Source organism: Rosenbergiella australiborealis, assembly GCF_018494035.1.
Classification (GTDB): Bacteria; Pseudomonadota; Gammaproteobacteria; order Enterobacterales; family Enterobacteriaceae; genus Rosenbergiella; species Rosenbergiella australiborealis.
Genome location: NZ_JABBFO010000003.1, coordinates 1 through 115,343 on the forward strand (window position 1 = coordinate 1; position 115,343 = coordinate 115,343).

A 115,343-nucleotide genomic window follows, 5' to 3' on the forward strand; every position below is an offset into this window, starting at 1 on the left:
TAATCTGGTACGTCGCCTGGTCACGTGAGCCACTGATACGCTTAAAATGCGTCACCACACCATGCACCACTTTCTGCTCGATCACCCCGATCAGAGGCCCGGTTCCCATAGTCAGCGTGGCAGGTTTGGTCAACAGTTGCGCTGAACTGATATTCTGATCGCTGCTGGTAAAGATGATGTCGTAGTGGTAATGCTCACTCATGAACTCCTTACCGTTAAACTCTTCCACATCCAGTGAAGCTGTGCAGGACGGAATATCCAGACGGTAGCGGTTCAGCCCGCCTTCAGTTAGCGCAGACAGGGTGTTCTTAAGCGTATCTGTCAGACTCATGATTTTGACTCCATGGGATAACCTGCAGTCCATGACTTCATCCCTTTTTCACGCTGCCAGACATGGCTCATTTCGTGTATAAACATATGCTGAAGCGAATACAGTGATTGTGAAAAATCATCCCGGTAGTGATTGATGAAGTAGATTTCACCATTAGGCACCATTGCCGTATTCGCATCCTGCGCATTAAATGGCAGATAACTGCCATGATGCATTTTCACCTTCTCATAATCGATCCGATTACCGAATACCGTTCTGGCTAAAGCGATTTCCCCGGAGGTTAGTTTTCTGACGGAATTGTCGCCGTGACTCTTGCTGTCCTTCTTTTTCTTCTTCCCTGCATCATGAAGGGTCATTCCCTGCCTCCGAATTAGCATTCAGCCGCGCCTGAAAATTCAAGTCCAATCCCTTTGACATTCCAGCTAAGCGTCAGGGTGTGTGGTTTTTGTTTTGCGGCCATATGGGTCAGCAACTGGTGGCCCAGCACCGGTAGGATTTGCTGATTGAGTAGGCTGTCGACGTTGCGAGCCCCGGTATCCGGCAACAGGCAGGCGGCAGCTAGTGCGTCATACAGACTGCTATCAATATGGGTGGTCAGTCCGTAGTGACGGTTCAGGCGCTTGCTGACCTTTGATAGCTTCATTTCCACGATGGTACGCATCGCCGCTTCTGCCAGTGGCCGGTAAATCACAGTCTGGAAACGGGCCAATAGGGCAGGCTGGAAGTGGTCGCGCAATATCGGGCGTAGCATTTCGTGCAGGTCTGCTTCAGTAGCATCCGACTGTTCGTCGAGCCACTGCATCAGGGGGGCGCTGCCGAGGTTTGAGGTCATCAGGATAACGGTGTTACGGAAGTCAATTTCACGCCCTTCGCCATCGCGCATAAAGCCACGGTCGAAGACCTGATAAAACAGATTCATCACATCGCGGTGCGCTTTCTCCACTTCATCCAGTAGCACTACGCTGTATGGACGCTTGCGCACTGCTTCAGTGAGAATACCGCCCTGACCGTAGCCGACATAACCCGGCGGTGATCCTTTCAACTGGGAAACGGTATGCGGTTCCTGATATTCCGAGAGGTTAATCGTGATAAGGGATTTCTCCCCGCCATACAGTGTATCAGTAAGCGCCCGCGCGGTTTCGGTTTTGCCCACACCGCTCGGGCCAACCAGCAGGAAAACGCCCTGCGGGCCATTCTCGGATGTCAGCCCGGTTTTTGCCGCACGCAGGCGCTGGGCGATGGCGTTAAGGGAGGCATCCTGACCGACCACCCGCTTGCCGATTTCATTTTCCAGTGTCAGCAGCTCGGTCTGCTCGTCTTTCATCAGGGAAGAGAGCGGCACACCGGTCCAGTCGGCAATCACGTTAGCAACGGCACGGGTGTCGACATCCAGCTGAATAAGGGCATTACCCTGTTGTTCATTTTCCAGTTTCTGCTGAAGGTGCAGAATTTCTGCCTGCTGGCTGATATTCTGGCGGCTGGCCATCAGCTGCTGTGCCAGCACCTTTTCGTGGCTGAAACGTGCTTCCTGCTCCGCGATACGTGCTTCCAGTTCAGCCCGCTGTTGCTCAATCTCACTCAGACGCTCACCGTGGGCGCTGCTGCCTACTGCAATATCTTCCAGCAGTGTCTGTTCTTCGAGCACCAGCGCGGTCAGCTGCGCTTTTAGGCGTACAATCGCTTCCGGTACGGTATCAAGGCTCATACGTACGCGGGCAGCGGCGGTATCCAGCAGATCAACGGCCTTATCCGGCAGCTGACGGCCCGTCAGGTAGCGACATCCGGCAGCTGACGGCCCGTCAGGTAGCGACATCCGGCAGCTGACGGCCCGTCAGGTAGCGACGGGAGAGAATGACAGCGGCTTTGATCGCATCGTCAGTGATATGGACGTTATGGTGTTTGGCGTAGCGCGATTTGAGGCCGCGAAGCATAAGGCAGGCAGTGTCGTCATCCGGCTCGTCCACCAACACCCGCTGGAAGCGACGCTCGAGGGCAGCATCTCGCTCAAAATATTGTTTGTATTCAGACCATGTAGTCGCGGCGATGGTGCGAAGTTCGCCACGCGCCAGAGCGGGTTTCAGCAGGTTCGCCGCATCCGCGCCGCCCGCCTGATTACCGGCACCGATAATGGTGTGGGCTTCGTCGATAAACAGCAAAATCGGCGTTGGTGACTGCTGTACCGCGTCAATGACGTTTTTCAGACGCTGTTCAAATTCACCTTTCACACCTGCACCCGCCTGTAACAGGCCGAGGTCAAGGGTACGCAGCATGACCGGCTTCAGGCTTTCCGGCACGTTGCCTTCGGCGATACGCAGCGCCAGGCCTTCGACCAGCGCAGTTTTACCGACGCCCGGTTCACCGACCAGGATCGGGTTGTTTTTGCGACGGCGCGAAAGAATATCCACCATCTGGCGGATCTCGATGTCGCGGCCAAACACCGGGTCAATCCTGCCCTTTTTCGCTGCGGCGGTGATATCGAGCGTAAATTTGTCGAGCACGTTTTGCAGCGCCGGGTTTAGCTCACCCTCTTTCAGTTCTACCTCCACCGGACGTCCCATAAATTCCACTTCACCACCGTGGATCTGCGCCAGCTTCGCTTCCTGCTGCACTTCAGGGCGCTCTTCTGACTGAGCGTCCAGCAGAGGACGTAGGCGCTCCAGTTGGCTCTGGCCGAGCGTCAGTAGTGGCCACAAACCATCACAGCGTACTAGGTTCTGCTTATCGACCAGTGCCATGAGAAGATGGACGCTGCGGATAGACTCTTCACCGTTAAGCGAGGCGATCAGCCAGGCTTTCTGCATCAGGATCTGAATGGCATCAGACAATTGCGGACGATGGCGTACCGAGCGCGGCTGATTATCCAGCCAGCCCAGCAAATCCTGCCAGAGGGTATCCATATCCCACTCGTAGCGACGGGCCAGTATGGTCAGGTCACCTTCCCCTTGCTCCAGCTGTTTCAACAGCCAGTGCTCCGGTAAAATTTCTGCGTGGGCACGCGTCTGACACAGAGAGGCTGCCCCTTCCATTGCACGGGCGCAGTAAGGGTTAAGACGTCGAAGAAGGATTGCCGGGTTTTCCATGTTTGCTTGCTCACTGTTGAGAACTGTTCAGGCACGCTACCGCCCCTGGCCGTTACCGAGGTCCATAAGGTCTGTTTCCGGGATGTGATGTTTTTTGCTCAACGCCCGCACAGGCAGACGCTCAGCAAAGAAGGGCGGGCAGAATGGGCTGCCCGTCCAGAGCGTTACGCTAAAGAGTTCGTGCTTTAGTAAGGCAGCAAGCGAGTTCCTCCCCGGGAGTTTATATAAGTCAGTGACCCACGGTGCATGAGTACAGCCAATGCCGCTACAGCGCGAAATATGACGCCTAACCTAGGCAGTAGCACGTTCGTTCCACGAATCGGAATGAATGATGTTGCCGTCTTTGTAGGTCCAGGTGATTTTTTCGTAACGTAACTCAATTTCTTCGAGATGATTGTGCTTCTCGAAATCCGGGTTTTTGATGTCGTGCATTACCGGGTTTACTTTCACCACTTTCACGTTCTCAAGTTTGGTGTTGAAGTATTCAACTTCTTGGCCCGCGTCGTTAATTTTGTACCATTTGAATTCCGCAGACTTCAGGGTCTGACCAGTGGTTACAGCCTTGTAAAGGTATGGACTGGAGGAGTCGATTTCTTTGGTGAACTTGAATGGGGTATGGATACGGGTACCGGTCAGCTTGCCGGTGTTGTTATCGGTCGGGATATACAGGTTATGCTCCTGCGCTACCACTTCGATGCTGCCGTCACGATCCTGAACGTCAACAGAACCCTTGATGTCCGCGCCGCCGTCGTCTTTCAGCCAAAGATAAACAGGAATTGCCATGGAATTACTCTCCATTGTGTTGTGAAGGGTCATCATCCTGTGATGACGCTTGGGGGTGATCCGGTATCTGGCAGGCACTGGCCTGCGGTACCAGACTAATTTCGACACGGCGGTTGAGCGTGCGCCCATTCGGGGTGTCGTTGGTTGCGATCGGACGGCTGTCGCCATATCCTTGCACCGCAAAACAGCTTTCTGGTACGTCACCGGTGTCACGCATCCAGTCGCGTACCGCTGCGGCACGCTCAAGCGACAGCGTCTGGTTCAGCTGTGCTGTACCGGTATTATCTGTATGACCGGCAACCACAATCAGCCAGCCCGGCTTCGCCTTGATGCCGATCAGGGAGTTTACAAGCCATTTGGTGGAGCCCGCTTTCAGCATCGCTTTGCCGGAGTCGAACAGCGACATACTGTCGAGACGAATTATTTTGGGTACCGGCTTTGGCTTCGATTTTGGCGGTGGCGGCGCAGGCACATAGCTATCAATGGCCTGCTGCACGGCCAGCCACAATCGGTTACCCGGATACAGTCCGAGCCCGTAGCGATGGGGTTCTCCCTGACGCTGCCAGCGCTCCAGCAGCAGCACATCCTGTTGCAGGGCATGCAGGGCCTGTGCTTTTGGAGCATAGTGGTTCATCGGGATAGCCTGCCAGCGCTGAAGGTCGGCGCTGATTTTGCGGATCAGCGCCTGGTTATGCCACACGGATAGAGCAATAGCCCCTAGGGTGCATAACAGCAGAACTATCACCACCCGACGTCCGGTTCTGCCCCCCGGTAACGGGGTGGTATAAGGGGCTAGCAGCGCAAGGAGCGCATCAGCAAAATGCCAGCGGGGCTGATAAGCCGTAACACGACTGGCAGGGGTAATGCGGGTCTGGCGGAACAATAACTGGGGCCACAGCGCGGCTATCGAGGTGGATATCGCTCCGAGACGCAGGGTGACAGCAAAGGGGTATACGGCCGGACACAGCCTGTCCACTTTGCCCAGTTCGTTCAGTATCATGGCGTGCAGCAGCGACGTCGCCTGGGTCAGGTACGGCTGAATAAGAGCCGTCTGCGGGGACTGCTGCCATTCGCTGAGGGTGACAGCAGGTTCGTCTTCTAGACAGACCAAAGCCGTATTGCCCCGTACCACTATCCAGGGTGTTTGCGGGCCGCTGAATTCGGCATTCAGAACCACCGGCAGGCTATAGCCGGTCAGGTTCCGCAACTGCTTCATCTGCAGACGCAGCATCTTAAGAGAGGCGCGCAGCAACGCCTCATCCTCATGCTGGTCCGGTAGACAGCGGTACATCACGGATAACTGGCCAGCCATCGTCGGCGTACGAGCCAGTAGATACTCTACAAAAGGCGTGAGTCCGGTCAGCTCGGCAACCCGCAGATACCAGCCCTGCGCCGTGCCCCGACTCGGACCTGCCGCAAACATGGCATCCTCCACATCACCGCAGACCAGTACTATCGGTCCGGTATGGCTTTCTGGTGGGAGATGACCGGCTTCATCGGTCTGCTGTGCAGGCTGTTGTTGACGGTAACGCCAACGAATAAGGGCAGCGGAAAACAGCAGTGTGGGCAGCGTTAGGACCGATTTAGCGACAACCGACGATGCGAGAAATCCCCATACCAGCCACAACACTGCGATAACACACAGTAATACCGGTAGCGCTGCTTGGGTAAGAGTTTGTCCACGCATCAGGGCTGCTCCGGCAGTTGCTGGTGTAGCAGATCCTGCAACCACAGATAACCACCCAGCCACATTGCACCGGTCAGGATCACCGCCAGTAGAGTCCAGAACCAGACAGATCGCAGCAGGTTATAACGGCGGCGTCCGGTTTTTTGCACCACCAGTGATCCCCCCGTTTTCAGTGGCGGCACTCGCTCATTCAGGGTAGCGATCACCTCATCACGCTGAGACTGCCCGACACCAGAGAGGCTGTATTGCCCTTGGAATCCCAGCGCCAGTACCCGCTGATAGCAGGTCAGCACCGCAGCCTCCGGCGCAGGCTGACGCAGCACCCCTGCAATACGATCGTACAAGGCGCCGCCTGCTCTCAGGGAGCCGAAGTAGACCGCCTGAAGTGGCGCAGTGCGCCAGGCGCGTTGCGCGGCATCAAGGGGCATATTGAGCGCATTGGGTACCGTGTCGCCGGATATGATCGCTTGTTGCGTCTCCGGCTTACGGTTCATGACGGTTTCGTCTAGCAGGGCGCACTGGGCATAAGTGATATGATCAATACTTTCAGCATCCAGCCCCGCACGCTCCAGCGCCTTGCGTACGCCCTCTACCTGCGCTTTGCAGGCCGCGTACAGCGCAGGACCGTCTGTTACCAGCCCACCGTGGCGTAGCTGCGCCACGGTAAGCCAGGTCTGCGCCATTAAGGCATCAATGTCGATAGCCTTATTCATGAGCGTAACACCGCAAACAATTCAAGCTCCAGCTCGCCGAGCAGGGAGGGAACGTAAAATACGCACACACCCTGATCCAGCATTTCACGGGCCGCATCACTCTCCATGTCCAGTACAAAGTACTGGTTTCCTAAACGCACCGGCAGCGCCGCCGGGACACGGCTCAGGGTAATGAGGCCAATTCCCTCTACAGCCACGCCGGATACTTCGCCGACATTCGCCGGAGCACCGGCAATACACATTTCTGCGAAGCGTTCGGCGATCTGCCATGCAGACTGACTGGCTCGGACGGAAAGATAGAAATCCGCTTCATCGCGCAGACGAATATCATGCAGTACGGCTTTCCAGGTCTCCGGATCCAGACGATCCATCCTGACCGCTACTACACGTGACGGTAGGCTAGCTTCCAGCAGTTCACTGATGAGGTCAAAAAGCGGTGGGAAGGTGTTTTCCGGTGTCCGGTGGTCATACCCCGGGATTGCTTCTAGATCGTGTTCCAGCGAGAAGGTCAGCATACTGCCAGCAAGACGCGCCAGCTCGGCCCAGACTTGTTCAGGGTGCCGATTGGGAAAACGTTCAAATTCAGAGAGTACCCGGGCATGGGAGTTCAGGGCATTCAGCAGCCAGAAAAGCGAAACATCAGCGACCGCAAAATCGGCCATCCTATCATTGCTTTCGCGACGCATGGACATTAGACGCTGACGACGGGAGCGCAGCTGACGATTTAGCAGTGCTAGGCGATCACACAGCTTACGGCTAGCTGAAAACAGCGCTATCGGTGGGATAAAATCCGGGTCATGACGCCAGCGTCCCTGTCCATCCTGCAACAGACGGGCAATGGCGCAGGTATCCCAAGCACTGTTGTCCTCATGGTCAAAACGAAAGGCCAGATTAAAACGCGCCACCGCCATGGGCTCTTCATCCTGGCCGAAACGGTCAACGATGCTTTCCCACGCCTCGATATAGCGCAGCGGACGTTCTGTCGGCTGCGCATCGGTCTGGACATTGATGCTCCCCGCCTGCATGACGGGCAGCGCAACGTAAACGGTGACCGCGGCATTGCCGCTGGAGGCAAACACCTCTACCTCGCGAGGTGCAGGAGGCAGGTCGCTGTGACGGGTATCAATCAGCGTATCATCCGGGAGCCACAGGTGAAGTGACTGCGCCTGTACACGTCCTGATGCCAGCATGGCTTCATCCAGTTCAACATGAGCGACCCCCCAAGGGAACGCACTGCCACGAGCGGCAATATTGGCGCGGCAGAGTGCCTCCCACTCAAACTGCTGCTGGAACTGCTGAGGGGCCAGAAGGGCGCCTTCATTCCATAACGGACGATGAATTTTCATCCCTGATTTTCCTCGCCTTACGACTTGGCTTTTGGCATCTGAGAAACCAGTGACAGGTTAACGTCCATGCCTTCCACCTGAAAGTGCGGCACCGCATAGAGTTTCACGCGGAAGAAGCCCTGATTGTCTTCGATGTCTTCCACCACCACTTTCGCATCACGCAGCGGGTGAGAAGCCTGCAGTTCGTCGCCCGGGTCGGTCATTTCGGTCACCAGACCACGTACCCAAGTGTTCAGCTCCAGCTCCAGCAGACGACGGTCTTTGGTTGTGCCGATATTTTCACGCTGAATCAGCTTCAGGTAATGCGCAATACGCGACAGCAGGAAAATGTACGGCAGACGGGCATTGATGCGGCTGTTAGCCGTTGCATCTGCGCTGTCATACAACGCAGGCTTCTGCGTCGAATTCGCCGAGAAGAAGCAAGCATAATCGCGGTTCTTGTAGTAGGACAGCGGGATAAAGCCCAGATTGGCAAACTCGAATTCGCGGGTTTCAGGGATCATTACTTCTGATGGGATCTTTACCTGATTGCCAGTACCCAGATCGTACAGATGAATAGGCAGGTCTTGCACGGCACCACCGGCCTGCGGGCCACGAATTTGCACACACCAACCGTTGTTGTTGAAGCTGCGAACCATGTTAGAAGCGAATGAAAACGAGGCGTTAGTCCATAGGTATTTGTTGTGATCCGGGCCTTTAACTTCTTCCACATAATTGAAACTGCGTACGGGTACGGTATCCGGACCATACGGCAGGCGACCCAGTACACGCGGCATCACCAGACCGATATAACGAGCATCATCCGTCTCGCGGAAGGATTTCCACTTGATGTACTCGGCACGGTCGAAGTAGTTGCCAATATCCTTGATGGCCGCCACTTCCTCCATCGAATCCTTGAGGAAAAATTTCGGGCCAGTCGATCCAATAAACGGCATATGCGCGGCGGCAGATACTTTTGAAATATTGCGCAGGAGCGCGATATCCTGCGCAGACGCATCAAATTCGTAAGCGGAAATCAGCGCAGCGATCGGCTCTCCCCCCGGTGTGTCATACTCATCAATATACGTATGTTTATACAGTCCACTCTGGATGATTTCCGGACTGTCTTCAAAGTCCTGACGCAGGTCTTCTTTGGACATATCCAGCAGTTCGACGCGCACGTTCTGGCGGAAATCGGTTTTGTCGATCAGAGATTTCACACCACGCCACAGGCTCTCGACTGCCTGGAATTCTTCGCTATGCATTACCGCATCCAGCTGACGGCTAATCTGCCAATCCAGTTCCGCGATATGGTGGTCAATCAGGTTTTTGTCGAGTTTTTCAACGGTTGAGCCCGATTTTTTCAGACACTCTAGGAATACCTGCATCCCTGCAGTTAATCGTTCATCCGCAGTCGCTTCCGACATCGCCTGTGCGTCCTGCCAGATGTCCAGCGGCACTCAGCTCGGACACCGGGTTCAGATTAATTTTTTCAAACAGGGACGCATAAACCCCATCCGCAGCAGGACGTTCCAGTACCACGCTTTCGCCACTCGTCCCATTCTCATTTTTTACCGACATCAGCATCTTCCTTATTAATCCGTTAAATCATGGTGACCGTTATGGCTGTTTCGGGGCTAGGGTAGAAAGCTCGGCTCTGAGTTTTGCACTCAACGTCGGGTCGAGCAGAATTTTTTCCAGCTCCTTACGGAAAGTCTGATTGTCCAGCAGGTTTGCTTTTAAATCGCGAAGCAGGTTACGCATGGAAAGCATTGCCTTCAGTTGGGGGATTTGACGGGAAACCTGCTCAGGGGTGAAATCCTTCATGCTTCGGAAGGTCAGATCGATGGTGTCTTCGCTGCCGTCATCAGTCAGTGTGTTTTTAACGCTTAGATTAACTTTTGGGGAATATTCGGACAGCACAGAATCAACATTATTTTTATTCAAATCCACTTTTTTGCGCTCAGATAGGGGGACAGACTCTTGACCATTACTGAAGTCGCCTGCTATGAGCAATTTCAGGGGGAGTTCCGTTTTCTTGCTCGTTCCTCCTGTATGCAGGTCAAGTTTTAGATTAATACGTGCCTTTGGCACTTCATTCTGGAAACTATCAGCCATCTCATCATCCCTCGGTTTATCGCTGCGCACACTTTCAGACTAAAGTGATTTTCACACGAAAATAGAATAATGATCGACTTAAGATCAAACAAACCAAACTTTAAATTGTAAAAATGCAATCTATAGGAATTTTACACTAAAATTGTAATGGATGATTGCACTCTAATGACAGTAAAATGAACTGCCATTAGCTAACAAAACAAATATTTATATTGCTGTAGTAAAAATGAATGGATAATTGTTAACGAAAAGATCTTGAATTGATTTACATCAATATCAGGGGGGGGGAAATGCCCATGTTTTTTGAAGATAGGGTTTTAGATCAGAAATAGATAGAAGGGGTGGAAAGTTATAGTTTTGCTTTATGTGGGAAACACAGCAGTAACCATAAGGAAGCGTCAGGAACATAATCGGTTTTATATTTCAGCGAAGAACGTTTTATGAAGTGTTAGGATTGTATTGCGATCCTGTCAGGCTTCCAGGGTATTAATATTTATCAGCATTTTTCACACTGCCAGACTTGAATGTAAAGCGCAGAATCGATGACCAGTATTCACTCGTTAATTATGACTAAAAGGTAGAGTCATATAAAAATCTTGGGGCTTTCACCGAAAAATACATGTTCTACTAATTGGATGCATCACCTACTCTCAATGATATCCACTGAGGGTAGGTGAGATATGGCGGTAATTATTCGTGATTAGATACTTCTATTTGTGTTAATATATTTCTGAATATTAAAAAAGGAGATATATAAATGGAAAAAATGATAGCGGTGTTATTTTTTATCTTTTCACTTACGGGTTGTGCAACTATTGTAGGTAATGATACGCAGTTAGTTCAGGTAAATAGTGACCCGTCAGGTACATCGTTCCAAATTAAAGATGATTTAGACACAGTAGTGGCTCAAGGGACGACTCCACAAGGAGTGACGCTAGCCAAATCTGATGGAAGTTATTTTGGGAAAAAGAATTATCAAATTACGTTTAGTAAAGAAGGATACTCCCCCGTAACTCTCCCATTAAAAGCCAGTGCTAACGGCTGGTATATCGGGGGTAATATAATATTTGGTGGATTGATAGGATGGTTGGCGGTAGACCCGTTTAATGGTGGAATGTATACATTAAAGCCCAAATCATTCAGTCCAATATTAGCACCACAAACAAAATAGTATATAGCCACCGATATGGACTGCACCCCAAAAGTTGGACACCCAACTGAGTAAGGTGCAGTTTTTTATTACTATAATCTAGTAGCAAGTCCCTCCGGCGTGGTGTGAACCTTTACCGCCGTGGGGGTGAGTTCCTTTAGGACAAGCCATCGCAGATGAAGCGAAACAAAGGGGCATCATGACAGCTTTACATATTTTTATCCTAAGTAGTTGATTTGATTGGCCGATAGGGAAAGAGGTGTAGCTAAAAAATGGATCAGTAGCATAAAATTACAATCTATATGTAAACAAATCGAAAAAACAGTTGATGTAAATATAAAATAAAATAATGCTATAGTATCTTTCCTAAAAAATAAGCCGCAATGATACGTCTAACTACACTAAGAGGCGATAAGCTGCTTGTAGCTTCTAGCCAAATCATGACAGTAGAAAGCCACGGAAGTAAATCCATTATCAAACTTGGAGATAAACACGAGAAAATCTTTGTTAAAGAGAATGTAACAGAGATAATAAAACTAATTGATTCTGAGACAGTAGATAAAAAACAATAATATACGGATAGCAATAAAGTAAAGCACCGTTAATATTAGTTAGCGATGCTTTACGCCTAATGCTACTATTACTTTATCTATTGATCATGAGACTTTTTAATCTATATTTTTACTGTATTCGCTTTACCTAATGTTACTACAGTGACAGCAATGGTTATTGGACTCGTTAGCATGTAATACGATGGTTAAATAATGGATATAAGGTAAGGTATTTGCGATCATTTATTTTACATTACATCTTAATAACTAATCACTTTTGATTTATCAAAGGATTGCAGATTAACTCAGAATAAAGATATAGACTTGTTACCTTTAACTCATTGATTGAATTATTTTTTTATTAGAGCGATTATCCTCTACAACTTTTTATTGCTATCCAGTAGCTATTATTGAGAATAGCGGGAAATGATATTTAGTAATAGGGCATTGACGGATTAGTCATAGCCGTCAGATAAATAAACGTACAGCACTTTCTGTGGGTGGTAAGATGCTGTAATACTATTGTTGTGAATGGCTCATTACGATGTTCGCATTATCTCCCCGTATTATTACAGGGAAATAATGGTTTATTGAGAAGATTAGGACTTAATGGGCCAGTGGATCGCTGGGAGTTTGCGCGGGACAACTGTTGCGAAAAGATCACCTTGGAAAGCCTTAACCCCGGCTAAACGTAACCATGACCACTCTTCTGCTTGAGTTATCCCGGAGGCAATAACTTGAATCTCTAAGGATGAACAAATCTTAATGATAGATTGGTTGATTGCCTGCTTTGGACCATTTTTATGCACGTTTTGTAATAGATCACTATCGATCATCACTAATTCTGGTTGTATACGCGTTAGAAGTAATAAACCTGCCATTCCCGCGCCAAAATTATCGATAGCAATACGAATTCCAGCACGTTTGAGTTTCATGACTTCGGCGGTGAACGTTTCATTCTCGTGGACAACACTATCCTCAGAGATTGAAATAACGATTTGTTGCGGCACAAAACCATTTTCTTTTATCGCATTAAGTAAAAAGGTAACAGCGTCAGGGTTTTTAACCAAAGTCATCGGTAACAGTTTTAAGACTAAACTGTAATGATGGAGCTGCAGACTCTTTGCCATACATAAGGCTGTCTGTTTTGAGGATAAGTCAACGTGATAAATTTCATCTCTATCCAGGCTTGCAAAAAATTTCAGCGGAGACTGTCCATCTGCCGCGCGCATTTTTGCTTCGTAACTATATACTTTGCGAGACGAAGGATTGATTATTGGTTGAAAACCGAAAGTGTAAGGAAGATCTTTAACCGCATTGGCTTCTTGCGTTGGGGCAACTTCAATCGGCTCAAATTGCCAACTTTCACTTTCTGCTAACTCCAGATAGCTGTCCTTATTCTCACACTCAACGAAGGTCTTGATGAACTGTAATGTACGATCATCATAGGTCAGTTTGAAGGTGGAGGTCGCTCGCGCTAAAACGGCATCCAGAACAGCTGCTTTTTCGTAATTACGGAGATCAAAAAGCTCCATACCCGAATGCCCGAAATGGCGTTCGACAGAATAGTCGCGTAATAACTCAGTGAGAGAGAAATGACGTTTGTCCTCGCAAATAGTACGATAGAGTTTGTCGACCTCTTCTTCAGGACCTTCAAGTAACTGTAAAAAATGCTCGCCATCAAACAGTAATATGCCAGTCACTTCTACATGGTTATTACGAAGGTTAGCCTTTTCAATAAACTTTTTAACTTCAGGTTCGGAAGTATTTTTACCGATATGACTTCTATAGATGATAGTCGTAAGCATTGATTATCCTGATTAAGGATGATAATTAGTTAGCACTCTAACAAAAACCCTCCAACTATAACAGCAAGAGCCTAGGAGAGAAGTTATCGTTGTTATGTCGATGCTCGCCAGCAAAGATTTCACATTGTATAAAAGACGAGTGTAGTGCGAATCCGCGGCGCGTGCAAAATGTATGAGGGTGCGAATTTACTATTGTATGAGATTAAGTAACAAAATTTTAAAATTGCTGTTTTTGTCGTCAAAAATACGCGTTTTATAAACCTTTCTATAACATTACGCCTGAAACACCGTTCGGCAATCTGATAGCTTATGGTATAGTTTCCATTACTTTCAATGCTAATCATTCATTCAATCATGCTGCAAGCCATCAACCTTAGCTGTTATCGCGATGAACGTGTCTTATTTAAAGACTTAACGTTTACGCTGTCATCGGGTGAAATTATGCAGGTTGAAGGCGAGAACGGTGCCGGAAAGACGACACTGTTACGATTGCTCACCGGTTTAAGTAGACCCGATGACGGGGAAGTAAAGTGGAGTGGGCAATCGATCACTCATCAGCGTGAGTTATGGCATCAGCAGATGATTTATCTCGCCCATCAGCCAGGTGTGAAGCAAGTATTGACTGCTTATGAAAACCTTCGTTTCTATCATCCGACAGCGACAAGAGAGGCTATTTATCAAGCCTTAGAGGCGGTTGAACTTGTAGGCTATGAAGAAATGGCAGTCGCATCTTTTTCAGCAGGACAACAGCGACGGGTTGCCTTAGCCCGTTTATGGCTTACGGACGCTACGCTTTGGATCCTTGATGAACCGTTAACAGCGATTGATAAATGGGGCGTGAGTTCACTTAATGCCAAATTTAAGGAGCATCTCGCACAACAGGGAATTATTGTGTTGACGACACACCAAGATCTTCCACACTCAGCGCACCCTATTAGAAAATTACGTCTAAGCGCTGGAGTTGAATGATGCAAAGGCTTCTACTTCGAGAATTAAAAATCGCCTTTCGCCATCGTGCGGATATTATCAATCCCCTCTGGTTTTTTTTGATTATCGTGACACTCTTTCCATTAAGTATTGGACCGGAAAGCACGCTATTAGCGCGTATTGCCCCGGGAATTGTATGGGTCGCAGCTCTCCTCGCTTCGCTTCTTGGTCTGGAAAGGATGTTCCGTGATGATTTTCTCGATGGCTCGTTAGAGCAATTACTCTTATTACCAACCCCGCTGCCGATGGTCGCACTGGTGAAAGTTTTCGCACATTGGCTGACTAGTGGTCTACCCTTGATTATTCTCTCTCCTTTAGCTTCCCTTTTTTTATCGCTGAATTTTGGTGGTTGGTGGGGGCTTGTGCTGACTTTATTACTGGGTACCCTGACTTTTAGTTTTCTTGGGGCGATCGGCGTGGCGTTAACTGTCGGATTACGAAGGGGGGGCGTACTGTTGAGTCTTCTGGTACTCCCTTTAGCCATCCCGATTTTAATTTTTGCCAGTAGTGCGGTGGATGCAGCAAGTCAAGGGTTAGCCATTTCAGGCTATCTTGCCATTCTTGCTGCGATGCTGGTGGTCAGCCTTGTTTTAGCCCCTTTCGCTATCGCGGCCGCATTACGGGTTAGTTTGCAGTAGACAAAACAATAAAATTATACAGTGAGCATGGTTATGTGGAAACGGTTACATCTTTTAGCGAAGCCTGACCAGTTGTATCGGCTTTGTGGTCAATGTCTACCTTGGTTTGGATGTGGGGCAATCGTCACCCTTATATTAGGTTGGGGGTGGGGATTTATCTTTGCTCCCCCTGATTACCAACAAGGGGAGAGTTATCGCATTATGTATTTACACGTCCCTGCCGCGATGTGGTCGATGGGGATCTATGCAGCAATGGCGGTGAGTGCCTTTACCGGTTTGGTTTGGCAGATGAAGATGTCTGATCTTGTTGCCAGAGCAATGGCCCCTATTGGAGCTGGTTTTACCCTAATAGCTTTAGTGACTGGTGCTGCATGGGGGAAACCGATGTGGGGGACATGGTGGATTTGGGATGCACGCTTGACCTCAGAACTTATTCTACTTTTTCTCTATATGGGGATCATAGCACTGTACCATGCCTTTGATGATCGTCGTGCAGCCGGTCGAGCGGCTAGTATCCTGATTTTAGTTGGTGTGATTAACCTGCCTATCATTCATTACTCTGTACAGTGGTGGAATACCTTACATCAAGGTTCATCTGGCCTATTACAACAAGATATTGCACCAGAAATGCGAACGCCTTTACGTTGGTCGATCTTTGGTTATTTGCTGCTGTTTATCACTCTAACGCTGAGCCGACTACGAAATTTGCTCCTACTTACTGAGCAACATCGTCCTTGGGCGAGAGATATCGCCAGTCAGGAGAAAAAATAATGACACCTGCTTTTCACTCATGGGCCCAATTTGTTGCAATGGGCGGTTATGGTTTCTATGTCTGGCTATCAGTGATCGTCACGGTATCGGTAATGTTGGTACTTACGCTTCATAGCTTCTATCAACGCCATCAACTCTTGATAATAATTGCTTCACGCCAAGAACGTGAAAGGCGGATTATCGCTGCTAAAAAACGTAAGCAAAATGTGGGAGAGGGATGATGAATCTTCGCCGCCGCAAGCGACTTATCACCGTATTAGCCATCATTATTGGGTTGAGTATTGCCACCGGGTTAGTGATGTATGCACTGCGCTCGAATATCGATTTATTCTATACGCCAAGCGAAATTATTAATGGTAAGGGTGAAGAGCACCATATTCCTGAGCCGGGTGAGCGTCTTCGTGTGGGGGGCATGGTGATGCCTGGTAGCGTGAAACGTGATCCAAATACTTTGGCGGTGAGTTTTAAGTTGTATGACGCTAATGGTGTGGTCTCAGTCAGTTATGTCGGTATTTTGCCTGATTTATTCCGAGAAGGGCAGGGGGTGGTCGCACAAGGGGTTTTAGCTCCCGGTCATCTTATCAACGCTGAACAAGTTTTAGCGAAACATGATGAAAAATATACACCACCAGAAATTGAGGATGCCATGAAGAAAAATCATCAGCAAGCAGGGGTGGTGACCTCGGGGAAACAGCCATGATGCCAGAAATTGGAAGTTTTCTGCTCTGTTTAGCCACAGGGCTCGCTTTAATATTGAGCATTTGGCCATTGTGGGGAGCAAGTACGCTGAATTTGCGTTTGATGTCCTTAGCCCGTCCGCTAAGTTATGCCCTTTTCCTTTGTATTGCGTCAGCTTTCTTAATTCTAGTTAATGCTTTTGTTCAAAATGATTTTACCGTGGCTTATGTCGTGGAAAACTCCAATACCTTACTCCCTATTTGGTACCGAATTGCGGCGACATGGGGGGCACACGAAGGATCATTACTGCTTTGGTTATTGATGCTCAGTGGTTGGACATTTGCAGTGGCTTGCTTAAGTCGTAAGATGCCTCTTGACGCAGTTGCCCGTGTACTTGCGGTAATGGGAATGATTAATCTTGGTTTTCTTCTTTTCCTGACGCTCACCTCGAATCCTTTTATTCGTACTTTGCCAAATTTTCCTGTTGATGGCAGTGATTTAAACCCAATGTTGCAAGATATCGGGCTGATTTTTCATCCGCCTTTACTGTACATGGGGTATGTGGGCTTTTCTGTCGCCTTTGCTTTTGCTATTGCATCACTGATGACCGGTCGCTTAGATACGGCTTGGGCTCGCTGGTCACGTCCTTGGACGACCGCGGCGTGGGTATTTTTAACCATTGGTATTGTTTTAGGTTCGGCATGGGCTTACTACGAATTGGGCTGGGGAGGCTGGTGGTTTTGGGATCCAGTAGAAAATGCATCATTGATGCCGTGGCTTGCTGGTACGGCTCTGATTCACTCTCTGGCTGTGACTGAAAAGCGCGGAACATTTAAATCTTGGACAGTACTCCTCGCGATCACTGCATTTTCGTTGAGTTTATTAGGGACTTTTTTAGTTCGTTCAGGCGTACTGGTCTCGGTTCACTCCTTTGCCTCAGACCCGACGCGTGGGGTGTTTATCCTGATTTTCTTGGTCATTGTTATTGGGAGTTCACTGCTGCTCTATGCGTTAAAGGGTGGCAAAGTGAGTAGCCGTATTGATAACCAACTTTGGTCGAGAGAATCATTTTTACTGGGTAATAACGTATTATTAATTGCCGCAATGTTGGTGGTGTTATTAGGCACCTTATTACCTCTTGTGCATAAAGAATTGGGATTGGGCAGTATTTCGATTGGCGAGCCTTTCTTCAACACCTTATTTAGCTGGCTAATGGCGCCTTTTGCGTTGTTCTTAGGTATTGGTCCTCTTGTTCGCTGGCGACGGGATGAGCCCCAAAAATTGGTTAAGCGCTTGGTCATTGCCATGCTGGTCACACTTATTGCGGCGGTGCTCTTGCCTTGGTGGTTGCAGGATCGTATTCAGGGGATGACAGTCGTTGGCTTATTGATGGCTGTTTGGGTGATCATTCTCACCCTGATGGAGCTGCACGAGCGTGCGACTCATCGTCATCGTTTTTGGCAAGGGGTGGTAAAGCTATCACCTAGTCACTGGGGAATGGTGCTCGGGCATTTGGGTGTTGCAGTGACGGTAATTGGAATCGCTTTCAGTACCCAATATAGCGTTGAACGTGATGTGCGAATGAAAACAGGCGACAGCATATCCATTCATGATTACCAATTTACTTTCAGAGGGGTTAAGCCGCTACAAGGTCCTAACTATAGCGGCGGGGAAGGTGTTATTGATGTCACTCGGTTTGGCCGAGTTGAAGCCGTACTTTATGCTGAAAAGCGTTTCTACACAGCTGCTCGTACGATGATGACAGAAGCGGCAATCAATGGTGGCGTGACCCGGGATTTGTATGCGGCATTGGGCGAAGAACTGGATGATGGCTCTTGGGCTGTGCGTATCTATTACAAGCCCTTTGTAAGATGGATTTGGTTTGGGGGTATTTTTATGGCGATCGGCGGTATTTTGTGTATTGCTGACCCTCGTTACCGTTCAGCAAAAAAAACGCGAGCAAAGGAGACGGCGTGTGAATAAAAAAATTCTATTTATCCCATTAATCCTTTTCTTGCTTCTGGCTGCAACCTTGCTGTGGCAGCTAAATCGCAACGCACAAGGTGATGACCCAACTCGGTTGGAATCGGCCTTGATTGGCAAACCCATCCCCACATTTCGCCTTGAATCGTTGTTCACCCCTGGGCAGCGTTTTGACCAGAAAGTTTTGATTGACGGTAAACCTTTATTACTCAATGTGTGGGCAACGTGGTGTCCGACTTGTCGTGCTGAACATCAATACCTCAATCAACTTGCGGAGCAAGGTGTCAGAGTCGTTGGGCTGAATTATAAGGATGATCGGACGAAGGCCATTAATTGGCTTAATACTTTGGGGAATCCCTATTCCTTAAGTTTGTTTGATGGTGACGGTATGCTCGGATTAGATTTAGGCGTCTACGGCGCACCAGAAACCTTTTTAATTGATGGGCAGGGGATTATTCGTTACCGCCATGCTGGCGATATTAATCAACGTGTGTGGCAACAAGAGCTCAAGCCACTCTGGGATAAATACTCACAGCAAGGACAGCACTGATGTTTAGACAATACCTTCTCTTCCTTTGTGGGATAATACTCAGTAGCTCGGTATGGGCGGCAATTGATACCTATCACTTTTCATCTGTTGCCCAAGAGGAGCAGTATCGTCAATTAACGCAGTCGTTGCGTTGCCCCAAATGTCAGAACAATAGCATTGCGGATTCTTCAGCAATGATCGCTGCCGATATGCGAGAAAAAGTGTATCAATTGATGCAGCAAGGACAAAGCCGCCAACAAATTATTGACTATATGGTGGCGCGCTATGGCAACTTTGTTACTTACGAACCCCCCGTGACGCCCTCAACACTGATTTTATGGTTAGGCCCGTTATTTTTTGTGATCGGAGGCAGTTTGGTCATTTTTTTTCGTGCGAAACGATCCCCTCATACTGCTGCGTTATCGGATGCGGAGCGACAACGTTTAGCGCGAATGATCGCCGATAAGGAGCAAGATTAATGGGGCATTTATGGTTAGTGCTACTGCTGTTACTGGGTGCTGCTTCGCTGTGGATAGCGACTGCATTATGTCGAAAACCACAAGATTACGCCCAACTACGAGATCAACTGAACACCCTGTTCTATCGGCAGCGTCTGCGTGAAATTGATGAAGACGAAGAACAAGGTGTTGTGACGGAAAAAACCGAGTTAATCACGGCGCTTCAGCATTCACTTTTATCTGATATACCGGACCATGCACCTAAAGCAGTTAAATTAGGTGGGCGTTGGGTGTTACTTCCAGTAATCCTCGTACTGATAGCGGTATCTGTCGCGATGTACCTCAAGACAGGTGGTATTTTACAGCAGATGGAATTGTCACAAGTTCAACAGGACTACCCACAATTACGGGCTCGGTTGATGGATCCTAATGCTGAACATTTAACGATGGGCGAGTTACAACAGTTCGCCTTAGGATTACGGGCCACACTACAAGATGAGCCAAATAATGTTGAGGACTGGGCAATGCTAGGCCGTTTAGGAATGGTATTGAATAATAGTCAGTTAGCCAGTCAGTCTTTTCAGCGTGCACTACATCTTGCACCGAATGATGCTAATCTAAAAACTGACTATGCAGAGGTCTTAGTGCGATCGCCTGATCCGCAAGATAATCGTCAGGCGCAATTGCTGTTACAAGATATGAGAGTTAAGTACCCTCAAGATACCCGTTTATTAACCTTGTTGGCGGCAGATTTGTATGCTCAGCAGAAATACTCTGAAGCCATTCGTTACTGGCAACAGTTGTTACCAAGCCTAGCAATAGGTTCCCCGCAACGAGAGGCTATCGAAAAAGGAATAGAGCAAGCTAAGACGAATGCTGGTCTACAAACAAGCCAATTGATGTTAACTATTGACTTAAGCACTTCTGCTAAAAGAATGTTGCCGGAAAATGGTGTATTGTATATTTCTGTAACGGATGGTGTTTCTCCTTTACCAGTGGCAGTGAAACGTGTTCCTTTGAGCCATTTCCCTCTAAATCTGGTATTGGATGACAGTAATGCGATGGTCCCTGAGCGATTGCTCTCAGCACAACATCAGCTACAAGTCCGTGCACGTATTTCTCGGGATGGTAGTGCTAAACCACAAAAAGATGATTGGTTTGGCTTGAGTTCAGTGACTCAATTTTCAGGAAATCAGTCACTGTCTGTCATCATAGATCAGCAAGAACCTTAAAAAAATAACGGTGCAAAACATGGCAAAGAGCATGTCTTACCGGCTAACAATATTAAGTTTAGCGACGCTTGTTTTAGTGGGATGTGCGAGTTCAAAAACCGATTCAAGTCAGCAGTCATCACAACGTAGTGATCCGCTGCAAGGTTTTAACCGCACGATGTTTTCGTTCAACTACGATGTGCTAGACCCTTATGTTGTGCGGCCGGTTGCCGTGGCATGGCGTGATTATGTTCCTGTCCCTGCACGTACAGGAATTAGTAACGTTTTAGGCAATTTGGACGAACCGTCCACGATGGTTAACTATTTATTGCAGGGTGATGTTGAAAGAGCGGCTATTCACTTTACCCGCTTTTTTCTTAACTCTACGCTTGGTTTAGGTGGATTTATTGATGTTGCCGGTAAAGCCAATCCACAGCTTGCACGAGAACACGCATTAGGTTTCGGAAGCACATTAGGACACTACGGTGTTGGCTACGGCCCTTATGTTGAACTACCGGTCTATGGCAGCTTTACTGTGCGTCAAGACGGTGGTGATTATGTCGATAAACTTTATGCACCGCTTAGCTGGTTAACGATTTGGCTCTCTGCGGGTAAATGGGCACTGGAAGGTATAGAAACAAGGGCAGAGCTTCTCGATTCTGATGGAATACTCAAACAACAGAGTGATCCTTATGCCTTTATTCGTAATGCTTACTTCCAGCGTTATGATTTCTTAGCTAATGGTGGGAAATTAAAACCTGAAGATAATGCGAATGCCCAAGCTATCCAAGGTGATCTTAAAGATATTGACGGGGATTAAACGGTCTACGCTATCTTTTCAATACGCCCGAATTCGGGCGTTTTTTATACGTTAAATTGTGTTTTTTTTCTACATGTTTACAGCAGGTTGCCGATCATTGTCGTGCAACAGGGTTGACTGTATCACTGAGCTAGGGTAAAAAAGCAGATTCATTGCATGCATTGTCAGCAATGAGCCAACTTTCCATTCAGTAACGGTGCTTTATGCATGTTTATATAATGCGTCATGGCGACGCAGCTCTCGATGCGGCAAGTGACGCGCAACGTCCGTTGACGCGTTACGGTGTTGAAGAAACACAACAAATGTCTCGCTGGTTGGTTGAGCAACAGCCTGCTTTTGATGTGACTTTAGTGAGCCCTTTTCTCCGTGCGCAGCAAACATTCATGCATTTTTCAGAGAATGTACCGCAGAGCGGTAAGGTTGAAACCCTTGAGCTGTTGACGCCTGCAGGTGATGCGAAAGAAGTCAGCGACTATCTGCACGCACTGGCCCGCGAAGGGGTTGATACTGTCATGGTTATTTCTCATCTCCCTCTTGTCGGCTATCTCGTCACGGCGCTTTGCCCTGAACAATGTCCGCCCATGTTTGCAACGGCCGGTATCGCCCATATTGACTATGATGTGACAACCTCGCGTGGCACCTTGTGTTGGCAAGAAAGTCCATCACGATTAGCTGCTGCGATGTAATGAAGTTCGCCCGCCTAGGCTAAAAGAGTGGGGTTATTAGCTCATCGACCTCAATGAGTAACAGAATAGCGGCGTTTCCACCAAACATCTTAGGCGCTTGGTGAAAAGCCATTACGTGCGGGTGCTGGGCTAACCATAGTGGTGTTTGTTGTTTAAGGATATGCTTTCCGTGGCCATGCATGACCGAAGCGCAAAAAAGCCGCTCACGTCGACATGCGGCAATCATGGCACCCAGTTCTTGTTTTGCTTGTCGCTGCGTTAGACCATGTAAATCTAGAAAAATCTCGGGCGTATAGTCTCCGCGACGTAACTTTTTGACTTCATAAGGGCTAACGTCTGCGCGGAGATAACGAACAGGGCCTTCCTCTGCGAGTAGTGGTTGATACTCATCGGAAAAATAGTGGCTATTATCTACCTGTTCGCTAATAAGGCGTTTTACCGGTAGCGCTCGGTCAATTTTTTTAGTGAGCGAATGCAGCACAGTATCTTGCTTAAGGCGACGAGTCTCCCCCATTAAGGTTCTAAACAGGTCGAGATCTTCTTTGTCGAGGGTTTTTTTACTACTCATCGCGATTCCAGCTGCTGAATGATCATCTTGTCATTTTTAACGGCAATGCATTAAAAATCAAATTTCTATTAACAATTCCAAGTAAATGGTGAAAATAGCCGTCTATTAAGGCTGAATTTAGCATAACTTCATGGCAAACTAGGTAAAGTTTTGTTAGTTGCCCTGGAGGGCATGTGGATAAATTTTTTGCCGAAGAGGTGGTAAGCGACCTGCATACCATTCAGGATATGTTGCGTTGGACGATCAGCCGTTTTTCAGCCGCTGAAATCTGGTACGGTCATGGTACAGACAATCCTTGGGATGAAGCCGTTCAGCTCGTTCTACCAACACTACATTTGCCTCTCGATTTCCCTGAAGATATGCGGACTGCTCGCTTGACCCGCTCTGAACGTGAATTAATCGTTGAGCGCGTCACCCGACGTGTTTTCGAGCGCATTCCTGTTGCCTACTTAACGCATCAAGCCTGGTTTTGTGGACATGAGTTTTATGTTGATGAGCGTGTGTTAGTGCCACGTTCGCCGATTGGTGAATTGATTAATCATGGTTTTTCTGGACTTATCAATCGTTCACCTCGTCATATTTTAGATCTTTGTACGGGCAGTGGCTGCATTGCGATTGCCTGTGCCTATGCATTCCCAGATGCCGAAGTAGATGCAGTTGATATCTCCACTGATGCCCTAGCCGTTACCGAACAGAATATCGAAGCGCACGGTATGATGAATCAAGTTACGCCGCTTTGCTCAGACCTTTTTGATAATATTCCCCCGATCAAATATGACCTAATTGTCACCAATCCTCCTTATGTTGATGCTGAAGACATGGATGACTTGCCTGATGAGTATCGCCATGAACCTGAACTAGGTTTAGCTGCGGGCCATGATGGATTGTTCCTGGTTAATCGTATGCTTGCCCAAGCTACGAATTTCTTAAGCGAAGATGGCGTACTGATTTGCGAGGTTGGCAACAGTATGGTGCATATGATCGAGCAATACCCTGAAGTCCCTTTTACATGGTTAGAGTTTGAACAAGGTGGTGATGGGGTCTTTATGTTGGATTATCATCAATTAGTTGAATTTAAGCATATTTTTGAAAGTAGCTCGACAAAATAAGTCGATTTTTCAGCACACATTTACAGTAAGGATGAAACATGGCTGGAAATACTATTGGTCAACTTTTCCGTGTGACAACGTTTGGTGAGTCTCACGGCTTGGCGCTAGGGTGTATTGTTGATGGTGTTCCTCCTGGGATCCCCTTGACCGAGGCTGATTTACAACACGATCTTGACCGTCGACGTCCCGGTACCTCGCGCTATACCACGCAGCGTCGTGAGCCTGATCAAGTAAAAATTTTATCAGGGGTTTTTGAAGGTAAAACCACGGGAACGTCGATCGGACTACTGATAGAAAATACTGATCAACGTTCACAAGACTATGGTGAAATTAAAGAATTGTATCGTCCTGGCCATGCTGATTATACCTACGATAAAAAATATGGCTTTCGCGATTACCGTGGGGGGGGGCGCTCTTCTGCTCGCGAAACGGCGATGCGTGTTGCTGCTGGGGCAATTGCTAAAAAATATCTACAGCTCACTCACAATGTGGTTGTTCGTGGTTATCTGTCACAGATGGGCGATGTCACCTGTGAATTAAAAGACTGGTCAGAGGTTGAGCAGAATCCTTTTTTCTCCCCAGATAGCGATAAACTTGAAGCCCTAGACGCCTTGTTACGCGGGTTAAAAAAAGAGGGAGACTCTATCGGCGCGAAAGTTAGCATCGTCGCTGAAAATGTCCCTGTCGGCCTTGGTGAACCGGTGTTTGATCGTCTTGATGCCGATCTGGCGCATGCTCTGATGAGCATTAACGCTGTAAAAGGGGTTGAGATTGGCGATGGTTTTGATGTTGTAAGCCAGCGTGGAAGCCAGCACCGTGATGAGATTCGACAAGATGGATTTCAGAGTAATCATGCAGGAGGTATTCTCGGCGGTATTAGCAGCGGTCAGACCATTACGGCGTCTATTGCTTTGAAACCGACATCGAGTATTACGGTGCCAGGTAAGACTGTTACCCGTCAAGGTGAGGAAGTGGAGATGATTACCCGTGGACGTCACGACCCTTGTGTCGGTATCCGTGCGGTACCCATTGCCGAAGCTATGACCGCGATCGTCTTAATGGATCATTTACTCAGACATCGTGGACAATGCGGCGAGAGTCATGTTTTATCAGGACAAGGCGACTAAGATGATTAAACAATGGATGGCCGGTAGTGCTCTGTTTATGGCTTCAGTGTTTACAGTCTGCGCCCAAACCCCGTGGCAGAAAATTCAGCAACCCATAGCCGGGCCTGTTCGGCCTATTGGAAGCTATGCCAATGGCTGTATTATCGGCGCACAAGCATTACCATTACAGGCTGAGTATTACCAAGTGATGCGTCAAGATCAACGCCGTTATTTTGGCCACCCATTATTAATCCAATTTATTGAACACCTTAGTCAACACGTCGCTCAGCAGACCTCTGGTATAGTCCTAGTCGGTGATATGGGAATGCCAGCAGGTGGGCGCTTTAGCAGCGGTCATGCGAGCCATCAGATTGGACTTGATGTCGATATTTGGCTACAAATTCCTCGCCAGCGCTGGACATCCGAGCAATTATTACATCCTCAACCGTTAGATTTAGTCTCTGCGGACGGTAAGTCGATATCATCGCGGTTATGGAGTCGAGATACCGATACGTTGGTACGCCAAGCAGCGGAAGATCCGCAGGTGGCTAGAATCTTTGTAAATCCAGCCATTAAACAACAGCTCTGTCGTGATGCTGGCAGCGATCGTCAATGGTTACAGAAGGTTCGTCCTTGGTTTGGACACCGTGCTCATATGCATGTGCGATTACATTGCCCCACCAATGACACCCAATGCGTAGAACAAGCTCCACCGCCTCCAGGCGATGGCTGTGGCGCGGAGCTACAAAGTTGGTTTGAACCCGCTAAACCTGATTTACACCCAGTTAAACCTCAACCTCCTATATTGCCTGCCGACTGCCAAGCATTATTGGACAAACATTTACTGTAAGGGTCATGCATGGATTGGTTTGTTGTGAGTCCGGAGTTGATTGCTGTTCTTTTTTTTGTCGCAGTACTTGCCGCTTTTATTGATTCGATTGCCGGGGGTGGGGGATTATTAACGGTTCCCGCGCTATTAGCCGCAGGACTCTCCCCAGCCCAAGTATTAGCGACTAATAAGTTACAATCTGTTGGCGGGTCTTTCTCCGCAAGTTTATATTTCGTACGCCGTAAAGCCGTCGATTTGCGTCAACAATGGGTAAATATAGTATTGACCTTCGTTGGTGCCGTAATTGGTACAATCACTATTCAGCATCTTAAAGCGGATGTTCTACGCCAAGTCTTACCGCTGTTGCTTATCGGTATTGGCCTTTGGTTTTTATTTATGCCAACACTGGGCAAAATAGATAAAACCGCGCGGCTTGAGGGTATTGCTTATGCGTTGATTGGTGGGGGATGTGTCGGATTTTATGATGGATTTTTTGGTCCCGGCGCAGGATCTTTTTACGCATTGGCATTTGTTACTCTCGCAGGATTTAATCTAGCCAAAGCGACAGCACACGCTAAAGTCCTTAATTTTACCTCAAACTTCGCCAGCCTAATTTTCTTTATGATGGGCGGTAAAGTGGTTTGGGGCCTTGGTGCTATCATGCTCATTGGTGCCGTCTGTGGGGCTCGCCTCGGTGCTCGACTTGTGTTAAGCCGCGGACAGAAGCTGATCAGGCCGATGGTTGTGGTTGTCTCGATGGTGATGAGTGCAAAACTATTATGGGATAGTCATGGCCCGGCGTTACTACACAGTATTGGTTTTTAATTTTATTAAGATAAATTTATGACTCAGCAACATCACTATCAGGACATGATTACGCTTTTCGATCACTGCTTTTACGCTGATTTCAATACCCGCTTAATCAAAGGTGAGGATGAGCCTATCTATTTACCGGCGGATGAGACGTGTAATTATCATCGAATCGTTTTCGCGCACGGTTATTATGCCAGCACGTTACATGAAATTTCTCATTGGTGCATTGCTGGCGCGCAGCGCAGATTGTTAGTTGACTTCGGATATTGGTACTGTCCAGATGGTCGTGATGAAGCGACTCAAGCTCGGTTTGAGCAAGTTGAAATTAAACCTCAAGCATTAGAATGGATATTTTCTGTTGCAGCCGGTTTTCCTTTTAATATTAGTTGCGATAACTTGGAAGGCACCTGCGAGCCTGATCGCATAGCCTTCCAACGTCACGTTTATGCACAAGTCATGTATTATCTTGAAAACGGCTTACCGGAGCGTCCGGCACGCCTTGTTGCTGCACTGCAACGCTTCTATAACACTGCTCCTCTCCATCCAGATCAATTCTCGTGGGTAGATGTTTTATAAATAGACCTTTTTTATTCTAGGAACCGCAATGATTACAGATATTGAGCAGCATATCCTTGATAGCATCGACAAGACGGTTGAACACGGATCGGAGGATGAGTTATTTGCCGGAGGGTATCTTCGTGGGCATTTAACCTTAGCGGTGGCTGAGTTGGAACAGATTCAAGACGCCGAGCCTCAAGCCTTAAAATTACAGGTCGAACAGAGTCTGTCACAAGCAATTAAAGCAGGTGAACTCTCACCGCCGGACCAAACATTAGTCACGCAGCTCTGGGAAGACCTCTACCAGCAAGCGGTAGAGGCTACCTTACTGGTTAAGTAATAGGTCTACCTTTCAACATTTTACGGATCCAGAAGCGTCCCGGATGTAAAGCATTTAAGGTCGATTGATCAAGTGGCAGCGGTTCTCCGGCTAATTGCGAAGCGAGAACTTCTGCTGCGAGAGGCGCACTGCAAATACCTCTGGAGCCAAACCCACCCAACAGATACGCGCCGTGAAAATAGTCGTCAGCGAAGACTTTTTCGTGCTGAGCAGCTATCGCGACTAATCCTGTGTAGTCACTGAGTGCACCGATCATCGGTAGATGGTCCCGTGTTGCACAGCGGACAGCCACGCGAGCATGGCGACCCATCTCCACCTTTGATGCCCATTCACTATTGGGAAGACATTGTACTAAACGTGCTTTATTGGCAGCCTGCTCATCTTCTGAATACTGACAATCTGTGACGCCACGCCGATAGCTTGCTCCAATACAGTGACTGTGGTGCTTGGTGCTTAATGGTGTTAAATATCCTTCATAGCAGAGGACAGTAGAGAGCTGGCTTAATGGCTCTTGTTGTGCCAGATGGCTAACTTGCCCAGCGACTGGGTAGACTGGAAATGCTTCAGTCTGTGCAAATTGGTTGAGTTGATGACCATTGGCAAGAACCAGTTGCGGGTGTGTCACGCTATGTCCATCACTAAATCGTAATTGCCATCTGCCATTTTTTTGCTGTTCGATACTTTCTACATGGTGTTGCCAATGACAGTGAGCGCCTTGAGCGATTGCCCAGTCAAAAAGTGCAGTGGTGAGTTCGGCAGGTGATAACCATCCCCCCTGTGGGTAGTAAATGCCGCTATGCTCGACAGGAAGACCGGCAATATTGCTCGCTTCACTTGAAGTGACCGCATAAGCGAGAGACGCAGGAAGTTGGAGGGATAACTGTTGGTTTATTTTATGTCGGCTTTTATCATCCCAACCCAGTTGTAAAACGCCACACCACTGATGCTCAAAATCAATAGGTAATGAGTCATAAAAACGCCTCGCATAGGTAAATGCGGTGGTAAAGAAGTTGGCCAGTTGCGGATCTTGTGCATGCAGTAGAGGGTAGAGTGCACCTTGTCGATTTCCTGAGGCATTTTCAGCCGGTTTTTTATCAGCGCAATAGAGCGTGACGTCCCAGCCACGGCGCAGTAACGCGATACAAAGGCACGCACTTGCTATACCTCCACCAATAATGGCGATGGCTTTATTGTTTCCCCTAGGACGGGGGTAGCCAGATCTCGCGGACGGCACCTCCAAAGGCGTAACGCGTGTACCGACTAGCATTTCACGTTTTTGGGCAAAACCTTTTCTGCGCGTTACCGCAAAGCCTGCCTTTTCCAGTCCACGACGAACAAAACCTGCGGCAGTGAATGTCGCAAAAGTACCATTCTCTTTAACAGTTGCAGCCAAGACGGTGAAAAGTTCATCTGTCCACATATCGGGATTTTTAGAAGGGGCAAAACCATCTAAGAACCAGGCATCAATTTTTTGAACTAAATTAGCCCTAAGATCCTCTAACATGTCATTGATGTCGCCAAACCACAGGTCAAGCACGATATTGCCTTGCTCAAAAATAAGACGATGGCATCCCGGTAAGGCATCTGGCCACTGTTGGCATAAGGTTTTTGAAAAATATTCTAGTTCTGGCCAATGTTGATGGGCGAGCTGTAAATCAGCTAAGGTCAGTGGGAATTTTTCACAACTGACGAAGTGTAACCGAGGTAAATTTTTTTCAGGGTGTGACTGACGTAGCTGTCGATAATGTTGCCACAGTGTCAAGAAATTCAGGCCGGTACCAAAGCCGGTTTCGGCAATCGTAAAACAGTCATTTTCTGATGAAATAAGTCGGGTAGGGAGTTGATTACCTTCTATAAAAACGTAACGAGTTTCTTCAATCCCGTTGTCGTTAGAAAAGTAGACATCCTCAAAAAATTCCGAAACAGGTGTACCTTGTTCGTTCCAATGTAGGGCAGCATGTTTAATAGTGGATGATTTCACATCAATGACTCGTAGCGGAAGACTTGCGAATAGTCTAGCGACATCACAATTTACAGGCAAATTTACAAAGAGTTTATACATTGGGGGTTGTTCGGCGTACAACTGTACGCTAAAGTGCACACCAATAAGACGATAGTTGTTATGAGGAATGTGAATGAAACGTGCAGTGATCACTGGCTTGGGGATTGTTTCCAGCATTGGTAATAATCAGCAGGAAGTGCTGGCTTCTCTACGTGAGGGGCGTTCAGGAATCACTTTTTCTGATGAAATGAAAGATGCAGGTATGCGGAGCCATGTCTGGGGTAATGTCAAGATGGATACCACAGGCTTAATTGATCGTAAGATTGTGCGTTTCATGAGTGATGCCTCGATTTATGCTTATCTGTCTATGGCAGAAGCGGTAAAAGATTCAAAATTAACTGAAGAGCAATATCAAAATAACCCTCGTGTGGGTCTTATTGCGGGATCAGGCGGCGGTTCGCCACGTTTTCAGGTCTTTGGTGCGGACGCGATGCGTAGCCCACGTGGATTGAAAGCGGTTGGTCCTTATGTGGTGACCAAAGCGATGGCCTCTGGGGTATCTGCATGTTTAGCAACGCCGTTCAAAATCCACGGTGTTAACTATTCAATCAGTTCCGCCTGTGCCACTTCAGCACACTGTATTGGTAATGCCGTTGAGCAAATTCAATTAGGCAAACAAGATATTGTGTTTGCGGGTGGCGGTGAAGAGCTGTGCTGGGAACTGGCTTGCGAGTTTGATGCCATGGGTGCGTTGTCAACTAAATATAATGACACGCCAGAAAAAGCATCACGGACCTATGATTCTGAGCGCGATGGATTTGTTATCGCCGGCGGCGGCGGTATGGTCGTTGTTGAAGAGCTTGAGCATGCGCTAGCACGCGGTGCACACATCTATGCAGAGATTGTTGGATACGGTGCGACATCTGATGGTGCTGACATGGTTGCCCCTTCTGGTGAAGGTGCTGCGCGTTGCATGAAGATGGCAATGGAAGGCGTTGATACGCCCATCGACTATCTGAATACTCACGGTACTTCTACGCCAGTGGGTGATGTGAAAGAGCTAGGCGCAATTCGCGCTGTATTTGGTGATAACACCCCTGCGCTTTCGGCAACTAAAGCGATGACTGGTCACTCATTAGGTGCTGCCGGTGTGCAAGAAGCGATTTATACATTATTAATGCTTGAGCATGGATTTATCGCACCAAGTATTAATATTGAACAAGCTGATGCTGCAGCAGAAGGCATGAATATTATTACTGCGCCAACTGAACGCGCATTAACGACTGTCATGTCAAATAGCTTTGGTTTCGGTGGAACAAACGCAACATTGACGATGCGTAAATTCACGTCATAATTATCATCTTGTCCGAAAAACGGTAGCTTAGGCTGCCGTTTTTATTGGTGCTGAAAAAGTGTTAAGGAGTGACTTGATGACGCAGGAACCGTGCATTACCGATAATAACCGTTCAGTAAAACCAGTTGCCGTAACCTCGTTTTCCGTCTTTTTAACCTACCTTACTGCTGGCATTGCTTTACCTGTCATCCCTTTGTTTGTTCATAACGATTTAGGAATGAATAATGTGATGGTTGGGATCGCGGTTGGAATTCAATTTTTTGCCACGTTGGCTAACCGTGGATTTGCCGGTAAAAAGGCCGATCAGCAAGGGGCAAAAAAAACGACGCGATTCGGTATGGGTGTAATTACCCTAGTGGGTCTTGTCTATTTTATTGCGCTCTTCGCCCATCACTCAGTCTGGTTGCAATTTGGCCTGCTAGTGGCGGGGCGACTCCTTCTTGGACTGGGCGAGAGTTTTCTATTGACGGGCAATTTAACTTGGGGACTGGGTCTTATCGGCCAGAAACGGTCGGGGATTGTTATGTCTTGGAACGGTATGGCAATTTATGGTTCATTGGCGGCTGGGGCGCCAATTGGCTTATTCCTTTATCACCACTTCGCTTTCCTTGGGGTGAGTATTGCCTGTATTGTTTGCCCGCTTGTCGCATTACTCTGTAATGCCAAAGTCCCCAGTGTACCGATTAGTGGCGGTGATCGTCCGAGTTTTACGACCGTGCTTAAACAAATTGTAGTGCCGGGAACAGTACTAGCACTTCAGGGAGTTGGATTTGCCGTAATTGGTGCTTTTATTTCGCTCTACTTTGCTGCTGAGCATTGGGGAAATGCAGGGTATACCTTAACGATATTTGGTCTTGCTTATGTCGTAGTGCGAATCTTCTTTGGCGGCCTGCCTGATAAAATAGGTGGTATAAAAGTCACTATCCTATCTCTGGGTGTGGAACTAATTGGTCTAGTATTAATTGGTTTTAGCCTACAAGAGTGGCAAGCATTAGTGGGTGCGGCATTAACGGGTGCGGGGTGTTCATTAGTGTTTCCGGCGATGGGAGTGGAGATTATGAAACGCGTCGACGCACAAGTCCGTGGAACCGCGTTAGGGTGCTTCTCCGCATTTCAGGATATTGCTTACGGCGCTACCGGCCCATTGGCAGGATTTTTAGCGAACAGTGCTGGCTACGGCGCGGTCTATATAGCGGGTGCGTGTAGCGCACTGCTAGGTATCGTCATCAGTGTGACGATGATGCGTCCTGTAGAACAGTCTTAAACAGCATCACAGCAGTTCGTAATGCCTGTGGAGGAAGGGAAGCGAAGCCAAGAATCCATCCATTAATCTTTTCGGATGTCAAACACAGGGGCGCAAGTTCAACCAACACGAGCCCTTGTCGCGCAGCGGTAAGGGTAATTTTCTCGGTACTTCCTAGTAAATATTCCACGGCAAGTTGCAGCCCGCCTTCACCGGGTAAAATACGCAGGTAATCAGCAGTATGCTCGTGTAGTAGCGCAATAAGTAAACGGAATCTCGCCTCATAAAGCCTTTTCATCAGACGTAGATGGCTTGCAAAATAACCTTGAAATATAAACTCTGCGCTAACTGCTTGAGTCAGTTGCGCGGTATGGCTATCCATCATTTGTCGTGCCTTAACGACAGCAGGAACGAGCGAGTGTGGCACGACCATATAGGCAAGACGGATCGCTGGGAATAAGGTTTTAGAAAAGGTACCAAGGTAAATGACAGTTTGTGCACAGTCCATCTGTTGTAACGAGGGCAAGGGACTTGTTCCGTAGTGAAACTCACCGTCATAGTCGTCCTCGATGATCCAACTGTGCTGTTGGGCTGCCCAATCTAACCATGCTCGGCGCCTGACTGCACTCATCGTCATTCCCAAGGGATATTGGTGACCCGGTGTCAAATAGGCTAATTTGGCATTGGTGGTTGGGGCTAGCGCACCTTCATCATCTAGGGGCTGTGCCTTCAGTATAGTCCCTGCCTGCTGAAAGGCATTAACGGCACCTTGATAACATAATGCTTCGGTCAGTACCGTATCGCCTTCATCAAGCAATAGATCTGCTAAGAGTTGTAAGGCTTGTTGTGAACTGGTCATCATAATAATTTGTGAGGGTGAACAGTTTACTTGTCGAGAGAGGGCAAGATAGTGACTGACCGCCTGACGGCACACTAAAAGACCTTGCGGATCGCCGTAGAGCAACAGCTCGGGTGCTAGATTATCCATCACTTCTTGCGTTACCTTGGCCCAATAATGAGTAGGAAAAGCCTGCACATCGGGAACCCCTGCATTAAAAGCTTGTATCTGTCGAGGATCTTGACATAAACGCTGGGCCAAATGTTGTTTCCCGCGCTCTGAAAGAGTTGGTGATAACAATTTTTTGGGGTGATGGTTTGTCGCGATAATCCCCTGGCATTGAGCAACATAGCTGCCTCTACCGGGCTGGCGGATAATATAGCCTTGATCAGTCAGTAGTTGGTAGGCCGCTTCAACCGTCACACGTGAACAACCGACATCAATGGCGAGTTGTCGAGTAGAAGGTAAGCGTTCGCCGCTAACGAGATGCCCTTTTTCAATCGCCGACCTAAGTGCGTGATTAATTTGGGCAACGCGAGAGCCTTTCCCATTTAAAGTCAGTGATAGCCAGATGGAAGAGCGTTGAGTCATGGTGTGGTGGTCTTACATTGTGTGATAAATGGGTCTGCTTCGCGAAGCGATTGTGCGATATTCTCCTTTTATAACACAAGGAGATAATTAATGACTGATACCCTCGCTTATTTTGCCACCCCCAATGACAGTACCGCGTATCTTAAGATGAAACTTGCTTACTATATTGATGCGTGGGATCTGGCTGAAGCCACTAACACTGGCGACTCAGATTATATTGTTTTAGATGTACGCTCAGCGCAACAGTATGCGAAGGGGCATATTCCTGGCGCAATAAATTTTCCTCATCGAGAAATGAACGAGACTACGCTTAACGCACTGGATAGTTCTCGGTATTACGTGACGTATTGTGATGGTATAGGTTGCAATGGTTCTACTAAGGGCGCTTTACATTTAGCGCAAGCAGGATTAAGAGTTAAAGAGCTCATTGGGGGATTAGATTTTTGGCGGCGAGATAATCACCCGATTGTTCAGGGAAGCCAGCCGCAGGCTTGGCCATTGCATGCAGGCCAAGCTAACTGCGGATGTTAATCTACCACCACCAAAAAATCAGTAATAGGAGTGCAACGACGACAAGAGTGGCCTTAATTCGACCCGAAAAAGGTGTATAGGAAGCCTTATCAGATTCAGAGGGGGCAGCGTGTTGAATCGGTATTGGTCCAGATGCGAGCCTACTTTGCATAGAGGCCCAGCCAAAACCGGCTCGGTAGCTAAACAATGCATTAAGGATATCTTGTGCTTGCACGGTAGATAACGGCGACACTGTAGTGAGCTGATAGTATTGCTCACAATAAGAGGCCGCTTGCTGGGTCTCTTCAAGGCTAGCAGGCTGTTTTAAACCCTGAAATAGTTGCTGTAAGCTCATTGGTTGCTGACCCACTAATTGTTGGCGAGCTTGTAGGTATTGCATTAACAGCGGGTAGTGCTTGACCGGGATCGGGTCACCATTTTTCAAGCCAACCATAGTATGTAATGTTTCCCACACACTGATTGTCGACTCACCATTCGCCACGGATAATTTGACGACTTGCTGGCTAAGAGTCAGATGTTCCGCCGGGAGTAGGCTGCGCGCAGTGGCATGAGTCTGTACAGGATGAGGAATAGAGATTTCACCTTGTTGCAGACGCGTCAATACCTGTTGCAGCTGTGCTTGCGTTAAGGCGCTTAATACCGTTTGACCAAATTGATGGCGAATGTATTCGCTGACAGCTTGTCGATTGTTCCCTTGAGGAAGTAATTCGGTGAGTTGCTGCAACTGACGACGCGCCAAATGATTATGCTGTTCCTGTTTTAAAATCTCTTCTAACCATTTTTCAGCGTCAGCAAATTGAGATGAGAGTAATTCACCTTCATTACTGACATTCAAATGATGACGAATACCGGCCCATAAAGCAGGTGCTTTAAGGCTGCTGATGGCTAAAATTTTTACAATAATTCGCTCGAGCGCAGTTCGCTGAGTGGAGGTTAGAGCCTCGCTCTGCAACGGCTTTGTTTTTAGGCTGTCGGAGGACGTTAAGTCGTGATGGCGTGCACCGTCGGAAAATCCGCGAGGGCCACTGAGTGGTTGCATGGCAACATCCTTACAAAACCGAGGAACCGGAACACCGGAGAATAGCCGGCTATCATAGCAATCCCCTTTTAAAATCCCAAGTAACAATCAACGGATTTCGTGACTATTTATCGGTTAATGAGAATCAATCTCCGGTGTTTTCAGTGAAAGAGTATGACAGAATATCCGAATCCTTCTATTTACCGACTAGGTTTAACAATGAAAATCGTTGTTGATGAAAATATGCCCTATGCCCAAGAGTTATTTAGCCGTAAAGGACAGGTAGTTCGCGTGCCGGGGCGTCCCTTGCCCATCAGTGAGCTTAAAGATGCACAAGCGTTAATGGTACGTTCAGTAACGCCGGTGAACGCAAAGTTAATTGAAAACACCTCATTGGCTTTTGTCGGATCTGCAACGGCGGGTACTGATCACGTTGAACTTGCAGATCTGGATGCGGCATCGGTTGCCTTTTCTGCAGCCCCCGGCTGTAACGCAATTGCTGTCGTAGAATATGTCTTATCGGCATTACTCTTACTTGCAGAGCGAGATGGCTATCAGCTCAGTGACAAAACCATCGGCATCGTGGGTGTTGGTAACGTGGGGAGTCGGCTACAAAAGCGATGTGAAGCATTAGGAATGAATGTTCTATTATGTGATCCGCCGCGGGCAGACCGCGGGGATAAAGAGCCATTCCTTCCGTTACAGAGTTTGGTGGATCACGCGGATATATTGACCTTTCATACGCCATTGATTAAGCAGGGGGAGTACCAGACGTGGCATAATGTTGATCAACAGGTGCTAGAACGTCTTCGTCCTGGTTGCGTATTGATTAATGCTTGCCGTGGATCAGTAATCGATAATCAAGCTTTAAAACAGGTACTTATACATCGTGATGATCTTAACGTTGTTTTAGATGTGTGGGAGCCTGAACCCAATCTTGATATTGAATTACTGTCACATGTTGATATTGCCACCGCACATATCGCTGGTTATACCCTAGAAGGAAAAGTCCGAGGGACAACTCAGCTTTATGAAGCGTGGACTGCATTTATTGGACAGCCAGAAACTATTTCTCTCAGTTCGCTTCTTCCTCTTCCTGATGTCAGTGTCGTGAATGTAAGTGGTGAGTTTTCTCAGTCACTACTAAAACGTTTAGTTCATCTGGTGTATGATGTGCGCCGCGATGATGCGCTGTTAAGGCTGCATATTGGTGACGAAGGCGGGTTTGATCGGTTGAGAAAACACTATCAAGAGCGTCGCGAGTGGTCCTCATTGACTGTCAATTGTTCAAATGCACAGACAGCAGAGAAACTTCGTCAACTCGGATTCAACGCCATATACTGCGCTTAAGGTTCAGTCTTTTTGGAATGGCTTTCTGCTATTCCTATAATTTAGTGTGGAGTACCCCATGTCTCAGGGTTGGAATATTGCTATTTTAGGCGCGACAGGCGCGGTTGGTCGGGCATTGCTTGAATGTTTGGAACAGCGCCAATTTTCGGTTGGTGAATTGTGTTTGCTGGCAACTGAAGAGAGTGCGGGTGAATCGATCCGTTTTTCAGGCAAAAATTATCAGGTAAAGGATGCGCTCCATTACGATTGGAGTGAAAGCCAATTGGCCTTTTTCGTCGCAGGACAAGAGGCGAGTGCCCAGTATGCAGAGCTCGCAGCTGAAGCGGGTTGTATCGTAATAGACAGCAGTGGATTATTTGCCTTAGCTCACGACGTGCCGTTGGCTGTAGTGGGGGTCAACGATAGTACACTTGCCGAATACCGTAACCGCAATATTATTGCCGTGGCAGATAGCCAAGTTAGCCAGCTGATGAATGCCATTGCGCCGCTTAATGAAGCAGCAGGTGTGCAATCGATCCAGTTAACGGAACTATTATCCGTTTCTGCTCAAGGTAAGGCCGCGGTTGATGCATTAGCCGGGGAAAGTGCTCGTTTATTAAATGGTATTCCGCCCGAGCATTACCATTTTGGTCGTCAGTTGGCGTTTAATATGATGCCAATGCCTGTTGATGAACAAGGTAGCGTGCCTGCTGAACGTCGGGTCGTGGATCAAGTTCGTAAGGTATTACAAGACGAAAGTTTTTCTTTAAGCGTCACCTCCCTACAAGCGCCTATCTTTTATGGTAATGCACAAAGCGTACGCATTATTACCGCTCGTCCGTTGGAGGCTGATGAAGTACATCATTTACTTAATGACCAAGCGGATTTAGCTGTAAGTGAAGCACCTGATTTCCCTACGCCAGTCAGTGAGGGAACAGGGCAAGACCAACTTTATATTGGGGCAATCCGTCAGGATTATGGTCAACCCGATTGTGTACAGTTCTGGTCAGTTGCGGACAATGTTCGTTACGGCGGCGCCTTGATGGCGGTTAAAACGGCAGAACGATTAATCGAGGATTATTTGTAATGCCCGCGCAAGATCGCTATAAAATTGCGTTAGGTATTGAGTATGATGGTAGCCGCTATTATGGTTGGCAACGACAACGTGACGTTCGTAGCGTACAACAAGCGCTAGAAAAAGCACTGACACAAGTCGCTAATCATCCTATTGATGTGTTTTGTGCTGGGCGGACTGATGCAGGGGTACATGGTACTGGTCAAGTCGTCCATTTTGAAACCGAATCACAACGTGCTGATGGCGCATGGACTCTCGGGGTTAATGCTAACTTACCGGATGATATTGCGGTACGCTGGGTCAAGGCAGTGCCTGATGATTTTCATGCGCGTTTTAGTGCGACTGCCCGCCGTTATCGTTATGTCATTTATAATGAGCGTCTACGTCCGGCTATTTTAGGCAAAGGATTGACGCATTATTATCACCCTTTAGATGCACAAAAAATGCACCGTGCGGCCCAAAGTCTTTTGGGGGAAAACGATTTTACCTCGTTTCGTGCCGTGCAGTGTCAGTCTCGGACACCTTGGCGGAACATTTCACATATTGATGTGACGCGCCAAGGCAGTTTTGTGATTGTCGATATCAAAGCCAATGCGTTTGTGCACCATATGGTACGCAATATTGTTGGCAGTTTGATTGAAGTCGGCGTAGGTAATCAGCCAGAAAGTTGGATAGCTGATTTGCTTGCTCTGCGTGATCGCACTCAAGCAGCAGCGACGGCACGTGCTGAGGGATTATATTTGGTGGCGGTTGATTATCCTGAGCATTTTGGATTACCCAAACCGGCTTTGGGGCCACTGTTTTTAGCGGACGATAAGCCCCTCTCCTTGTAGGAATTTTTATAATGCTATCTATGGTTATCGATTTTATATTGCATATTGATGTGCACTTAACGGCATTGGTGGCGAATTACGGATTATGGGTCTATGCCATCTTATTTTTGATCATCTTTTGCGAGACGGGATTGGTGGTGACTCCATTTTTACCAGGAGATTCTCTACTCTTTATCGCCGGGGCGCTAGCCGTTTTACCCAGTAATGGTTTAGACGTTCACGTTATGGTGGGATTACTCGTCGTTGCAGCGATATTGGGCGATGCACTGAATTATACGATTGGACGGCTCTTTGGTGAGAAGTTGTTTAGTCGACCCAATTCGCGTATTTTTCGTCAGAGCTATCTTGATAAGACGCATCAGTTTTATGATAAACACGGTGGTAAAACCATTATTCTCGCTCGCTTTGTTCCCATTATCCGTACTTTTGCCCCCTTTGTCGCGGGCATGGGGCATATGAGCTATCGCCAATTCGGGTTCTATAACGTTATTGGTGGTGTTTGCTGGGTCGCGTTGTTTAGCTATGCCGGGGCGATTTTTGGCGACTTACCTGTGGTAAAAAATAACATCAACCTGCTGATTGTTGCGATTATCGTGATTTCGATCCTGCCAGGAATTATAGAAGTTATTCGCCATCGTACCAAAAAGAATAATACAGACCCTTTAGCATAATGCTGATATCTGTATAATTGCGCCATATTTTTATCCACAGATCGTTGCGGTTGTGGTTTAATGAGCGCTATTTATTGGCTGTTGAGTAATCATTCAGCAGAAACACAGTGACTGGTAAAACCAGGTTCAAACAGAAAGGTCCTCAATGAGCTGGATTGAACGCATTCTTAACAAAACTAATGTTGCACCTGCCCGCAAGGCAAGTATTCCTGAAGGGATTTGGACAAAATGCACCAGTTGTGGTCAGGTTTTATACCGTGCCGAGCTAGAGCGTAATTTAGAAGTCTGCCCTAAGTGTGATCATCATATGCGGATGCATGGACGTGATCGTCTGAATAGTTTCTTAGATCAAGGGACGACTGTTGAGCTAGGAAGTGAATTAGAACCTCGCGATTTACTAAAATTCCGGGATTCTAAAAAATACAAAGACCGTATCGTTGCCGCGCAAAAAGAGACGGGCGAAAAAGACGCTCTTATTGCGATGAAAGGCCAGTTGCATGGTATGCCAGTGGTTGCTGTTGCCTTCGAGTTCTCCTTTATGGGCGGATCGATGGGCGCAGTCGTTGGTGCACGTTTTGTCCGGGCGGCAGAGCAAGCGTTGGAAGACGGTTGTCCATTGATCTGCTTCTCCGCGAGCGGTGGCGCACGGATGCAAGAAGCGTTAACCTCTCTTATGCAAATGGCGAAAACCAGTGCTGCCTTGGCAAAAATGCGTGAACGCGGTCTACCGTATATCTCTGTATTGACAGATCCTACCATGGGCGGGGTTTCAGCGAGTTTCGCAATGTTGGGTGATCTCAATATCGGTGAACCTAAAGCATTGATTGGTTTTGCAGGCCCGCGCGTTATTGAGCAAACGGTCCGTGAAAAACTCCCTCCAGGCTTTCAGCGTAGTGAGTTTCTGATTGAGAAAGGGGCGATTGACATGATCGTTCGTCGTCCAGAGATGCGTTTCAAATTAGCCAGTCTCTTGGCTAAGATGATGAATCTCCCGGCTCCGCTTCCTGAAGAAACTGCACCAGAGCCCGAGAAGATTGAGCAAACGCCTAGCGACGCTTAATTCTATATTGCACATTCAAAGACGCTCTGGTAGCGTCTTTTTTATCATTGTTTTAGCGAAACTCTCATATCATGTCTACGCCTCATCAACCTCATTCGTCTTCCTCACTTGAGGAATGGCTGGTTTATCTTGAACAATTGCATGGTCAAGCTATTGAACTTGGCTTAGATCGCATTCGTCATGTCGCGACTGAAATGAAGCTATTAAAGCCGGCACCTTTTGTGTTTACCGTCGGCGGAACGAATGGTAAGGGAACTACCTGTCGTACCTTAGAGGTATTATTAATCGCCGCAGGGTATCGTGTAGGCGTTTACAGTTCTCCCCATTTTATTCGTTATACTGAGCGGGTACGGATCAATGGGGAAGAGTTGCCTGAACAGGATCATGTGATGAGTTTAGCGCATCTCAATCAAGGGCGTCATGACACATCGTTAACCTTTTTCGAGTTCAGTACTCTTTCAGCGCTACAGCTATTTAAACAAGCCGACCTTGATGTCGTCATTCTAGAGGTTGGCTTAGGTGGCCGGTTGGATGCGACAAATATTGTTGATGCTGATGTCGCCGTTATTACCTCTATTGCGCTCGACCATACCGATTGGTTGGGCCCGGATCGAGAAAGCATTGGTCGAGAAAAAGCAGGTATTTTCCGTCATGCCAAACCGGCTATCGTCGGTGAACCTGATATGCCGGCAAGTATCAGTAAAGTTGCTCAAGATAAAGGCGCCATCTTGTTAGCGCGTGATAAGCAGTGGTCTTACCAAGTTAGCCCACAAAGTTGGCAGTTTGAAGATATTCAAGGAAAGCTTACCGCGTTACCTTTGCCTAATATTCCTGTTGCGAATGCGGCAACGGCTCTCGCCGCACTGCGTGTGTCAGGTTTAGCGATTAATGAATCAACGTTAAGAGAAACTATTGCTACGGCAACCCTACCAGGACGGTTTCAAATTATTCAGCATTCGCCAATGGTCATTTTAGATGTCGCCCATAATCCACATGCCGCACATTATTTGGTTGGAAAAATTGAACAACTTGCGCCAAAAGGTAAAGTACGTGCGGTAATTGGAATGCTTCATGATAAGGATATCGATGGTACGCTGGCAGAGCTTTCCAAGGTTGTGGGGCAATGGTATTGTGCAAGCCTTGACGGCCCGCGTGGCGCAACGGCACAAAGACTCCAACAGGTGATCCCTGATGCAGCGCTTTTTCAAAACGTTGATCAGGCATGGTGTGCCGCCCGCGAGCAAGCGAGTGGTGAGGATATTATATTGGTATGTGGATCATTTCACACCGTTGCGGCGGTAATGGCATTGGGTGAGAAGGAGCAACAGCTTGGCCAGTAAATTTCAGAATAGAATGGCGGGTACCATTATACTTGTCGCGCTGGGTGTTATTATCTTACCCGGGTTGCTTGATGGGAAAAAAAAGCATTATCAAGAAGAGTTTGCCGCGATTCCCTTAGTACCTAAACCAGGGGATCAGTTGGATGAGGAACTTGTTCCACCGGTCACTCAACCTATTCCTTCTAGGGCCATACAGCAGCACGTCGCACAGCAGATTCCTGATGAGTCCAACCCTCAAGCTATCCATGATACCGCGGGGACAGAGTCCAAAGCTCTAACCGTTAATCAAACCCAGCTACAGGTACAGAGAGCCCAAGAGCAGCTGGCTTCTCAAGAAGCACAGCGCTTACAAGCTCAGGCACGTCGACAGCAAGAGGCTCAACAGCAAGCCTTAAAGAAAGAGCAGCAACAACAACAGAAACAGCAACAACTGGCGGCACAACGTCAGAATGAAAATGCACAACGGCAACAAGAGGCTGCGGATAGTGTTACAAATGATGCGCCGAGTGGCCGAGCATATGTTCTTCAACTCGGGGCATTTCGTAATGCGTCGCGCGTTTCTGAAGTTGTCGAACAGCTTCGGGGAGCAGGATTTAAGGCTTACTCTGTACCCTCTACACCTGTACAAGGCCAAATTAACCGTATTTTAGTAGGCCCTGATACATCTATAAGTCATTTACAGTCACAAGCCGCTGAATTGAAAGCAAAAACCGGATTAATTGGTGCGGTGATGCCTTATCGGGTGCATTAATAGCAAGATAAAGCGGCTAATATTCCCCCCTAAAAGGGCGGGTGAAAGGGTAGGGCAATTCTTATTTTTAAGAATTGCCCTTTTTTAACTCGGCGCAGGAAAACCATACGCAAACGTTTTCTTTTTCTGATAGAATGCGCCGCGATACAGGAAGCAATGTCATGAAGTGGTATAGGTTACGCGGATGAATTGGATTGATTACACCATAATAGGTATCATTGGGCTCTCTTCATTAATCAGTCTTATTCGTGGATTTGTCAGAGAAGCACTCTCATTAATCACCTGGGGTTGTGCATTTTTCGTTGCAAGTCATTACTACTCTTTATTGGCAGATTGGTTTTCAGGCTTTGAACAACCAATGATTCGTAATGGTATCGCCATTGCGGTGCTCTTTATCACCACGCTGATTGTGGGCGCTCTGGTCAATTATGTGATTGGTAGTTTAGTGGACAAGACGGGCTTATCCGGTACAGATCGTTTGTTAGGTGTCTGTTTTGGTGCGTTACGTGGGGGGTTAGTCGTTGCTGCACTGCTCTTCTTTCTTGACACTTTTACTGGTTTTTCAAAAAGTCCTGATTGGACTCAATCACAATTGATCCCACAGTTCAGTATTGTCATCAGATGGTTCTTTGACTATCTACAGAGCACATCGAGTTTTCTACCCCGATAGCAAGTCGGGCCAAGCGGCTATGAGGAAATGACACCATGTGTGGGATTGTCGGTATCAGCGGTTTTTTACCTGTAAACCAAGCAATTTATGATGCGCTTACGGTGCTACAGCATCGTGGGCAAGATGCCGCAGGCATCTGTACTATCGATCAGCTTAATTGCTTTCGCTTACGTAAAGCGAATGGACTCGTCAGTGACGTTTTTGAAGCACGTCATATGCAGCGTCTACAAGGAACAATGGGTATTGGCCATGTCCGCTACCCAACTGCAGGTAGCTCAAGTGCCTCGGAAGCTCAGCCTTTCTATGTGAACTCACCTTATGGCATCACATTGGCACACAATGGTAACTTGACCAATGCTCATGAATTGAGAACACAATTATTCGAGCAAGGGCGTCGTCATATTAATACGACTTCCGACTCGGAAGTGCTTCTAAATGTGCTTGCTCAGGAACTTGACCGTTTTCAAGATTATCCGCTAACGGCTGACTCTATTTTTACCGCTATCGAACGTATGCATCGTCAATTACGCGGAGCTTATGCGGTCGTGGCGATGTTAATCGGCCACGGTATGATCGCGTTTCGTGATCCCAATGGTATCCGTCCATTGGTATTAGGTAAACGTGAACTGCCAGATGGGCGTACCGAATATATGGTCGCTTCGGAAAGCGTTGCCCTTGATACACTTGGCTTTGAGTTTATTCGTGATGTGGTCGCTGGTGAAGCTGTCTACATTACTGTAAAAGGTGAGCTTTTTACTCGCCAATGTGCTGATGCACCGAAGAATAACCCTTGCTTGTTTGAATATGTTTATTTTGCTCGTCCCGATTCCTTTATCGACAAGATTTCTGTCTATAACGCAAGAATTGGTATGGGGACTAAGTTAGGTGAAAAAATTGCCCGTGAGTGGAGTGATCTGGATATTGATGTTGTGATCCCCATTCCTGAAACATCCACCGATGTGGCGTTAGAAATTGCCCGTATTTTAGATAAGCCGTATCGCCAAGGTTTTGTTAAAAACCGCTATGTGGGGCGTACTTTTATCATGCCTGGTCAGCAACTTCGTCGCAATGCTGTACGCCGTAAATTGAACGCTAACCGCGCGGAGTTCCGTGATAAGAATGTTCTGCTCGTTGATGACTCCATTGTACGGGGCACCACATCAGAACAGATTATTGAAATGGCACGTGAAGCGGGCGCAAAACGCGTTTATTTAGCCTCTGCTGCGCCGGAAATCCGTTTCCCTAACGTATACGGTATCGATATGCCGAGTGTCAATGAGCTAATTGCACATGGCAGGGAAGTTGATGAAATTTGTCAACTGATCAAAGCTGATGCGTTAATTTTCCAGGATCTTAATGATCTAATTGATGCCGTAAAACAAGAAAATCCGGAAATTTCAGAATTTGAATGTTCTGTCTTTAATGGCGTGTATGTCACTAAGGATGTCGATCAGGCTTATTTAGATTACCTGCAATCCTTGCGTAAAGACGACGTCAAAGCTGTTGCTCGCCAAAATGAAGTGGAAGGATTAGAGCTGCATAACGAAGGCTAGTCCGTGAGTTAATCAGTGAAAACAGGGCGAATATCGCCCTGTTTTGCTTTCTGCTATACTAGATGTTCACAAAAAAGCGTTAAGTGGGTAGGTAAAATAGAATATGACCAAACGATTGATCATCGGTCTCTCGGGGGCAAGTGGTGCGCTTTACGGCGTACGTTTACTGCAAGTACTTAAAACTGTCCCAGATATTGAAACCCACCTAGTTGCCAGTTTGGCGGCACGACAAACACTATCGTTAGAAACTGATTATAGCTGGCGCGATGTGCAAGCCTTAGCCGATGAAGTCTATGATGTGCGTGATATTGGTGCATCCATCTCATCCGGTTCTTTTAAGACATTGGGGATGGTGATCCTACCTTGCTCGATTAAAACCTTGTCAGCCATTGTCCACAGCTACAGTGATACATTGTTGACGCGAGCGGCAGATGTCGTACTTAAAGAGGGGCGTAAATTAGTATTAGGTGTACGTGAAACTCCCTTACATCTCGGCCATTTACGAATGATGACGACGGCAGCAGAGTTAGGCGCTATTATTATGCCGCCAGTTCCTGCTTTTTATCATCGTCCTACGTCAATCAACGATATTGTTGACCAAACAGTAAACCGTATTCTTGATCAGTTTGAGATTGAGCTAACGCAAGATCTGTTTACACGCTGGGAAGGTCACTGATGGTGCAATATCTGGCAATGCATCATGCATTGCACCGAGTTGGTGCTATTTCCTCTGTTAAGAGATAAAAAATCACTTTTCTCGTTGGCACGTTTCATGCATTTCCAGTGAGAATCTTTTCTCACTGGTGATAGATATGAAAAAGTTAACGGCATTAGCTTCCCTTATCGTAGGATTAACCCTTTCTAGCCAAGCTTTTAGTGCATTGCCTGCACATCTGCGTTTTGGTACCGATCCAAGCTATCCTCCTTTTGAATCGAAAGCCCCAGATGGAAAACTGGTTGGTTTTGATATCGATCTGGTTAACGAAATTTGTAAAAGAATGGCCACACAATGTGAATTTGTGCCGGGTGATTTTGATGGCCTTATTCCTTCGCTTAAAGCAGAAAAAATCGATGCCATTATCTCCGCCCTCTCTATCACTGAAAAACGCCTACAACAAATTGATTTTTCAGATAAATTATATGCAGCTAACGCACGGTTAGTGGCGCCCAAGGGCTCGCCATTACAACCTACTGCCGCGTCGCTTAAGGGTAAGACTATTGGCGTTGAGCAGGGGACCACACAAGAAGTCTATGCGGATAAATACTGGCGTCCAGCAGGCGTGACGGTCGTACCGTACCAAGCCCAAGATCAGGTTTATCAAGACTTAGCGTCAGGTCGTCTTGATGCTGCTTTCCAAGATGAAGTTCAAGCTAATGAGGGCTTTTTAAAGTCGCCGGGCGGCAAAGCGTTTGCGTTTGCAGGACCTGCGGTCAAAGATAAGGCGATTTTTGGTATCGGAACGGGTATTGGGATTCGTAAAGGCGATACTGAGTTAACCGACGCCATCAACAAAGCTATTGTATCCATGCATAAAGATGGAACCTACGATAAATTGGCGAAAAAGTATTTCGATTTCAATATTTACGACGAATAAGACTATGAGGCGACAGATAATTCAGCCTAAGAATTATCTGTCCAATCCGATTTAGAGGGGTCGTGAATGTTAGAGGGCTACAAAAACGTTATTTTACAAGGAACATGGATGACCTTGGAGTTGGCACTGAGTGCATTAGTGCTGGCCATAATCATCGGTCTATTCGGTGCAGCCGCACGCCTTTCAGCGTACCGCTGGTTACGAGCTATCGGAACCACTTACACCACCGTCATTCGCGGTATTCCTGATTTGGTATTAATGTTGCTCATTTTTTATGGACTACAGATAGCCATTAATCAGATTACTAATGGTCTTTCACTAGCCCATATCGATATTGCACCGCTACCTGCAGGAATCATTACCCTAGGCTTCATTTATGGGGCTTATTTTACAGAAACATTTAGAGGGGCAGCCTTAGCAGTACCTGCTGGGCAACGCGAAGCCGCCGTCGCGTTTGGAATGTCAAATTGGCAATGTTTCCGGCGTATTCAGTTTCCTTTAATGATGCGTTTTGCGTTACCGGCAATAGGAAACAACTGGCAGGTTATTTTGAAAGCGACAGCATTGGTTTCTATTCTTGGGTTAGAGGAATTGGTTAAAGCAACACAATTAGCGGGTAAAAGCACTTGGCAGCCGCTTTTCTTTGCACTGGTTGCGGGGGCGATTTACCTTATTTTTACGACCGTATCCCAATGTATTCTTTACGGATTAACCCGGTATTATTCAGTAGGCGTCAAGAAGGTTACCCTATGAAAGAGATCCTCCAACAATATTGGCAATCTCTACTATGGACTAACGGCTATCAGGTGACAGGCTTAGCGATGACGCTCTGGTTGCTGGTTTTTTCAATGGTTATTGGCGGTATTCTAGCTATATTCTTAGCGATCGGACGTGTATCACGACACAAAGCAGTTGCCTCTCCCATAGCGGTATTTACATTTATTTTTCGAGGTACTCCGCTCTATGTCCAATTACTGATTATTTATACCGGCTTGTATACATTACAAATCATCAGGGATCACCAGCTACTAAATGAATTTTTCCGAAGTGGGTTAAATTGTACGTTGTTAGCATTAACCCTGAATACGGCTGCCTATACAACGGAAATTTTTGCAGGGGCTATTCGCGCTGTTCCAGCCGGAGAAATTGAAGCGGCACAGGCGTATGGTTTTACTGGAATAAAGCTATGGTGCTCAATTATTCTTCCTTCTGCGTTACGTATTGCCCTTCCTGCCTACAGTAACGAAGTGATTTTATTATTACATTCCACTTCCTTAGCGTTTACCGCGACTGTTCCCGATATATTAAAAATTGCGAGAGATATTAATGCTGATACTTATCAGCCATTTACTGCTTTTGGTTTAGCTGCAGTGTTATATCTGCTTATCTCTTGTTTGTTAATAATGGCTTTTCGCCAAGTTGAGAAGCACTGGTTACCTCATATCAGTTCACGCTAAGGGTTTGCTATGTTGTCTAACGAAAAATTACGTATTGATGATCTTCATAAGTCTTACGGCCAGCACGAAGTCTTAACGGGTATTAGCCTGACAGCACAAGAAGGGGATGTCATTTCTATTATTGGGGCATCGGGCTCGGGTAAAAGTACGTTACTACGCTGTTTAAATTTTCTCGAAAAACCCAATGCTGTCAATATGTGGTTGAATAAAGAACAGATTGCCTTACAGCCAGATCGTACTGGCCAACTTCAAGTTTCAGATCAACAGCAATTAAAATTATTACGCAGTCGACTCTGTATGGTTTTCCAGCATTTTAATTTGTGGAGTCATATGACGGTGCTACAGAATGTTATGGAAGCACCTTGCAAAGTATTAGGGTTAAGTAAGTCTCAGGCTAAAGAGAAAGCGGAACATAATTTAAGAAAAGTGGGTATCGATCCTATTAATTGGAAGAAATATCCCGTTCATTTATCAGGAGGACAGCAGCAGCGTGTAGCGATTGCACGCGCGTTGGCGATGGAACCTGAAATACTCTTATTTGATGAACCGACCTCTGCCTTAGATCCCGAATTGGTGGGTGAAGTGCTACGTATTATGCAGCAGCTGGCTAAAGAGGGAAAAACCATGATTATGGTGACACATGAAATGGCCTTTGCACGGGAAGTCTCTTCACAAGTTATTTTCCTTCATCGGGGAAAAATCGAGGAGCAGGGGACGGCAGAAGCGATCTTTACGCGCCCGCAGTCTCAGCGCTTACAACAATTCCTGTCTAGCACTTTAAAATAAGTTGAATAGCATTTCTTCTCACTGGTAGAGATTGCGAAATGAGTCTTTACTCATTACTCTTAGGATAAATAAAAGAATAGGGTAGCGGGCATTGATTCGCGTAGAAAAGGGTTAACGATGGTTGAGCAAAAGTCGGTAGGTCAAATTGAATGGGTTGATATTGTTGATGAAAACGATGAGGTCGTGGCTACCGCCGCTCGCCAACAGATGCGTGCAGAAACACTACGTCACCGTGCAACCTATATTGTTGTGACAGAAGGGGCTGGACGTATACTCGTTCAACGCCGTGCAGATAATAAAGATTTTGCTCCCGGAAAACTGGATGCGACAGCAGGAGGCGTTGTTCAATCAGGCGAAGAACTATTAGCTTCAGCACGTCGAGAAGCGGAAGAAGAACTGGGTATTGCTGATGTTCCATTAGCTGAGCACGGTAAATTTTATTTTGAAGATGAAAGCTGCCGTGTCTGGGGAAGCCTATTTAGTTGTGTCTGTCATGGTCCTTTTGCCTTACAGGACGGTGAAGTGACAGAGGTGTTTTGGATGACCCCTGAAGAGATTACCGCACGTTGCGATGAATTCACCGATGATTCACTAAAGGCCCTCTCCCTATGGCTAAGTCGAAATAATGATCTGCGTTAGTGAGTGAGTAAAAAATGCGCCTGTAGCATAGGCTTCAGGCGCCATATAGATTAGCGTTTATCGTCAGCTTGTTGTGACTGAATAGCCGTTAGCGCAATGGTATAAACGATGTCATCGACTAATGCCCCTCTTGAAAGATCATTCACCGGCTTACGCATTCCTTGCAGCATCGGGCCAATAGAAATGAGCTCCGCTGAACGTTGTACCGCTTTATAGGTGGTATTACCCGTATTGAGATCTGGGAAGATAAATACGGTTGCTCGGCCTGCAACCCGCGAGTTGGGGGCTTTTGATTTCGCCACATCTTCCATAATCGCCGCATCATACTGTAAAGGGCCATCAATAATCAGATCAGGTCGTTTTTCTTGCGCAAGCCGTGTCGCCTCACGCACTTTGTCAACATCGCTGCCACTGCCTGAGTTTCCCGTTGAGTATGAGATCATTGCAACACGAGGTTCAATACCAAAAGCTGCAGCAGAGTCCGCTGATTGAATGGCGATTTCTGCCAGTTGCTCAGCATTAGGATCTGGGTTGATTGCGCAGTCGCCGTAAACCAATACTTGTTCGGGCAGTAGCATAAAGAAAACCGATGATACAATACTGCTATTCGGCGCAGTTTTAATCAGCTGTAGGGGGGGGCGAATTGTATTGGCGGTCGTGTGTACGGCTCCTGAAACTAAGCCATCGACTTCGCCTTTTTCAAGCATTAAAGTCCCTAGCACGACATTGTCTTCCAGTTGCTCACGAGCAACCACTTCCGTCATCCCTTTGTTTTTACGTAATTCTACAAGGCGAGAGACGTATTGCTCGCGAACGGCACGAGGATCGATAATGGTAACACCTTCTCCCAACTCAATCTCTTGTACGGACGCGATGCGTTGAATTTCTGCCGGATCGCCCAATAGTACGCACTCCGCGATTTTGCGTTCCGCACAAATAGCCGCTGCACGTAATGTCCGTGGCTCATCGCCTTCAGGTAGCACAATACGTTTACCCGCTTGTCGCGCTAATTCGGTTAATTGATAACGAAAAGCAGGAGGAGAGAGCAGTCGACTGCGTTCGGCGACGGAACTTAAGGAATTAATCCACGGTTTGTCAATAAAACTCGCGATAAATTCTTGAACTTTTTCAATGCGTTGGGTGTCATCTACTGGAATTTCCAGATTAAAACTTTGTAGGTTTAATGAGGTTTGCCAAGTATTAGTATTCACTAAGAATACGGGTAAGCCAGTTTGGAAAGCGCGAGAACAAAGATCGTGCACGGCGGGATCAATTTGATAGCCACCTGTCAGTAGGATAGCCCCAATCTCTACGCCATTCATCGCTGCAAGACAAGCTGCGACCAGTACGTCAGGACGATCGGCTGAAGTAACCAGCAATGAGCCCGGACGAAATAGCTTGAGCATATTAGGTAAACTTCGCGCGCAGAAAGTCACCGATTGAATTCGTCGTGTCGCAATATCCCCTTCGTTAATGATATCCGCTTTTAAATGACGGCACATATCAATCGCTCGGGTAGCGATAAGATCAAAACTCCAAGGTATACACCCTAGAATGGGTAATGGAGAAACGTGCTTGATCTGGTCTACACTGAGATTGGCAATAGTCGCTTCATTAGTCGCGTCAAACATTTCTGATAGGTCAGGACGTGTGCGTCCTTCTTCGTCGGTGGGGGCGTTAATTTTATTAACGATCACGCCCGAAATATTTTTATTTTTGCGGCCCCCAAAACTGTTTTGTAATAGCTCGATTCTTTCTTTTAACTGCGCGGGCGTATCTGTACCTGGCGCAGCGACAAAAATAATTTCGGCGTTAAGTGTCTTTGCAATTTCATAGTTAAGGGTTTGTGCAAATTGATTTTTACCTGTGGGTACTAGCCCCTCAACTAAAATCACGTCGGCATTATGGGTATTGTCATGAAAGCGAGCAATGATCTCTTCCATTAACATGTCTTGCTGTCCATTACTGAGCAGATTTTCCACATAGCTCATAGCTAAGGGAACAGCAGTAGGAATGGAGGATGTAGCGTTAATAATCGTCGTGGTATGATCTTGTGTATATCCGGCGTCGCGGGGTTGTGCGATTGGTTTAAATACACTAATACGCATACCCTTACGTTCCATCGCACGAATAACACCTAAACTCACGCTGGTCAGGCCGACACTTGTGCTCAGTGGCACTAACATAATAGTACGAGACAAAATAATTCCCTCTTTCATTTTTAAAACAGAGACAGATACGCTTATGCGGTCAGGGTTGCGGCATCTTGTGCAATGGCCCACTCTTCATTGGTAGGAATAACCAATATAGGACGACTTCCTGTGGAGTGTATGGCACCTGATTCCCCAAAGCGTGCAGCTAAGTTTTTTGTCTCATCAATTGATAAGTTGAGTAGTGCTAATTTTTCGATCGTCTGCTCACGGATTTTGGCTGAATTTTCACCAATTCCACCAGTGAAAATGACGGCATCCAGCCGGCCATCCATGAGTGAAGAATAGGCGCCAATATATTTTGCTAAGCGATGGCAAAAAACGTCGAGCGCGCGTTTAGCTTCTGGTTTATCTGTGAAATGATCTTCGACGTAACGGCAATCGCTGGTTACACCGGTCAGACCGAGTAGACCGGACTCTTTAGTCAGTAACTGATTAATTTCAGCTAAATCCATTCCTAAATTGTCATGTAAATAGAAAATAATGGCAGGATCAATATCCCCACTACGTGTACCCATGACTAAACCCTCTAATGGAGTCAGTCCCATTGAGGTATCAACACATTTACCGTCGCGGATGGCTGCTACAGAACCGCCATTACCCAGATGGCAGGTGATAACATTGAGTTCATCGACCGATTTATTCAACACCTTGGCGGCTTGACGTGAAACGTAGAAATGGCTAGTGCCATGTGCGCCATATCGACGAATACCATGTTGTTCATAAAGCGCATACGGAAGGGCGTAGAGGTAAGACTCTTCAGGCATAGTCTGGTGAAAGGCTGTATCGAAAACAGCAACGTTTTTGTGCGTTAAGTGAGGGAAATTCTTGAGGGCTTCTTCTATACCAATCAAATGTGCGGGGTTGTGTAAGGGGGCGAAACAAATAGCCTGTTCAATCGCATGAATGACCTCGTCAGTAATGATAACCGACTGAGTTAACTGTTGGCCGCCGTGTACAATTCGATGACCAATCGCACTAATTTTATCGGAGAGTTCCGGTGCATCAGCTAAAATATGTGAAACGATAAAAGCCAATGCTTCACTATGACTGGCTCCTGCACCAAGTGCTTTTTCGTGTTTAGTGCCTGCATATTTCCATTTAATGCGGGCTTCAGGCAGAGAAAAACACTCAGCAAGGCCGGAAAGATACTCCGTGCCAGTGATCGGATCAAGAATAGCAAACTTTAGGGAGGAACTACCGCAATTTAGAACCAGAACTAAGTTACTCGACATAAACGCACCTATAAATTTAATGTGTCAGCAAACACCAAACTCATGTGAATCGGCATTGCTACCGTTAATGCTAATATACACTGGTCGATAGCGATAACTATGTTCTGAGGCAATGTCCGCACATTTATAGGACTGTTCAGACGAATCAGTGTAAGTTTGTGTCATCTTTCTCATCGATTATTGATGGGGGTGTTATTCTAGCCCCATTAATGCACTAAGAGATCGTGGTGCGAATGGTACTCCCAATTAATCGGGATTTAAAACTTTTTAAATCTTTCGACTTATGAGGCAAAGACAATGAACGATACGTATCGACCCGGGCTATTTGCCACCCTACGTCTTGGCAAAAAATATATGAAAAGTTGGCCATTAGAGAAGAGCCTTTCCGCGATTTTCCCCGAAAATAGAATCTGTCGTGCAACACAATTCGGAATCCGGTTTATGCCGCCAATTGCGGTCTTTATCTTATGTTGGCAAATCGCTTTTCATGCCCAGATAGGACCGGCTATCGCGACAGCGGTTTTTGCCTGTGGGCTGCCATTGCAAGGACTCTGGTGGCTAGGGAAACGGTCGATGCAACCTTTACCTGCAGGAACCTTGGAATGGTTTCATACAATCCGCGACAAATTACAAACGTCTGGCCATGCGGTAAATATTCCAAAAGGGGAGGTCACGTATCAGAGCTTGGCTGAGCTATTAATGAGGGCTTTTAAGCAGCTAGATAAAGCCTTTTTGGATGAGATCTAGTTGATAAGGTAACGGATATGTATCGAGGATTTCTGTTCGATTTGGATGGCACGTTGGTTGATTCTTTGGCCGTAGTCGAAAGCGCCTGGTCCCAATGGGGTCAACAACAGGGTATAGCCGCTGAGGAGATTTTGGCATTTATTCATGGTAAGCAAGCGATAACGTCTTTGCGTCACTTTTTGCCGCACGCGGATGAGACAACTTTACGCGAAGAGTTTCTATGGCTTGAGCATCTCGAATCAACGACGATTGAGGGAATTATTGCTCTACCGGGTGCGCGTGAACTACTGTCCTTTCTTAATGAACAACAAATTCCTTGGGCAATTGTGACCTCCAGCAGCCTACCAGTCGCTACCGCTCGTTATCAGGTATTGAATCTTCCCCTTCCTGAAGTATTTATTACTGCTGAACAGGTTGCTCAGGGAAAACCCTACCCTGATCCTTACTTGCTGGGAGCAAAACAGCTTAATCTTGCTCCTGAAACTTGTGTCGTTGTGGAAGATGCGTTAGCGGGAATTCAGTCAGGCTTAGCAGCAGGGTGTAGCGTAGTCGCCGTGAACACACAGCATGGCTCTGAGCATCTATCACCGACCTATCGCTTGTCAGCATTGACTGAATTAACGATTTCAATCGAGCCAAATGGCTTTACTCTTAACTAATGCCCTATAACTTATCAGGACATCGGAAGCCCGACGTCCTGATCTTGCTATTGATAATTTTCGGAGATACGGTCAAGTGTTGTGGTACAACTTGCCGCGAATATTTCCATAAAATCATTAACTTCAGGCATTGTTTGACGTAAGAGGGTTAACCTCTCCTCAAGGCCGTCTTTAACATGAATAAATTCATCATTATTAAATCGAAGTTCGTTAAGTGTTTTGATATAGGCGGCTAATATATCGGCAGCTTTGACAATTTTTTTATACTCACTGTCGACATTATCTTGAATAATGACATTCGAGAACGCATCACGTAAATCTTCAGGTAGTGTTGTTAAACACTCTTGTTCCGCAATCTTTTCTAAATGTTTAAATGCGCGGGTAAACTCTGGATTATGGTACTTAGTCCGAGAATTGATATCTTGCAGTTTTGTTTCGGATACTTCGTGGTAGAGCGCAATAACCGCAGCGCGGTCTGGATTCAATGAATTACCGTAACGTTTATTACCAATAACAATGAGTAAATGTGCAATAACGGCTACTTGATGGCTATGCTCTGCGACGTTTTCTTTTTGGACACAGTGCATCAACGCCCAGCGTTTTATTAATGGCATGCGTGTTATCCACGCCATAAAGGTGCTTTGTATTGGCATTCTATCCCCTAAAATGAAATGAAAAAAAGACGCCCTAAAGCGTCTTAGATAAAGTCATTATTGATGATAGTGGCTGAGAAAGCGACCGAACTTATTAATTGCCATCTCAAGGTCATCGACTCTTGGGAGCGTTACAATACGCACATGGTCTGGCCAAGGCCAGTTGAATGCGGTGCCTTGTACTAGAAGAACTTTTTCTTGGAGCAGAAAGTCGAGTACCATTTTCTGGTCATCGTAAATATTGAATTTTTTAATATCAATTTTCGGGAACATATAGAGCGCCCCCTGGGGTTTGACACAGCTGACTCCCGGAATCTGGTTGACTAATTCCCATGCACGTTCACGCTGCTGATATAATCGCCCTTCAGGGACAATAAATTCGCTAATACTTTGGTAACCGCCTAACGCCGTTTGGATTGCATGTTGTGCAGGGACGTTTGCACACAAGCGCATTGATGCCAACATCTCAAGACCTTCTATATAGCCTTTAGCATGTTTTTTCGGACCATTTAGTACCATCCAACCTTGACGGAATCCCGCTACCCGGTAAGTTTTCGATAACCCGTTAAATGTGACCGTCAGTAAGTCGGGAGCTAATGCTGCAATCGAGTGGTGTTGCGCTGCATCATACAAAATTTTGTCGTAAATCTCGTCAGCAAAAATAATCAGATTATGCTCACGTGCAATATTCACAACTTCAATGAGTAGCTCTTTACTGTATACCGCACCAGTAGGGTTATTAGGGTTGATAATGACGATACCACGGGTACGTGGCGTGATTTTGGCTCGTATATCGTCAAGATCGGGGAACCAGCCACTGCTTTCATCACATAAGTAATGCACCGCTTTACCACTGGAAAGTGAAACCGCTGCTGTCCAGAGAGGGTAGTCGGGAGCGGGAACAAGCATTTCATCGCCCGTATTCAACAGGGCTTGCATTGATTGTACGATTAGTTCCGAAACACCGTTACCGATGTAAATATCTTCAACGGTAACGTCGCGCATCCCTAAGGCTTGGTAATGCTGCATAATCGCTTTACGCGCCGAATAGAGACCTTTTGAGTCACTGTATCCTTGTGATGTCGGCAGATGTTTAATGACATCAACTAAAATTTCGTCTGGCGCCTCAAAACCGAAAGGAGCAGGGTTGCCAATATTTAATTTAAGGACTTTATTACCTTCTTCTTCAAGCCGTTTAGCTTCTTTCAGTACAGGGCCACGAATATCGTAACAAACATTCTCTAACTTGGCGGATTTTTCTATTTTTATGCTCATGGGCTTCATCTCGGCTTAAGGAACAAGAAGTGACTCTACAAAACTTCCAGTAAATGTACTCTGCTCAGAGAGTTAAATGAAGTATCACCGTAATCTTAACGTTGATTACAGAAGGGAAATCTATGTTTATAGATTTTTGTTTTGAATATTTGTTTTTTTTGGTTTTTAGTTCTGATTGATAAGGTCTTCTACGCTTGAAAAAGCATGTCAGTACAGCGGATTGCGTGTAGATGCGAGATTAGTCCCCTATAGGTTAAAGATAAATGTTAAGTAAATATTTATAAGAAATTTTCGGATAATTATTCGTTATCTATTAACGAACGTTGATTAAAAGAATTAAATAAGATTTGTACTTGTTATTATCAATTTGTCTTAAATGTTTTTCGGTTATTAGTGATTAATAATACATAATAAAAATATTAAAAATTTTATGATTTCTTATTAGAGGGAATTATTAGCAATAAGAGAGTGGTGTTGGTCTAAAAAATATGAACTAAGTCAAAGAAAGTTCACTTTTATCGAAAAAAAATTCCAATTTAAGGTTAAAAATGATTAAGTCTAATTAACATTTTAGAACTTTTACTTGAAGAGGTATTAGCTAAAACTTCCGTTTGTTATATCCAAAATTTCATTCTGAATAGCTGGAAAAGATAAGTAAGTATAAGCAGATTATTCACCACGCAGCGTGGATAATCGTTTAAAAGTGTATTTTTATTACACGCTGGAGAGTTTCTCTAGTAATTTAAATACAGTCTATTTTGACCAGTGATGAACAACACCAGGCAATATTAAAATAAAACTAAAAGTGAATAATTATGACAATCCATCACAATATATCGATTAACCTCGATCTTGATTTGCTGCGTACTTTTGTTGCAGTCGCAGATTTAAATACTTTTGCCGCCGCTGCGGCGGCTGTTTGCCGTACCCAGTCTGCGGTGAGCCAGCAAATGCAGCGTTTAGAACAAATTGTCGATCGTGAGCTGTTTGCACGTCATGGCCGTAATAAATTGCTTACCGAACACGGCATACAATTACTCGGTTATGCAAGAAAAATACTGCGATTCAACGATGAAGCCTGTGCCTCATTGAAATACAGTAATGAACAAGAAAAATTAATTATCGGTGCGACAGAAGATACTGCAGATAGTTTGTTGCCTTTTATGCTTAATAGAATTACTGCGCTTTATCCTAGTTTAGACGTTGAAGTACGAGTAAATAAAACTGACATTGTATTACATCTACTCGATGAACAGGAGATTGATGTTGCACTCACGACGCAATGTGATGCTCGATTTGAGCAACAGTTATTGCGTACATCTCCAACACTATGGTTTTGCGCGGCTGATTTTGCTTTCACGGCAGGGGAGGCCATTCCTCTTGTTGTGCAAAATGAAGGGGAGTTATTTCGAGAAATTGCGACTCAAGCACTCGATGAACATCAAGTTCCTTGGCGCCTAGCGTATGTCGCTAATTCAAAAGCCGCCATTAATGTGGCAGTTAAATCGGGTTTAGGTGCGACTGTTCGTCCCGCGGAAATGTTACAACCTGAATTACGTGTATTAGGAACAGCAGAAGGCTTGCCACTTCTCCCCGATACCCAGTATTTACTCTGCCGTCGGATGGAAGGAGGAAAACCTTTTGTGCAATCGTTATTCAACGTTTTGGCTCCGACCCCGGATACTGTACATCGATTAAACGATCTTCCTGTGCTAGAGAATGAGTGTTCGCGGTTAGAGGAAGAACAGCACTAACAGATAGTTAAGGTAAGCGAAAAGAAACGGACCCACTATCGTTCTCCCATTATTCCAATTGTTGCCCTCTATCAGACTCATTTCTTCTGAATTTATGAGCGGAAGAGGGCCAGTAAGGGGGCTGAATTAGTAAGAGCTATGAAGCGTCATTGTTGACCGAAATGATGGAAGTCATGAGTTAGATCAAAAAAACCTTACATATTGTGTGTGTAAATTTCAATAAACCTGCCACACTTATTTGAGTTCTTTTAAAGGTATTGTGATAGAGATCTGAAGTTAACATATTAGAAAGTATGTTTATAAATTGTTAATAAATGTTTATGTTTGTCTGGTTAGGTTGACAAAAGGTTATAAAAAGGAGTAAAAAAAGCGAATAAAAATACTGTTAATTATTTATTTAACAGATGTTACTAAAAGGTATAACACCTTCCGTAAACTTTTTGTGGTCACTCTTTGCGCGGTTTCGCCAATCAGCATCCACATTTGAAGAGTAAGCATGAGTATGTCAACCACTACTGAAGTAATCGCTCATCATTGGGCTTTTGTCGTTTTCGTCGTCATTGCTTTCGGACTCTGTGCATTCATGTTAGCCGGCGGTTGGTTACTGGGTGGCAGGGCTAAAGGCAGACATAAAAACACGCCTTTTGAATCAGGTATTGAACCTGTTGGTTCTACACATCTTCGCCTCTCTGCAAAATTTTATCTTGTCGCCATGTTCTTCGTCATTTTTGATGTAGAAGCCCTGTTTCTCTACGCGTGGTCAGCGTCAGTACGCGAAAGTGGCTGGGTTGGCTTCGCTGAAGCGACAATTTTTATTCTTATTTTGTTAGCCGGATTAGTTTATCTCGTCAGAACGGGAGCACTTGATTGGGCGCCAGCACGTCGTCGTATTGTCGTCAAATCGGAAAACCAACGCGGCAATTCTCCTCAAAAGTCATAGAGAGGCATTAAGATGGATTACACACTCACCCGCGTAAACCCCAACGGTAATGGTGAGAACGATCGCTATCCTTTGCAGCAGCAGGAAATTGTCAGCGATCCTCTCGAACAACATGTTCACAGAAGCGTCTATATGGGCAAATTGGAACATGCGCTTCATGATATGGTGAATTGGGGACGTAAAAATTCTCTATGGCCCTATAACTTCGGACTTTCTTGCTGCTATGTTGAGATGACTACCTCATTTACAGCCGTCCATGATGTTGCCCGTTTTGGTGCTGAGGTGATGCGTGCATCACCGCGTCAAGCTGATTTCATGGTGATTGCCGGTACGCCTTTCACTAAGATGGCACCCGTCATTCAACGTCTTTACGATCAAATGCTTGAGCCGAAATGGGTGATTTCTATGGGTGCCTGTGCCAACTCTGGCGGCATGTACGATATTTATTCGGTCGTACAAGGTGTCGATAAATTTCTTCCTGTCGATGTTTACATTCCTGGTTGCCCCCCTCGTCCTGAAGCCTATATGCAAGCCCTTCTCTTGTTACAGGAATCCATCGGTAAAGAGCGTCGTCCTCTTTCTTGGGTCGTCGGGGATCAGGGTGTATACCGAGCGAATATGCAATCGGAACGTGAACGTAAACGTGGTGAACGTATTGCCGTGACTAACCTGCGGACGCCAGACGAAATTTGACCTGAAACCATTAGGCGACGTTAGTTCCAATAACAATAATTCTCTCGCTTAGTGGCTGCCTTCTTTGTCGTGCCTTTACTGGCCGGAATGGTGAACAACGTATGACAGATATCAATACACAACAGCAAAATACCGCTGCTTGGCAGACCCAAGACCACTTAGATGATCCAGTGGTGACTGAGCTGTACAATCGTTTTGGGCCTGATGCTTTAACGGTACAACCGACACGTACAGGTATTCCTGTTGTGTGGGTACGCCGCGAACAATTATTAGAAGTGGTGAGTTTTTTACGACAGGTTCCAAAACCTTATGTCATGCTTTATGACTTACATGGTGTCGATGAGCGGTTAAGAACCCATCGACATGCTCTTCCTGAAGCAGATTTCTCAGTTTTCTATCACTTTATTTCGATTGAACGCAACCGCGATATTATGCTGAAAGTGGCATTAGTCGAACGCGATCTCAATCTGCCGACACTGACAAAAATATTCCCAAACGCTAACTGGTACGAACGTGAAACCTGGGAAATGTTTGGTATTACCTTTCAAGGTCATCCCCATTTAACACGTATCATGATGCCTGATACATGGACCGGACACCCCTTACGGAAAGATTACCCTGCGCGTGCCACCGAATTCGATCCTTTTATGCTAACGAAAGCGAAAGAGGATATGGAGATGGAAGCTTTAACCTTCGATCCTGAAAAATGGGGGATGAAGCGCGGAACGGCCAACGAAGATTTCATGTTCTTAAACCTAGGCCCCAACCACCCCTCAGCGCACGGTGCTTTTCGGATTATCTTGCAGCTTGATGGTGAAGAAATCGTCGATTGTGTGCCCGATATTGGCTATCACCATCGTGGCGCTGAAAAAATGGGTGAGCGCCAATCATGGCACAGCTACATTCCTTACACCGACCGTATCGAATACCTAGGCGGTTGTGTAAATGAAATGCCGTATGTCTTAGCGGTGGAGAAACTGGCGGGGATTACGGTACCTGAAAAAGTCGATGTAATTCGCGTTATGCTTTCTGAATTATTTCGGATTAATAGTCACTTACTTTACATCTCGACCTTTATTCAAGATGTCGGGGCAATGACTCCGGTATTCTTTGCCTTTACTGATCGCCAGAAAATTTATGATGTGGTGGAAGCAATCACCGGCTTTCGGATGCACCCTGCATGGTTCCGTATTGGCGGAGTTGCCCATGATCTTCCTAAAGGTTGGGAGCGCTTGCTGCGTGAATTTTTGGATTGGATGCCTAAGCGGCTTAAAGAGTATGACAAAGCGGCACTGCGCAACTCGGTATTAATTGGACGCTCGAAAGGTGTTGCTGCTTATAACCAAGAAGAGGCATTACGTTGGGGAACGACTGGCGCAGGCCTTCGTGCGACGGGGCTTGATTTTGACGTCCGTAAGTGGCGACCTTACTCTGGCTACCAGAATTTTGACTTTGAAATTCCGGTGGGTGATGGAGTAAGTGATGCATACAGCCGCGTTCAGTTGAAGATGCAGGAAATGTGGCAGTCATTACGGATTCTTGAGCAGTGTTTACACAACATGCCTGAAGGACCATTTAAAGCCGACCATCCATTGACGACACCGCCGCCGAAAGAGCGCACTCTCCAACATATCGAAACCTTAATCACCCACTTCTTACAAGTATCGTGGGGGCCGGTAATGCCTGCCAACGAGTCGTTCCAAATGATCGAGGCGACCAAAGGTATCAATAGTTACTACTTAACCAGCGATGGCTCAACCATGAGTTATCGCACTCGGGTACGTACGCCTAGTTTCCCTCATCTGCAACAGATCCCGTCGGTGATCAATGGCAGTTTGGTCTCAGACTTAATCGTCTATCTAGGCAGTATTGATTTTGTTATGTCAGATGTGGACCGCTAATAATGAACGATCAAACTATCTCAATTAAAACGATCGACACGCAATCGCAATTTACGCTGAGTGAGTCCGAGCACCAAGCGATTGAGCATGAAAAGCACCATTATGAAGATCCGCGTGCTGCCTCAATTGAAGCATTGAAAATAGTACAAAAGCAGCGTGGTTGGGTTCCTGATGGGGCTATTGATGCGATTGCAGAGGTGCTGGGTATTCCAGCCAGTGATGTTGAAGGCGTGGCGACGTTCTATAGTCAAATCTATCGTCAGCCTGTTGGGCGTCATGTTATTCGCTACTGTGACAGTGTGGTCTGCCATATTACCGGTTACCAAGGGATTCAGGCCGCGCTGGAAGAGGCGTTACAGATTAAGCCTGGCCAAACTACCGCTGACGGTCGTTTCACGTTACTGCCAACGTGTTGCTTAGGTAACTGCGATAAAGGCCCAACCATGATGGTGGGTGATAACACGCATGTGCATTTGACCCCCGAGTCCATCGCCTCGCTGCTGGAGCAATACTCATGAGCATCAAAACGATTATCCGTACAGCAGAAACGCATCCACTAACTTGGCGTTTACGTGATGACAAACAGCCAGTCTGGTTCGATGAGTACTGTTCAAAAAATGGCTATGCGGGAGCGCGTAAAGCATTGGGCAGCATGGCGCCTGATGAGATCGTTGCACAAGTCAAAGACTCAGGCCTAAAAGGGCGGGGTGGGGCTGGGTTCTCCACTGGCTTGAAATGGAGCTTAATGCCGAAAGATGAGTCGATGAATATCCGTTATCTGCTCTGTAATGCGGATGAGATGGAGCCGGGGACTTATAAAGATCGCCTCCTGATGGAACAGATGCCCCATCAACTGGTGGAAGGCATGCTGATTAGCGCTTTCGCCTTGAAAGCCTACCGTGGCTATATTTTCCTACGTGGCGAGTACGTGGAAGCGGCAGAAAATCTACGTCGTGCGATTGAAGAAGCCAAACAAGCCGGGTTATTGGGTGAAAATATTCTCGGGACAGGCTTTAACTTTGAACTTTTTGTACATACCGGTGCAGGACGTTATATCTGTGGTGAGGAAACCGCCCTGATTAACTCCTTGGAAGGCCGTCGTGCCAATCCGCGTTCTAAACCGCCATTCCCTGCTAGTGCTGGTGTATGGGGGAAACCAACGTGTGTTAACAACGTCGAGACGCTCTCTAATGTGCCTGCAATCTTAGCTAATGGTGTTGAGTGGTATAAGGGGCTTTCTAAGAGCGATGATGCCGGAACCAAAATGATGGGCTTCTCAGGACGCGTGAAAAATCCCGGTTTGTGGGAACTGCCTTTTGGGATTACCGCACGCGAAATCTTAGAGGATTATGCTGGTGGCATGCGCGATGGGCTGAAGTTTAAAGCCTGGCAACCGGGTGGTGCGGGCACGGATTTTTTAACGGAAAGTCACTTAGATTTACCTATGGAGTTTGCAAGCATCGGTAAAGCAGGGAGCCGTTTGGGGACCGCCTTAGCAATGGCCGTCGACCATGAAATTAATATGGTCTCCTTAGTGCGTAATCTGGAAGAGTTTTTCGCGCGCGAGTCTTGCGGCTGGTGTACACCTTGTCGTGATGGATTGCCTTGGAGTGTAAAAATTCTCCGTGCATTGGAGCAGCGTAAAGGTCAACCCGGTGATATCGAAACGCTCGAACAACTTTGTCGGCAACTGGGACCGGGTAAAACTTTCTGCGCCCACGCGCCAGGGGCTGTTGAACCGCTACAAAGTGCAATTAAATATTTCCGTGAGGAATTTGAAGCCGGTATTGCGCCACAGGTGTTTGGTAATGCCCGTGCTATTAGTGGAATACAGCCGAACTTATTAAAGAGTCGTTGGTAATTCGTTCGCCTTAGGGTGAAACGGACACACAAAAATAAGTATTAATGTTTAACGCTCGCGTCGAACCGAGCCTTACTTGAGCATGTTGACTATGGCTACAATTCATGTAGACGGAAAAGAGTATCAGGTGAATGGGGCAGAGAACTTGCTACAAGCTTGTCTCTCCATGGGCCTTGATATTCCCTATTTTTGCTGGCATCCGGCGCTAGGGAGTGTTGGGGCATGTCGTCAATGCGCGGTTAAGCAATATCAAAATGCAGAAGATACCCGTGGTCGTTTGGTAATGTCTTGCATGACACCGGCTGCCGACGGGACCTTTATTTCGATTGATGATGCCGAAGCGCGTGAATTTCGCGAAAGCGTGGTGGAGTGGTTGATGACTAACCATCCCCATGACTGCCCCGTGTGTGAAGAGGGCGGTAACTGCCATCTTCAAGATATGACGGTGATGACCGGCCACGCCTTCCGTCGTTATCGCTTTACTAAGCGTACTCACCAAAACCAAGATCTCGGTCCCTTTATCTCCCATGAGATGAACCGCTGTATCGCTTGTTATCGCTGCGTACGTTACTACAAAGATTATGCCGGTGGCACTGACCTTGGTGTATACGGTGCTCACGATAATGTTTACTTTGGTCGCACCGAGTCAGGAACATTAGAAAGCGAGTTTTCGGGTAACCTCGTCGAAGTCTGCCCAACGGGTGTATTCACCGATAAAACGCACTCCGAGCGCTATAACCGTAAATGGGATATGCAGTATGCCCCAAGCATCTGCCAGCAGTGCAGCATTGGCTGTAATACCAGTCCCGGTGAGCGTTATGGTGAACTCCGTCGTATTGAAAACCGTTTCAACGGTAGCGTAAACCACTATTTCCTCTGCGATCGTGGACGGTTTGGTTATGGCTATGTGAATCGTGACGATCGTCCTCGTCATCCGCAGCAACGTCATGGCGATAATTGGGTAACGCTTAATGCTGAGCAAGCGATCACTGTTAGCGCTGATTTGTTACGCCAAGCTAAACGTGTCATCGGTATTGGCTCAGGGCGTGCGAGTATCGAAAGTAATTTTGCCCTACAGCAATTGGTTGGCCAAGAAAACTTCTCTACGGGCATGCCTGTGAATGAGCAACGTCGTGTCGAACTGATTATCGATATTCTCCAAAATCGTGGACTCTACACCCCCTCACTGCGTGAGATTGAGCAGTACGATGCCGTGCTCGTGTTAGGTGAGGATCTGACACAAGTTGGCGCACGTGTCGCGCTCTCGGTACGTCAAGCCGTTAAGGGTAAGGCGCGGGAGTTGGCAGCAGCACAGAAAGTGGCTGATTGGCAGATTGCGGCGATCTTAAATATCGGTCAGCATGCCAAACACCCACTCTTTATGACTAGCGCACAACCTACACGCCTTGATGATATTGCCGCGTGGAATTACTGTGCGGCTGTGGAAGATCAAGCCCGTTTGGGATTTGCTATTGCTCATGCGATCGATGCCTCTGCGCCAGCCGTTGAAAATTTTGATACTCAGCTTCATGCAAAGGTCGATGTGATCGTGCAGGCATTGAGTGGGGCGAAAAAACCGCTAATTATTGCGGGTACTCATGCTGGCAGTGATGAACTTTTACATGCGGCCGCAAATATTGCCCAAGCATTGAAGGCGCAAGGAAGTGACGTCGGTATTACCTTATTGGCACCACAAGCCAACAGTATCGGGGTTGGTTTATTGGGTGGGAAACCACTGGAAGAGGCATTAGATCTGCTGGTAACAGGCGAAGCTGAAGCGGTTGTGATTATGGAAAATGACCTTTATCGTCACTTACCCGCCGCGACGATTGATGCTGCCCTGGATCGTGCCGAGCAGGTGGTCGTCCTTGATCACCAAGCTACACAGACGGTCGAACAGGCTTCTATTCTCTTATCGGCCGCCAGTTTTGCAGAAGCCGATGGTACCTTGATCAATCAAGAGGGTCGAGCACAACGCTTCTTCCAAGTCTATGACCCCGCTTACTACGATACAACGGTTACTCAGCTTGAGAGTTGGCGTTGGCTTCATGCATTAGAACGCGCAGTCACTTGTCGTCAGACTGACTGGTCACAATTAGACAATGTGATTGATGCTGTGATCAGCGAGAAACCTTTCTTAAACGCGATTAAAGAGGCGGCACCTGACGCTTCCTTCCGTATCCGTGGTCAGAAACTCGCGCGCTCACCACACCGTTCTAGTGGTCGGACGGCAATGCGTGCCAATATCAGTGTTCATGAGCCGCGTCAGCCGCAAGATAAAGACACAATGTTCGCCTTCTCAATGGAGGGGAATAACCAACCCGATGCACCACGCTCTCAAATTCCTTTTGCTTGGTCGCCAGGCTGGAACTCGCCTCAAGCATGGAATAAATTCCAAGATGAGGTGGGGGGGCATCTGCGACATGGTGATCCGGGCGTACGCCTCTTTAACGGAGAAGGTCAGCCGTCAGCATGGTTTACGACGATCCCTGCCGCTTATCAGCCACAGGAACAATGGCGGGTAGTACCACTATGGCGTCTATTTGGCAGTGAAGAGCTCTCGCAACGCTCTGCCGTTTTTGAGCAACGTATGACCCCTGCCGAGGTTGTCTTACACCCGGATGATGCGGCAAAACTGGGACTTGAAACAGGACAATCGGTCCAATTGCAAGCGCTCGGTGTTTCGATGGCGTTACCGTTGCGTATTTCAGCAAGTCTATCCCGAGGATTAATCGGACTCCCTGTGGGCATGCCCGGTATTCCGCCTTACTTAAGTGGCGCAGAGGTTGATATGTTGCAGGAGGCACAAGCATGAGCTGGTTCACACCTGAAGTGACGGATGTCATTCTGCAAGTGGTTAAATCGGTCGTGATATTACTGGTGGTCGTTGCCTGTGGCGCGTTTATGAGTTTTGCAGAACGTCGTTTATTAGGCTTATTCCAGAACCGTTACGGGCCTAACCGTGTCGGCTGGGGAGGATCATTACAGCTCGCGGCCGATATGATCAAAATGTTCTTTAAGGAAGACTGGGTACCGCCTTTTACTGACCGTGCTATTTTCACTATGGCACCGGTCATTGCTTTTGTCTCCCTGCTCTTGGCATTTGTGATCGTGCCAGTCTCACCAACGTGGAAAGTGACCGATCTGAATATTGGTTTACTCTTTTTCTTCATGATGGCAGGTCTTGCCGTTTACGCCGTGTTATTCGCCGGATGGTCGAGTAATAATAAATATTCACTACTCGGAGCAATGCGTGCTTCTGCACAGACGCTCAGTTATGAAGTGTTCTTGGGACTCTCATTAATGGGTGTTGTCGCGCAAGCGGGATCATTCAACATGACGGACATCGTTAATAGCCAAGCGCATTTATGGAATATCATCCCGCAATTTCTAGGATTTATCACATTCTGTATCGCGGGCGTGGCGGTATGTCACCGACATCCTTTTGACCAGCCAGAAGCTGAGCAAGAACTTGCCGACGGTTACCACATTGAATATGCCGGGATGAAATTCGGCTTATTCTTTGTAGGGGAATATGTGGCGATTACCACAGTCTCTGCGTTGATTGTTACCCTCTTCTTTGGTGGGTGGCACGGCCCTTGGCTACCGCCATTTGTCTGGTTCGCCTTAAAAACCGCTTTTTTTATGATGATGTTTATCTTAATTCGTGCGGCGCTTCCGCGTCCACGCTATGACCAAGTGATGACCTTTGGTTGGACAGTCTGTCTGCCGCTTACCTTATTGAATTTACTCGCCACTGCGGCGGTTATTCTCTACAGCGCGCAGTAAGGAATAGCACCATGAAAATAAAAGATATTGTGGTGGGTTTTGGAACCCAAGTCCGAAGTATTTGGATGATAGGTATGCATGCGTTTGCCAAACGTGAAACGCAAATGTATCCCGAAGAGCCGGTTTATTTGCCTCCCCGTTATCGTGGACGGATTGTCTTGACACGAGATCCCGACGGGCAAGAGCGGTGTGTCGCCTGTAACCTCTGTGCGGTAGCCTGTCCGGTAGGCTGTATCTCGTTGCAAAAAGCCGAGATGAACGATGGCCGTTGGTACCCGGAATTTTTCCGTATCAACTTCTCTCGCTGTATTTTCTGTGGGTTATGTGAGGAAGCCTGTCCGACGACGGCAATTCAATTAACCCCGGATTTTGAGCTAGGGGAGTTTAAGCGCCAAGATTTAGTCTACGAGAAAGAAGATTTATTAATTTCAGGTCCAGGCAAATATCCTGAATATAACTTCTATCGGATGGCGGGTATGGCGATCGACGGCAAAGAGAAAGGCTCTGCAGAAAACGAAGCCAAACCTATTGATGTAAAAGGCTTATTACCCTAAGGAGTCGGGCATGGAATTCGCGTTTTATCTTTGCGGCATTATTGCCATCCTTGCAACGTTACGTGTGATCACGCATAGCAACCCTATTCACGCGTTGCTTTATTTAATTGTGTCACTACTGGCTATCGCAGGGGTGTTCTTTTCGTTAGGCGCATACTTTGCTGGTGCACTCGAAATTATCGTTTATGCCGGTGCAATTATGGTGCTGTTTGTCTTTGTAGTAATGATGTTGAACCTTGGGAAAAGTACAGTTCAACAGGAACGCGAGTGGCTCAAGCCTTCGTTATGGATTGGGCCTGGCGTTATCGCATTGCTACTATTAATTGTCATCGTTAGGGCTATCTCCACAGTTAATGATCGCGGTATTAACGGTACCGTTATTGCGGCGAAAGAAGTTGGCGTTAGCTTGTTTGGTCCTTATGTCTTAGCGGTTGAGTTGGCCTCAATGCTGTTACTAGCTGGTGTGGTCGTGGCCTATCACTTGGGACGTGAAGAGCGTCGTGGTGAAGTCCTCACCAATCGTGCAGACGATAGGGCAGATAATGAAAAGGAGGAGCGAGCATGATCCCTTTACAACATGGCTTAATTCTCGCGGCGATCCTCTTTATTATGGGATTTACCTCGATCATTTTACGTCGAAATTTACTGTTTATGTTGATCGGTCTTGAAATTATGATCAATGCAGCTGCGTTAGCCTTAGTTGTTGCCGGGAGCTATTGGGGACAAGCTGATGGGCAAGTGATGTATATCTTGGCGATCAGTTTGGCAGCGGCAGAAGCCAGTATTGGTCTTGCCCTACTGTTACAACTCCATCGTCGTCGTCAGACACTCAACATTGACTCAGTGAGCGAGATGCGCGGATGAACCTACTCTATTTAACTGTCCTTTTTCCCCTAATTGGGTTTGTATTACTGGCCTTTTCACGGGGTCGTTGGAGTGAGAATCTTTCCGCGACCATCGGAATAGGATCAATCGGACTTGCTGCCCTCACAACGCTGTATGTGGGAATGGATTTTTTCGCTCACGGTCGTGCTGTTTTTGAACAGACACTTTGGACATGGATGAGTGTACCGCCATTTACCATCCCTGTACGGTTCACCCTCGACGGGCTTTCTATGACCATGTTATCGGTGGTCACTGGTGTTGGCTTCTTTATCCATATGTTTGCATCATGGTATATGCGTGGTGAGGAAGGCTACTCCCGTTTCTTCGCCTACACCAACCTATTTATTGCAAGTATGGTAGTGCTAGTGCTAGCCGATAACCTAATGCTGATGTATCTCGGGTGGGAAGGGGTAGGGTTATGCTCATACCTATTAATTGGTTTCTATTACACCAATCCCGATAACGGCAAAGCGGCAATGAAAGCCTTTATCATTACCCGTGTCGGAGATGTGTTTCTCGCTTTTGCGCTATTCATCCTTTACAACGAGTTGGGTACCCTCAATTTCCGAGAAGTGGTTGAGTTAGCTCCTCAGCATTTCGCGGCTGATAATCATATGTTGCAGTGGGCGACATTGATGTTATTAGGGGGAGCCGTCGGGAAATCGGCACAACTTCCTTTGCAAACGTGGTTAGCGGATGCGATGGCGGGGCCAACCCCCGTTTCTGCGCTGATCCATGCGGCGACTATGGTGACTGCGGGTGTTTATTTAATCGCTCGCACACACGGTTTGTTCTTGCTGACGCCTGAGGTTCTTCATCTCGTCGGTATCGTAGGAGCTGTAACGTTAGTCTTAGCAGGTTTTGCTGCGTTAGTGCAAACCGATATCAAGCGCGTTCTAGCCTATTCAACGATGAGCCAAATTGGCTATATGTTTTTGGCACTAGGCGTTCAAGCGTGGGATGCGGCGATATTCCACTTAATGACCCACGCCTTCTTTAAAGCATTACTTTTCCTCTCTTCAGGATCAGTCATCTTAGCCTGCCATCACGAACAGAATATCTTTAAGATGGGCGGGTTACGTAAATCCATCCCTCTGGTCTATATCTGCTTCTTGGTCGGCGGTGCGGCGCTTTCAGCCTTACCGATCATTACTGCCGGCTTCTACAGTAAAGATGAGATTTTATTCGGTGCAATGGCTAATGGTCATCAAGGATTAATGATTGCCGGATTGGTCGGAGCCTTCTTAACCTCGATCTATACTTTCCGTATGATTTTCATCGTCTTTCATGGTGAAGAGAAAATTAAAGCGCACGCGGGTAAAGGAATTACTCATCATCTACCGTTACTGGTTTTGTTGGTGCTGTCGACCTTTGTTGGCGCAATGATTACTCCTCCTCTGGCAGGTGTTCTACCGGAAAATCATTTTTCTTCCGAAGGTAAAGTGATGTTAGAGGTCGTGTCAGGCAGTGTCGCGATTATCGGTATTCTTATTGCCGCTGCCCTGTGGTTAGGCAAGCGTCGTGTGGTGAATGCCGTTGCGGCAAGTGCCCCGGGGCGTTTCCTTTCGACGTGGTGGTTCGCGGCATGGGGATTTGATTGGCTTTATGATCTACTGTTTGTAAAAACGTTTAAAGCGGTAGGTTGGATGCTGAAATCAGATCCTTTAAATGGGCTGATGAATCTGTTTGCGGTCCTCTCACAACTGCTCAATCGTGGGTTGGTGGTTGCTGAGAACGGTTATGTGCGCTGGTACGTTGCGTCAATGGGTATCGGTGCTGTGGTTGTGCTAGCGTTACTGCTGGTGATCTAGGGTGCGTAGGTGAGGGCACTTTTATCCGTGCCTTTGCCTCCAAGCGTAATTTTTTTGAGCAATATGACTCAGAATCACTAAAAAAGGGAACTCTACGCCGTGTTACTACCTTGGCTAATTATCCTCCCCTTCGTTGGCGGCTTACTGTGCTGGCTGACTGAACGCTTAGGCGTTAAAGTACCGCGCTGGATTGCGCTCGTCACGATGGGGCTAACGCTAGCACTTACTTTGCAACTCTGGTCGCAAGGTGGGTTTTCGTTCACACAGACTGCAGGGGTTGACCATTGGCAGTCCTCCTTTACCTCAGCGTGGATCCCACGTTTTGGTATTACCTTCCATTTAGCGATAGATGGCTTATCGTTGTTAATGGTCGTCCTCACGGCGCTGCTTGGCCTAATGTCAGTATTATGTTCGTGGCAAGAGATCCAAAAGCGACAAGGATTTTTCTACCTTAATCTACTCTGGATTTTAGGTGGTGTGATGGGGGTATTCCTATCCCTCGACATGTTCTTGTTCTTTTTCTTCTGGGAACTGATGCTAGTTCCGATGTATTTCTTAATCGCATTATGGGGCCATAAAGCCTCTGATGGTAAGACGCGTATCTCGGCGGCGACCAAGTTCTTTATTTATACGCAGGCTTCCGGTCTCGTTATGTTGATTGCGATTCTTGGTCTGGTCTTTACTCATTACTCTGCGACGGGCGTGTGGACGTTTGCCTATGAGCAACTGATAAACACCCCAATGTCACATAATGTTCAGTATTTGTTGATGTTGGGATTCTTTATTGCTTTCGCAGTCAAAATGCCTATCGTGCCGCTGCATGGCTGGCTACCTGATGCACATAGCCAAGCTCCGACAGCGGGGTCGGTTGACTTAGCGGGGATCTTACTGAAAACGGCTGCTTACGGCTTGCTACGTTTCAGTTTGCCATTCTTCCCACAGGCTTCCGCAGAATTTGCACCGATTGCAATGGGGCTTGGGCTCATCGGCATCTTCTATGGTGCGTGGATGGCCTTTACGCAAACTGATATCAAGCGCCTTATTGCTTATAGCTCGATCTCACATATGGGCTTTGTCGTCATTGCTATCTTCACAGGCAGTCAACTGGCGTATCAAGGTGCTGTCGTACAGATGATCGCACACGGGCTGTCATCGGCTGCGCTGTTTATCCTCTGCGGCCAGTTGTATGAGCGGTTACATACCCGCGATATGCGGCAGATGGGGGGACTCTGGGCACGCATTAAATGGATCCCGGCCATGTCGCTGTTCTTCGCAGTAGCTAACTTAGGGATGCCCGGTACGGGGAACTTTGCCGGGGAATTTATGATCCTTACCGGTAGCTTCCAAGTGGTCCCTGTCATTATCGTGATTGCTACCTTTGGCTTAGTGTTTGCCTCGGTGTATTCGTTAATTATGATGCAGCGTGCCTACTACGGTGCGCCAAAATCAGATACACCACTGGCGGCGATGAACGCGCGTGAATTCACCATAATTTTGATTTTAGTGGTATTAGTCGTGTTATTGGGGGTATTCCCACAACCGATTCTAGATACCTCTTCATCGACCATGAATGCCATTCAGCACTGGTTTAATGCTTCACTTACAATGACAAGGCAGTAATCCGCCATGACAATAACTTCTCAACAATTGATCTCACTCTTACCGATGTTAATCGTTGGATTAACGGTGGTAGTGGTGATGCTATCCATTGCTTGGCGTCGCAATCATTTTCTGAACGCTACGCTGACGGTGATTGGTCTTAACCTTGCGCTTTTCTCGTTGTGGATCCCCGCGCATCAACCGGTCACGATGGTGACCGACTTACTCAGCGCCGATCATTATGCATTGTTCTATAGTGGACTCGTGATTTTAGCGAGCTTGGCTACCTGTACCTTTGCTTATCGCTGGTTGGAGGGTTATGCCGATCATAAAGATGAATTTTATCTTTTAGTCTTGATCGCGGCGCTGGGCGGTATTGTATTGGCGTATGCGGATCATTTCGCCTCACTATTTATTGGGGTGGAGTTACTATCCTTACCATTATTTGGTCTAGTCGGCTACGCCTTCCAGCAAAAACGTTCGTTAGAAGCGGCAATAAAATATATGATCCTTTCTGCCGCGGCGTCCTCGTTTATGTTGTTGGGGATTGCGTTCATCTATGCGGCAAGTGGTAGCCTCGGTTTCGCTAATTTAGCGCAAGTGTTAAGTCAGTCAGGGGAGCAATTTCCACTCCTGATTACTGGATTCGGGCTACTTATAATTGGTTTAGGTTTCAAACTATCATTAGTGCCTTTCCACTTATGGACACCCGATGTCTATCAAGGTGCCCCTGCGCCGGTTTCGGCTTTTCTCGCAACGGCCAGCAAAATCGGTATCTTTGCTGTACTGATCCGTTTATTTGTTTCAGTGCCTGTGACCGATAATGAATCCATACGCGTAGTGCTTGCGGTGATTGCTTTTGCCTCCATCTTAGTGGGTAACTTAATGGCAATATCGCAAAGCAACCTGAAGCGACTACTTGGTTATTCATCTATTGCTCACCTTGGGTATTTATTGATTGCGTTGATTGCAACACCTTCCCACCAACTCTCGTTGGAGGCGACAGGAATTTATCTTATCGGCTATTTACTCAGCTCATTGGTTGCATTTGGCGTGATAAGTCTAATGTCTTCACCTGCTCATGGCGGTGACACGGATTCACTCTACTCATACCGCGGTTTATTTTGGCAGCGACCTGTACTGGCTGGGGTAATGGCGGCAGCCATGTTATCACTGGCCGGCATTCCTTCTACCTTTGGCTTTATCGGTAAATTTTACTTACTGGCGAATGGTGTTGAGGCGCATTTAGGGTGGTTGGTTGCGGCGGTAGTTATCGGTAGTGCGATCGGATTGTATTACTACTTACGAGTGACAGTCAGCCTTTTCTTAAAAGGACCTGAACAACGTAATCTCGATACTCATGATAACTGGGCCTACACTGCAGGCGGTATAGTGGTGTTATTGTGTGGGGTGATTATCGTTTTAGCGGGCTTCTATCCACAACCATTAATTACCTTAGTTCAGTTGGCTCAACCTCTGCTCTAACGATAAATAGAACCTCTATTAAAACGCCTGATGAATTTCATCGGGCGTTTGTATTTAAGAAACTGATGTGGTGGATCACAAAATTAAGATACTAAAACCTTTTCTCATATAAATATGATAATAAAGCGCTGTCGTTGGTGTGAGGTCAATACTGAGGGCTTTTAGGGATATTAGCTTGAATCGGTCGGATTTTAAGAACGAGCGAGATAGAAAGCTATGGGTTAATGTTGTGCTGGTTCACATATATAAAAAAGCCCAGGACGTATAGTGATGGGCTTTTCGTACCAAAATAATTAGATCGATTTCTTCTTCAGATGGTGTAGAGATTGGCCAACTAGCTCTTTACAGCGGTTCACATTTTCATTGGTTGGTTGTTGGGCTAATTGCGGGTGTGTTTTCAACACATGGTTAAAGGCCATCCGTACTTCATTACCGACATTCATAGTTGCTGCATCGGTCTCTGCAACAGGATGACTATTCAATTTAATATGAGTACAGATACCGGCGATTTGTGCACCTTCGGATTGCCCAGCAGCCATATTCGCCATAGCTGTACCACTCACTAACATTCCAATCATTAATAAACTAGCTTTACGCATAGCGATTTCCTTTTACGTTAAGAGATTAAGCGAGAATATAGTAAGAATAGGTGATGATTTCAAAGCTTGCACAATTTTACTATAGCAAATTCTTGTGGCTGAAATAGCTATGGCAAATTATAGGTATGAAGCAATAGCCGTTATCTTATCGGGTGGGAGTGTGCGTTGGTAGGAATAGCGTATGGCTTGTTTGTGCAAAACTCCCCAAAGTGAGATATCAACACTTTGGGGAGTTTTATTTAGTTGCCAGCAGTCATCTTACGATCATCAACATATTGACGTTGATCAGCCGCAGGCGGGAAATATTGGTATAGCCATGTTTCAGATAGCGTTTGATCTTTAGTTCTTAAGAACATCCGCATCGTGACAGGTGTGGTACTGTCGCTATTTGGATACCAATCAAACAAAATACGATAAGTATTTGTCGGCTCGACATAGAGAATTTCAACTTGTTTAAATGTCCCTGAGGAGAGGGTAATTACAGGTTCAATGCCTTTAGGTGCCGCGGCTTTCAGTTCTGCGCCGGTAAAGTCGATGGCGAAACGACGACACCAAGTGTCAGGGAAGTGCTCACCGGGTGCCCAACCTTCAGGAAATCCACCAATACCGGTACGTGTTGACACCACCCGAGATAGTGTACTTTGTACCGGTGGCGTTGCACTCCAATACAAATTATAAGCAAAACTAAGTTCTGCACCAGCTTTAATCGCCGCGGCAGGTTGCCAGAAACAGACGATATTATCGAGTGTTTCACCGGTAGTAGGGATCTCCATGAGGGAAACCATTCCTTTACCCCAATGCCCGACAGGCTCTACCCATAAACTTGGGCGTTTATCGTACCAACCAATAACATCTTGATAATCGTTAAAGTTATGATTGGTTTGCAGCAGGCCAAACCCTTTTGGATTTTCATCAGAAAAATCATTAAAAGAGAGCTGACGTGGGTTGTTGAGGGGAAAACAGATCCACTCACCTTTGCCTGTCCACATTTCTAAGCGGTCTGAGTCATGGATTTGTGGATGGTAGGTATTACACATTCTTCGCTCATTCGTGCCGCAACTAAACATACTGGTCATCGGGGCAATACCCAGTTGTTCAATATCTTTACGTGCGTAAAGACTGTTCTCAATTTTCATCACCGTTTGTTTGTCTTCACATGAAATCGTGAATTTGTATGCACCAGTGAGGCTTGCGCCATCGAGAAGGGCATAGACCACAAAGGTTGTCGCATCGGCTTTTGGCGTTTCAAACCAGAACGCAGTAAAGTCGGGAAATTCTTCATGCTGTGTAAAAGTATTAACGGCGACGCCACGTGCCGATAATCCATATTGGAAGGTATCATCCACCGCACGAAAGTAACTGGCGCCTAAAAATGCCACTATATCGCGTCGTGCTAATTCTGGTGCTTTGAACGCTCGGAAGCCAGCAAAGCCGAGATCCGTTTTACCTTGTAGCTGTTTTACATCGACATTCGCATCGTGATAGTTAAACAATTCCGGACGAAAATGGATTTCACGGGCGTCTTGGCTGGCGGTATCAATAGAGAACATTCTAATTGGGCGTTTGAATCCCATACCGACATGGAAAAATTGTACGTCTAATTGACGATGCGGCACGTTTGCCCATAGGGATTGCTTCGCATCATATTGAATGCTGTTATAGGCTTGCGGGGTGAGGTTGGCCAGAGTCTCGGGGAGAGGGCCTGGCGCGCCTGCCCACGGTGTAGCGGCAAGTTGCTTTGCATGGGCTTTGAGTTTATCAAAGTTAAATTTCTTTGCAGTACCATCGGCAATGCCATCCGCTGCCCATACCTGATTTGACAATAATCCTGAGATCCCAGAAAGGCCACCAAGAGTGGATAGTGCGACTGAGGCTTTAACAAACTTTCTACGATTCATGCCGAAAACGTTTCCTTAGAGCAATGGAATAATGGGGAGTATTTCCCCTACGATGATAATGATTCAACTACTATAGCGTGCTTAAAATTCGTTTTGCTACTGCTTTTAAGAGTAATCTTGTGTGTTGTTATTCTTACATAAAATTTGATGATTAGCAGCGTATGCTAAGCTGATACTGAGGTAGCACTGATAATAAATCATTCAGGGCATCATGGTTCCATTGACGAATGTAAATGGCAGAAAAAGGAGAGAATATGTCTAATAAAAATCAGCAGGCAGATCTACAACAACAGCTATCCGCCCTTGCAGACAGTGTTGAAGCCTTACTTGATGCAGAGGTTGATCTTACTGATACCTATTATCTCGGACTAAAAGCTAAGGCTGAACAGGCACTTAAACAAGCACGTGAATCCTTAGGTATTCAAAAAGAGACCCTTTTCGCACGAGGTAGCCGCAAGATCCGCACGATTAATCGGTTTGTGACTGAGCGCCCTTGGCGTAGTTTGGCGTTGGGCTGGGCAGCAGGAATGATTTGCGGTATTGTTACGACTAAACGTTAGCAGCGAGGAGGTTGTATTCGTGAAGGTCGAAATGTTATCTACGGGCGATGAAGTGCTGCATGGCGATATCGTTGATACTAATGCGGTTTGGCTTGCTACTACGTTTTATGAAGCGGGTTACGCCATGACCTTTCGTACAACCTCCGGCGATTCATTAGCCACCTTAGTCGAGACATTACAACAGCGTAGCCAAGTCGCTGATATTCTTATCGTCAATGGAGGATTAGGCCCAACCAGTGATGATTATACGGCTCAGGCAGCGGCACAGGCGGCTGGCGTTGGGCTCGTACGTAATGAAGAATGGCTTGTCCAGCTTAACGCATTTTTCGCACGTCGGGGCAGTGAAATGGCGGCGATTAATTTAAAACAAGCCGATATTCCAGAAGGTGCTGAAATGCTACCCAATGGTAATGGGACGGCATGTGGATTCCGCCTTTATCTAAACCAGTGCCAGATTTTCTTCACGCCTGGGCCCCCGGCTGAATTTCAATTAATGGTTATGCAGCAGGTTTTGCCGCGATTACGTAAAGACTTTCCTACACCGCAACAGCTTCTCTGCCTACGCTTAACGACGTTCGGTCGTGGCGAAAGTTTTATTGCTGCTCAACTCGCGCAGATTATGCTGCCCGATGGCGTTAATCTTGGTTATCGAGCTGCCTCCCCTATAGTTGAAGTAAAATTAAGTGGTAGTGAGGCTCAGCGAGCAAGCATGTTGGCGTGTTGGCAGAAGGTTAAGACACTCTTAAATGATTACCTTCTATTTGAAGGAAAGGATAATTTCGCCAAGTCGGTGGCCGAGTTACTGATAGCTCAGCACTATCGGTTACAACTCTGTGAAGGATTTTCCGCAGGTCTGCTTTATTGGACATTAGCGGATGTACAGGCTCCGCTGTCTGACGCCCAGATCACTACGCATTATTTGGGTGGGGTGGAGAAAAACGGCGCAGTTAAAACCTACCATGCTGCGAAAAAAACGTCGCAACCTCATCAGATATTTTTAATGATTAGCCCTATTATTGAGAGCGATTGTCTTGAATTTAGTTTGGTGACACCACAGAACACGTATCAATTTAGGGTCACTGTGCCGGAGCATCTTTTGGCAACTCGGCAAAAGTTGCAAGAGATTGTGGTGTTACAGGCGTTGTATCTGTTACATCGTTGGTTAACCGATCAGCCGGTTAACATCATTTACCAAGGGTTTGAGGTGAATACTTAATCGAATATAACAAAAGATTTATAGTTCGATTTCGATATCACCGTCAGGCAAACAACAGCAGGGAAGGATCTCTCCCTGCTGTATAAAAGCCAGCGGTTGGCTGGCGTAGGAAACTCGCCCTTTACATAATTTCACTCGACATGATCCGCAATAGCCTTCGCGGCACTGATACTCGACCGCTAGCTGATGGTGCTCTAGGGTCTGTAGCAAATTGGAATGATGGTGTTCGGGTTCGACCATTTTCCCTGTTTGATTGAGTGTGATACGAGCGAGTTTATTCATCATTATTAAAGTTGGAAATCGTTAAAATCATCAGTGTCCACGACACTATCAATTTGTCCTACTAGATAAGAACTGACTTCAACTTCTTGTGGTGCAACCTGTACGTTATCTGAAACTAACCATGAATTAATCCACGGGATTGGGTTAGAGCGTGTCTTAAACGGTAGTTGCAGGCCGACTGCATGCATACGAATATTAGTAATGTATTCGATGTATTGACAAAGAATATCTTTGTTCATCCCAATCATCGAACCATCGCGGAACAGATATTCTGCCCACTCTTTTTCTTGCTCAGCGGCTTTCTTAAAGAGATCAAAGCACTCTTGCTCGCACTCTGCGGCAATAGCTTTCATTTCTGGATCATCTTCGCCACTACGCAGTAAATTAAGCATATGCTGCGTACCGGTAAGGTGTAAGGCTTCATCCCGTGCAATCAGTCGAATGATCTTAGCATTACCTTCCATCAGCTCGCGCTCGGCAAAAGCAAAGGAACATGCAAAGCTGACATAGAAGCGAATGGCTTCTAGTGCATTAACGCTCATCAGACAGAGATAAAGTTGCTTCTTCAGTGTACGTAGGCTTACGGTAATTGTTTTGCCCGCAACCTGATGCTCGCCTTCTCCCAGCAGATGCCAATAGTTTGTCATCGCAATCAGATCGTCATAATACTTAGAGATATCTTCAGCGCGACGTAAGATTTGATCGTTAGTCACGATGTCATCAAAGACCAGTGCTGGGTCATTCACAATATTACGAATAATGTGGGTATAAGAACGTGAATGAATGGTCTCTGAAAATGCCCACGTTTCTACCCATGTTTCTAATTCAGGAATAGAAATGATCGGTAAAAGCGCGACGTTAGGACTACGGCCTTGAATGGAGTCGAGGAGTGTTTGATATTTTAGATTACTCAAAAATATATGACGTTCGTGTTCAGGGAGTTTTTGAAAATCGATACGGTCACGAGAGACGTCGACTTCTTCTGGTCGCCAGAAAAAAGAGAGCTGTTTTTCGATTAACTTTTCAAAAATTTCATATTTTTGTTGGTCATAACGGGCAACGTTGACCGGTTGACCAAAGAACATCGGTTCTTTGAGTTGGTCGTTTTTATTCTGAGAAAAAGTGGTATAAGCCATTGAGGTGTCCCAATCATTAGCAATAATAAAATGTGTAGGTAAGTAGGGGATACCTACTTACCTAGGCAGCATTAATTAGATTTTACATGCACCGCCTGCACAGCTATCGTCTTCCGCCTCGGGGAGCAGATCTTCTTGGGAATCTTCGGCACCATCGCGCGTATTTTGATAATAAAGGGTTTTTACACCAAACTTATACGCCGTGAGAAGATCTTTAAGCAGTTGCTGCATCGGTACTTTCCCGCCGGTATAACGCGTCGGATCGTAGTTGGTATTGGACGAGATCGCCTGGTCGATAAACTTCTGCATGATACCCACTAATTGCAAATAACCGTCGTTAGAAGGCATTTCCCACAGCAGCTCATACTGATCTTGTAGACGTTCATATTCAGGAACAACTTGACGTAAAATACCGTCTTTAGAGGCTTTGATACTGACGTACCCACGTGGTGGCTCAATACCGTTGGTAGCGTTAGAAATCTGCGAAGAGGTTTCTGACGGCATTAAGGCCGAAAGCGTCGAGTTGCGTAAGCCATGTGTTTTGATTGATTGGCGTAAGGCTTCCCAGTCCAGATGCAAAGGTTCTTGGCTGATTGCATCCAAATCTTTTTTATAGGTATCGATAGGCAGGATACCGGCAGCATATGTCGTGTCGTTGAACCACGGGCATGCTCCCACTTCCTGTGCTAGCTGGTTCGAGGCCTTTAATAAGTAATATTGAATCGCTTCAAAAGTTTTATGAGTTAGGTTGTTGGCCGAACCGTCCGAGTAACGCTTACCGTTTTTCGCTAAGTAATAAGCGAAGTTAATCACGCCTATTCCTAAGGTACGACGACCCATCGCTCCACGCTCTGCAGCAATCAAAGGGTAATCTTGATAATCTAAGAGAGCATCTAGCGAACGAACGGCAAGGGTGGCTAACTCTTCTAGCTCGCTCAGATCGTTAATTGCGCCTAAGTTAAAGGCAGAGAGAGTACAGAGCGCAATTTCGCCATTCTCATCATTAATGTCATTTAAAGGCTTCGTCGGTAGCGCGATCTCTAAACAGAGGTTAGATTGGCGTACTGGCGCGACGGCCGGATCAAATGGACTGTGGGTATTACAGTGGTCGACATTTTGGATATAAATTCGTCCGGTAGACGCACGCTCTTGCATCATTAGCGAGAACAGATCAACCGCTTTGATCTTTTGTTTGCGAATAGAGTCATCGGCTTCATACAGGGTATAAAGACGCTCGAATTCAACTTGGTCCGCAAAGAAAGCGTCATATAAGCCAGGGACGTCAGAAGGGCTAAATAAAGTAATATCGCCGCCCTTGACCAGACGTTGATACATCAGTTTGTTAATCTGCACACCATAGTCTAAATGGCGAACCCGATTACCTTCAACACCACGGTTATTTTTAAGAACTAATAAGCTCTCAATTTCCAAATGCCACATGGGGTAAAACAGCGTCGCAGCGCCGCCACGTACCCCACCTTGCGAGCAGGATTTTACCGCAGTTTGGAAATGTTTATAGAATGGGATGCAGCCAGTATGGAAAGCCTCTCCACCACGGATAGGGCTTCCTAATGCGCGAATACGACCCGCATTAATACCAATCCCCGCACGTTGCGAGACATATTTAACGATCGCGCTAGACGTCGCATTGATAGAGTCTAAGCTATCACCGCACTCAATGAGCACACAGGAGCTAAATTGGCGCGTTGGCGTACGTACACCCGCCATAATTGGAGTTGGGAGTGAGATTTTAAAGGTAGAAACGGCGTCGTAGAAACGACGGATGTAGTCAAGACGTGTCTCCTTTGGATAGGCGGAGAACAGGCATGCTGCGACTAAAATATATAAAAACTGTGCGCTTTCGTAGATATCGCCAGTAACTCGGTTTTGTACTAAGTACTTACCTTCAAGTTGTTTCACTGCCGCATAGGAGAAGTTCATATCACGCCAGTGATCGATATAGCTATCGATCTCTGCAAACTCTTCCTCAGAGTAATCGGCCAGCAGGTGGGCATCATATTTTCCCATTTCAACCATTTTTCTTACATGGTCGATAAGTACTGGCGGTTCAAATTGGCCATAGGCTTTTTTACGTAAGTGGAAGATAGCCAAACGTGCTGCAAGATATTGATAATCAGGCGTATCACGCGAAATCAGATCGGCCGCTGCTTTAATAATCGTTTCGTGGATATCCGAGGTCTTAATGCCATCATAAAACTGAATGTGAGAACGTAGTTCAACTTGTGAAACGGAGACATTATTTAATCCCTCTGCAGCCCAATCAAGCACTCGATGTATCTTGTCTAAGTTGATACGTTCTTGCTGGCCATTGCGTTTAGTCACGAGCAGACTTTGATTCATGCGGCAGTTACCTATTGTTACTGAAGTCTTAAGGAGCTACCTAATTAACAGAGTTATGCACAGTTTTATTATTGTGAATAATACTGTGGATAAACACTACATGTAGTGTCTTGCTATCAATTAGGTACCAATATGGTGTTTTATTGTAGTGGTAAATAACGACGTGACAAGCATAAAATTATGCTAAGAACTCTTGTTTTTTTTGAAAACCGCGTCGCAAAAGGGAGGTGGCATTGTCAATAAATTCGTATTTTTTTTTCTTCAATCTCTCGGGCGATGAGAATTCCGACAAATTGATTATTGATGCGACAAAATCACTCCCTTCAAAGAATGAAGGGAGTGACGATCAAGCAGGTAGTGGGTAGTGCGTATGGATCATGTAATTGACATCTACATTTCCACCGAGGGTGAAACGGTTGGTGAACGGATTGTAGTGCAGTCCGGTCATATTACGTTCTTTTAAAGGTGTTTCATCTACCCAACCGAGTAACTCGGAAGGCCGGATACATTTCTTAATATCGTGCGTACCTTTAGGAACCATCCGCAACACGTACTCTGCGCCAAATATCGCCATCAGCCAGGCTTTAGGGTTACGGTTAATGGTAGAGAAAAAAACATCACCACCCGGTTTTACCAAACGAGCACACGCTAGCACGACTGAACGCGGATCAGGAACATGCTCAAGCATTTCCATACAGGTGACAACATCATATTGACCGGCGAACTCTTCAGCATGAGCTTCTACTGTTTGTTGAACATAGTTAATGCTCACTTGGCTTTCCATTGCATGTAATCGTGCTACCGCGAGCGGCTCTGCGCCCATATCGAGCCCAATGACCTCGGCGCCTTCTTTAGCCATACTTTCGGTTAAAATACCGCCACCACAACCGACATCTAAAACCTTTTTGCCATAAAGCCCCTGGCTTTGTTGTGTAATGTAACCTAGGCGCAAAGGATTGATGCGGTGGAGTGGTTTGAACTCACCTTCGAGATCCCACCAGCGACTCGCAACAGCTTCAAATTTTGCGATTTCTTGTTGGTCAACGTTTTGTTTCTCGGCTTCAAATTGGTCACTCATCAACACTTACTCCTAGAAAATGTGCGCTAAGTATAAACGCTTCAACGCACTTCATCACCTAAGGATTGCTATTCGTAGAGGAAGTGGTGGAGAGAGATGCACCGGACAGGGTAAATGTGTTATGATTCTGTTCTTTATATTAGGTAATATTCTAGAGGGATAGCGGCTCCATGAGCGACCTTGCAAGAGAAATCACACCGGTTAATATTGAGGAAGAGCTAAAAACCTCTTATCTCGATTATGCCATGTCGGTCATTGTTGGCCGCGCGTTACCTGATGTCCGTGATGGATTGAAGCCTGTTCACCGCCGTGTTTTATTTGCGATGAACGAATTAAGTAACGACTGGAATAAACCGTACAAAAAGTCTGCCCGTGTTGTTGGGGACGTCATTGGTAAGTATCACCCCCACGGTGATTCAGCGGTTTATGATGCTATCGTCCGTATGGCTCAGCCATTCTCTCTGCGTTATATGCTGGTCGATGGACAAGGTAATTTCGGCTCGATCGATGGCGATTCTGCGGCAGCCATGCGTTATACCGAAGTCCGTATGGCGAAAATCACCCATGAATTATTGGCGGATCTAGAAAAAGAAACCGTAGATTTTGTTCCCAACTACGATGGGAATGAGCAAATCCCTGATGTTTTACCGACCCGTGTGCCTAACTTATTGGTTAATGGCTCTTCGGGGATCGCCGTGGGGATGGCGACCAATATCCCGCCACACAATATGACCGAGGTGATTAACGGTACACTGGCTTATATTGAAGACAGCGATATCTCGTTAGAAGCCTTAATGGAGCATATTCCAGGGCCAGATTTCCCAACGGCGGCTATTATCAATGGTCGTCGTGGTATCGAGGAAGCCTACCGTACGGGCCGGGGTAAAATTTATATTCGTGCGCGTGGCGAAGTACAAGCGGATGCGAAAACTGGCCGCGAAACGATCATCATCCATGAAATTCCTTATCAAGTGAACAAAGCGCGCTTGATCGAGAAAATTGCTGAGCTGGTAAAAGATAAACGTATCGAAGGTATCAGCGCACTGCGTGATGAGTCTGATAAAGACGGTATGCGGATCGTTATTGAAATTAAACGTGATGCAGTCGGCGAAGTGGTATTGAACAATCTTTACTCTTTGACGCAGTTACAAGTCTCGTTTGGGATCAATATGGTTGCCTTACATCAAGGCCAACCTAAGATCATGCCATTAAAAGATATTCTTGAAGCCTTCGTTCGCCACCGTCGTGAAGTAGTAACGCGCAGAACCATTTTTGAACTGCGTAAAGCGCGTGATCGTGCTCATATTCTCGAAGGCCTGGCAATAGCGTTAGCGAATATCGATCCGGTAATTGAATTAATCCGCCAAGCACCAAACCCAGCAGAAGCTAAAGCGGGCCTTATTGCTCGGGGTTGGGCGCTGGGGAATGTCGCGTCAATGCTTGAGAAAGCTGGCGATGATGCCGCGCGCCCTGAGTGGTTGGAAGAGCAATATGGTATTCGCGGGGATACTTATTATCTGACTGAGCAACAAGCGCAAGCGATTCTCGACCTTCGTCTCCAAAAACTTACCGGTCTCGAACACGAAAGACTGTTAGATGAATATAAGGCGCTGTTGGGCGAAATCGCTGAACTGCTATTCATTTTAGGCAGTGGTGAGCGTTTGATGGAAGTGATCCGTGAGGAATTAGTGGCAGTACGTGAGCAATTCGGTGATGAGCGTCGTACCGAGATCACGGCAAATACTGCGGACATTAATATCGAAGATTTAATCAATCAAGAAGATGTTGTTGTCACACTGTCACATCAAGGCTATGTGAAATACCAACCGCTGACCGATTATGAAGCCCAACGTCGTGGTGGTAAAGGAAAGTCTGCGGCACGGATTAAAGACGAAGACTTTATCGATAGACTGCTGGTGGCAAACACCCATGACACAATTCTTTGCTTCTCATCCAGAGGACGTTTGTATTGGATGAAGGTCTATCAGTTACCGGAAGCGAGTCGTGGGGCGCGTGGACGTCCTATTGTGAACTTATTGCCTCTCGAAGCGAATGAGCGTATCACCGCAATCCTGCCAGTTAAAGAGTATGCGCAAGGGGTGAATGTCTTTATGGCAACGGCGAGCGGTACAGTGAAGAAAACTGCACTGACTGACTTTAGCCGTCCACGTAGTGCAGGGATTATTGCGATTAACCTGCGTGATGATGACTCCCTCATCGGCGTTGCCTTGACTAAAGGTGAAGACGAAGCGATGTTATTCTCGGCAGCAGGAAAAGTAGTACGCTTCTCTGAGCAAGCAGTCAGAACGATGGGTCGTACTGCCGCGGGCGTTCGGGGCATTAAACTGGCAGCGGATGACCACGTCGTCTCATTAATTGTTCCAAATGCCGAAGGCGCCATTTTGACCGTGACGAAAAATGGTTTTGGTAAAAGAACGGCGACGCAAGAGTACCCGACTAAGTCGCGTGCGACGCAAGGCGTTATTTCCATTAAAGTGACTGATCGTAATGGGCCGGTAATCGGTGCGGTTCAAGTTGATGATGCTGACCAAATTATGATGATTACTGATGCCGGGACTTTAGTCAGAACGCGTGTGTCAGAAGTCAGTATTGTTGGTCGTAACACTCAAGGCGTTATTCTTATCCGTACTGCGGACGATGAAAATGTTGTTGGGCTGCAACGTGTTGCAGAACCGGTTGCGGAAGAAGAGCTTGATGCCATCGATGGTTCGGTACCGGAAGGGGAAGATACACTTCCACCTGAAGTCGATAACGATGACGATGAAGTTATCGATGATGAGTGATAAACTCTCGCAATAAATGAAAAAGGCATCGTAAGATGCCTTTTTTAATTAATCTGGTCATATTCAACATAATGAAAAAGAGAGCGCTTTAAGGTGAAATATTTAGTCTCTTTTAGGACAGCATTACGTGTTTCTCGCTATCTTTTTCGTGGCCTAGCGTTAGTTATTTGGCTTGTTGGTATACTGATTTCTCTTTTTACGATCACTGAATCGTTACATGAAAAAGAAAATCGCTTACGCGAGCAGCTTTTTACTTCTTTTTCGCAAACACAATTTCATGTCACTCATCTTTCCGAGGCTTCACGCGGATTAAAATATGTAGCTGAAAACCAGCTTAATCGCCCGCCTGCACAAGATGATGAGCCGAAAGAGTCTTCCCTCGATAATCCGATTCTTGCCGCAAGCGCTGCTGCTTTTTTCTCACTCTCTGCGGGTGCTGAGTGCCAAGAACAAAAGGGTGCTTGGCAAAGTGCCTTTATTACGCTCAGTCATTATCTGCATCTCTTAGATAGCCAATATGCATCGACTTATGAAATCAGTAATATTTATCTGCTTGATCGAAAAAGCAGTTGTGCGGCTAATTTTATGTTTAATGAGAGTAGCCTAGGTCAAGACGGTAGCCGATTACTACTACGGGATCACCAATTTGTTTTTCAAACTGCCAATGACGATACTTTGCGTAATCCGCTTTATTGGCTAGCCAGTGGTAATGCACGAGCAACCGGCAGCCTATTTATGAGTATGCCAATCTATTCGGGCAATCAGCGAACTGCTGAGGTTGTGGTTGAGCAAAATCTTCGACTCGATGATACGCTAACCATTGGAAATATTCCTATTGATACAATGGTTACTGATCGAAGTAATCGTATTTTATTAGCCAATAATAGTTGGGCTTTGCAACCGGTTGTCTCCTTATTACCAAGCAGTAAACAGTGGTTTGGATATATTGATAACTACCGCTATTTGGCACTTAAAAATAGTCTTACCCCTGGCCCATTTAATATGGTCTATCTGGTCTCGACGACAATTCTCTTTGATCAGATGCGTTTGATGCTATTGAATACGTTATTGCTCAATCTTTTTACGGCATTGTTTTTAATTTGTCTGACGCTAATGTTTGAAAAGCGTATGTTTATCCCGGCTTTTAATAATGCATTGCGGCTAGAAGAGCATGAACAATTTAACCGAAAAATTGTCGCATCTGCTCCAGTAGGGATTTGTATATTACGTACCAGTGATGGCAGTAATATCTTAAGTAATGAACTTGCGCATAATTATCTGAGTGTTTTAACGCCAGAAGATAGGGTCAGAATTGGTGAAATTATCCGCGGGCAAGAAGTTAACTTTATGGATGTGCTAACTGCCTCGAAAATTAACTTACAGATGAGTTTTGTACATAGCCGCTATCGTAATGAAGATGTGGCGATTTGCGTATTAATTGATGTCAGTGCTCGTGTGATGATGGAAAAATCGCTACAGGAAATTGCGAATAGTGCGGAGCAAGCTAGCCAATCAAAATCCATGTTCCTGGCAACCGTCAGCCACGAATTACGTACGCCACTCTACGGTATTATTGGAAATTTGGACCTTTTACAAACGCGAGAGTTACCCGATAACATTCTCAGCTTAGTACAAGGAATGAATAACTCATCGAGTTTATTACTCAAGATTATTAATGATATTCTCGATTTCTCGAAAATCGAATCTGAACAGTTGAAAATCTCTCCGGTGATCTTCTCACCCAGTGAGGTTATTTCCCATGTGGAAATGAATTATTTACCTTTGGTTATTCGTAAGCGATTAACACTTTGGTGCTTTATTGAAGCCGACGTGCCGTTGACGATGCTAGGCGATCCTATTCGTCTACAACAGGTTATTTCCAATCTATTAAGTAATGCCATCAAATTTACCCATACTGGGGGAATACTATTACACCTGTGGTGTGAGCAAGGTTACCTCCATATTCGCATTCGTGATACCGGTATAGGTATTCGTCAGCGCGACGTTTTACAACTTTTTGACCCATTTTTCCAAGTTGAAGGAAAGGTTCAGCGAAACTTTCAGGGTACAGGGCTCGGTTTGGCAATATGCGAAAAGTTAATCAATATGATGGATGGTGATATCACCGTTTGTTCTGAGCCCGATATTGGCAGTGAGTTTACGTTACGTCTACCTGTTTGGCAGGGTCAACGGTACGTACCGAGTACTGAGTTTAGTGATAAGTCAGTGGTAGTGCTAATAAGCAATCGCTACTTCTCAGAGTATATGATTCGATGTCTACAGGCACTGCAGATTGTGGTTAGCACAACGCTGCCAGAGGAAGAGGATCCGATGCGAGTCTTTATTACCGACGATGCGTCAACGTACCACGATGGTCGAACAGATGGAGTATGGATCCTCTTTTCGCCTTGGCACAATGATAAACCGACGCTGATGCCAGAAGGATATTGGTTGATGACAACCGCAAAAGCCTATGAGTTGCCTGAATTATTGACAAAAATTTGGCAATCCGCTCGGGTGAATATTAAGAGTGATGGGGTAACCGTCGCACCGATAGAAGAACGCCATGAGCAGCGTATTTTGGTGGTGGATGATCATCCTATTAATCGTTTATTACTCAGTGAACAGTTAACTACTCTTGGTTACCGTACACGCACCGCTAAAGATGGGCTTGATGCCTTGGAAGTATTAAAAGTCGGTGAGATCGATATTGTCTTAACCGATATTAATATGCCAAATTTAGATGGCTACGGTTTGGCAAGACAACTTCGTCGTGAAGGGAAAAGTTATCCTATCATCGGGCTTACTGCCAATGCTTTAGTCAAAGAGCAACAGTTATGCTTGGATGCAGGGATGAACGATTGTCTTTCTAAACCCATTACACTTGAAGAATTACAGAGGGCGTTACAGACATACCTTTCGATGAAAGAAAACTAGAAGCCTAGGATAAGCTTCTAGTTTTGTCCTGCTACTCTTCGTTTGAGGAGTGGCTTACTGAAGAGAGATAGTTAAGCAGAGCAATATCATTGTCGACGCCTAACTTCATCATCGCTGATTTCTTTTGGCTACTGATCGTTTTAATACTGCGATTGAGTTTACGTGCAATTTCAGTGACTAAGAAGCCCTCAGCAAAAAGACGTAGTACTTCACTCTCTTTTGGTGAGAGGCGTTTATCTCCATAGCCACCTGCACTAATTTTCTCTAACAGACGTGCCACAGAGTCTGGGGTGTATTTCTTCCCTTTTTGTAACGCGGCTAGAGCTTTTGGTAAGTCAGTGGGTGCACCTTGTTTAAGAACAATACCTTCAATATCAAGATCAAGCACTGATCCTAAAATGGCAGGATTGTTGTTCATCGTCAAAACAATGATTGAGATATCAGGGTAATGACGCTTGATATATTTGATAAGGGTAATACCGTCACCGTATTTATCTCCAGGCATAGAGAGATCGGTAATCAGTACATGGGCATCAAGTTTACCAAGATTGTTAATCAGTGTGGTAGAGTCTTCAAATTCGCCCACTACATTGACCCATTCGATTTGTTCTAACGATTTACGAATTCCGAAAAGTACAATCGGATGGTCGTCGGCGATAATTACATTCATATTATTCATTTTTTTGGCTACCTTGCTGTAGCAGTGAGTCAACATAGTGCTGAAGTTCACTGATACTCATCATAATGTTCGATTTATGGTGTTGCTCAATCTGTTGCTCAATCGTCTCGCAGTACATTTTACCTTTTTGCAAATTTAGCATCGCAAAAACGCCCTTGAGTCGATGTGCTGTTAAGGCAAGTGCAGCGTCGTTTTCACTAGCCACTTCACTGCGTAACTTGTCCATATCTTCTTTAACGGTTTGTTCAAAGATTGAGTAGTACTCTGAATTCCCCCACAATGAAGTCGATACATTTTCCTCTCCTTGTGATAATACATCTTCTGCAATTTGTTGTTCTATCAATGCCATAATGGCATCGAGGATAGAACGGCTAATATTAGTATTAGCCTGTTTGTGACGGAGATGACGGGTCAATAACTCAGGCTTGGTAGAGAGTAGGACTCCCCAATCGTCCAGTTGTTCCACATCATCGGTAATCATCAGATCACACTGTTGACCTGAATATCGATCCTCTGGAAAATCATACTTCGCTCCCCAGCGCAGAAGTTGTCGACAGATAATAGAGCGAACATCATCGGCGACAATACTGACCAATACTCGGACACCTTCCAGAATTTGCTCATCACCTTCTTCCGTTGATGTGACTGGCGGTACAGTAAACGCCAATTGATAACGTGTACCAATAGGAATCTTCGACTCAATAACTAACGTTCCGTGAAACAGCGATAGCAACTGTCTACAAAAGAACAGGTCTAAGCTAGTTGAATATTCTGCGTTCTCAGCACTGACGGCGTTGATAAACGGAAACTCAATATTTTCCTGCTCTTGTGGAGAAAGCCCCGGCCCAGTATCAACAATTTCTAGCAAAAGTCGATCAGCATATTCCGTACTTTGCGAAATCTTTAATTTAATTTTTCCCCATACTGTATTTTCTATCGAGTAGCGAAGTATAGTTGTAATTATCTGAAAAATGAGTGACGCGTCGCCCAATCGATGGCTTTCTACCAATTCACTGTTGTCGACCACGAGCAGTACCCCTTTTTCGGTTGCTATGGATTGAGTTTCCGTGATGACGTCATCCAAAATATGTTGCAGGTCGATCTCCTGCGGATCAGGCACCCAGCGACCCGATTCAACTTCATTTAAGGTACTGATATTGCCGACTAAGCGTCCTAAGTGTTTCACGCCTTGGCGTAAGCCATCGGGGAGTGTATGGGGCGATAAGCTATCAAATTGCGTGACATCATGTTCAACCCGGTGCATCGGCTTAGCCAACGTGGCACTTAATTGTTCAAAGAATTGCTGGCGCAATGTATGATTTTTCTCTAGCACGCTTTGCGCTTGTTGCAGTTGTTGATTGACCAGTTGCTCGCGATTTTGTTCACGGAAGGCAAATATATGATAGTGGTTAATCACTTGACTGGTGTAATGCCGGACTTGATAAATCTCATTATTTACCGTGACCTGCAAAAGCTCGAACGGATTTGAGGACATATCCACCATTTTTTTGACATTAAGGTGCGGGACTAAATGATCGGATATTTCGTTAGAAAGTAGAATTTTTTCTTGATTCGCATCATAGATAAGATAGCCAAGGGGAAAGTTCTTAACTAATTCTTGCGCGAATTGCTGCAATTTTTCCACCCACGGATCCACCTTTACCGTTGGCTGTGCTTTATTTTCCTTTACAAATACTAATGCCGTTGCAATCAGGGCAATTAGCCCTAATAAGATCAAATAAACCGGTAAGAGTTCATCGATCATTGCATGAATGACGTGCATTAAAGGTAAATGGTAGATAGCCGAGAGCGGAGAATCATTTAATGGACGAATGATGTCGATACTTAATGCCGAGAGGTTAAGCGAATTACTGCCCGATCCGCCTTTTTTTACAATGACTTCTTCATTATGAATTTGTAATGCTGAAAGATCTAACTGGTTATTATTGATATCATCAATCGGCAGATCGACCGCTAAAATGGTAGCAAGATGACCAGGTTGATTAAATGTGGTACGCAGCGTGATAAATGCCGTATCGGAAAGCTGCAGATTACGACGCAAAGGAGAAAAACTCTCTTTCTCATCCAAAGTGTTCGCTTGTTGCAACATTTCATTGCGACGCCCTGCAATATATGAGGCGATATTCCGTCCTTCATAGCGGTTTAATTTACTAATAAGTTGCCCATTGGTAATCACAGAAAGGCTATTATCCTCGCCATTGAGATAGTACAGCGTCCACGTCAATTTCGCTGAGGCCCACAAGGTCTCTGTATACTGAGAAGTGTGTAAAGCGAGCTGTTCAGTTGACAAGCTGTGTTCGCCAAAGATTAGGGTTTCAACTTTAGGCGAGGGTGTTGTCAGGGCGTAAATACCAGGTTGAAGGGTAGATTGATCGATTGAATTATTATTCGCTTCAGCGTTAAGGGCATCTCGGGTGGCTGAGTCAAAAATTTGCCAAGAGATATAACGGTATTTATTGATACGGTTTTGTAACGATTTTGTGAAGATACTGACTGACTCACCTTGTTGCTCGATAATGGTTAAACCGTTGCTGTATACCAAACTGATAAAAGAAATGATAAGTAGCGTAAGCAGCAAGATAAGAAGTTTACGCAAATTATTTGGCGTCATTTCAGGTATTTTAAACAGCATACAAGTCTCAATTGTCGGAGATAGGCGGTATTGTGCAATTATGCCAGAAGTTACAGAAGGTGTAACTGTCGCCGTCAATCATAAGAAAATAGCTTCGATTGCGGGGCAAAAAAAACCGAGCAGAAGCTCGGTAGGAAGTGAATAAAACTTATAACTTAGATAAAAAAACAATAATAAATATAAATGATGATAGCGGGGTAATAGTAATACTTAGAAGGCTAATCGTTTGAACATTCAGTGCGATTAGAAGAGCGATATCGAGTTTTACCCACAAAACAGGATGAGGGTAAATGTCAATGATCGTCAGAAATTGTCATTGATGGCGCTAAAAGATGAAATTTATAGGTTGAAAATTTACATTTGTACATAAATTAGAAATACGTTGAAACATCTTCTATGTTTTATTGTTTTGCTACAAAGATTTTCACACTTCGCCTTACTATTATAGCCAGTGAAGTGTTTTTTGCACAATTACTTGATTTTTTTTCAGGATTGATAGTTTTCGAGGAAAATAAAGATGAAAATCCGCGCTCTTTCTTTGCTTATTCCCGCACTTCTCGTCGCAGGTTCTGCAGGTGCTGCAGAAATCTACAATAAAGATGGTAATAAATTAGATTTATTCGGTAAAGTCGACGGTCTACATTATTTTTCTAATGATGACAGTAACAACGGTGACGAATCTTATATGCGTTTCGGTTTTCAAGGCGAAACACAAGTTACCGATCAACTGACAGGTTATGGGCAATGGGAATATCAAGTTGCGTTAAATAACGCTGAGTCACAAGGTACGGCAAATAATTACACGCGTATTGGCTACGCCGGTCTACGTTTTGCTAATTCAGGCTCAATCGATTATGGCCGTAGTTATGGCGTAATGTATGATATTGCTGGCTGGACAGATGTACTGCCGGAATTCGGTGGTGATACCTACGGTGCTGACAACTTCTTATTCCAACGTAGTAACGGTTTAGCTACTTATCGTAATAATAATTTCTTTGGTCTTGTTGATGGATTAAATTTCGCCGTCCAATATCAAGGAAAAAATAGTAATTCGACTGAGTCACCGAACGGTCGTGATGTTTTAGGGCAAAACGGCGATGGTTGGGGACTCAGCACGACCTACGATCTAGGTAACGGTTTATCTGTTGGCGGAGCAATGTTCTCGTCTGATCGTACGAACGATCAAAATGGCAGTAACAATTACAGTGCAATTCAAGGCCGCGGTGATAAAGCGACGGCTTATTCGGGTGGATTAAAGTATGACGCTAACCAAGTCTACTTAGCAGCAATGTTTACCCGTTCTTATAACGCCACCAAATTTGGTGATTCAAGCAGCAGCGACAGCGTTTACGGCTATGCGAACAAAGCTAATAACCTTGAGCTAGTAGCTCAGTACCAATTTGATTTTGGCTTACGTCCTTCTTTAGCCTACGTCACCTCACGTGGCTCTGATATTGGTACTTATGGCACGCAAAACTTGAAGAAATATGTTGATGTTGGTGCCACTTATTACTTCAACAAAAACATGTCTACCTATGTTGATTATCAAATCAACTTGCTGAAAGATAATACCTTCACTGAAGCTGCGGGTATCACAACTGATAATACCGTTGCATTGGGCTTGGTTTACCAGTTCTAATTACGCTGGATTGTTAACGAAAATAGGATGCTTAAGCATCCTATTTTTTTGAGAGGAATATAGCCAATTATAGGGTGGGGGATTGGTTATTCGGTTGTGAAGATGAAGTAGAATCTCGTAAGCAGTAATGTCCTTCCATAAACAATCCATTAGCGCTAAAACCACCACCTAATAACCATTGGTCATACAATGCTCGACATTGGGTTAATAATTGTTGAAATCTTTGCATCGGTCACCTCCTCATTAAGCGTACCTTATCACTGCAAAGACGGTGCCAATGTTAGCATTGGCTGACACGTACAATAGGGGCTTAATCAGTAGAATGAAGGCTCTAATCTGGTGCACAGTGATGCGCGCTTTGCTTCTTTTCGGCTCAAGCAGTGAGAGACCAACCATGATAAAAAGAGGATTTCGTCTTACATCCGTACTGATAATCGGTGTATTACTACTAGGGTGTGAGCGAGCGCTAGAGCAGGATCACGTGTTTCAAGGTAAAACAATGGGAACCGTTTGGCGGGTAACGGCAAGTGGATTATCAGCCACACAGGCCAAGGCACTTCCCGACCTTATCCAACAACAACTAGACCAAGATGATCAAGAACTCTCGACGTGGAAAAAGGATTCGTGGCTTTCTCGGTTCAATCAGAACCCGAGCCTAGCTCCGCAGCCTGTCAGTGATAATGTCGCAGCCATTATTACCAGTGCAATGAAAGTTGGCCGTGCGACGCAAGGCGCCATGGATATTACCATCGGGCCTCTGGTTAACTTGTGGGGGTTTGGCCCTGATGCAATTCCGACTCATACGCCGAGTGATTCACAGATAGCTTTAGCGAAAGAAAAAGTGGGTTTACAGCATTTAACCTTAAGTGTAAGCGCCAGTGGTAATACGTTGAGAAAAGATATTCCTGATCTGTATGTCGATTTATCAACGGTCGGTGAGGGATTTGCGGCGGATCATCTTGCGAGATTGATGGAGCAGCAAGGCGTGCGAAATTATTTAGTGTCGGTAGGCGGGGCACTCATTTCTCGGGGTCATAATCAACAAGGTAACTCATGGCGGGTTGCAGTACAAAAACCGACTGATAAAGTGAATCAGGCACAAATTGTGGTCGATTTACAAGGGCATGGAATTAGTACCTCCGGTGATTATCGTAATTATTATGAGTTAGATGGTAAACGTATTTCGCATATTATTGATCCCGCAACTGGCCGGCCGATCGAACATCACTTGGTTTCAGCAACCGTTATCGCAACCACTGCATTAGAGGCAGATTCGTGGGATACAGGGTTAATGGTACTGGGAACGGAAAAAGCAAAAGCATTAGCATTACGTGATCATCTCGCCGTTTATTTAATCGTTAAACAAGGCGATCATTTTATTGGCTGGGCATCGCCGACCTTTAAGACATTTTTAGTTAATGACTAACCGATCAATATGGAGAAGTAATGTTAGACTTTTTTCATGATGAGGAGCCTTGGCAGGAGGCTCTTGCCCCCGGTGCGCTGATCCTACGACGCTTTGTGCAACAGGATGATTTAGTCCTTTACCAAGAAATTAATCGGATAGCGATGCAACATCCCTTTATACATCGGGTAACGCCTGGTGGATTTACTATGTCTGCAGCCATGACTGGCTGTGGTGCCGCACAATGGGTATCGGCACGTGACGGTTATCTAAATACGAGAGAGACCATTGCGCTGAATCAGACTTTTCTCGACTTGGCGAAACGCGCTGCTGCCACAGCGGGTTATGCCGATTTTATTCCAGACAGCTGCTTGATTAATCGTTATGCTGTTGACAGCAAAATGACGTTGCATCAAGACAAAAATGAACGCGATTTAACGCAACCTATTGTTTCGATTTCACTTGGACTACCGGCAATTTTTCTCTTTGGGGGACTGATGCGCAGCGATAAAACAGCTAAAGTTTTATTAGAGCATGGGGATGTTGTGGTGTGGGGGGGGGCTTCACGCTTATGTTTTCATGGCATCTTACCGATTAAAGCCGGTATCCATCCTTTAACCGGGCCTTATCGTTTCAATTTAACCTTCCGTCAGGCGTTATAATCTTTTCATAACCGTCCAACTCATTACCTCGTTTATTGTTAGGCAGTAATTAATTGGCCAATATTCTGGATATTCATTAGGACGAGCAAGGCGCGATAATTTGACTGTTGCAATATTATTTATAGGATTAATTGCAGTGAGTATTACTTGTTCAAAGCCAAATAATGTTTGGACTTCGGGATAAACGGCCTTATAGACGGTCTCTTTGAGCGAGAAAAGAAGGGTAGTTGCTTGCGCCGATGAAAAGCCCGATGTCATCAAGAGATCGAATTCGGCATCATTCATGATCATTGATTGCAGTTCTTTCGCCTTATCTTCTGTCAACATTCGCTCAATATCATTGCCGACTAATGCAGGCGATGCATCAAGTACAACGAAAGCTTTATGATCATGGTGAGAAAGAGAGCCTGAGAAACCTAACGGCCAAATGGGTGAACGGTCTGCACGGTTTAATAGCTGAAAAGACTTGTTCTCAGGTAAAAGGAGTTTGGCCACTAACCAGCGGCTGGCAAGATACTCAGCTTGGCGCTTTTTGACTGCTTGTTTCAATGTCTGTGGAAGGGTAAATCCAAGTGACTGGATAACCATAGGGGTTAAGGCATCAATAGAAAATTGACAGCAAGCAGTGCAGTAGGGGGAATAACAAAACTCAGCGTGAGGAATAAAAGCTTGGTAACTATCAAGCTGTTCAACGTTAAAGTTCGGCGGAAGTAAAGGTGACATAGTTCATTCTTTATGATTGAGTCAGGGATAAAGGATAGCGTGAAAGCGTTGCAACGGCGAGACATATAGCCGAAAGGGTATTACGGATAAATCTGAAGGATATTTCACTGAAATTTGCCAAGCTTTGTATAGGTTTACTACAACGATAAAGGAGTTATTGTAATGAGCGAAGTAGAAAAAACGCAAGGTGAGTATTTTCGTGATGTTGTCTCGCAATTAAAAGAAATGCGTCACTACGCACAAAACAATACTGAAAGGCTTTCTGCACAGTGGTTGGCTTTTGATGCAGGTGAATATAAGCATCCCCAATTCGCTGAGCAAATAAATGCACTGCTTAATGAGCAGGGTAAATTACTCGATGATATTGATGAAACCATTCAAAATATCGAAATTGAAATTAATCACCAAGAGCAAGAAAGCTAATTTTTGTGGGCAGCTGCGGCTGCTCAACTCCCTTCTTTCTATTCCCCCTGATTGCCTGCTTCCTTCGTAAGGAAATAGTAAATAAAATTTATCTCTGTTGAGAGTTCGTTAAGAATAATTCGATTATCCTGTTTAGATATCGCGGTAGTTTTCGCACAAATCTGAATTAGACTAGGGTATTTCGATGGGACGTTTTAGAACTTGGCGTAAAAACAATCCAAAATGGAATGAAGCGATTAGAAAATTTAATTTCTATAAGCGCGCTTGCCGAACTTTGCTGACGCATCCTATTCTTTACTGGGAATATTTTCAGCAGTGTAAGCATTCAGCCGTGGCCCAGCAGGTTATCCCGAGTGAACACGTCGTAGGCCTGGTCGCGCGTCCTTTTAATAAATATCTGAACAAAAATTGGACCGTTAAGCAAAAGCTGAAGGCAGCATCCACCACTCTGTACCGTCTTGATCAGAGCATCAATCCTAAGTTTATTCCGGCGATCTTCGCACCCAACGCCCCCGGGATCACTTTGGCGACGTTGCAATTGAAGAATGAGGAAGAGGCAACACTTAAGCTCAAACATTCACGTTTTGTACGTGAAGGTGAGATTGGGATTTACCTTTATGTTCCAAACTGTGAGGAAGCCCTCTATAGTCTAACGTTCTCCTTTGATGAGACCGGAAAAATCCTTTATCTTTGTGGTTTACAAGGGCCGAAACCTGGGGAAGGTCAAGACCAAGTGCGAGCAATTACCAAAGCCATGTATGGATTACGTCCTAAAAATCTCTTATTGTCAGCGGCCTATGCTATTTCCGATGGTTTCGGGGTTGAGAAAATTTGCGGGATTTCCGATAGTCACCATATCAAATCACATGTTCTCAAATCGAGTTATAACTCCTTTTGGGAAGAAGTGTGTACAGAGTGTGATGCTGAGGGGTGGTATCAACTTCCTCGCCATGAAGCGGAAAGGAATGTTGAGCTAGTCGAAAGTAAACATCGCTCCGCTTTTCGTAAACGTGAAGCACTGCGTCAACAGATGATGATTGATGTTACTCATCATTTACGCCGTTTATCAGAAAATCCTCAACAGCGGATTGCGTCGCCACAATTACAGGTCTCGAACGCTTAATATCGTTGTCAGGTAGGGCACTATTATGTAGGTGGAGCCCTGATAAGCCGCTAGGTTAATAGCCGACATTGGTTCACCTTAAGGGTGGGGCAATGTCGGTTAGGCAATTTTTATTGCTACATAAAGCAGTCTATGATTTTTTTTGGACACTCTGTTTTAGGTAATGTTGTATTGATTGCGTAATAATGACTGGCACAATAATAGATTATCCAATGAATCACTATAAAAGAGTGAGTTGGAGTATAGTGACCGACTTAACACCTTTACTTTTCTAACCTAACAATTTCATGCGGAAAAAGTATTTTAAGTATTATTGATAATCTATTTTTTCACTCTTCTAGTCTCACACCCATCAGTACTTTTATTACGCTTGCCTCTACATTCAGTGTTATTGGTCGATTTTAAGCACCCGAATTCATCTAAGTCATTTTAAACTATTTAAACGATTATAAGGCGTTTGAGCGGGAGACGGTGAGTTTTACCGTTACACCACAGAATGGCTTTGAGCGGTATGCGTAAGGTGGCTTTAGGGTTAATATGGATAGATGTCATAGTTGGAATAGGCATGGTAGATTCAGTAGCTAAAACTGAATTGAGGATAGTGAATGTTTAACATTTCAGAAGTTGATAAAGGGAATTCTGACTTGGCGCGGTTGGTTAGCGAGCTCGATGCTTTTCAGAGCGAATTGTACCCTGCAGAAAGTAACCACCTCCTAGATCTTTCAGCAGTCAGTGACGAACAGCTAAGGTGCGTGATCGTATGTGATGAGGGGGATACACCTGCAGGCTGTGGAGCTTTGCTATTTCACGAAGATGGATCAGCTGAGATTAAGCAGGTTTATATTCGACCGGAATACCGAGGAAGGAAGCTTGGAGAGAAGATAATCAGTGCAATTGAGGGAATTGCTTCAGAAAATAATTCGCGACTATTGCAGCTTGAAACAGGTATTCACCAGCAACCGGTTATAGCGCTTTATCGCAGATGTGGGTACGACATGTGCGATGCATTCTCCCCGTATAAAGCAGATCCTTTGAGCGTTTTTATGCGCAAAGAGCTTCTTTAATGTAACGCGGTTATAGCACCAAGGGAGGGCGCAGTAGATGGCTTTACGGTAAAAATATGTGACTTTTGGAATTTAAATACAAGGGATAGTTATGGCAATAACGTGTTTTTTCACCAACAACGGCATGCCAATGTCTTTACTTACATGTAGCGGCGTTGGTAGGTTCCCTGCATTTTCTGGTCAGAGGCAAGGTCGCAATAATGCTAGCCTAACAAGTGTTCCTAATATTGGTCCTATTCCGCAGGGAACGTATTACATTATCGGGCGTCAGTCAGGTGGGTGTTTGAGTTCAATTCGTGAAGCTGCTCTGAAGTATTCTTATGGTACGGATCGTAGTCAGTGGTTTTCTCTGTATCGCCGAGACGGTAAGATCGACGACTATACATTTATTGATGGTGTGCGGCGAGGTAATTTCAGGTTACATCCAATTGGTCCACGTGGACTTAGTGAAGGTTGTATTACGCTCAGCCATATTACTGATTTTGACTATCTTCGTAATCGTCTGCTTAAAACCAGTATGATATATGTTCCTGGTTCGCTTCTAATGGCTTACGGCACAATAAAGGTTGATTAATGCTCAAATGGATTAAGCGTACATTGTGTTTTCTCATGTTGTTGGTGGTGATGTTTTTTGTCATTAGCAAACTAATTTCGCTGTTGTGGCCAAACGTCACTGATTATCTGGCATCGTGGTTAAATACAGTAGGAGTGGAAGAGACTACTGATTTGCTGTTTGATTTTACATTTTGGATTGCGCTGATCATATCCATGCTCATCTGTGTTCTGTGTATTCGTCGAAACTCGTAAACTATTATTCAACCATAGAAAACCTAATGCCTCGGTGGTGGGTATACAAAAATCACGGGGAGCGTAGCGACCATCGTCTAGCTCTATGCTTGTTTGTCTCACCCTGCAAAAGGTTTGATTGTGTGGGCGTAGTGTCAGACTTCTGCAATCACACTATGCCGCTTGCTACTCCTTAGAAACTCACTTTATCAGCGCTGTATGTCTGTTTATCCTGCCGGAGCCCGGGGCCTAGACCTAAGTGTCTAAGGTACATGTGCAGCGTTAACCCCTTATTTTTTTAAAAAAGCATCGTATTAGGTTATAAAAAATTATTGCGTATAGACTAATAACAGTTAGTAAAGATGTGAATGTTATAGGATCTGAACCTTCTTCATAAGTGTTGCTCTGGTAATGACTTAATAACTGGTAAGAATGATCTACAAGCCAACTTGTTATCGAATAAAGTGGCATTCCATAACTGGAAATAGTAAATGCTAAGATAAAACAGAGCACGAAACATATTATTTTTTTAGCCCTTTTGCATTTATCAAAATCACTTTTTCCTTGAACGTCAACGTATCCGTATGCCATGAGACCCAAATTAGAGTTTATAACTCGAACTTTTTTACGATGGATGAGGTTCTTCCTAACTTTATAAAAATCGTTTCGTTTTAAGAATGTAATGCACCCTTCACTGAGTCCAGAGCCATCAGGCCGTAGTGGATAAAGACGAAATCCTCCACGTGAAACACCGTTGATAAATACGTTATCACTCATGGTGCTTGAATTGAAAAGAATAAACCATTCCATAGGTCGATAGCCCAACCTCTAATTTTGTTAGCCAAACTACCTTCTGCACGATCAACAATCCAATATCGTCCTAATGGAATGGCGCTGTTTGGAAGATATGTACAGTTCGGATTATTTGTGTAGGATTTCTGTCCAGAAAAAACTGGGAAAGTTCCAACTCCATAAACGTGCAATTTAGCTTCACCACCGCCTTTTGTCAGATCGTCATAGCTCATTCTCATAATTTGCATCTGTCAAATCCTTTTGAATATAAAATGCTAATGATTGTATCAAGTTAAAGTTAGATATTATTTGATCTGGATTTATACATTGGTGATACAAAAAATTAATTCTGAATGCTTTGTGTTTTTAAAAAAGATGTGAGTGCTATACCGTCAACACGATCTATTGATCAGGATTGCATCCCGACACTCTGCCAACGCTTCACAGCTAAGTAAAAAATTTATTTTCCCACTCACCGTTTTCGATGGGGTGATAGGACAGTGTTTTGTAGCGTTTGATAGGTAATCAGCCCAAAGTCCTCAATTAGTTACTTGAACGCATAACGATTCATAACCTCATAATTCATCTAAGCGATTCTAAGGCATTTTGAGGAGTTTTATCCGTTACTCCTCAGAATAGATCTGAGTGCGTTTGAACGGTATGTGTAAGGTGGCATTATAGGAAATATGGGCTATGTGATTTTTATAGTTGATCCTAGAAAGGAAATAGGATTGTTAATCATTTATCCTAGATATACTCGATAGTGACAGGTTCTATTAAAAAATATATGGCAAAATTAGGTAATCTAAACAGAAAGGTAAGGATAAAAATGAAAGGAAGTTGCCTCTGTAAAACTATTGGTTATGAGTGTGATGAATTAATTAGCGGGATAGTTAATTGCCATTGTAACACGTGTAGGAAATCACATGCTGCTCCATACGTTCCAACTGCTAGGGTTAAGCGAGAGCACTTTAGGTGGCTTAAAGGATTTGAGTATTTAAAATCTTATGAATCTTCCCCAGGAAAACTTCGCCATTTTTGTTCTATTTGCGGTTCTCATCTCGTAGCCGATCGTTCTTCTCAATGCCATGTGATACTGCGTGTAGCTACTTTAGATGATACCCCACCCAATACAGTCGTTTCGCATATTTGGTGTTCACATGATGTTTCATGGCTAAGGGAAAGTGATAGTGTTCCTCACTTCGACGAGTGGCAAATTGATAACTGACCAAGTTTTCTAGAATAGATGCCTAATGTCCCCGTGGTGGGTATACAAAAATCACGGGGAGCGTAGCGACCATCGTCTAGCTCTATGCTTGTTTGTCTCACCCTACAAAAGGTTTGATTGTGTGGGCGTAATGTCAGACTTTTGTAATCACCATCGTAACTTATGTTGGAGGTGTCCAAATAATTTGCGAATGCCTGATCAAGTAAAATGCGAAAGGGCGATCAAGTAAATGTAAATCCCCAGCCGATTGATGATACGGCTGAAAACAAATTAAAACAGTGGCAAAGCTACTATAAACAGCTAGTTGCATTCAAAAATAATGATCAGTACGAGGAAGCTTATAACTTAGCGAAACCAGAAGAGGATTGAATATAGCACTCCCATCCCCCGCAATTTATTACCTTGAGGCACGACTCATGCCTAATTCATTCATGCACATTAACCAATCGTCTATTGTCCTTTCGACAGATGAGGGGGGGGGCTATGGCTGAACCATGTTAAAAGTGATGAAAAGTAGAACAGTACTACTCGACGTAAACGGTAAGCTGATGTTTGCCGAAGTGGGGTATGGGAAATTCAAGTCTAACGATGGCACTATCGAGGGTGGCGCTCTTGATGATGCCAAAGTGTTAGGGGTGGTAATTTTCATGGTTAAAAGTCTCAATTGAGGCTGAACTTTTACCATTGGCAAATCACAGGCACAAAAAAAGCAGCCGTAAGTGGCTGCTTTTTTTTGGGATTTTTGGTCGGCACGAGAGGATTTGAACCTCCGACCCCTGACACCCCATGTTAGCTAGCGTTAATTGAATAAGTTCAATTAAATCATGCAGATAAATTAGTTTTACTGTATATACAAACAGTTCCTAAAACACAAAATATGCATCATATACATCAATGACTTAGGTCGACTTTTACCACCATAAAACTTTTATTTTTTAAACTTACGCATAACTTGATCAGCGACACCGTTGTATCCTGGATAAATCCTCGCATCGCCATAATTGTGCTGCATTAATTTATACAATAAATCTTTGGCTTCAGAGCGTGGTAGTATCAGTTTAATGAGAGTTTTATCTCTGTTTTGCATTCTCATTGGTAATAACTCGTCTAATTGAGCATCGAGAGGTCTTCTATCAACTTCCTTGTCAACATTACTAGTATCATTAAAATTAATTGGGGTGGAAATGTGTGTAAATAACCCTCTTTGAGCTGAAAGATTTTGGTTATCTGAGTTCGGGGGAGTTATTATACGAAGTGGTGAATTAGACATTCTCATCATCGATGTCGATACCCATTCTGCATTGAAACACCAAATTGCTAAATTTCCTTCTGAGTCATTAACGCTACTCGCAGCAAAGTAAGCTGAGATAAAAGGATCGTATGACCAATCAAGTAACCTAGTAGGTATACCATAATGCTGTGCTAACGCGGCAACATCTAGCAGGTCATCTGGGATCCAGAGTGAATCTTGATCAGTGCTTTTAGCGAAATTATAGTCATGTTTGCTGATCAGAAAACGCCTGATATTTTCTGAAATAGGTACTTTAAGTCCATTTTGATCAGCAAGCTTAAAAAACTCCCTAAGCAGCTTGAACTCAGACTGAATCTGGCTATATTCGAAATGGGAATTCGTTCCGTTTCTTGGGTATTCACTATCGGCTATATATCTAGCGTTTTCACGAAAAATACTAGGAATTAGCTGGTATGTATCACTTGATTGTCCCCTAAATACATAACCATTGTAATCGTTGTTCCAACTACAAATATGATTTAATAGGTCATTCGCATTGCTGAAATTTAAAACTGTGGTAACCATACATCCTCTCAAGGTTATTTAAAGTTAATAAGATGGGAGACAATTAACTTTGTGAAGATATTTTTAGCTAGTTAAGAACGGATAAAATATGATAGAAATCAATTTCACCATGCGGTACACAAACCCACTCGATATGATTTTCAGTGTACACTCTCGTAGACTTGGCATCACTATGAGCCATTCTTGCCTGCGGGTCGATACCTTGCTGGTTAAATAAAAATGCAGATAGAGCCCTTATTTCATGAAAAGTCGGTCTTTGATCTTCAGGTAACGCTGATGCAACGCCAACTTGATCTCTCAATTTTGAAAAAGAGCGGCTTATATAATCTGGTGCCACTTGAGTCGGATGCCCAACTTCCTGGCTCATTGGATTACTTCTTTTTAACGGGATTCTATGCACCACATATGGGCTGGCAACATTATCACGACTACTCTCTATAATAGCTTTTAATGCTGGACCGATAGGGATCGCAACATGAGAGGCTTCCTTGTGTTGTACTTTCTGCCTGTGAATATATAGCGTTCCATATAGGTCATTCTCTGGGCTATCTAACCATACGCACCCGCAAACACCCTGAGCAGGTTTCTTGATTGAATATTTTATTCGTGAGACTTCAAGTCTTGCATGACTTGTCTGCAGAGCAAGGTCCATTGCTGTTTTAAGCCAGAGGGGGGCAGAATCATGAATCTTTCTGTAATCGTTAAGGCTAAGGCGCCGCCTCGTCTTTTTATCAACCCTACGCATTTTCTTTTTCTCTGCAGGGTTGTCGATCATCAATGACTCATCGACAGCATAGCTAAATAGCTTTTTCAGAAAGCTGACTTTCCTGTTCTGCACATTCGCTGAGGAAGTTTCGTGATACTTAGCGATAAAAGCATTTACGTGCTCAAGCTGGATATCACAGGCATAGATATCAGAGAAGAAATCTTTAACGCGGACGATATCGTTTTTCCAGACAGCTACCGTGTCTGAGCTTGGTTTTTCATCGACGATAGCTCGGTCTAATAACTTCTCTGCATAAACAGAAAACGGTTTAGCTTCTCCGTTCTCTCCGCCAGATTCCCTGATCAGGCTGTCTAGCGAAGGTGTCGTATCAGGCCGCATTCTGTTGTTATATTCGCGCGCAATGGCTATGGCCAAGGCTCTATCAGAGCCAAGGCTTTTACGCTTCCCGGTTATCAGTGTGAAACGATAAACATTTGCTGACGCATCAAAAAAGAGATGATCAGGAAGATGTCTATTTTCTCTTTTGCGGGGACGACCTAACATTTACGCCTCACTGATAAGATGATGAACAGCGTTTGATACAATACTACTAATTCCCCAGTGCTCAGTTGATATGACCCACACACTCTCATCGACAATACGACCTTGTAAGACACCATTTCTTACCCATTTTTTGATGGTTCGATTGTCTGGTTGTGATCCGGTTTCAAATTCTCTCTTAGCCCAAGCGCTAGCTCTCATTAATTTACTCATATGTCCTCCAAATAATTTACTGTATTGGCTTTGGTTAACCGTTGATATTAACGTTACTAAACACACTTTTCTTACAGGCATAGTTGACCGCCGATTATCGGTGCGGGAATAGGGTGGGTTGATTTAAGGGTGGGTACTAGTGACGGTTAAAAAAATTTAGCGCAGACAATCTTCTCTCCATCTTCACGGTATTCAAAGCATTAATAGCTTATTCCTGACACCCGCTCGGGTTTAATTCTTCTCGCCAGTGCTGCTTTTAAGTGCTGTTTCGCTTCTGAATCAGCTTGGTATGCGTACATAATAATTTCCTTTGGGCAATAAAAAACCCGCCTCAGCGGGTGGTTGATAAATCTAATATCACCATTTCATGTGGTGTAATTTATAATTCGATTCTTCCAGTTTTTTTATTAAATCGGGCACATCTGCATCTTTAACTTTTTTTAGATGCATGTCCCCATCGTAAATAGTGTTATTTTCTTCGTTATAAATCATATCGAACATATCATCTGTAGCAATGGTATCCTTGTCTTTGCTATGCATAGTATATTCGTTTTTACTCACTAACTTGCCATTTTCAGCGTCAAGTCTAGTAACCTTGAAATGATCACCTTTGTCCTCAATTTTAAATACTTGGTATGTGTCATATTCTCCTTTTTCTGCCCATATACCTTCAAATTTCTTACCGTTATTATCACATCCAGATAAAACCAAGGAAGCGAAAAAAACTACAAACAAAGATAAAATCTTTTTAAACATGCGACCCTCCATTTTTTTGGTAACATATAAATAACACATTGAGTAATGTGAATAAACTATTACCAATATGCATTAAAATATTAATGGATTGCTTACTATGTTTGATCTCTTTGAGAGGTTTGCAGAGTCTTATCCACTTTACTCGCCACTAAAAGTTAGCCTTCCTTGGCGATGGAGTTCAGTAGCTGAATTTTTTTAAAGAGCAATTTATTCCGCCGAGATTATACCGATAAGCTATTTCAGATAATGAAAGAGACTTGATTAACTCGATGGCCTGTTTTGAATGAAAATACTCTTTAATTCATCCACGCTCAACCAAGCTCTTTTACGATGTATCATTCTATGACAATTTGCACATAGAATAGCGAGGTCATTAACGGTGGTTGTTTCGTTTTCATCTCTGAGGTTTAGTGGATTGATATGATGGCATTCCGCAAACCCAGAACCGGTTTTACCGTATGCTTTGCTAAAGTCAAAGTTACAGACTTCGCAAGCTAATGTACCTGTTTCTTTGATAACTTTATCTTTTTTTATTTTAATCAGTTTGGCATTACGCTCTCTGGATTTATGTACGCGATAAATCGGACGTCCTTCTGAAGCGTGATGGGAAGATGATATTGCGTCATCAGTAGGCTCATCTGGGACTGTAACGTCAGCAAGTACATCAATACTTTCAGTTGGAGTAACAGAACCTTGCGTACAGGCTGATTTTCTAGCTGCTTCGACAAAATCTTGGTTAAAAAACTCTGTTCCGAATAAAATATCTTCACCAAAGTCTTTAATTATCTCAAATCTAAATCTATGGGGATAAATTTCGTCATCAGGCCAAACTTTATCAGTAGACTTATAATAGCCACGGGTGACACGTCCTATAATGATTTTTTTTACCATTCCCCGAAAATCAGATAACTTATCTTTCCCTACACGAGAAAAACCTGCTGGGGTCGGTCCTTCAGCTTTAAGCCATGATATTGAATACACAAAGGCGACTAAGTCTCCCTCTTTAACATCTTTAACCGACCCATGCTTTTTATCATTTACTCCCCAAATTCCGTTTTGCATTCCTATAGGAAAGTTTATCTTCGAAAAAGGTTTATTCGAGACGTAAGTCACCCAAATCATAATTACCCCAGTGATAGTTAAACAGCCACTCGAGCAAAAACATAACACAGGCTAATATATTTCAGAACGAATGATTAGTTATCAATGGTAAAATCCTCGCTTCTTAATTCATAAATATCTGTAGCGTAGCTCAATAACCCGTCTGATTCTGCTAGAGCCCTAGCGGCGTATCGGTAGGCTTTATCCAGTTCAGCTTGATTTTTCGCTTTCATCGCGGCGTCCTTAAATGCCTCCAATATTTGCTCGGGAGTTCTAACTTCCTTGCTAGAGTTATCACTCTTAACCGGGTCGGGCTCTTTCTTAGCATTAATAAGATTATTCAGGTCATTACCGGAGCGAGCCGGGGTGATATCACGCTCAATTTTATTGGTAGCTTCAAATTCGTCAGGTGTGTACACGCCCAAGATTACGTCGGGAGTGTAGAGTCGGGCCCAATACTTCACCGCTAAGTAAGCGATTTGCTGTTTTGGAGCGGTCTTCCATAACGGTGAGTTACGAGTAGTAATGAATTCAAGATGTAGCCATTCTCCCCAGGTAATTTCCGTTTCACCACGAAGAACCGCACCGACACGAACACATAGGCCGCGCTCGTTACTCGCGTTCGCAGGACCGGGCTTAAACTTCTGCCAGTCGCCTTCATATTCGTACTTGAATCGACCCTGCACTGCCGTTGAACTAGTCACCACAGCGTTAACTAGTTGAGCTTCGTAACCTAAAGTACCGTTAACTAAATGCGTTTTCTGTGCCACTGCGTAGGGATTCATTCCCCACTGTGCCGCCTGGAGAGCAACCGCTAAGCAGTCAGCAGGATTCCCAGCAAGATGTTTTGGCACCGTTGATACACCTTGAGCCATAACCTCAGCGAAAGCTTGTAGCTTTTGCAATCCTGTAGGACTGAATATTGCTGATTTAGTCTCAGCCTCGTTAGCTTGTACGATTTCATTACTCATAATTGATCTCTCCGTCTGGCCCACTCAGGGCGAGCTAATTTCTCTACGCCGCCCCAGTTTCCGGTAGCTACGCATTCGTGATAAGTGGTTAGGTTCCTGCGAAATTCGCGATAACCGGCCTCGACATCTTCGGTTTCTAACTCGAAAACTCGCACCGGGTAGCGACCACAGTTGATGGTTTCACTCACCGCAATAAAGACGAATAGGGGGTATTCGCCGAACTGTTTCAGATATCCTTCACGATACATCGCATCCTGAACGTGATACCGAAACTCTTCGACGTGGCGACTGAATCGCTCCATGTCTGCGACCTTTTTAACGTCTGCGATGACTGGTTGAGCATTGAGAAATTTATCCGGCCTTATTCGGCATAGCTCCTCTGTTTCTTCATCCCGCCAGTAAATAGAACTCTCACAACACCCTTCAGCCTCGAGCAGCCAGCGCGCTCCGGTGTGAGCCATAGCGCTATCCCGCATGAGTTTCAATTTCCTGTCGTCGTCATGGGTTATTGGGGTTATTCCCTCACGCTTACAACGCTCAAAGAATTGTTGCTCCTCTTCACGCCCAGCGGTGGTACGGCGGTTGACGTCGGGTCCAATCTCGAACCGTTGACTGAATATTTCTGGTTCAAGCAAAAGGCAGTGTAGGGCGGTCCCCATATCCAGTGCGGCAGTTTTCTCTTCATCAATAGGCGCACTCTTGCGCCACTGATAAATGGCCGGGCTGATCGCGATATCATCCAGTTGAGATTTACTTATGCCCGGACCGCTGTGATAAGCACTATTGGATATGTCGTGATATATCCCAGGCTTCATCAGGCGATCCCCCAGTAGTCTTGTTTGTAGTTATAGATTTCATAGGCACGTTCAGCTATCACCCGTGATTCCACTAACTTGAAAAGAGCATCCTCACCTTGCTCTTGTGTCTCCACGTCATAATCGAGCAGGTACTCAAGGGCGCGTTTGGTGTTTTCGGTTTCGTTTAACGCGAATAAGACATTGAAAAGGGGGTTGGACTTGAGTGGATGGATAACTTCATCAATGCGTTGCTTAATCAGCTCATTTTCCATCTGGTTATCGCCGGAGCGAAGTACCGCGACGATTTTTTTGAATTCATGCACTTCCTGAATGTTCATTGTGACCTCCATAAATCCTTTATGAGAGTGGTAAAGCCTAAAAAAGAGCGACGGTAAATCCTGAATTCACCCTTTAAGTAAAGCGTGACATATTGGCGAGTCAGTGAGATTTTCACGCGTATGCCTCCGGTCTTGTCGAGTCATTAATTAATTGCTGAATACGGTCTAATTGCGTGGTGTAGAAAGATTTCAATAGCTTATAAGCAGCGCCAATGACGCCGCCGATGAACGTTCTCATTGGCGATACTCCGTTAAGTGCTGTTGTCATACCATCGTCCGCTTAAAAAAATGGACGCTTGTATAACGCGCATAAAAAAGCCCTTCGTGAAGGAAGGGCGTGGTTTTTTCAAATTTGATTAGAGTAAGATGCTCTCATTAACTGTTCTGCGGGCAGTACTACCCACATAGCACACTCTAAAATGAGCTATAGGGGATTACTTCAATATCAGGTCAAACCTGTTGCTGTACATAATGCAAACAGAATCTAAGATATCGTCTTTTAATTCTGATATAGGTGGCGACTCTTGTCTTTCACCGAGGAAACACTCTCCGCCAGTCGATCTATTTGCAATTAACATCACAATGTTTGATGCTATCTTTTGTATCTGCCCCTGTAGTATTCGCTTTGATGAACCATATATTGCTCCCGATTCAAAGTTTTTCTTAGATGATGAAATAAGTTCGACTGAAGTTTTTAATAGCTCAGTGAGCACACCCTCCTTAATCTCCCCGTAAATACTCCAATCATCATTAACTTTATGAATTTCAGTTTCAGTGCTTTTACTACTTTCAGTCATTATGTACTCCCATAAAAAAAGCCGCTCTGGGCGACTTGTCCGATTATCCGGTATTACTGAATAGTTAATTTACCTATTCATAAAGCTATTCATTTTCTATCGAAACCCTTGTCTGGTAAGGGTATGGAGTGAGTAGCTAGCTATTCAAAAACTTACCTCGCACTCACTGAAACTGATTTACGATGACCTGCGAAAAATATTCCGACTTCTGGCAGGCATTGGGAACTTGACTCACTGCCTCTATCTCGCAGCGTCAGAGTGCCGTTAAGAGCTTTACTAACTCGACCTGAGCAACCAGTCATAATCGACTCGATATGTTGCTCTAATCGGTTCTCAGCGGCTAATTGTTCACGTTCTAACTTGCGGCGTTCAATTCGGCGCAGCTTGCAGCGTTTTTTTGCGTTCATGATTACCTCCGTAATTAGTTTTGGTGATTGAATGACCGGCGCTGATCCCCGGTATTGCAGAAGTAATGAGGAGTCTGTGTGGACACTTATTCATCACCGTTCGCATCAGCCTGCGAATCCATTCAATCCCAAAACCAACTGCGTTTTGGTGTACACCTCGCGGCATACCAGCCTAGTTATTAATGAGCAGCCAGACTCTTGTCTGGCGCGGTAGGTAATCTGTTTACCGCATCGATGTTTCGTCTCGATGGATTAAATATACAAAATGTATTCATAGTATTCAATACATTTTGTATACTTGTTTGGCGTGAAAATACAATGCGTATGATTTTTAACGATATTTATTTTCACAGACGAAATAAAGCTGTATATACCGGCGAAGTATTAGGGATGGATGGTGCGCTAGGTGGGGTAGGGGCGAAAAAAATCCCGCCGGAGCGGGATATTCTTATTTGATTGAGAAATTATTTGCTGCAAAGCTTGGTAGAAATTCGTATAGGGTGAGGGTTTTTACTCCATGAATTGCGGCAGCATCGGGAATCATAATTCTCTTTTTTGGCATACCGCCAGAAGGTTTTTCATGAGTTATGATTGTAAAATCATGAGTCATGGCATGAGCTATGAGAAAAGCGTCGGCTTTCTCTGTACTAGCAAAATCTACCTTAGCTTTAACGTGAACATCTAAAGTATTAGCCCAATTCATCAGTTTCGAGTAGTTGGAGATAGAGCTGATTTCATTTTCAAAGAAGCTACTTGGAAGTTCATTATTTACCCAGTGGTAAAGAGGATCTTTCTTTACACAAAGTTCTTTTTTTACAGCATTTATACTATAGACCACACCACGATTATGTAGGGCAATTAAAAAATCCCAGAAAATTTTGCAGTAGTCAAAATTATAGGCGAAGTTTTTTGCTTCAATAAATACGTTACTATCAATTAAGAACTTACCATTGCCACTCATAAAGATTCTCGGTTTTTATGATATTCAACGATAGTATCAGCTTTAACGTTCAGTAGTACTCCAGCCTCTCGTAGAGGTAGCTGCTGAGACATAGCCTTTGATACTATTATATTTGTTAACTTATGACTATTACGTACTGGCATGGTGTTAAAAAAGGAGCCACCACTGGATTCTCTATTTTTTTTATTATCAGCTTCACTCTTAATCTTGGCGAGTAAACTGCCTTCAACAAGCTTCAATTGCACAGCTCTTACACATCCTGCATAATCACTGACCTTGAAAGCTCTGGATACTTCTTTAACTCTGTAGTAATCGTTATCGCTGGAAGCTTGCTCCCATGCGAGTAAAAAACGATTTTTGGGCATAAGTATCTCTGCAGACACCTTATTACAGAAGGCCTCTATTCTCTTTTCTGTATCCCATCCGGAAACACCATCAACACCCAGCCAAAGATGTGCAATTTCATGAAATAAAGTGAAAACCTGAGCGGACATTGCATCAGATCCATTTACAAAAATAATAGGAGCTATGGCATCGGATATGCAAAAGCCTCTAAATTCGTCAGTATTCAACTTCCTAGAGTTATTATTGCCGACCACTCCATTCTTAAAAACTAAAATGCCTACATTCTCGATGAGCTTAGAAGCTCTAGAAAAATAGCTATCAACGGTGACGTTCTTTATTTCATCAGAAACATTAAATCTTATAGTTTCTACGATGTCATTAGCTACATCTTCATGGCTTAAATTATTAGTAAATTTAAATTTACCTATAAAGTTTAGAGGTTCATCTCTACCAATTTCTTTCAGATAATCTTTATACCAATCAAGCTTGTACTCTATGTCATGATATACATCAAAGAAGTTACGACTTAAAGCTATACTGTCAACAGATTGTCGAAGATCTGGTATTTTAGGTTTAACATTCGCGGGAGGGGTATCAAGAAAAAGAAATCCAAATGGAATACCTCCGATCTTGGCTAGCTTTTCCGCTCCAGATTTGTTCACAACCCCCTCAAAAAACTTGTTATGTTTTTTAGGCATGACTTTATCCGCAAGGGTTTCAAGAGAAATTCCTTGGGAGTTAGCTATCCAATCAATCATCTTTCTAGACAACTGATATTCAATCGCTGCCATACTTATCACCTAAGTTAAAATACCTAAAAGCACTCATTTCATTGTTGTGCATATGTAATACACCGTCAATAATTTTATCTACCATTTGAGTGTTAACAACGGAACTAGATTAAGCATTTTACTATCACAAAAACCGCATTTTAGCTTCTACAGCTACGCCGATAATCTTACAGTTCCCGTTAACCGGAACCATTGGCCACGCTGGATTCAATCCCTTTAAATACTTCTGGCCAGCATCAATGATTAGCTTCTTGAACGTGGCTTCATTCGAGTCAGTGAGCTTGGCGATCACTAAGCTGCCATTCATCGCTTCCTTGGCAGTATCAAACAGAACGTAGTTACCTTCTGGCACACTCTGTCCCGTCGGCGCTGTCATTGAGTCACCTTCAACCTTGAGCCAGAAAGCATCGCCCTGAATATGTGCGTCAGACTCAAGCCATTCGCTTATTTCGTCTAAGGTGTAGGCTTCGATAGCTTCAGCCCAACATCCCGCCTGGACGGAGCTGAGCACAGGGTATTCTTTACCCGGCTTGTATGGGATTAAGTTGCTGACATTTTCATTGCCGCCAGCAGTGGAGATAGTTCCGTCATGGTTTACTACAAACTCACTGAAGCCTAGATATTTCATTATCTTTGCTATGTCATCTAGGCTTGGCTCTCTCCTAGCATTCAGCCAATGGCTAATCGCACCCTTAGTCATATCCAGATGCTCGGCCAACTTCTCTTGATTAATGTCCAATTCCTTCATGCGGATCTTGGCCACTTCATACCATTTCATATTCATCCCTAAATAATACAATTCGTATAAATATAAACGAGACACAAAATGTATATTTAACTTGTCTGTGATAAATACGAAACGTATACTGAATTTGTTCAAAGGAGGAAATCATGAACAACCTACGAAACATCCGTGAGCGGCTGGGCATGACTCAAGGTGAACTAGCTTCTGCAATCGGGCTTAAAACTGCGGGTGCTATCTGCCACTACGAAAACGGTCGTAGAGAATTAAGCATCGATAAGTGTCGAAAAATTATTGAAGTGCTGAATCAAAAAGGGATTTCAGTTTCCTTCGATGACCTTGTCCCACCTACTGCCGCTTAGTAACACCGTTCTTTAATAATCTGCGCCCCTGCCGAAATGTGGGGAACCAATTCTAAGCATTCAGCTATCAGCTGAAAGCTCAACTCAACACACAAGGATTAAAGCAAATGGAACATGCAAGTTACAGCAAACCCACACAGCGGGAGATCGACCGTACCGAAACAGACCTGCTTATCGCTCTATCACAGATAACGGGCAGACGTTTTGCCGACCTTGCAGGCTGGCATGAATCGAAGGTGAGTAGACTGAATTGGCGGGATATTGCCACGGTGTTTTGCATTGCAAAAATGGCACTAGAGGTGAGTCCGATCGGTAGAGCAATTCAGTGTGCTTATCTGGCAATAGGTAATAAAAAAACCTCGGTAGCCGCCGAGGTTCCTGCACAACTCATAATTGATTTCTAACCATATCAACGAGGTAAGTATGACCAAAAACACTGATCGTGTAAACCGTCACAGGGGGCGCTATGGCAACTGCAACCCTCTATGATTTTAACGCTGAGCGTCATCTCAGGAGTAATCGGATGGAAAACCAAAAATCAGGTTTTGTGCCGATGTACCGGAGCATCTTAAAACATTCATGGCGGAAAGATGTGTATCTCAGAACGCTATGGCAGGACTTACTTTTTGCGGCACAGAAAGAGCCACGGACGGTGAATTTCAGAGGTTGTCATTGGCAGCTGCTTACTGGTCAACTTGTCACTACGCTTGAGGACTTGGGAGCCAATCTCTGTAATCGAGAGGGGGAGCCAACGAGTCGCCATGCAGTGAAAAGAATGCTAGCGATATTTGTGAAAGAGGGGATGATTTCTGTTCATACCGAACACCGCAAAGGGACGGTTATTACCCTCCTGAATTATTCCGAATATAACCAAAAAATGACCGATTTACCCGCGCATAACCTCGCGCATAACAAATCCAGTGATACCAAGGGTTCAGAGGTAGGTGCCGCGCACATAGCCGCGCATTACCCCGCGCATCATGAACAACAATGTATAAACAATAATATAAATAATACGTCCGAGAATTCTGTCGAATCCTCTGACATACCCCCAAATGAATTATCTGAACGTCGTCCTGAAGCAGCCATTCAACACGGCAAGAAATGGGGAACAGCGGAAGACCTACGAGCTGCCGAATGGTTATTTGCCCAGGTCAGACTCATTTCAGGTTCTGCCAAAACACCCAACTTTGCCATCTGGGCAAACGATATCCGAATGATGCGAGAACGGGATGGTCGCGACCATCGGGAAATCTGTGAGTTATTCAAGTGGGCATGTCAGGACAGCTTCTGGCAGGGGAATGTGTTGTGTCCTGCCAAGCTTCGTGACAAGTGGACACAACTGAGCATCCAACGCGACAAGCAGCGATCGGGGCGAGGGGGAAGCACTACCCGACCGGCAATTGATTTTAATAACCACGACTGGGCAGAGGGACTCGAGATATGAGAAATCTAAATGCCGCAATTGCACGACGAGATGGGAAAGCATTAGCCGCTATGGCCACACCTGAGCCACCCAAAAAACCAGTCAGTCAGCAGGCTGTGCAGGTATTCAATGAGCTGTTTCGTCAACTCAAAGCAGCCTTTCCTGCACTGATGATGTCCATCAAAACTCAAGAAGATTTAGACGAATTACGACGTCAATGGGTCATGGCGTTCGTAGAAAATGGCATCTACAGCATCGGACAAGTCAACGCTGGGATGAAGATCGCCCGTCAGCAAGAAGTCCCTTTCTTACCGTCGCCAGGTCAGTTCATCAGCTGGTGCCATCAGGAGGAATTCCGCACTGCAGGACTGCCGAACGAAGAGGAGTTATATCTTATCGTCATGAAATATTGCTCTCAGCGAGGGCTGTATGACTGCGCAGAGAATTACCCCTGGCAGAGTAACGCTGAATACTGGATGGTGACAACGCTCTATGACCAAATGCGGGCGCTAAATCTCAGTGAAGCCGAATTGAAAAAGCGTTGCCGTAAGCAGCTCCACTCGATGGTTCAGCGATTGAATGCCGATGAAACGATCCCCGCGCCACGTAAGCAAATTCCCGTACTGCATATCCCGTCAACCAAGGAAACTGCGAAATCCCACATTGCACAAATTCGGCGAAGGTTTGGATTGCGCAGGGGATGAAACACGACGCCGCTGAACGCGGTTTTTTTACGCCTGAATTTTGGAGAGGAAGATATGCACAGGCAAATTTCATACGGTTCAGTTTGCTCAGGTATCGAAGCAGTAACAGTCGCCTGGGGCGCCTTAGGCTGGTCAGCATCGTGGCTGGCAGAAATCGAAAAGTTCCCTGCTGAATTACTCGCTCAGCGTTATCCAAACACGCCCAACTTAGGCGACATGACACAAATCGCCAATAGCATCAAATCAGGACATGTAGCGGCACCCGATATTCTGGTCGGAGGCACCCCCTGCCAGGCATTTAGCATTGCAGGTCTACGCGATGGGCTATCAGATGCCCGTGGCCAATTAACCCTTTCATTCGTGGAGTTAGCAAATGCAATCGACAATAAGCGCATCGAACGTGGAGAAGAACCAGCAGTTATCGTCTGGGAAAATGTCCCAGGAGTGCTCAGCAGTTCAGACAATGCTTTCGGCTGCTTCATCG

113 protein-coding genes and 3 pseudogenes (1 of these 116 running past the window's edge) are annotated in these 115,343 nt (G+C 45.4%); 72 read left to right on the forward strand and 44 right to left on the reverse strand.

What is annotated here, in order from left to right:
* The 9 genes and pseudogenes from HGT73_RS04725 to tssB form a co-directional block, all read right to left on the reverse strand.
* A partial coding sequence (locus HGT73_RS04725) for a contractile injection system protein, VgrG/Pvc8 family (RefSeq protein WP_276516232.1) occupies positions 1-331 on the reverse strand: 331 nt, incomplete at its 3' end.
* Positions 328-708 carry a hypothetical protein gene (locus HGT73_RS04730; RefSeq protein WP_407073142.1) on the reverse strand — a complete coding sequence of 127 codons (381 nt, stop codon included), beginning with the start codon at positions 706-708 and terminating at the stop codon, positions 328-330. The genes HGT73_RS04725 and HGT73_RS04730, both read right to left, overlap by 4 nt.
* Positions 702-3,411: pseudogene (locus HGT73_RS04735) on the reverse strand (AAA family ATPase). Before HGT73_RS04735 ends, HGT73_RS04730 begins: the two are co-directional and overlap by 7 nt.
* Before the next feature lie 291 nt (positions 3,412-3,702).
* The gene (gene hcp / locus HGT73_RS04740) at positions 3,703-4,194 is read right to left on the reverse strand and encodes a type VI secretion system effector Hcp (protein WP_147789493.1); all 492 of its coding nucleotides are present in this window, start codon (positions 4,192-4,194) and stop codon (positions 3,703-3,705) included.
* Positions 4,195-4,198: 4 nt separating this feature from the next.
* Complete coding sequence (locus HGT73_RS04745) at positions 4,199-5,881, reverse strand: OmpA family protein (protein ID WP_214212522.1); 1,683 nt, start codon at positions 5,879-5,881, stop codon at positions 4,199-4,201.
* Positions 5,881-6,594, reverse strand: a complete 714-nt coding sequence (gene tssL / locus HGT73_RS04750) for a type VI secretion system protein TssL, short form (protein WP_214212523.1) — start codon at positions 6,592-6,594, stop codon at positions 5,881-5,883. Before tssL ends, HGT73_RS04745 begins: the two co-directional genes overlap by 1 nt.
* Complete coding sequence (gene tssK, locus HGT73_RS04755) at positions 6,591-7,940, reverse strand: type VI secretion system baseplate subunit TssK (protein ID WP_214212524.1); 1,350 nt, start codon at positions 7,938-7,940, stop codon at positions 6,591-6,593. Before tssK ends, tssL begins: the two co-directional genes overlap by 4 nt.
* Before the next feature lie 17 nt (positions 7,941-7,957).
* Positions 7,958-9,506: pseudogene (gene tssC / locus HGT73_RS04760) on the reverse strand (type VI secretion system contractile sheath large subunit).
* A 33-nt stretch (positions 9,507-9,539) separates the two neighbouring features.
* Positions 9,540-10,037 (reverse strand): type VI secretion system contractile sheath small subunit, encoded by a 498-nt coding sequence (gene tssB / locus HGT73_RS04765; RefSeq protein WP_214212525.1) that lies wholly within the window; start codon positions 10,035-10,037, stop codon positions 9,540-9,542.
* 757 nt (positions 10,038-10,794) lie between these two features.
* Between tssB and HGT73_RS04770 the strand changes: the two genes are divergently transcribed.
* Together HGT73_RS04770 and HGT73_RS15040 are read left to right on the forward strand one after the other, a co-directional pair.
* Positions 10,795-11,208 carry a hypothetical protein gene (locus tag HGT73_RS04770; protein ID WP_214212526.1) on the forward strand — a complete coding sequence of 138 codons (414 nt, stop codon included), beginning with the start codon at positions 10,795-10,797 and terminating at the stop codon, positions 11,206-11,208.
* A gap of 362 nt (positions 11,209-11,570) precedes the next feature.
* Entirely contained in the window at positions 11,571-11,759 is a 189-nt protein-coding gene (locus HGT73_RS15040; protein ID WP_214212527.1) for a flagellar FlbD family protein, read from the forward strand.
* 578 nt (positions 11,760-12,337) lie between these two features.
* On the opposite strand, the gene HGT73_RS04780 is transcribed toward HGT73_RS15040, so the two are convergent.
* Positions 12,338-13,546, reverse strand: a complete 1,209-nt coding sequence (locus tag HGT73_RS04780; protein ID WP_214212528.1) for a diguanylate phosphodiesterase — start codon at positions 13,544-13,546, stop codon at positions 12,338-12,340.
* A gap of 354 nt (positions 13,547-13,900) precedes the next feature.
* Here HGT73_RS04780 and ccmA point away from each other — a divergent pair, with 354 nt between their 5' ends.
* From ccmA to sixA, 11 genes are all read left to right on the forward strand, one after another.
* Positions 13,901-14,515 (forward strand): cytochrome c biogenesis heme-transporting ATPase CcmA, encoded by a 615-nt coding sequence (gene ccmA / locus HGT73_RS04785; protein ID WP_214212719.1) that lies wholly within the window; start codon positions 13,901-13,903, stop codon positions 14,513-14,515.
* Complete coding sequence (gene ccmB / locus HGT73_RS04790) at positions 14,512-15,171, forward strand: heme exporter protein CcmB (RefSeq protein ID WP_214212529.1); 660 nt, start codon at positions 14,512-14,514, stop codon at positions 15,169-15,171. Before ccmA ends, ccmB begins: the two co-directional genes overlap by 4 nt.
* A 33-nt stretch (positions 15,172-15,204) precedes the next feature.
* Positions 15,205-15,942 (forward strand): heme ABC transporter permease, encoded by a 738-nt coding sequence (locus HGT73_RS04795; RefSeq protein ID WP_214212530.1) that lies wholly within the window; start codon positions 15,205-15,207, stop codon positions 15,940-15,942.
* Complete coding sequence (gene ccmD / locus HGT73_RS04800; protein ID WP_214212531.1) at positions 15,942-16,163, forward strand: heme exporter protein CcmD; 222 nt, start codon at positions 15,942-15,944, stop codon at positions 16,161-16,163. Before HGT73_RS04795 ends, ccmD begins: the two co-directional genes overlap by 1 nt.
* Entirely contained in the window at positions 16,163-16,642 is a 480-nt protein-coding gene (gene ccmE, locus HGT73_RS04805) for a cytochrome c maturation protein CcmE (protein WP_214212720.1), read from the forward strand. The genes ccmD and ccmE overlap by 1 nt, the downstream gene beginning before the upstream one ends.
* The gene (locus HGT73_RS04810) at positions 16,639-18,603 is read left to right on the forward strand and encodes a heme lyase CcmF/NrfE family subunit (RefSeq protein ID WP_214212532.1); all 1,965 of its coding nucleotides are present in this window, start codon (positions 16,639-16,641) and stop codon (positions 18,601-18,603) included. The genes ccmE and HGT73_RS04810 overlap by 4 nt, the downstream gene beginning before the upstream one ends.
* The gene (locus HGT73_RS04815; RefSeq protein ID WP_214212533.1) at positions 18,596-19,153 is read left to right on the forward strand and encodes a DsbE family thiol:disulfide interchange protein; all 558 of its coding nucleotides are present in this window, start codon (positions 18,596-18,598) and stop codon (positions 19,151-19,153) included. Before HGT73_RS04810 ends, HGT73_RS04815 begins: the two co-directional genes overlap by 8 nt.
* Positions 19,153-19,611: a cytochrome c-type biogenesis protein gene (locus HGT73_RS04820; protein ID WP_214212534.1), complete on the forward strand. Its 459-nt coding sequence runs from the start codon at positions 19,153-19,155 to the stop codon at positions 19,609-19,611. Before HGT73_RS04815 ends, HGT73_RS04820 begins: the two co-directional genes overlap by 1 nt.
* The gene (gene ccmI, locus HGT73_RS04825) at positions 19,611-20,822 is read left to right on the forward strand and encodes a c-type cytochrome biogenesis protein CcmI (RefSeq protein WP_214212535.1); all 1,212 of its coding nucleotides are present in this window, start codon (positions 19,611-19,613) and stop codon (positions 20,820-20,822) included. Before HGT73_RS04820 ends, ccmI begins: the two co-directional genes overlap by 1 nt.
* 31 nt (positions 20,823-20,853) lie before the next feature.
* Complete coding sequence (gene mlaA, locus HGT73_RS04830) at positions 20,854-21,621, forward strand: phospholipid-binding lipoprotein MlaA (RefSeq protein ID WP_214212721.1); 768 nt, start codon at positions 20,854-20,856, stop codon at positions 21,619-21,621.
* A gap of 203 nt (positions 21,622-21,824) precedes the next feature.
* The gene (gene sixA, locus HGT73_RS04835; RefSeq protein WP_214212536.1) at positions 21,825-22,307 is read left to right on the forward strand and encodes a phosphohistidine phosphatase SixA; all 483 of its coding nucleotides are present in this window, start codon (positions 21,825-21,827) and stop codon (positions 22,305-22,307) included.
* 19 nt (positions 22,308-22,326) lie between these two features.
* Here sixA and smrB read toward each other — a convergent pair whose 3' ends face one another.
* Complete coding sequence (gene smrB / locus HGT73_RS04840) at positions 22,327-22,875, reverse strand: endonuclease SmrB (protein WP_214212537.1); 549 nt, start codon at positions 22,873-22,875, stop codon at positions 22,327-22,329.
* A gap of 173 nt (positions 22,876-23,048) precedes the next feature.
* On the opposite strand from smrB, the gene prmB reads away from it, so the two are divergent.
* From prmB to HGT73_RS04870, 6 genes are read left to right on the forward strand one after another with little or no spacing between them, the layout of a single operon-like run.
* Positions 23,049-23,984, forward strand: a complete 936-nt coding sequence (gene prmB / locus HGT73_RS04845; protein WP_214212538.1) for a 50S ribosomal protein L3 N(5)-glutamine methyltransferase — start codon at positions 23,049-23,051, stop codon at positions 23,982-23,984.
* A 38-nt stretch (positions 23,985-24,022) separates the two neighbouring features.
* Positions 24,023-25,111, forward strand: coding sequence for a chorismate synthase (gene aroC, locus HGT73_RS04850; protein ID WP_214212539.1), 1,089 nt, complete (start codon positions 24,023-24,025; stop codon positions 25,109-25,111).
* A 4-nt stretch (positions 25,112-25,115) separates the two neighbouring features.
* Positions 25,116-25,940 (forward strand): penicillin-insensitive murein endopeptidase, encoded by an 825-nt coding sequence (mepA, locus tag HGT73_RS04855; protein WP_407073144.1) that lies wholly within the window; start codon positions 25,116-25,118, stop codon positions 25,938-25,940.
* 9 nt (positions 25,941-25,949) lie between these two features.
* Positions 25,950-26,744: a TSUP family transporter gene (locus HGT73_RS04860; RefSeq protein ID WP_214212541.1), complete on the forward strand. Its 795-nt coding sequence runs from the start codon at positions 25,950-25,952 to the stop codon at positions 26,742-26,744.
* A gap of 18 nt (positions 26,745-26,762) precedes the next feature.
* A complete protein-coding gene (locus HGT73_RS04865) occupies positions 26,763-27,308 on the forward strand; it encodes an elongation factor P hydroxylase (protein ID WP_214212542.1) in 546 nt (181 codons plus the stop codon).
* A gap of 28 nt (positions 27,309-27,336) precedes the next feature.
* A complete protein-coding gene (locus tag HGT73_RS04870; protein ID WP_214212543.1) occupies positions 27,337-27,630 on the forward strand; it encodes a YfcL family protein in 294 nt (97 codons plus the stop codon).
* On the opposite strand, the gene mnmC is transcribed toward HGT73_RS04870, so the two are convergent.
* Positions 27,623-29,611, reverse strand: a complete 1,989-nt coding sequence (mnmC, locus tag HGT73_RS04875) for a bifunctional tRNA (5-methylaminomethyl-2-thiouridine)(34)-methyltransferase MnmD/FAD-dependent 5-carboxymethylaminomethyl-2-thiouridine(34) oxidoreductase MnmC (protein WP_214212722.1) — start codon at positions 29,609-29,611, stop codon at positions 27,623-27,625. The genes HGT73_RS04870 and mnmC overlap by 8 nt on opposite strands.
* A gap of 154 nt (positions 29,612-29,765) precedes the next feature.
* Between mnmC and fabB the strand changes: the two genes are divergently transcribed.
* Both fabB and HGT73_RS04885 read left to right on the forward strand, forming a co-directional pair.
* Complete coding sequence (gene fabB / locus HGT73_RS04880) at positions 29,766-30,986, forward strand: beta-ketoacyl-ACP synthase I (RefSeq protein WP_214212544.1); 1,221 nt, start codon at positions 29,766-29,768, stop codon at positions 30,984-30,986.
* Positions 30,987-31,062: 76 nt separating this feature from the next.
* Positions 31,063-32,250, forward strand: coding sequence for an MFS transporter (locus HGT73_RS04885; RefSeq protein ID WP_214212545.1), 1,188 nt, complete (start codon positions 31,063-31,065; stop codon positions 32,248-32,250).
* Here HGT73_RS04885 and pdxR read toward each other — a convergent pair.
* On the reverse strand, positions 32,213-33,658 hold the full coding sequence (gene pdxR, locus HGT73_RS04890; RefSeq protein WP_214212546.1) for a MocR-like pyridoxine biosynthesis transcription factor PdxR: 1,446 nt from the start codon (positions 33,656-33,658) through the stop codon (positions 32,213-32,215). The two genes, HGT73_RS04885 and pdxR, sit on opposite strands and share 38 nt — an antisense overlap.
* A gap of 90 nt (positions 33,659-33,748) precedes the next feature.
* Between pdxR and HGT73_RS04895 the strand changes: the two genes are divergently transcribed.
* A complete protein-coding gene (locus HGT73_RS04895; RefSeq protein WP_214212547.1) occupies positions 33,749-34,189 on the forward strand; it encodes a rhodanese-like domain-containing protein in 441 nt (146 codons plus the stop codon).
* A 1-nt stretch (position 34,190) separates the two neighbouring features.
* Here HGT73_RS04895 and HGT73_RS04900 read toward each other — a convergent pair whose 3' ends face one another.
* The gene (locus HGT73_RS04900) at positions 34,191-35,228 is read right to left on the reverse strand and encodes a flagella biosynthesis regulator Flk (RefSeq protein WP_214212548.1); all 1,038 of its coding nucleotides are present in this window, start codon (positions 35,226-35,228) and stop codon (positions 34,191-34,193) included.
* 198 nt (positions 35,229-35,426) lie between these two features.
* On the opposite strand from HGT73_RS04900, the gene pdxB reads away from it, so the two are divergent.
* The 15 genes from pdxB to yfcD all read left to right on the forward strand — a co-directional run bounded on the left by pdxB (position 35,427) and on the right by yfcD (position 48,966).
* Complete coding sequence (gene pdxB / locus HGT73_RS04905) at positions 35,427-36,557, forward strand: 4-phosphoerythronate dehydrogenase PdxB (RefSeq protein WP_214212549.1); 1,131 nt, start codon at positions 35,427-35,429, stop codon at positions 36,555-36,557.
* A gap of 58 nt (positions 36,558-36,615) precedes the next feature.
* The gene (locus HGT73_RS04910) at positions 36,616-37,623 is read left to right on the forward strand and encodes an aspartate-semialdehyde dehydrogenase (protein ID WP_214212550.1); all 1,008 of its coding nucleotides are present in this window, start codon (positions 36,616-36,618) and stop codon (positions 37,621-37,623) included.
* Entirely contained in the window at positions 37,623-38,444 is an 822-nt protein-coding gene (truA, locus tag HGT73_RS04915; protein WP_214212551.1) for a tRNA pseudouridine(38-40) synthase TruA, read from the forward strand. Before HGT73_RS04910 ends, truA begins: the two co-directional genes overlap by 1 nt.
* An 11-nt stretch (positions 38,445-38,455) precedes the next feature.
* Positions 38,456-39,115, forward strand: a complete 660-nt coding sequence (locus HGT73_RS04920) for a DedA family protein (protein WP_214212552.1) — start codon at positions 38,456-38,458, stop codon at positions 39,113-39,115.
* A 145-nt stretch (positions 39,116-39,260) separates the two neighbouring features.
* Positions 39,261-40,175, forward strand: coding sequence for an acetyl-CoA carboxylase, carboxyltransferase subunit beta (accD, locus tag HGT73_RS04925; RefSeq protein ID WP_214212553.1), 915 nt, complete (start codon positions 39,261-39,263; stop codon positions 40,173-40,175).
* 71 nt (positions 40,176-40,246) lie between these two features.
* Positions 40,247-41,515, forward strand: coding sequence for a bifunctional tetrahydrofolate synthase/dihydrofolate synthase (gene folC, locus HGT73_RS04930; RefSeq protein WP_214212554.1), 1,269 nt, complete (start codon positions 40,247-40,249; stop codon positions 41,513-41,515).
* On the forward strand, positions 41,505-42,266 hold the full coding sequence (gene dedD / locus HGT73_RS04935) for a cell division protein DedD (protein ID WP_214212555.1): 762 nt from the start codon (positions 41,505-41,507) through the stop codon (positions 42,264-42,266). The genes folC and dedD overlap by 11 nt, the downstream gene beginning before the upstream one ends.
* 184 nt (positions 42,267-42,450) lie before the next feature.
* On the forward strand, positions 42,451-42,936 hold the full coding sequence (cvpA, locus tag HGT73_RS04940) for a colicin V production protein (protein ID WP_214212556.1): 486 nt from the start codon (positions 42,451-42,453) through the stop codon (positions 42,934-42,936).
* Positions 42,937-42,971: 35 nt separating this feature from the next.
* On the forward strand, positions 42,972-44,489 hold the full coding sequence (gene purF, locus HGT73_RS04945; RefSeq protein ID WP_214212557.1) for an amidophosphoribosyltransferase: 1,518 nt from the start codon (positions 42,972-42,974) through the stop codon (positions 44,487-44,489).
* A gap of 103 nt (positions 44,490-44,592) precedes the next feature.
* Entirely contained in the window at positions 44,593-45,165 is a 573-nt protein-coding gene (locus tag HGT73_RS04950; protein ID WP_214212558.1) for a UbiX family flavin prenyltransferase, read from the forward strand.
* A gap of 136 nt (positions 45,166-45,301) precedes the next feature.
* Entirely contained in the window at positions 45,302-46,084 is a 783-nt protein-coding gene (locus tag HGT73_RS04955) for a lysine/arginine/ornithine ABC transporter substrate-binding protein (RefSeq protein ID WP_214212559.1), read from the forward strand.
* 66 nt (positions 46,085-46,150) lie between these two features.
* Complete coding sequence (gene hisQ / locus HGT73_RS04960; RefSeq protein WP_214212560.1) at positions 46,151-46,837, forward strand: histidine ABC transporter permease HisQ; 687 nt, start codon at positions 46,151-46,153, stop codon at positions 46,835-46,837.
* Positions 46,834-47,541 carry an ABC transporter permease gene (locus HGT73_RS04965; protein WP_214212561.1) on the forward strand — a complete coding sequence of 236 codons (708 nt, stop codon included), beginning with the start codon at positions 46,834-46,836 and terminating at the stop codon, positions 47,539-47,541. Before hisQ ends, HGT73_RS04965 begins: the two co-directional genes overlap by 4 nt.
* A 12-nt stretch (positions 47,542-47,553) precedes the next feature.
* A complete protein-coding gene (locus HGT73_RS04970; RefSeq protein ID WP_241608762.1) occupies positions 47,554-48,327 on the forward strand; it encodes an ABC transporter ATP-binding protein in 774 nt (257 codons plus the stop codon).
* Between the two features lie 117 nt (positions 48,328-48,444).
* Positions 48,445-48,966 carry an NUDIX hydrolase YfcD gene (gene yfcD / locus HGT73_RS04975; protein WP_214212563.1) on the forward strand — a complete coding sequence of 174 codons (522 nt, stop codon included), beginning with the start codon at positions 48,445-48,447 and terminating at the stop codon, positions 48,964-48,966.
* A gap of 50 nt (positions 48,967-49,016) precedes the next feature.
* Here the strand turns inward: yfcD and pta are convergent, their stop codons facing one another.
* Positions 49,017-51,167, reverse strand: a complete 2,151-nt coding sequence (gene pta, locus HGT73_RS04980) for a phosphate acetyltransferase (protein WP_241622947.1) — start codon at positions 51,165-51,167, stop codon at positions 49,017-49,019.
* Positions 51,168-51,208: 41 nt separating this feature from the next.
* Complete coding sequence (locus HGT73_RS04985) at positions 51,209-52,411, reverse strand: acetate kinase (protein WP_214212564.1); 1,203 nt, start codon at positions 52,409-52,411, stop codon at positions 51,209-51,211.
* Positions 52,412-52,708: 297 nt separating this feature from the next.
* On the opposite strand from HGT73_RS04985, the gene yfbV reads away from it, so the two are divergent.
* Together yfbV and HGT73_RS04995 are read left to right on the forward strand one after the other, a co-directional pair.
* Positions 52,709-53,158, forward strand: coding sequence for a terminus macrodomain insulation protein YfbV (gene yfbV / locus HGT73_RS04990; RefSeq protein WP_214212565.1), 450 nt, complete (start codon positions 52,709-52,711; stop codon positions 53,156-53,158).
* Between the two features lie 17 nt (positions 53,159-53,175).
* Complete coding sequence (locus tag HGT73_RS04995; protein WP_214212566.1) at positions 53,176-53,817, forward strand: sugar phosphatase; 642 nt, start codon at positions 53,176-53,178, stop codon at positions 53,815-53,817.
* 47 nt (positions 53,818-53,864) lie between these two features.
* Here HGT73_RS04995 and yfbR read toward each other — a convergent pair whose 3' ends face one another.
* Together yfbR and HGT73_RS05005 are read right to left on the reverse strand one after the other, a co-directional pair.
* Complete coding sequence (gene yfbR / locus HGT73_RS05000; protein ID WP_214212567.1) at positions 53,865-54,470, reverse strand: 5'-deoxynucleotidase; 606 nt, start codon at positions 54,468-54,470, stop codon at positions 53,865-53,867.
* 57 nt (positions 54,471-54,527) lie between these two features.
* Entirely contained in the window at positions 54,528-55,745 is a 1,218-nt protein-coding gene (locus tag HGT73_RS05005) for a pyridoxal phosphate-dependent aminotransferase (RefSeq protein ID WP_214212568.1), read from the reverse strand.
* An 815-nt stretch (positions 55,746-56,560) separates the two neighbouring features.
* On the opposite strand from HGT73_RS05005, the gene HGT73_RS05010 reads away from it, so the two are divergent.
* From HGT73_RS05010 to nuoN, 14 genes and pseudogenes are all read left to right on the forward strand, one after another.
* Complete coding sequence (locus tag HGT73_RS05010) at positions 56,561-57,499, forward strand: LysR substrate-binding domain-containing protein (protein ID WP_214212569.1); 939 nt, start codon at positions 56,561-56,563, stop codon at positions 57,497-57,499.
* Between the two features lie 496 nt (positions 57,500-57,995).
* Positions 57,996-58,439 carry an NADH-quinone oxidoreductase subunit A gene (locus HGT73_RS05015; RefSeq protein ID WP_214212570.1) on the forward strand — a complete coding sequence of 148 codons (444 nt, stop codon included), beginning with the start codon at positions 57,996-57,998 and terminating at the stop codon, positions 58,437-58,439.
* 12 nt (positions 58,440-58,451) lie between these two features.
* Positions 58,452-59,132, forward strand: a complete 681-nt coding sequence (locus HGT73_RS05020) for a NuoB/complex I 20 kDa subunit family protein (RefSeq protein ID WP_214212571.1) — start codon at positions 58,452-58,454, stop codon at positions 59,130-59,132.
* An 87-nt stretch (positions 59,133-59,219) separates the two neighbouring features.
* Positions 59,220-61,033, forward strand: a pseudogene (gene nuoC / locus HGT73_RS05025) (NADH-quinone oxidoreductase subunit C/D).
* Positions 61,034-61,035: 2 nt separating this feature from the next.
* Complete coding sequence (gene nuoE / locus HGT73_RS05030; RefSeq protein WP_214212573.1) at positions 61,036-61,551, forward strand: NADH-quinone oxidoreductase subunit NuoE; 516 nt, start codon at positions 61,036-61,038, stop codon at positions 61,549-61,551.
* Between the two features lie 2 nt (positions 61,552-61,553).
* Entirely contained in the window at positions 61,554-62,894 is a 1,341-nt protein-coding gene (nuoF, locus tag HGT73_RS05035; protein WP_214212724.1) for an NADH-quinone oxidoreductase subunit NuoF, read from the forward strand.
* A 91-nt stretch (positions 62,895-62,985) separates the two neighbouring features.
* Positions 62,986-65,709: an NADH-quinone oxidoreductase subunit NuoG gene (gene nuoG / locus HGT73_RS05040; RefSeq protein ID WP_214212574.1), complete on the forward strand. Its 2,724-nt coding sequence runs from the start codon at positions 62,986-62,988 to the stop codon at positions 65,707-65,709.
* Positions 65,706-66,683, forward strand: coding sequence for an NADH-quinone oxidoreductase subunit NuoH (gene nuoH, locus HGT73_RS05045; protein WP_214212575.1), 978 nt, complete (start codon positions 65,706-65,708; stop codon positions 66,681-66,683). The genes nuoG and nuoH overlap by 4 nt, the downstream gene beginning before the upstream one ends.
* A gap of 11 nt (positions 66,684-66,694) precedes the next feature.
* Positions 66,695-67,237, forward strand: a complete 543-nt coding sequence (gene nuoI, locus HGT73_RS05050; RefSeq protein WP_214212576.1) for an NADH-quinone oxidoreductase subunit NuoI — start codon at positions 66,695-66,697, stop codon at positions 67,235-67,237.
* 10 nt (positions 67,238-67,247) lie between these two features.
* A complete protein-coding gene (gene nuoJ / locus HGT73_RS05055) occupies positions 67,248-67,802 on the forward strand; it encodes an NADH-quinone oxidoreductase subunit J (RefSeq protein ID WP_214212577.1) in 555 nt (184 codons plus the stop codon).
* Positions 67,799-68,101 (forward strand): NADH-quinone oxidoreductase subunit NuoK, encoded by a 303-nt coding sequence (gene nuoK, locus HGT73_RS05060; protein WP_214212578.1) that lies wholly within the window; start codon positions 67,799-67,801, stop codon positions 68,099-68,101. The genes nuoJ and nuoK overlap by 4 nt, the downstream gene beginning before the upstream one ends.
* Positions 68,098-69,933 carry an NADH-quinone oxidoreductase subunit L gene (gene nuoL, locus HGT73_RS05065; RefSeq protein ID WP_214212579.1) on the forward strand — a complete coding sequence of 612 codons (1,836 nt, stop codon included), beginning with the start codon at positions 68,098-68,100 and terminating at the stop codon, positions 69,931-69,933. The genes nuoK and nuoL overlap by 4 nt, the downstream gene beginning before the upstream one ends.
* Positions 69,934-70,032: 99 nt before the next feature.
* Positions 70,033-71,553 (forward strand): NADH-quinone oxidoreductase subunit M, encoded by a 1,521-nt coding sequence (gene nuoM / locus HGT73_RS05070; RefSeq protein ID WP_214212580.1) that lies wholly within the window; start codon positions 70,033-70,035, stop codon positions 71,551-71,553.
* A 6-nt stretch (positions 71,554-71,559) separates the two neighbouring features.
* Positions 71,560-73,017, forward strand: a complete 1,458-nt coding sequence (gene nuoN, locus HGT73_RS05075; RefSeq protein ID WP_214212581.1) for an NADH-quinone oxidoreductase subunit NuoN — start codon at positions 71,560-71,562, stop codon at positions 73,015-73,017.
* A 293-nt stretch (positions 73,018-73,310) separates the two neighbouring features.
* On the opposite strand, the gene HGT73_RS05080 is transcribed toward nuoN, so the two are convergent.
* Positions 73,311-73,616: a hypothetical protein gene (locus HGT73_RS05080; RefSeq protein ID WP_214212582.1), complete on the reverse strand. Its 306-nt coding sequence runs from the start codon at positions 73,614-73,616 to the stop codon at positions 73,311-73,313.
* 239 nt (positions 73,617-73,855) lie between these two features.
* Positions 73,856-75,514, reverse strand: a complete 1,659-nt coding sequence (locus HGT73_RS05085) for a glucan biosynthesis protein D (protein ID WP_214212583.1) — start codon at positions 75,512-75,514, stop codon at positions 73,856-73,858.
* A 254-nt stretch (positions 75,515-75,768) separates the two neighbouring features.
* On the opposite strand from HGT73_RS05085, the gene HGT73_RS05090 reads away from it, so the two are divergent.
* A complete protein-coding gene (locus tag HGT73_RS05090) occupies positions 75,769-76,074 on the forward strand; it encodes a DUF883 family protein (protein WP_214212584.1) in 306 nt (101 codons plus the stop codon).
* Positions 76,075-76,093: 19 nt separating this feature from the next.
* Positions 76,094-77,290, forward strand: coding sequence for a CinA family nicotinamide mononucleotide deamidase-related protein (locus HGT73_RS05095; RefSeq protein WP_214212585.1), 1,197 nt, complete (start codon positions 76,094-76,096; stop codon positions 77,288-77,290).
* 18 nt (positions 77,291-77,308) lie between these two features.
* Here the strand turns inward: HGT73_RS05095 and yfaE are convergent, their stop codons facing one another.
* The 4 genes from yfaE to ubiG form a co-directional block, all read right to left on the reverse strand.
* Positions 77,309-77,572 carry a class I ribonucleotide reductase maintenance protein YfaE gene (gene yfaE, locus HGT73_RS05100; protein ID WP_407073145.1) on the reverse strand — a complete coding sequence of 88 codons (264 nt, stop codon included), beginning with the start codon at positions 77,570-77,572 and terminating at the stop codon, positions 77,309-77,311.
* Between the two features lie 5 nt (positions 77,573-77,577).
* Positions 77,578-78,708: a class Ia ribonucleoside-diphosphate reductase subunit beta gene (gene nrdB, locus HGT73_RS05105; RefSeq protein WP_214212587.1), complete on the reverse strand. Its 1,131-nt coding sequence runs from the start codon at positions 78,706-78,708 to the stop codon at positions 77,578-77,580.
* 75 nt (positions 78,709-78,783) lie between these two features.
* Positions 78,784-81,069: a class 1a ribonucleoside-diphosphate reductase subunit alpha gene (gene nrdA / locus HGT73_RS05110; protein ID WP_214212588.1), complete on the reverse strand. Its 2,286-nt coding sequence runs from the start codon at positions 81,067-81,069 to the stop codon at positions 78,784-78,786.
* A 346-nt stretch (positions 81,070-81,415) separates the two neighbouring features.
* Positions 81,416-82,147: a bifunctional 2-polyprenyl-6-hydroxyphenol methylase/3-demethylubiquinol 3-O-methyltransferase UbiG gene (ubiG, locus tag HGT73_RS05115; protein ID WP_214212589.1), complete on the reverse strand. Its 732-nt coding sequence runs from the start codon at positions 82,145-82,147 to the stop codon at positions 81,416-81,418.
* A 170-nt stretch (positions 82,148-82,317) separates the two neighbouring features.
* Between ubiG and gyrA the strand changes: the two genes are divergently transcribed.
* Positions 82,318-84,951, forward strand: a complete 2,634-nt coding sequence (gyrA, locus tag HGT73_RS05120) for a DNA topoisomerase (ATP-hydrolyzing) subunit A (protein WP_214212590.1) — start codon at positions 82,318-82,320, stop codon at positions 84,949-84,951.
* Between the two features lie 93 nt (positions 84,952-85,044).
* A complete protein-coding gene (gene rcsC / locus HGT73_RS05125; protein WP_214212591.1) occupies positions 85,045-87,888 on the forward strand; it encodes a two-component system sensor histidine kinase RcsC in 2,844 nt (947 codons plus the stop codon).
* A 31-nt stretch (positions 87,889-87,919) separates the two neighbouring features.
* Here rcsC and rcsB read toward each other — a convergent pair whose 3' ends face one another.
* Both rcsB and rcsD read right to left on the reverse strand, forming a co-directional pair.
* Complete coding sequence (rcsB, locus tag HGT73_RS05130) at positions 87,920-88,567, reverse strand: response regulator transcription factor RcsB (protein ID WP_214212592.1); 648 nt, start codon at positions 88,565-88,567, stop codon at positions 87,920-87,922.
* Positions 88,560-91,220, reverse strand: a complete 2,661-nt coding sequence (rcsD, locus tag HGT73_RS05135; protein WP_214212593.1) for a phosphotransferase RcsD — start codon at positions 91,218-91,220, stop codon at positions 88,560-88,562. Before rcsD ends, rcsB begins: the two co-directional genes overlap by 8 nt.
* 517 nt (positions 91,221-91,737) lie before the next feature.
* On the opposite strand from rcsD, the gene ompC reads away from it, so the two are divergent.
* Positions 91,738-92,859 carry a porin OmpC gene (gene ompC, locus HGT73_RS05140; RefSeq protein WP_214212594.1) on the forward strand — a complete coding sequence of 374 codons (1,122 nt, stop codon included), beginning with the start codon at positions 91,738-91,740 and terminating at the stop codon, positions 92,857-92,859.
* A gap of 67 nt (positions 92,860-92,926) precedes the next feature.
* On the opposite strand, the gene HGT73_RS05145 is transcribed toward ompC, so the two are convergent.
* Positions 92,927-93,088: a hypothetical protein gene (locus tag HGT73_RS05145; protein WP_214212595.1), complete on the reverse strand. Its 162-nt coding sequence runs from the start codon at positions 93,086-93,088 to the stop codon at positions 92,927-92,929.
* A 165-nt stretch (positions 93,089-93,253) separates the two neighbouring features.
* Between HGT73_RS05145 and apbE the strand changes: the two genes are divergently transcribed.
* Together apbE and alkB are read left to right on the forward strand one after the other, a co-directional pair.
* Complete coding sequence (gene apbE / locus HGT73_RS05150; protein ID WP_214212596.1) at positions 93,254-94,285, forward strand: FAD:protein FMN transferase ApbE; 1,032 nt, start codon at positions 93,254-93,256, stop codon at positions 94,283-94,285.
* Between the two features lie 20 nt (positions 94,286-94,305).
* Entirely contained in the window at positions 94,306-94,926 is a 621-nt protein-coding gene (gene alkB / locus HGT73_RS05155) for a DNA oxidative demethylase AlkB (RefSeq protein ID WP_214212597.1), read from the forward strand.
* On the opposite strand, the gene HGT73_RS05160 is transcribed toward alkB, so the two are convergent.
* Complete coding sequence (locus HGT73_RS05160) at positions 94,921-95,649, reverse strand: 4'-phosphopantetheinyl transferase family protein (protein WP_214212598.1); 729 nt, start codon at positions 95,647-95,649, stop codon at positions 94,921-94,923. The two genes, alkB and HGT73_RS05160, sit on opposite strands and share 6 nt — an antisense overlap.
* A 162-nt stretch (positions 95,650-95,811) precedes the next feature.
* Between HGT73_RS05160 and HGT73_RS05165 the strand changes: the two genes are divergently transcribed.
* The 4 genes from HGT73_RS05165 to HGT73_RS05180 all read left to right on the forward strand — a co-directional run bounded on the left by HGT73_RS05165 (position 95,812) and on the right by HGT73_RS05180 (position 98,833).
* Positions 95,812-96,072 (forward strand): hypothetical protein, encoded by a 261-nt coding sequence (locus HGT73_RS05165; RefSeq protein ID WP_214212599.1) that lies wholly within the window; start codon positions 95,812-95,814, stop codon positions 96,070-96,072.
* A 184-nt stretch (positions 96,073-96,256) separates the two neighbouring features.
* Positions 96,257-97,195, forward strand: a complete 939-nt coding sequence (locus tag HGT73_RS05170; RefSeq protein WP_214212600.1) for a DUF535 family protein — start codon at positions 96,257-96,259, stop codon at positions 97,193-97,195.
* 605 nt (positions 97,196-97,800) lie between these two features.
* Positions 97,801-98,259: a GNAT family N-acetyltransferase gene (locus HGT73_RS05175; RefSeq protein ID WP_214212601.1), complete on the forward strand. Its 459-nt coding sequence runs from the start codon at positions 97,801-97,803 to the stop codon at positions 98,257-98,259.
* Between the two features lie 130 nt (positions 98,260-98,389).
* The gene (locus HGT73_RS05180) at positions 98,390-98,833 is read left to right on the forward strand and encodes a DUF2778 domain-containing protein (protein ID WP_241622905.1); all 444 of its coding nucleotides are present in this window, start codon (positions 98,390-98,392) and stop codon (positions 98,831-98,833) included.
* A 494-nt stretch (positions 98,834-99,327) separates the two neighbouring features.
* Here the strand turns inward: HGT73_RS05180 and HGT73_RS05185 are convergent, their stop codons facing one another.
* Positions 99,328-99,855, reverse strand: coding sequence for a tlde1 domain-containing protein (locus HGT73_RS05185; protein WP_338110787.1), 528 nt, complete (start codon positions 99,853-99,855; stop codon positions 99,328-99,330).
* A complete protein-coding gene (locus HGT73_RS14930; RefSeq protein ID WP_276516187.1) occupies positions 99,819-100,085 on the reverse strand; it encodes a tlde1 domain-containing protein in 267 nt (88 codons plus the stop codon). The genes HGT73_RS05185 and HGT73_RS14930 overlap by 37 nt, the downstream gene beginning before the upstream one ends.
* A gap of 581 nt (positions 100,086-100,666) precedes the next feature.
* Here HGT73_RS14930 and HGT73_RS05190 point away from each other — a divergent pair.
* Both HGT73_RS05190 and HGT73_RS05195 read left to right on the forward strand, forming a co-directional pair.
* Positions 100,667-101,065 (forward strand): GFA family protein, encoded by a 399-nt coding sequence (locus HGT73_RS05190; RefSeq protein WP_214212725.1) that lies wholly within the window; start codon positions 100,667-100,669, stop codon positions 101,063-101,065.
* A gap of 506 nt (positions 101,066-101,571) precedes the next feature.
* Positions 101,572-101,733, forward strand: a complete 162-nt coding sequence (locus HGT73_RS05195; RefSeq protein WP_214212603.1) for a hypothetical protein — start codon at positions 101,572-101,574, stop codon at positions 101,731-101,733.
* Positions 101,734-101,993: 260 nt separating this feature from the next.
* Here HGT73_RS05195 and HGT73_RS05200 read toward each other — a convergent pair whose 3' ends face one another.
* The 11 genes from HGT73_RS05200 to HGT73_RS05250 form a co-directional block, all read right to left on the reverse strand.
* Positions 101,994-102,881 (reverse strand): FRG domain-containing protein, encoded by an 888-nt coding sequence (locus HGT73_RS05200; protein WP_214212604.1) that lies wholly within the window; start codon positions 102,879-102,881, stop codon positions 101,994-101,996.
* 67 nt (positions 102,882-102,948) lie between these two features.
* Entirely contained in the window at positions 102,949-104,151 is a 1,203-nt protein-coding gene (locus HGT73_RS05205) for a phage integrase SAM-like domain-containing protein (protein ID WP_214212605.1), read from the reverse strand.
* Positions 104,152-104,361, reverse strand: coding sequence for a hypothetical protein (locus HGT73_RS05210; protein WP_214212606.1), 210 nt, complete (start codon positions 104,359-104,361; stop codon positions 104,152-104,154).
* Between the two features lie 357 nt (positions 104,362-104,718).
* The gene (locus HGT73_RS05215) at positions 104,719-105,117 is read right to left on the reverse strand and encodes a hypothetical protein (RefSeq protein WP_214212607.1); all 399 of its coding nucleotides are present in this window, start codon (positions 105,115-105,117) and stop codon (positions 104,719-104,721) included.
* A 261-nt stretch (positions 105,118-105,378) separates the two neighbouring features.
* Positions 105,379-106,239: an HNH endonuclease gene (locus tag HGT73_RS05220; RefSeq protein WP_214212608.1), complete on the reverse strand. Its 861-nt coding sequence runs from the start codon at positions 106,237-106,239 to the stop codon at positions 105,379-105,381.
* Between the two features lie 74 nt (positions 106,240-106,313).
* On the reverse strand, positions 106,314-107,189 hold the full coding sequence (locus HGT73_RS05225; RefSeq protein WP_214212609.1) for a RecT family recombinase: 876 nt from the start codon (positions 107,187-107,189) through the stop codon (positions 106,314-106,316).
* The gene (locus HGT73_RS05230) at positions 107,186-108,004 is read right to left on the reverse strand and encodes a PD-(D/E)XK nuclease-like domain-containing protein (protein ID WP_214212610.1); all 819 of its coding nucleotides are present in this window, start codon (positions 108,002-108,004) and stop codon (positions 107,186-107,188) included. The genes HGT73_RS05225 and HGT73_RS05230 overlap by 4 nt, the downstream gene beginning before the upstream one ends.
* Positions 108,004-108,324 (reverse strand): hypothetical protein, encoded by a 321-nt coding sequence (locus HGT73_RS05235; protein ID WP_214212611.1) that lies wholly within the window; start codon positions 108,322-108,324, stop codon positions 108,004-108,006. Before HGT73_RS05235 ends, HGT73_RS05230 begins: the two co-directional genes overlap by 1 nt.
* A 112-nt stretch (positions 108,325-108,436) precedes the next feature.
* Entirely contained in the window at positions 108,437-108,592 is a 156-nt protein-coding gene (locus tag HGT73_RS05240; protein ID WP_214212612.1) for a hypothetical protein, read from the reverse strand.
* A gap of 166 nt (positions 108,593-108,758) precedes the next feature.
* Positions 108,759-109,121, reverse strand: a complete 363-nt coding sequence (locus HGT73_RS05245; protein WP_214212613.1) for a hypothetical protein — start codon at positions 109,119-109,121, stop codon at positions 108,759-108,761.
* 152 nt (positions 109,122-109,273) lie between these two features.
* Positions 109,274-109,528: a transcriptional antitermination N peptide gene (locus tag HGT73_RS05250; RefSeq protein WP_214212614.1), complete on the reverse strand. Its 255-nt coding sequence runs from the start codon at positions 109,526-109,528 to the stop codon at positions 109,274-109,276.
* Between the two features lie 198 nt (positions 109,529-109,726).
* Between HGT73_RS05250 and HGT73_RS05255 the strand changes: the two genes are divergently transcribed.
* On the forward strand, positions 109,727-109,984 hold the full coding sequence (locus tag HGT73_RS05255; RefSeq protein WP_214212615.1) for a hypothetical protein: 258 nt from the start codon (positions 109,727-109,729) through the stop codon (positions 109,982-109,984).
* On the opposite strand, the gene HGT73_RS05260 is transcribed toward HGT73_RS05255, so the two are convergent.
* From HGT73_RS05260 to HGT73_RS05270, 3 genes are all read right to left on the reverse strand, one after another.
* Positions 109,977-110,489, reverse strand: a complete 513-nt coding sequence (locus HGT73_RS05260) for a DUF4411 family protein (protein WP_214212616.1) — start codon at positions 110,487-110,489, stop codon at positions 109,977-109,979. The genes HGT73_RS05255 and HGT73_RS05260 overlap by 8 nt on opposite strands.
* Entirely contained in the window at positions 110,486-111,625 is a 1,140-nt protein-coding gene (locus tag HGT73_RS05265) for an ImmA/IrrE family metallo-endopeptidase (protein WP_214212617.1), read from the reverse strand. The genes HGT73_RS05260 and HGT73_RS05265 overlap by 4 nt, the downstream gene beginning before the upstream one ends.
* A 124-nt stretch (positions 111,626-111,749) precedes the next feature.
* Complete coding sequence (locus HGT73_RS05270; protein WP_214212726.1) at positions 111,750-112,409, reverse strand: LexA family protein; 660 nt, start codon at positions 112,407-112,409, stop codon at positions 111,750-111,752.
* Positions 112,410-112,516: 107 nt separating this feature from the next.
* Between HGT73_RS05270 and HGT73_RS05275 the strand changes: the two genes are divergently transcribed.
* The 5 genes from HGT73_RS05275 to HGT73_RS05295 form a co-directional block, all read left to right on the forward strand.
* Entirely contained in the window at positions 112,517-112,729 is a 213-nt protein-coding gene (locus HGT73_RS05275) for a helix-turn-helix transcriptional regulator (RefSeq protein ID WP_214212618.1), read from the forward strand.
* 107 nt (positions 112,730-112,836) lie between these two features.
* Positions 112,837-113,133 (forward strand): CII family transcriptional regulator, encoded by a 297-nt coding sequence (locus tag HGT73_RS05280; protein ID WP_214212619.1) that lies wholly within the window; start codon positions 112,837-112,839, stop codon positions 113,131-113,133.
* A gap of 62 nt (positions 113,134-113,195) precedes the next feature.
* Positions 113,196-114,176, forward strand: a complete 981-nt coding sequence (locus HGT73_RS05285; RefSeq protein ID WP_244968462.1) for a replication protein — start codon at positions 113,196-113,198, stop codon at positions 114,174-114,176.
* Positions 114,173-114,859: a replication protein P gene (locus HGT73_RS05290; protein ID WP_214212620.1), complete on the forward strand. Its 687-nt coding sequence runs from the start codon at positions 114,173-114,175 to the stop codon at positions 114,857-114,859. Before HGT73_RS05285 ends, HGT73_RS05290 begins: the two co-directional genes overlap by 4 nt.
* Positions 114,860-114,913: 54 nt before the next feature.
* Positions 114,914-115,343, forward strand: the start of a protein-coding gene (locus tag HGT73_RS05295; RefSeq protein ID WP_455431229.1) for a DNA cytosine methyltransferase. It continues 902 nt past the right edge of the window; 430 of the gene's 1,332 nt are visible here — the first part of the coding sequence; its start codon is at positions 114,914-114,916; the stop codon falls past the right edge of the window.

Excerpts from the sequence above, each read along its gene's own strand:
- HGT73_RS04965 (WP_214212561.1), top strand. The coding sequence starts at position 46,834 with ATGAAAGAGATCCTCCAACAATATTGGCAATCTCTACTATGGACTAAC.
- HGT73_RS05240 (WP_214212612.1), bottom strand. The coding sequence starts at position 108,592 with ATGACAACAGCACTTAACGGAGTATCGCCAATGAGAACGTTCATCGGC.
- HGT73_RS04950 (WP_214212558.1), top strand. The coding sequence starts at position 44,593 with ATGACCAAACGATTGATCATCGGTCTCTCGGGGGCAAGTGGTGCGCTT.
- HGT73_RS04860 (WP_214212541.1), top strand. The coding sequence starts at position 25,950 with ATGGATTGGTTTGTTGTGAGTCCGGAGTTGATTGCTGTTCTTTTTTTT.
- HGT73_RS04865 (WP_214212542.1), top strand. The coding sequence starts at position 26,763 with ATGACTCAGCAACATCACTATCAGGACATGATTACGCTTTTCGATCAC.
- HGT73_RS05290 (WP_214212620.1), top strand. The coding sequence starts at position 114,173 with ATGAGAAATCTAAATGCCGCAATTGCACGACGAGATGGGAAAGCATTA.
- HGT73_RS04920 (WP_214212552.1), top strand. The coding sequence starts at position 38,456 with ATGCTATCTATGGTTATCGATTTTATATTGCATATTGATGTGCACTTA.
- sixA (WP_214212536.1), top strand. The coding sequence starts at position 21,825 with ATGCATGTTTATATAATGCGTCATGGCGACGCAGCTCTCGATGCGGCA.
- yfaE (WP_407073145.1), bottom strand. The coding sequence starts at position 77,572 with ATGAATAAACTCGCTCGTATCACACTCAATCAAACAGGGAAAATGGTC.
- HGT73_RS04730 (WP_407073142.1), bottom strand. The coding sequence starts at position 708 with ATGCTAATTCGGAGGCAGGGAATGACCCTTCATGATGCAGGGAAGAAG.
- ompC (WP_214212594.1), top strand. The coding sequence starts at position 91,738 with ATGAAAATCCGCGCTCTTTCTTTGCTTATTCCCGCACTTCTCGTCGCA.
- HGT73_RS05230 (WP_214212610.1), bottom strand. The coding sequence starts at position 108,004 with ATGAAGCCTGGGATATATCACGACATATCCAATAGTGCTTATCACAGC.
- HGT73_RS05205 (WP_214212605.1), bottom strand. The coding sequence starts at position 104,151 with ATGTTAGGTCGTCCCCGCAAAAGAGAAAATAGACATCTTCCTGATCAT.
- HGT73_RS05260 (WP_214212616.1), bottom strand. The coding sequence starts at position 110,489 with ATGAGTGGCAATGGTAAGTTCTTAATTGATAGTAACGTATTTATTGAA.
- HGT73_RS05215 (WP_214212607.1), bottom strand. The coding sequence starts at position 105,117 with ATGTTTAAAAAGATTTTATCTTTGTTTGTAGTTTTTTTCGCTTCCTTG.
- ccmD (WP_214212531.1), top strand. The coding sequence starts at position 15,942 with ATGACACCTGCTTTTCACTCATGGGCCCAATTTGTTGCAATGGGCGGT.
- fabB (WP_214212544.1), top strand. The coding sequence starts at position 29,766 with ATGAAACGTGCAGTGATCACTGGCTTGGGGATTGTTTCCAGCATTGGT.
- HGT73_RS04910 (WP_214212550.1), top strand. The coding sequence starts at position 36,616 with ATGTCTCAGGGTTGGAATATTGCTATTTTAGGCGCGACAGGCGCGGTT.
- HGT73_RS05015 (WP_214212570.1), top strand. The coding sequence starts at position 57,996 with ATGAGTATGTCAACCACTACTGAAGTAATCGCTCATCATTGGGCTTTT.
- mlaA (WP_214212721.1), top strand. The coding sequence starts at position 20,854 with ATGTCTTACCGGCTAACAATATTAAGTTTAGCGACGCTTGTTTTAGTG.
- pdxR (WP_214212546.1), bottom strand. The coding sequence starts at position 33,658 with ATGACTCAACGCTCTTCCATCTGGCTATCACTGACTTTAAATGGGAAA.
- HGT73_RS04995 (WP_214212566.1), top strand. The coding sequence starts at position 53,176 with ATGTATCGAGGATTTCTGTTCGATTTGGATGGCACGTTGGTTGATTCT.
- gyrA (WP_214212590.1), top strand. The coding sequence starts at position 82,318 with ATGAGCGACCTTGCAAGAGAAATCACACCGGTTAATATTGAGGAAGAG.
- nuoL (WP_214212579.1), top strand. The coding sequence starts at position 68,098 with ATGAACCTACTCTATTTAACTGTCCTTTTTCCCCTAATTGGGTTTGTA.
- HGT73_RS05185 (WP_338110787.1), bottom strand. The coding sequence starts at position 99,855 with ATGGAATGGTTTATTCTTTTCAATTCAAGCACCATGAGTGATAACGTA.
- HGT73_RS05265 (WP_214212617.1), bottom strand. The coding sequence starts at position 111,625 with ATGGCAGCGATTGAATATCAGTTGTCTAGAAAGATGATTGATTGGATA.
- nuoG (WP_214212574.1), top strand. The coding sequence starts at position 62,986 with ATGGCTACAATTCATGTAGACGGAAAAGAGTATCAGGTGAATGGGGCA.
- nrdA (WP_214212588.1), bottom strand. The coding sequence starts at position 81,069 with ATGAATCAAAGTCTGCTCGTGACTAAACGCAATGGCCAGCAAGAACGT.
- HGT73_RS05210 (WP_214212606.1), bottom strand. The coding sequence starts at position 104,361 with ATGAGTAAATTAATGAGAGCTAGCGCTTGGGCTAAGAGAGAATTTGAA.
- HGT73_RS05285 (WP_244968462.1), top strand. The coding sequence starts at position 113,196 with ATGGCAACTGCAACCCTCTATGATTTTAACGCTGAGCGTCATCTCAGG.
- HGT73_RS04795 (WP_214212530.1), top strand. The coding sequence starts at position 15,205 with ATGTGGAAACGGTTACATCTTTTAGCGAAGCCTGACCAGTTGTATCGG.
- HGT73_RS04895 (WP_214212547.1), top strand. The coding sequence starts at position 33,749 with ATGACTGATACCCTCGCTTATTTTGCCACCCCCAATGACAGTACCGCG.
- truA (WP_214212551.1), top strand. The coding sequence starts at position 37,623 with ATGCCCGCGCAAGATCGCTATAAAATTGCGTTAGGTATTGAGTATGAT.
- ccmA (WP_214212719.1), top strand. The coding sequence starts at position 13,901 with ATGCTGCAAGCCATCAACCTTAGCTGTTATCGCGATGAACGTGTCTTA.
- HGT73_RS05190 (WP_214212725.1), top strand. The coding sequence starts at position 100,667 with ATGAAAGGAAGTTGCCTCTGTAAAACTATTGGTTATGAGTGTGATGAA.
- HGT73_RS04870 (WP_214212543.1), top strand. The coding sequence starts at position 27,337 with ATGATTACAGATATTGAGCAGCATATCCTTGATAGCATCGACAAGACG.
- rcsB (WP_214212592.1), bottom strand. The coding sequence starts at position 88,567 with ATGAATAATATGAATGTAATTATCGCCGACGACCATCCGATTGTACTT.
- nuoJ (WP_214212577.1), top strand. The coding sequence starts at position 67,248 with ATGGAATTCGCGTTTTATCTTTGCGGCATTATTGCCATCCTTGCAACG.
- HGT73_RS05250 (WP_214212614.1), bottom strand. The coding sequence starts at position 109,528 with ATGAACGCAAAAAAACGCTGCAAGCTGCGCCGAATTGAACGCCGCAAG.
- smrB (WP_214212537.1), bottom strand. The coding sequence starts at position 22,875 with ATGAGTAGTAAAAAAACCCTCGACAAAGAAGATCTCGACCTGTTTAGA.
- HGT73_RS04985 (WP_214212564.1), bottom strand. The coding sequence starts at position 52,411 with ATGTCGAGTAACTTAGTTCTGGTTCTAAATTGCGGTAGTTCCTCCCTA.
- HGT73_RS14930 (WP_276516187.1), bottom strand. The coding sequence starts at position 100,085 with ATGCAAATTATGAGAATGAGCTATGACGATCTGACAAAAGGCGGTGGT.
- HGT73_RS04885 (WP_214212545.1), top strand. The coding sequence starts at position 31,063 with ATGACGCAGGAACCGTGCATTACCGATAATAACCGTTCAGTAAAACCA.
- HGT73_RS05170 (WP_214212600.1), top strand. The coding sequence starts at position 96,257 with ATGGGACGTTTTAGAACTTGGCGTAAAAACAATCCAAAATGGAATGAA.
- ccmI (WP_214212535.1), top strand. The coding sequence starts at position 19,611 with ATGGGGCATTTATGGTTAGTGCTACTGCTGTTACTGGGTGCTGCTTCG.
- HGT73_RS05180 (WP_241622905.1), top strand. The coding sequence starts at position 98,390 with ATGTCTTTACTTACATGTAGCGGCGTTGGTAGGTTCCCTGCATTTTCT.
- HGT73_RS05220 (WP_214212608.1), bottom strand. The coding sequence starts at position 106,239 with ATGATTTGGGTGACTTACGTCTCGAATAAACCTTTTTCGAAGATAAAC.
- HGT73_RS05275 (WP_214212618.1), top strand. The coding sequence starts at position 112,517 with ATGAACAACCTACGAAACATCCGTGAGCGGCTGGGCATGACTCAAGGT.
- nuoK (WP_214212578.1), top strand. The coding sequence starts at position 67,799 with ATGATCCCTTTACAACATGGCTTAATTCTCGCGGCGATCCTCTTTATT.
- nuoH (WP_214212575.1), top strand. The coding sequence starts at position 65,706 with ATGAGCTGGTTCACACCTGAAGTGACGGATGTCATTCTGCAAGTGGTT.
- HGT73_RS05270 (WP_214212726.1), bottom strand. The coding sequence starts at position 112,409 with ATGAATATGAAATGGTATGAAGTGGCCAAGATCCGCATGAAGGAATTG.
- HGT73_RS05020 (WP_214212571.1), top strand. The coding sequence starts at position 58,452 with ATGGATTACACACTCACCCGCGTAAACCCCAACGGTAATGGTGAGAAC.
- yfbR (WP_214212567.1), bottom strand. The coding sequence starts at position 54,470 with ATGCCAATACAAAGCACCTTTATGGCGTGGATAACACGCATGCCATTA.
- HGT73_RS04780 (WP_214212528.1), bottom strand. The coding sequence starts at position 13,546 with ATGCTTACGACTATCATCTATAGAAGTCATATCGGTAAAAATACTTCC.
- HGT73_RS05145 (WP_214212595.1), bottom strand. The coding sequence starts at position 93,088 with ATGCAAAGATTTCAACAATTATTAACCCAATGTCGAGCATTGTATGAC.
- HGT73_RS04820 (WP_214212534.1), top strand. The coding sequence starts at position 19,153 with ATGTTTAGACAATACCTTCTCTTCCTTTGTGGGATAATACTCAGTAGC.
- purF (WP_214212557.1), top strand. The coding sequence starts at position 42,972 with ATGTGTGGGATTGTCGGTATCAGCGGTTTTTTACCTGTAAACCAAGCA.
- HGT73_RS05280 (WP_214212619.1), top strand. The coding sequence starts at position 112,837 with ATGGAACATGCAAGTTACAGCAAACCCACACAGCGGGAGATCGACCGT.
- HGT73_RS04955 (WP_214212559.1), top strand. The coding sequence starts at position 45,302 with ATGAAAAAGTTAACGGCATTAGCTTCCCTTATCGTAGGATTAACCCTT.
- yfcD (WP_214212563.1), top strand. The coding sequence starts at position 48,445 with ATGGTTGAGCAAAAGTCGGTAGGTCAAATTGAATGGGTTGATATTGTT.
- HGT73_RS05090 (WP_214212584.1), top strand. The coding sequence starts at position 75,769 with ATGTCTAATAAAAATCAGCAGGCAGATCTACAACAACAGCTATCCGCC.
- HGT73_RS05200 (WP_214212604.1), bottom strand. The coding sequence starts at position 102,881 with ATGGTTACCACAGTTTTAAATTTCAGCAATGCGAATGACCTATTAAAT.
- ccmE (WP_214212720.1), top strand. The coding sequence starts at position 16,163 with ATGAATCTTCGCCGCCGCAAGCGACTTATCACCGTATTAGCCATCATT.
- nuoN (WP_214212581.1), top strand. The coding sequence starts at position 71,560 with ATGACAATAACTTCTCAACAATTGATCTCACTCTTACCGATGTTAATC.
- yfbV (WP_214212565.1), top strand. The coding sequence starts at position 52,709 with ATGAACGATACGTATCGACCCGGGCTATTTGCCACCCTACGTCTTGGC.
- hisQ (WP_214212560.1), top strand. The coding sequence starts at position 46,151 with ATGTTAGAGGGCTACAAAAACGTTATTTTACAAGGAACATGGATGACC.
- ubiG (WP_214212589.1), bottom strand. The coding sequence starts at position 82,147 with ATGAGTGACCAATTTGAAGCCGAGAAACAAAACGTTGACCAACAAGAA.
- HGT73_RS05080 (WP_214212582.1), bottom strand. The coding sequence starts at position 73,616 with ATGCGTAAAGCTAGTTTATTAATGATTGGAATGTTAGTGAGTGGTACA.
- HGT73_RS05235 (WP_214212611.1), bottom strand. The coding sequence starts at position 108,324 with ATGAACATTCAGGAAGTGCATGAATTCAAAAAAATCGTCGCGGTACTT.
- HGT73_RS04810 (WP_214212532.1), top strand. The coding sequence starts at position 16,639 with ATGATGCCAGAAATTGGAAGTTTTCTGCTCTGTTTAGCCACAGGGCTC.
- HGT73_RS05225 (WP_214212609.1), bottom strand. The coding sequence starts at position 107,189 with ATGAGTAATGAAATCGTACAAGCTAACGAGGCTGAGACTAAATCAGCA.
- HGT73_RS05195 (WP_214212603.1), top strand. The coding sequence starts at position 101,572 with ATGAAAAGTAGAACAGTACTACTCGACGTAAACGGTAAGCTGATGTTT.
- HGT73_RS05175 (WP_214212601.1), top strand. The coding sequence starts at position 97,801 with ATGTTTAACATTTCAGAAGTTGATAAAGGGAATTCTGACTTGGCGCGG.
- pdxB (WP_214212549.1), top strand. The coding sequence starts at position 35,427 with ATGAAAATCGTTGTTGATGAAAATATGCCCTATGCCCAAGAGTTATTT.
- HGT73_RS05160 (WP_214212598.1), bottom strand. The coding sequence starts at position 95,649 with ATGTCACCTTTACTTCCGCCGAACTTTAACGTTGAACAGCTTGATAGT.
- ccmB (WP_214212529.1), top strand. The coding sequence starts at position 14,512 with ATGATGCAAAGGCTTCTACTTCGAGAATTAAAAATCGCCTTTCGCCAT.
- HGT73_RS05165 (WP_214212599.1), top strand. The coding sequence starts at position 95,812 with ATGAGCGAAGTAGAAAAAACGCAAGGTGAGTATTTTCGTGATGTTGTC.
- rcsD (WP_214212593.1), bottom strand. The coding sequence starts at position 91,220 with ATGCTGTTTAAAATACCTGAAATGACGCCAAATAATTTGCGTAAACTT.
- tssB (WP_214212525.1), bottom strand. The coding sequence starts at position 10,037 with ATGGCTGATAGTTTCCAGAATGAAGTGCCAAAGGCACGTATTAATCTA.
- HGT73_RS05245 (WP_214212613.1), bottom strand. The coding sequence starts at position 109,121 with ATGACTGAAAGTAGTAAAAGCACTGAAACTGAAATTCATAAAGTTAAT.
- accD (WP_214212553.1), top strand. The coding sequence starts at position 39,261 with ATGAGCTGGATTGAACGCATTCTTAACAAAACTAATGTTGCACCTGCC.
- tssL (WP_214212523.1), bottom strand. The coding sequence starts at position 6,594 with ATGAATAAGGCTATCGACATTGATGCCTTAATGGCGCAGACCTGGCTT.
- HGT73_RS04745 (WP_214212522.1), bottom strand. The coding sequence starts at position 5,881 with ATGCGTGGACAAACTCTTACCCAAGCAGCGCTACCGGTATTACTGTGT.
- HGT73_RS04770 (WP_214212526.1), top strand. The coding sequence starts at position 10,795 with ATGGAAAAAATGATAGCGGTGTTATTTTTTATCTTTTCACTTACGGGT.
- aroC (WP_214212539.1), top strand. The coding sequence starts at position 24,023 with ATGGCTGGAAATACTATTGGTCAACTTTTCCGTGTGACAACGTTTGGT.
- folC (WP_214212554.1), top strand. The coding sequence starts at position 40,247 with ATGTCTACGCCTCATCAACCTCATTCGTCTTCCTCACTTGAGGAATGG.
- alkB (WP_214212597.1), top strand. The coding sequence starts at position 94,306 with ATGTTAGACTTTTTTCATGATGAGGAGCCTTGGCAGGAGGCTCTTGCC.
- HGT73_RS05085 (WP_214212583.1), bottom strand. The coding sequence starts at position 75,514 with ATGAATCGTAGAAAGTTTGTTAAAGCCTCAGTCGCACTATCCACTCTT.
- apbE (WP_214212596.1), top strand. The coding sequence starts at position 93,254 with ATGATAAAAAGAGGATTTCGTCTTACATCCGTACTGATAATCGGTGTA.
- HGT73_RS05010 (WP_214212569.1), top strand. The coding sequence starts at position 56,561 with ATGACAATCCATCACAATATATCGATTAACCTCGATCTTGATTTGCTG.
- cvpA (WP_214212556.1), top strand. The coding sequence starts at position 42,451 with ATGAATTGGATTGATTACACCATAATAGGTATCATTGGGCTCTCTTCA.
- tssK (WP_214212524.1), bottom strand. The coding sequence starts at position 7,940 with ATGAAAATTCATCGTCCGTTATGGAATGAAGGCGCCCTTCTGGCCCCT.
- HGT73_RS05005 (WP_214212568.1), bottom strand. The coding sequence starts at position 55,745 with ATGAGCATAAAAATAGAAAAATCCGCCAAGTTAGAGAATGTTTGTTAC.
- nrdB (WP_214212587.1), bottom strand. The coding sequence starts at position 78,708 with ATGGCTTATACCACTTTTTCTCAGAATAAAAACGACCAACTCAAAGAA.
- hcp (WP_147789493.1), bottom strand. The coding sequence starts at position 4,194 with ATGGCAATTCCTGTTTATCTTTGGCTGAAAGACGACGGCGGCGCGGAC.
- nuoI (WP_214212576.1), top strand. The coding sequence starts at position 66,695 with ATGAAAATAAAAGATATTGTGGTGGGTTTTGGAACCCAAGTCCGAAGT.
- HGT73_RS04900 (WP_214212548.1), bottom strand. The coding sequence starts at position 35,228 with ATGCAACCACTCAGTGGCCCTCGCGGATTTTCCGACGGTGCACGCCAT.
- nuoE (WP_214212573.1), top strand. The coding sequence starts at position 61,036 with ATGAACGATCAAACTATCTCAATTAAAACGATCGACACGCAATCGCAA.
- HGT73_RS15040 (WP_214212527.1), top strand. The coding sequence starts at position 11,571 with ATGATACGTCTAACTACACTAAGAGGCGATAAGCTGCTTGTAGCTTCT.